The sequence below is a fragment of the Kosakonia sp. YIM B13588 genome, assembly GCF_042788165.1.
In the GTDB taxonomy this organism is placed as follows: domain Bacteria; phylum Pseudomonadota; class Gammaproteobacteria; order Enterobacterales; family Enterobacteriaceae; genus Kosakonia; species Kosakonia sacchari.
Genome location: NZ_JBHZPO010000009.1, coordinates 114,264 through 203,847, shown reverse-complemented (window position 1 = coordinate 203,847; position 89,584 = coordinate 114,264). Strand labels below are relative to the sequence as shown.

Below are 89,584 nucleotides of genomic sequence, written 5' to 3'. Positions count from 1 at the left end.
GCGGGGGCCGGATTTGAACCGACGACCTTCGGGTTATGAGCCCGACGAGCTACCAGGCTGCTCCACCCCGCGTCCGTCTTGTTTACACTTCCGTCATGTAAACTTTTTTCTTCACATTTTAATTGGTTGCGGGGGCCGGATTTGAACCGACGACCTTCGGGTTATGAGCCCGACGAGCTACCAGGCTGCTCCACCCCGCGTCCGTGGATGCGCACTATACTCTGCAAACGTTTTGATGCAACCTTTTTTTTGCCTGGATCGCATAATTGGCGGGATTGTGTGTAAAAACAATACAATCAGTTTATTTTTTGCACTAAATTAGCGCCGAGTCGTGCTGGCGCATTTCATTAGCGGGTGGGGTTTGTTATCTTCACCCCGCTCCGGGTTAATCAGAAGATGAGAGATAATGAAAGGACGTTGGGTTAAGTTCGCACTCACAGGCGCAATGGTGGCAATTCTCGCGGCCTGCTCTTCAAAACCGACCGATCGCGGTCAACAGTATAAAGACGGAAAATTTTCCCAGCCTTTTTCCCTGGTCAATCAACCTGACGCCGTAGGTGCGCCAATCAACGCCGGAGATTTCTCCGAGCAGGTTAATCAAATTCGTAGCGCCTCACCGCGCCTCTACGGCAGCCAGAGCGGCGTCTATAACGCGATTCAGTCGTGGCTGATGACCGGCGGTGACACGCGTAATTTGCGCCAGTACGGTCTCGACGCCTGGCAAATGGAAGGCACCGACAACTATGGCAACGTACAATTCACCGGTTACTACACGCCGGTTGTGCAGGCGCGCCATACACGCCAGGGCGAGTTCCAGTACCCGATTTACCGTATGCCGTCTAAACGCGGCCGCCTGCCGTCCCGCGCGGAAATCTACGCCGGCGCGCTCAGCGACAGCTATGTGCTGGCGTACAGCAACTCGCTGATGGACAACTTTATTATGGATGTGCAGGGCAGCGGCTATATCGATTTTGGCGACGGCAGCCCGCTTAACTTCTTCAGCTATGCCGGGAAAAACGGCCACGCCTACCGCAGCATCGGCAAGGTGCTGATCGACCGTGGTGAAGTGAAGCGCGAAGATATGTCGATGCAGGCAATTCGCGAATGGGGCGAAAAACACAGCGAAGCGGAAGTTCGCGCATTGCTGGAAGAGAACGCCTCGTTCGTCTTCTTTAAACCGCAATCCTGGGCGCCGGTAAAAGGTGCCAGCGCGGTGCCGCTGATCGGTCGCGCTTCTGTCGCTTCCGACCGGTCGATTATTCCGCCGGGCACGACGCTGCTGGCGGAAGTGCCGCAGCTGGATAATAACGGCAAATTCAACGGCAAGTATGAGCTGCGCCTGATGGTGGCGCTCGATGTCGGTGGCGCAATCAAAGGCCAGCACTTCGATATTTATCAGGGCATTGGCCCGGATGCGGGTCATCGCGCCGGATGGTACAACCATTACGGCCGCGTTTGGGTGTTGAAAAACGCTCCCGGCACCAGCGCTGGCGGCGGCGTGTTCAGCGGCTGAGTGTGCTACACTCGCACCCTCTTCCGGCTCCGGAAGAGGGTCTTTCGTTTCATCTTGAGGTTTGTTTATGTCAGCAGTAATCAGTGACGCCTGGCGCCAGCGCTTTGGCGGCACCGCGCGGTTGTATGGTGAAAAAGCGCTGCAGTGGTTTGCCGACGCGCACATCTGTGTGGTGGGCATTGGCGGTGTTGGCTCATGGGCGGCAGAAGCGCTGGCGCGCACCGGCATTGGCGCTATCACGCTGATTGATATGGATGATGTCTGCGTGACGAACACCAACCGGCAAATCCATGCTCTGCGTGAAAATGTGGGGCTGGCGAAAGCCGAGGTGATGGCGGAACGTATTCGCCAGATAAACCCGGAGTGCCGGGTGACGGTGGTCGATGATTTTGTCACTGCCGATAACGTCGCACAGTTAATGAGCCGTGATTACAGCTATGTGATTGATGCGATTGATAGTGTGCGCCCAAAAGCGGCGCTCATTGCTTACTGCCGACGCAATAAGATCCCGCTGGTAATGACCGGCGGCGCGGGTGGGCAGATCGATCCGACACAGATCCAGGTGAGCGATCTGGCGAAAACTATTCAGGATCCGCTGGCGGCGAAACTGCGCGAGCGGTTAAAAAGCGATTTTGGCGTGGTCAAGAACAGCAAAGGCAAGCTGGGCGTGGATTGCGTATTTTCCACCGAAGCGCTGGTTTATCCGCAGGCGGATGGCTCCGTGTGTGCAATGAAAAGCACGGCGGAAGGGCCAAAACGTATGGATTGCGCTGCCGGTTTCGGCGCGGCGACCATGGTGACCGCGACATTTGGCTTTATCGCGGTCTCCCACGCGCTGAAAAAACTGATGGCGAAAGCGGAACGTCAGGCCAGCGCCTGACGGGCTGCTTCCTGCACGGCGCCAGCCAGCGCCGCAAGCCCCTGGCTACGTGACGCGCTAAGCTGGGTGCGTAAGCCCAGCTCATCGAACAGCGCCAGCGGATCGTTTTCCACCAGCGCTTGCGGGTGCTTGCCTTCTACTGCGGTGAGCAGAACCGCCAGCAATCCACGCACGATGCGGCCTTCACTGTCGCCAAAAAAGTGCATTTTCCCGTCCGCGCCGAGCGTGGAACCCAGCCAGACACGGTTTTCGCAGCCGGGAATTTCCCGCGCCTGCGCTTTTAATTCGTCCGCCGCCGCAGGCAGTTGTTTGCCGAGCAGGATCAACTGGCGATATTTCTCTTCCCACTGGTTGAGCGCGCCAAATGTCTGGCGCAGCGTCTCTTCGGTTACCACCGTGCCGAACGGATGTCCGGCAAAAGCTGGGCTGGTCATGCATCCCCCAGAATGTCGAGCGCGCGATCAACAGCGGCTATCAGCGCATCAACATCGTGTTGCGTATTGTATGGGGCAAATGAAGCGCGCAGCGTACCACTGACCCCCAGCGCCGCCAGCAATGGTTGCGCGCAGTGTTGTCCGGCACGCAGCGCGATGCCGTAACCGGCAAGGAGCGTCACCATATCGCTGTGGTGAATACCGTCGAAATCGAAGGCCAACAGGCTGGAATCCTGGCAGCGGAAAGAGCGGAAACCCGGACGCTGCGCCAGTTGCTCCTCCGCAAGCGTGGCTAAACCTCGGCTGTAGCTCTCCGCCTGGGCGATATCCAGCGTATCCAGCCACTCGAGCGCGGCGCTTAAACCAATTACCCCTGCGACGTTAGGCGTCCCGGCTTCCAGCTTGTACGGCACCGGTTGTGTGGTGAAGCCATCAAACGTCACTTCGGTAATCATCTTGCCGCCGCCGAGCCACGGTGTCATTTCATTGAGCAGTTCCGCTTTGCCGTACAACGCACCGATGCCGTTTGGTCCATATAGCTTGTGGCCGGAGAAGGCGTAAAAATCGATATCCAGACGCTGCACGTTCGCCGGGAAATGCACCACGCCTTGTGCGCCGTCAACCACCACCACCATGCCTGCCGCATGCGCGAGAGTAATGGCGCGTTCCATATCCGGGCAACCGCCGGTGACATTGGACATCTGTCCGAGCGCCAGAATCCGGCTACGTGGGGTAATTAACTGCGGTAATTGTGCGATATCCGGCAGGTGGTCTGCACCCAGCGGTAATTTCACCACTTTTGCACCGGTCTGCTGTGCGACCATCAGCCACGGCACCAGGTTCGCGTGGTGTTCCGCTTCACTGACGAGGATTTCATCCCCGGCTTGCAGACGCGGGCGGACGTAGCATTGCGCGACCATATTGATGGCTTCAGTGGTGCCGCGCGTCCAGACGATATTTTTCCCGGACGGTGCGTTAAGGAGGGCGGCAACCTGTTCGCGCGCCGCTTCATAGCGGGCGGTGAGCTGTTGCGCCTGCGCGAACTGGCTGCGATGCACGTTGCCAGCGCTCAGGCTGTAGAACTGTTGCGTGGCGTCAATCACGGCTTGCGGCTTCAGGGCGGTAGCGGCGCTGTCGAGATAGACGCCCGCATCGGCAAGCGCCGGAAACTGCGCGCGAAAGTGCGCTGGGTTAAATGCGTTCATGCGATTCCTCATCTAATTCCTCAGATCGTCGCGCAATTTTTCGGTCGTAGCAAGGCAGTTGATAACCATCGGAATTATCTGTTTGTCCTGGCAGAGTTCGGTAAGCAGGTTATGCTGAATAGTGTTAGTTAATCGTTCGAGACTCTTCCATGAAGAGTATTTCACAGCATTAATTGCCAGAAGGAGAAGAAGATGAAAAAGGCTGCCGCAATTATTTCTGCATGTGCTTTTGCTTTTGCCCTGAGCGCCTGTTCCAGCCCGAACTATGCATTACATACCAACGATGGTCGTACGATTATTTCGGAAGGTAAACCGAAAACCGACGATCAGACCGGCATGATCTCTTATAAAGACGCCAACGGTAATGAGCAACAGATCAACCGTACCGACGTTAAAGAGATGGTCGCGCTGGAGAAATAACCCTGATTTCAGGCAAAAAAAAGCACCGCAATCTTGCGGTGCTACATTAATCACTATGGACAGACAGGGTAAATGTACAGGAAGTGAAAAAGGGGTAGCGTCGCTACCGGGGTCTGAATAGCAGACCAAATTGCAAACACAACAACACAACATCACAACCGTAAGCCAAAAGCCCTTCAGAACACGCATTCCAAAAAAAGCTTCTCGTTCCGGCTCAGGAAGTGCCGCCACTATAGGTATTTGCTGGTAGAAGCTCAACGGACAATTTATAATGGCTCAGATAAAAAAAACTAATAGGTTAAACACTGTTTCCTGTTTGTTAAATTGCCTTTACATCTAAGCCTGATAACCATGTCCAAGCGATTACCACCACTGAATGCATTACGTGTTTTTGATGCCGCTGCCCGCCATCTGAGTTTTACTCGTGCCGCCGATGAGCTTTTTGTGACGCAGGCCGCAGTAAGCCACCAAATCAAGTCTCTCGAGGATTTTCTCGGCCTGAAATTGTTCCGTCGACGCAACCGTTCGCTGCTGCTCACCGAGGAAGGTCAGAGTTATTTTCAGGATATCAAAGAGATATTTTCCCAGCTCAATGAGGCTACGCGAAAGCTACAAGCACGCAGTGCAAAAGGCGCGCTCACTGTAAGTTTATTGCCCAGTTTTGCCATTCAATGGCTGGTGCCGAGGCTCTCTAGCTTTAACTCAGCTTATCCGGGAATCGACGTGCGTATCCAGGCGGTTGACCGCGAAGAGGACAAACTGGCGGACGATGTCGACGTGGCGATTTTTTACGGTCGCGGCAACTGGCCTGGCTTGCGTGTGGAAAAATTGTACGCAGAATACTTGCTGCCGGTCTGCTCGCCATTATTACTCACCGGTGATAAGGCATTGAAAAAGCCAGAGGATCTGGCACATCACACCTTGCTGCATGACGCTTCTCGTCGCGACTGGCAAACTTATACGCGCCAGTTAGGTCTTAATCTTAACGTTCAGCAAGGACCTATTTTCAGCCACAGCTCTATGGTGCTGCAGGCTGCCATCCATGGACAGGGGATCGCGCTGGCCAACAATGTAATGGCGCAGTCTGAAATTGAAGCAGGCCGTCTGGTCTGCCCGTTTAATGATGTTCTGGTCAGTAAGAACGCGTTTTATCTGGTTTGTCATGACAGCCAGGCAGAACTGGGTAAAATAGCCGCCTTTCGTCAGTGGATCCTGGCAAAGGCGGCCAGCGAACAGGAAAAGTTCCGTTTCCGTTACGAACAATAATTCGCGCGCGTACGGCGCGTATGACTTTTAGGGTACTCACATGACCAGCCGTTTTATGCTGATTTTTGCCGCGGTAAGCGGTTTTGTGTTTGTCGCGCTGGGAGCTTTCGGCGCGCACGTGTTACGTAAATCTTTGGGCGTGGTGGAGATGAGTTGGATCCAGACCGGGCTCGAATATCAGGCGTTCCACACGCTTGCGGTGTTTGGACTTGCGGTGGCGATGCAACGCCGCATCAGCATCTGGTTTTACTGGAGCAGCGTTTTTTTGGCGTTCGGCACCGTGTTGTTTAGCGGCAGCCTTTATTGCCTGGCGCTCTCGCATTTACGCTTGTGGGCGTTTGTTACGCCGGTCGGTGGCGTCTGTTTTCTCATCGGCTGGGCATTAATGTTAGTTGGCGCAATTCGTCTGAAACGTAGGGGCGTTGTTCATGAATAAAGTGGTGTTGTTGTGCCGCCCGGGTTTTGAGAAAGAGTGCGCAGCAGAAATTACCGATAAAGCCGGTCGCCTTGAGGTGTTCGGTTTCGCGCGTGTGAAAGAGAACGCGGGTTATGTTGTTTTTGAGTGCTATCAGGAAAACGACGCCGACAAACTGGCGCGCGAGCTGCCATTCAGTTCGCTGATTTTTGCCCGTCAGATGTTTGTCGTGGGCGAGTTGCTGCGCGACTTACCGCAGGAAGATCGCATTACGCCGATCGTCGGCATGTTGCAGGGCGTCGTAGATAAAGGCGGCGATTTGCGTGTCGAAGTGGCCGATACCAACGAAAGCAAAGAGTTGATGAAGTTCTGCCGCAAGTTTACCGTTCCGCTGCGCAGTGCGCTGCGGGAAGCGGGCATCCTGGCGCGTAGTGATTCAGTGAAGCGCCCGGTCGTTCACGTGTTCTTTATTGCACCGGGCTGTTGCTACACCGGTTATTCGTACTCCTTTAACAACTCGCCGTTCTATATGGGCATCCCGCGTCTGAAGTTTCCGTCCGATGCGCCAAGCCGTTCAACGTTGAAACTGGAAGAGGCGTTCCACGTCTTTATTCCGGCAGACGAGTGGGACGAACGCCTGGCAAATGGTATGTACGCGGTGGATCTCGGTGCGTGTCCCGGTGGCTGGACCTATCAGCTGGTGAAACGCAACATGTGGGTAGCGTCAGTGGATAACGGTCCGATGGCGCAAAGCCTGATGGATACCGGTCAGGTGACCTGGCTGCGTGAAGATGGTTTCCGCTATCGCCCGAACCGCAACAACATTTCGTGGATGGTGTGCGACATGGTGGAGAAACCGGCGAAAGTCGCCGCGCTGATGGCGCAGTGGCTGACCAATGGCTGGTGTCGGGAAACCATTTTCAACCTCAAGCTGCCAATGAAAAAACGCTACGAAGAGGTGTCGAACAACCTGGCGTATATTCAGGCGCAGCTGGATGAACATAACATCGCCGCACAGATTCAGGCGCGTCAGCTGTATCATGACCGTGAAGAAGTGACGGTGCATGTGCGCAGAATGTGGGCTGCGGTAGGTGGGCGTCGCGACGAGCGCTAGCCGCCAGACTATCTTGTGAACCCGGACGATGTGCAAAAGCCTTTTCGTTTCAGTTTTTGCACTGAGGACGGGTTCGTGGGATCTGCAAGATAACGCCAGCAATGCTGGCGTTAATTTTTGGTGGTTTTCGCCAGTTCGCTCACCAGCGGCAGCATGATGCGCACCACGTCGCGGCTGCGGCGCTCAATGCGGCCTGGCAATGCCTGGTCGATATACTGCTGGTTATCCAGCCGGGCATTATGGTGGCTCACGCCTTCCGGGAAAGTTTTGGATTTGGCGCGCTGCTGGTTGCCGTCTTTCAGACCCAGCGACCAGTTTGTCGCTTCCACCGACAGCACCGGAATAGAGGCCTGATCAAACACCTGCGCATCATTAGCGCTGTGGTTGCTTTTGGTGGTAGTGACCGGGGCGCTCAACGCCTGAATGCCGTGCGAACGGGCAATGGCCAGTGCCCGATCCCGCGTCAGTTTGCGTACCGACGCCGGCGTGTTTTTCCCGCTGGTAAAGTAGAGCTTGTCGCCGACGATCAGGTTATTCATGTTGATCACCAGCAGCGTGTTTTTGCGCTCTTTGTCGCTCATTCGCGCAAGATAGCTCTCTGCGCCAAGCTGGCCTTCCTCTTCGCCACTGGTGGCGACAAAACGAATACCGTATTGCGTTGGTGTCTGCTTCAGTGCTTGTGCCAGTTCCAGCATTACGCCCACAGCCGCCGCGTTATCGTCTATACCCTGCAGCGTTAAACCGCCGAGGTTGTTATCAACATCCGCATCGCTGCGCGGCGCATAGGTATCGAGGTGCGCCATGATAATGATCTGCTGCGGCAGTTTGCCTTCATGCGCGGCAATCACCGTGCTGCCGGTAACGTTTTGCCAGTTCTGCTGGTTATCTTTCGCCGTATAGCGGTAACGGGTTTTGAATTTGCGGATATCGCTCTGGTAGCCCATTTGTTCAAACTGTTGCTGAACATAATCCGCAGAGAGCATTTCAGCGGGGGTGCCGGTCATTCGTCCCGGGAACAGGGTGGCAATGTGACGAGCCTGCTCAGTTGCAAAGTCGCCGGGTTGAGCGGTGCGGGCAGAAACCGGGAGGATAAAGCATACGCCGAGCGCCAGGGCAGCGGTACGGAGGCGCAATGCGGAAAACATAGTGAGTCCTTTAAGCAGCAGAATTTTTACCGCGCTTAGTATGAAACTGTGACCCGCTTTACACAATTTCATTTCTTCTTAACCTTCCGAAAATGTTGATGTTAAGCACTTTTTGATATTTGCTTTGCACAAGCGTTATTCCTTTGCGGAACTACTCATTCCAATTCGTAATTTCATTCGTTCTAAACCGCCCCCTATAGTCCCTCTATTGCTGGCCTTGAGTGAGTTACTGCGTTGTGGATTACCTGCCGTTATTTGCTGCTGTAAAAGACCGCCCCGTTTTAGTGATTGGCGGCGGCGAAATCGCCGCGCGCAAAATCGCCTTTTTGCGTCGGGCTGGCGCACATGTGCAAGTGGTAGCGCAACGGCTGGAACCGCAGTTGCAGCAACTTGCCGATGCGCAATCCATTCACTGGCTGGCTACCGAGTTTGACGAATCACAGCTGGACGCGGTTTTCCTGGTGATTGCCGCGACCAACGATTCGGCGCTGAATCGCCGGGTGTTTGACGCCGCCAATGCGCGTCATCGGTTGGTGAATGTTGTGGATGACCAACCGCTGTGCTCCTTTATTTTCCCGTCGATTGTGGATCGTTCGCCGTTACTGGTGGCTATCTCTTCCGGCGGTAATGCGCCGGTGCTGGCGCGGTTACTGCGTGAAAAGATTGAAGCGCTGCTGCCGGGAAATCTCGGGCGCATGGCGGAAGTTGCCGGGCGCTGGCGGACGCGCATCAAAGCGTTTCGTCGCACTACCGATGAGCGGCGTCGTTTTTGGGAAACCGCTTTTCGCGGGCGTTTTGCCAGCCTGATGGCGGCGGGTGACGAACCGGCAGCGGAAAAAGCGCTGGAAGCGGAGCTGGCGCAACCTGGCTCAAGCGGCGGTGAAATCATTCTTGTCGGTGCCGGGCCGGGTGACGCAGGGTTGCTGACGTTGCGGGGTTTACAGGTTATCCAGCAGGCAGACGTCGTGTTTTATGACCACCTCGTGAGCGATGCGGTGCTGGAACTGGTGCGGCGAGATGCAGAGAAAATCTGCGTCGGTAAACGTGCCGGTTCGCACGCTGTCGCGCAGCATGATACCAACCGCATGTTGGTGGGCGCGGCGCGCGAGGGAAAAACGGTGGTGCGTCTGAAAGGTGGCGATCCGTTTATCTTCGGACGCGGCGGCGAAGAGCTACAGGCGGCGGCTGCGTCGGGCATTCCTTTTCAGGTGGTGCCGGGCGTTACGGCAGCATCGGGTGCGACAGCCTATGCAGGCATCCCGCTGACGCACCGGGATTTTGCCCAGAGCGTTACGTTTGTAACCGGCCATTATAAAGCCGGCAGCGCGCCGTTTGACTGGTCGCAACTGGCGCAGAGCCGCCAGACGCTGACGATTTATATGGGCACGATGAAGGCGGCTGAAATCAGCGAACAGCTGATTGCCCACGGGCGTGACGAAACAACGCCGGTGGCGGTGATTTCCCGCGGTACGCGCGTGGATCAACACGTTGCTACCGGCACATTAGAACAACTTGAGGAACTGGCGAAAGCCGCCCCGATGCCTGCCCTGCTGGTGGTAGGCGAGGTGGTTGGGCTGCATCGCGAACTCGCCTGGTTCCAGCATACGACAGCGACGGATGCGTTTGACGCCTCCGTGATTAATCTGGCTTAAGGAATGGTTATGGATCAAAAACGACTCACTCACCTGCGACAACTGGAGGCGGAAAGCATCCATATTATCCGCGAAGTGGCCGCCGAATTTTCCAACCCGGTGATGATGTACTCCATCGGCAAAGATTCCAGCGTGATGCTGCATCTGGCACGCAAAGCCTTCTACCCAGGTACGCTGCCGTTCCCGCTGCTGCACGTGGATACCGGCTGGAAATTCCGTGAGATGTACGAATTCCGTGACCGTACCGCAAAGGCCTACGGCTGCGAGTTGCTGGTGCATAAAAACCCGGAAGGGGTGGCGATGGGCATTAACCCGTTCGTACACGGCAGCGCCAAACACACCGATATCATGAAAACTGAAGGGCTGAAGCAGGCGCTGAACAAGTACGGTTTTGATGCGGCGTTTGGCGGCGCACGTCGTGACGAAGAGAAATCGCGCGCCAAAGAGCGCATTTACTCCTTCCGCGACCGTTTCCACCGCTGGGATCCGAAAAACCAGCGCCCGGAGCTGTGGCATAACTACAACGGCCAGATCAACAAAGGCGAAAGTATTCGCGTGTTCCCGCTCTCTAACTGGACCGAGCTGGATATCTGGCAGTATATCTTCCTGGAAAATATCGACATCGTTCCGTTGTATCTGGCGGCGGAACGCCCGGTGCTGGAGCGCGACGGCATGCTGATGATGATCGACGATGACCGGATCGATCTGCAGCCCGGTGAAGTGATCGAAAAACGGATGGTGCGTTTCCGTACGCTTGGCTGCTGGCCGTTGACCGGCGCGGTGGAATCAAACGCACAAACGCTGCCGGAGATTATCGAAGAGATGCTGGTTTCAACGACCAGTGAACGTCAGGGGCGCGTGATTGACCGCGACCAGGCCGGCTCCATGGAGCTGAAAAAACGTCAGGGATACTTCTAAGGAGCCGCCATGAACACCACGATTGCACAACAGATTGCCAATGAAGGCGGCGTCGAAGCATATCTTCATGCCCAGCAGCACAAAAGCATGCTGCGCTTTTTAACCTGCGGCAGCGTCGATGATGGCAAAAGTACACTGATTGGCCGTCTGCTGCACGATACCCGCCAGATCTACGAAGATCAGCTCTCCACGCTGCACAACGACAGCAAACGTCACGGCACCCAGGGTGAAAAACTCGATCTCGCGCTGCTGGTAGATGGCCTGCAAGCGGAGCGCGAACAGGGCATTACCATTGATGTGGCGTACCGCTATTTCTCTACCGAAAAACGCAAATTTATCATCGCCGATACGCCGGGGCATGAGCAGTACACCCGTAATATGGCGACCGGCGCGTCAACCTGCGATCTGGCGATCTTGCTGATCGACGCGCGCAAAGGCGTGCTGGATCAAACGCGCCGCCACAGCTTTATCTCCACGCTGCTTGGCATTAAACACCTGGTGGTTGCCGTCAATAAAATGGACCTGGTGGACTTCAGCGAAGAGACGTTCGACAACATTCGTCAGGATTACCTGACTTTTGCCGGGCAACTGCCGGGCAACCTCGATATCCGCTTTGTGCCGCTGTCGGCGCTGGAAGGGGATAACGTCGCCAGCCAGAGCGCGAAAATGCCGTGGTACAGCGGCCCGACGCTGCTGGAAGTGCTGGAAACCGTAGAAATCCAGCGTGTGGTGGATACCCAGCCGATGCGCTTCCCGGTGCAGTATGTGAACCGCCCAAACCTCGATTTCCGTGGTTTCTCCGGTACGCTCGCCTCCGGCGTGGTGAAAGTCGGTCAGCGTATCAAAGTGCTGCCGTCTGGCGTCGAGTCGACCATCGCCCGCATCGTAACGTTTGACGGTGATTTACAGGAAGCCTCAGCGGGTGAAGCGATTACGCTGGTGCTAAAAGATGAGATCGATATCAGCCGTGGCGACTTGATTCTGGATGCGCAGGAAACGCTGCCTGCGGTGCAGGGCGCATCGCTGGATGTGGTGTGGATGGCGGAACAGCCGCTGCAACCGGGTCAGAGTTATGACATCAAAGTGGCAGGCAAAAAAACGCGCGCCCGTATTGATGGCATTCACTACCAGGTGGACATCAACAATCTGACGCAGCGCCAGGTAGAAACGTTGCCGCTTAACGGTATTGGGCTGGTGGATCTGACGTTTGACGAGCCGCTGACACTGGATGCTTACCAGCAGAACCCGGTGACTGGCGGCATTATCTTTATCGACCGCCTGAGTAACGTGACCGTTGGCGCAGGAATGGTGCGTGATGTTCATGTTCAGAAACAGGCCAGCACATCCGAGTTCAGCGCATTTGAACTGGAACTGAATCAGCTTATTCGTAAGCACTTCCCGCACTGGGGCGCACGCGATCTGCTGGGAGGCAAGTAATGGCGCAGCATGACGAAAATGTCGTCTGGCACGCGCATCCGGTGACGCCTGATGCGCGCGAGCAACTTCACGGTCACCGTGGGGTTGTGCTGTGGTTTACCGGCCTTTCCGGTTCGGGAAAATCGACCGTCGCGGGGGCGCTGGAAGAGGCGCTGCACCGCGCGGGCGTCAGCACCTATTTGCTGGATGGCGACAATGTGCGCCACGGGCTGTGCAGCGATTTAGGCTTTAGCGATGCCGATCGCAAAGAGAATATCCGCCGCGTGGGCGAAGTGGCTAAATTGATGGTTGAAGCCGGTCTGGTCGTGCTCACCGCGTTTATCTCGCCGCACCGCGCCGAGCGGCAAATGGTGCGCGAGCGTCTGGGAGAAGGGCGGTTTATCGAGGTGTTTGTTGATACGTCGCTGGAGATCTGCGAAGCGCGCGATCCTAAGGGGTTGTATAAGAAAGCGCGCGCGGGTGAACTTCGCAACTTCACCGGCATCGATTCGGTTTACGAAGCGCCGCAATCCCCGGAAGTGCACCTGGACGGCGAACAATTGGTAACAAATTTGGTCAGCCAATTATTAGACCTCCTCCGGCAGGGCGATATTATCAGATCCTGAGACGGTACTGGCGATACACGCCATCTTCAGGTTTCACGGCGTTGATGTTTGCGCCGCCTGAATGAGAGTGTGTATTTCCGTTACCGGTCGTACAGGCAACAGGATCAGATATGCGCAACAGTCAGAACATCACCATTCCACGGTCGCAGTCGTTGACGACCACCACCGATGAAGCCACCACATGGTCGTTCCCTGGAGCGGTTGTGGGCTTTGTCGCATGGCTGCTGGCGCTCGGCATCCCGTTCATGATTTACGGCTCCAATACGCTGTTTTTCTTTCTCTACACCTGGCCTTTTTTTCTCGCCCTGATGCCCGTATCCGTCGTGGTTGGCATTGCGCTGCATTCGCTCCTCGATGGCAAGCTGTTTTACAGCAGCGTGGCGACACTGCTGACAGTGATCGCCATGTTCGGCGTGCTGTTTATGTGGCTGATGGGTTAACGCAATCCCTGCGTCAAACCGTAACGCTCATTAAGGCAATGTGTCCGGCTACGGATCGACAGACATTTATGGTAAAGTCTGGCGCTTGTGCGGCATCACCCGGCTGGAGTGGAGTCTGACGAAAAGTTATGGGATGATGATGCCGTTTTTCAGGGGGCAGGATGGGTAAACTAACGCTGCTATTGCTGGCTTTGCTGGTCTGGCTACAGTATTCGCTGTGGTTCGGCAAGAATGGTCTGCATGATTACGGCCGCGTCAGCGAAGATGTGGCGGCACAGCAGGCGACAAACGCCAAATTAAAATCGCGTAACGATCAGCTTTTCGCCGAAATTGACGATCTCAATGGCGGTCAGGAAGCGATTGAGGAACGCGCTCGCAACGAATTAACGATGACGAAGCCGGGCGAAACATTTTATCGTCTGGTGCCGGACGCCTCAAAGCGCGCGTCGGGCTCAGCGCAAAACACGCAAAATACACAAAATACGCAGAACAGACCTTAAATAATCCCGGACTCACGACATGTCAGCAATGATCCCGGACGTCTGTGCCGTGGTGCCGGCCGCCGGATTTGGCCGCCGCATGCAAACGGAATGTCCTAAGCAGTATCTCTCCATCGGTGATAAAACCATTCTTGAGCACGCGGTCGCCGCGTTGCTCGCCCATCCGCGCGTTAGTCGTGTGATTATCGCGGTCAGCCCTGGCGATGAACGTTTCGCGCAATTACCCCTTGCCAGCCATCCGCAAATCATCGTGGTGAACGGCGGCGCAGAGCGCGCGGATTCCGTGCTGGCGGGCCTGAAGGCAGTATCGGGCGCGCAGTGGGTACTGGTGCATGATGCCGCGCGGCCGTGTCTGCATCAGGATGATTTGAACCGCCTGCTGGCGCTGAGTGAAACCAGTCGCGTGGGCGGAATTCTTGCCGCCCCGGTGCGCGACACCATGAAGCGCGCCGAACCCGGTAAAACCGCGATTGCTCACACCGTTGAGCGCAACGACTTATGGCATGCGCTAACGCCGCAGTTTTTCCCGCTGCCGCTGCTGCACGACTGCCTGACCCGCGCGCTGAATGAAGGCGCTGTAATTACTGATGAAGCCTCAGCGCTGGAGTATTGTGGTTTTCACCCGGAGCTGGTCGCCGGACGCGCGGATAATATTAAAGTCACCCGACCCGAAGATTTACGACTTGCAGAATTCTACTTGACCCATGCTGACCTCCAGGAGAAAGCATAATGCGCATTGGACACGGTTTTGACGTACACGCCTTCGGAGGCGTTGGCCCGATTATCATTGGCGGTGTACGCATTCCCTTCGAAAAAGGCCTGCTGGCTCACTCCGATGGTGATGTTGCGCTGCATGCGTTGACCGACGCGCTGCTCGGCGCGGCGGCGCTCGGCGATATCGGCAAATTGTTCCCGGACACCGATCCGGCGTTCAAAGGGGCAGACAGCCGCGAGCTGCTGCGTGAAGCCTGGCGGCGCATTCAGGCGAAAGGCTATACGCTTGGCAACGTCGATGTCACCATCATCGCCCAGGCACCGAAAATGTTGCCGCATATTCCGCAGATGCGCGTGTTTATCGCTGAAGATCTCGGCTGCCATATGGATGATGTCAACGTCAAAGCCACCACCACCGAGAAACTCGGCTTTACGGGTCGCAGCGAAGGCATCGCTTGTGAAGCGGTGGCGCTGTTGGTGAAGGCGGCGAAATGACAGATTTTGATAACCTGACATTTTTGTATGGCAAACCGGTGGCAAGCGGCGTTCTGAAAGCCAATCCGGAAGATTTCGTGGTGGTGGAAGATCTTGGCTTTGAGCCTGATGGCGAAGGCGAGCATATTCTGGTGCGCATCCTGAAAAATGGCTGCAATACGCGTTTTGTGGCTGATGCGCTGGCCAAATTCCTTAAAATCCACGCGCGTGAAGTGAGCTTTGCCGGGCAAAAAGATAAACACGCTGTCACTGAGCAGTGGCTGTGTGCCCGCGTACCGGGTAATGCGATGCCCGATCTCAGCGCCTTTCAGCTTGAAGGCTGCAAAGTGCTGGAATATGCCCGTCACAAGCGCAAGCTGCGCCTTGGCGCGCTGCAGGGCAATGCGTTTACGCTGGTACTGCGTGAAGTCAGCGACCGTGCGGATGTTGACGCGCGTTTGCAGGCCATCGCGGAGAAAGGTGTTCCGAATTATTTCGGTGCTCAGCGCTTTGGCATCGGCGGCAGCAACCTGCAAGGCGCGCTTCGCTGGGCGCAGAGCGATGCGCCGGTGCGCGATCGTAACAAGCGCAGTTTTTGGTTGTCGGCGGCGCGTAGCGCGTTGTTTAATCAAATCGTCAGTGAGCGGTTGAAAAAAACAGACTTTAATCAAGTTGTTGACGGCGATGCGCTACAATTAGCGGGGCGCGGCAGCTGGTTTGTTGCAACGTGTGAAGAGCAGGCGGAACTGCAAACGCGCGTTGAGGCGAAAGCGCTGATGATTACCGCGTCGCTGCCAGGCAGCGGTGAGTGGGGCACACAGCGTGACGCGCTGGCGTTTGAACGACAGGCGGTTGCTGATATGCCGGATCTACAGGCGCTGCTGGTGCGGGAGAAAGTCGAAGCCGCGCGCCGCGCGATGTTGCTCTACCCGCAAAAATTGAGCTGGAACTGGTGGGATGACATCACCGTCGAATTACGGTTCTGGCTTCCGGCGGGCAGTTTTGCCACCAGTGTCGTCAGGGAACTTATCAACACATCGGGTGATTATGCGAATATTGCTGAGTAACGATGACGGGATCCACGCGCCAGGTATCCAGACGCTGGCAAAGGCTCTTAGAGAGTTTGCCGACGTTCAGGTCGTCGCTCCCGATCGTAACCGCAGCGGTGCGTCTAATTCGCTGACGCTTGAATCCTCGCTTCGTACTTTTACCTTTGAAAACGGCGATATCGCCGTCCAAATGGGCACGCCGACCGATTGCGTTTTTCTGGGCGTTAACGCGCTGATGCGTCCGCGCCCGGATGTGGTGGTGTCTGGCATTAATGCCGGGCCGAACCTTGGCGATGATGTTATCTATTCCGGTACGGTTGCTGCCGCGATGGAGGGGCGCCACCTGGGATTCCCGGCGCTGGCGGTGTCGCTTAACGGGCATACGCATTATGAAACCGCCGCAGCAGTAACCTGTTCCATCTTGCGCGCGTTAAGTCGCGAACCGCTGCGAACCGGCCGTATTTTGAATATTAACGTACCGGATCTGCCGCTGGATGAGATCAAAGGCATTCGCGTTACGCGTTGTGGTAGCCGCCATCCGGCGGATCAGGTGATTCCACAACAAGATCCGCGCGGCAATACGCTTTACTGGATTGGCCCGCCCGGCGAGAAATGCGATGCCGGGCCGGACACCGATTTCGCCGCCGTTGATGAAGGTTATGTTTCCGTGACGCCGCTGCATGTGGATTTAACCGCTTACAGCGCGCATGATGTGGTGTCGGGTTGGTTGGATCGTGCCGGGGTGAACAGGCAATGGTAAGCAAACGCGTACAAGATCTCCTCAATCAATTACGCGCGCAGGGCATTAAAAACGAGCAGGTGCTTGAGGCATTGTCACAAGTGCCGCGCGAGAAATTTATCGACGAGGCGTTTGAACACAAAGCGTGGGATAACGTCGCGTTACCTATTGGTCAAGGGCAAACCATTTCGCAGCCTTATATGGTGGCGCGAATGACCGAGCTACTGGAACTGACACCGGCCTCGCGGGTGCTGGAAATTGGCACCGGTTCGGGGTATCAGACCGCAATTCTGGCGCGCCTGGTGCATCATGTTTGCTCGGTTGAACGCATCAAAGGGCTGCAATGGCAGGCGCGTCGCCGCCTGAAGCAGCTTGATTTACATAATGTTTCTACTCGTCATGGTGATGGCTGGCAGGGATGGCAGGCTCGTGCGCCGTTTGACGCCATTATCGTGACCGCTGCACCGCCGGAAATCCCGGCTGCGCTGATGTCGCAGCTTGATGACGGCGGTATTCTCGTTTTGCCCGTGGGCGATGAACTCCAGCATTTGAAGCGGGTTCGTCGGCGGGGAAGCGAATTCATTATTGATACCGTTGAAGCCGTACGCTTTGTTCCGCTGGTGAAAGGCGAACTGGCCTGAGAAACAGAGTTTTCCTGGGTTTTTCAGGCAATAACAGCGTATGGTGAGCACATTTGCCGTAAACGTTCGCGGTCATCTTTAAGTCATTGGTAATTTACATATTGTTGGGGGATAAATGAGCGCGGGAAGCCCAAAATTAACCGTAAGCCGTGTTGCGGCATTATCACTGGTTTCACTTTGGCTGGCAGGGTGTTCAAATTCCACTAATGCTCCGGCCCCGGTCAGTTCCGTTGGCGGCATGAAGAGCGCCAGCAGTAATAATTCCAGTTCCGGTATGTTAATCACACCGCCGCCAAAACTTGGCACGTCCGCGCAGCAACCGCAAATTCAGCCGGTACAGCGTCCTGCCGTTCAGCAAACGCAGATCCAGCCCGTGGCACAGCAGCCCGTTCAGACGGTGAATGGCCACATTGTCTATAACCGCCAGTATGGCAATATTCCTAAAGGCAGCTACACTGGCGGCAGCACCTACACCGTTAAACGTGGTGATACGCTGTTTTATATCGCGTGGATCACCGGGAACGATTTCCGTGATCTCGCGCAGCGAAATAACGTTGCCGCCCCGTACGGTCTGGAAGTCGGACAAACATTACAGGTTGGCAACGCATCCGGTACGCCAATCACTGGTGGTAACGCCATAACTCGCGCCGATGCTTCTGCGCAAGGAATCGTCTCAAAACCTGCACAAAATTCAACCGTAGTGGTTGCTTCGAAACCGACAATTACGTATTCTGAAGATTCAGGTGAACAAAGTGCTAACAAAATGTTGCCGAACAATAAGCCTGCGACTATCGTCACAGCGCCTGTTACGGCTCCTTCTGTAAGCTCAACCGAACCGACTGCCAGCAGTACATCAACCAGCTCGCCGATTGCTTCATGGCGCTGGCCGACTGAGGGCAACGTTATCGATAACTTCTCTGCGACCGAAGGTGGCAATAAAGGTGTCGATATTGCGGGCAGTAAAGGACAGGCTATCGTCGCGACCGCAGATGGGCGCGTTGTATATGCCGGTAACGCACTGCGCGGTTACGGTAATTTGATCATCATAAAACACAACGATGATTACCTGAGTGCCTACGCCCATAACGACACTATGCTGGTCCGGGAACAACAAGAAGTTAAGGCGGGGCAAAAAATCGCTACCATGGGTAGCACCGGAACCAGTTCTACACGCTTGCATTTTGAAATTCGTTACAAGGGGAAATCCGTAAACCCGCTGCGTTATTTGCCGCAGCGATAAATCGGTGCAAAGTGATTGAAGTGCTCCCCATTTGAGTCGTTGCAGCGTGCGCAGATGCCGCTGCAGCCGGCAAAATGAGTAGTCTTCAGGTGCTTTGCCCAGGGATCACGGGTAGGAGTCACCTTATGAGTCAGAATACGCTGAAAGTTCATGATTTAAATGAAGACGCGGAATTTGATGAGAACGGAGTAGAGGCTTTTGATGAGAAAGCCTTAGTAGAAGAGGAACCCAGTGATAACGACCTGGCTGAAGAGGAGCTGTTGTCGCAGGGTGCTACCCAGCGGGTTTTAGACGCTACTCAGCTGTACCTTGGGGAAATTGGGTACTCCCCGCTCTTAACGGCCGAAGAAGAAGTCTATTTCGCACGCCGTGCGCTACGTGGTGATGTAGCCTCTCGCCGTCGCATGATCGAAAGTAACCTGCGTCTGGTGGTGAAAATTGCCCGTCGTTATAGCAATCGTGGTCTGGCGCTGTTGGATCTGATTGAAGAGGGTAACTTGGGGCTGATCCGCGCCGTTGAGAAATTTGACCCGGAACGTGGGTTCCGTTTCTCAACGTATGCCACCTGGTGGATCCGTCAGACTATTGAACGGGCAATCATGAACCAAACCCGTACTATTCGTCTGCCAATCCACATTGTTAAAGAGCTGAACGTCTATTTGCGTACTGCGCGCGAGTTGTCCCATAAGCTGGACCACGAGCCGAGCGCAGAAGAGATTGCCGAACAGCTGGATAAACCTGTTGATGATGTCAGCCGTATGCTGCGTCTCAACGAGCGCATTACCTCAGTTGATACGCCGCTGGGCGGTGATTCTGAAAAAGCGCTGCTGGATATCCTGGCCGATGAGAAAGACAACGGCCCGGAAGACACCACGCAAGACGATGATATGAAACAAAGCATCGTTAAATGGCTGTTCGAACTGAACGCCAAACAGCGTGAAGTGCTGGCGCGTCGTTTCGGTCTGCTGGGTTATGAAGCTGCGACACTGGAAGATGTGGGCCGCGAAATTGGCCTCACTCGTGAACGTGTTCGCCAGATTCAGGTTGAAGGTCTGCGTCGTCTGCGTGAAATCCTGCAAACGCAAGGGCTGAATATCGAAGCGCTGTTCCGCGAATAAGCACCATTTCACGACAAAAAGGCCGCTCGCAGATGACGCGGCCTTTTTTCTTTGCTTTCAATTTGCCGTTACGCTGCCTGCGCCGTCTCATGCAAATGACGCCACGACACGCGCCCTTGCTGAAACTGAAACACCACCGTCGACCAGCGCACATGCTCGCCCTGCGTTTCCCGATAGCCGATTACCGCGCCGCCGTCCCACTCCGCCAGCGGTTCAACATTATCGACAACAATCTTTAGCCCCGCACGGCTACCGCGTTGCGCCTGGAAAAAATCGGCAAGCGCCGCGTAGTCCAGAGATGCGCCGGAAAGCGTCACCATGGAAAAGTTTTCGGCAAAGCGCGCCATCAATGCTTCCAGTTCACCTTCACCCCGGCTGAGCCAGTTTTCGATGGCGGCATGCGCGTCAACAATTTCACTGATATAGAGCTTCATGGTTTCTCCTGATGCAGATAGTGCAATGTTTGTTGGTTATTCAGCCGCAGGGCGGCCACCAGCGGTAACAAGGAAAAGGCGGCAGCGGTAATAAACGTGCCGCGCCAGGCCAGTAAAGGGGAAAACAGATGCTGTAACGTGCTCAACACGCACGCCAGCAAGGTTGTCCCGAGAAAGAAGCTCAGTTGCCGGTTAAGGTTCCACAGCGCGCTGGCATAGGGCATTTCATGATGGGTAATCGTCAAAAAGGCGCTGCTTTGCGCGGTGCTGCTGCACAAACTCCCACCCGCGCCCATCAGGGTAAATGCTGCGGTAACGACGCTGACAGGCGTCTGTGGCGTAACGCCCGTCAACATCAGTATCCCAACAGCCTGCAATAAACAGCCAGTGATGATTAATGGTCGTGGGCCAAGGCGGTTGAAATAACGGCCGCTAAAACAGATCGCGGCGAAAGAAGCCAGTGACCACGGGATCATTAATGCGCCGGTTACTGCGGGCGACATCCCGGCGATGCGCTGCAAATAAAACATGCCTACCACACTCACACCGATGAACATCCCCGGCACGCACAGATAAATCAGCATGGCGAAGCGCAGCAGCGAGTTACGCAGTAAGGGTAAATGCAGCAGGCGCGATGATCCGCTTGCCACAGGTTCATCTTTCAGCCAGAGGCTCGCGAGCAGCAGCGTTAACAGCGCAACAGGCAGCGTGGCGAAGAAAATCCAGCGCCAGCTAAAAGACTCTACCAGCACGCCACCGATTGCGGGCGAACAGGCGGGAGCCAGCAGCGCGACCAGCATCACGGCGGATGAGACTTTGGCGCGTTCATGGGGCTCAAATTGCTGCCAGGTTAACGCTTGTCCCACCGGGATCAGCAGCCCGCCGCCCATGCCTTGCAGCACGCGCCAGAAAATCAGGCTGCCTGCGGAGTTTGCACAGCCTGCCGCCATCGCCGCAGTGCTGAATACTATCAATGAAAAGATAAAGATCCGTCGTGCGCCAAAGCGTCTGGTTAGCCGTGCGCTAAACGGGATTGCCAGCGTTAAACCGGCGATATACCCATTGCTAACCCATGCCAGTGTAGAAACTGAAGCCTGCAAGCTAACCGCCATCGCCGGGAATGCCACGCTGGCAACAAACATGTTGATTAGGTCGAGAAAAAAGCCCAGCAGATAAACCACCGCGACCTTATTGCGATACACCATTTTCTACCCCTCCTGTGTGGAGGCGTACTGTAGCGGGGCGATGGAACGGGATAAACGGCGTACCGGGCGATATACTGTCAAAATTATTTTTACAATGATGGAAACCCGATGCTCAATTTATCGCGTATGGCTATTTTTATTGCCGTGGTCGATACCGGCAGTTTCACCGCGGCCGCTGTCGCGCTTGGGCAAACCAAAGCGGTGGTCAGCTTTAATATCCGCCAGCTTGAAAACGAGCTCGGCGTAACCTTGTTGCTACGTTCAACGCGGCGGCTAACGCTAACCGATGCGGGTCATGTGTTTTATCAGCGCGGTGTTGCGTTGCTCAATGACGCAGAGAGCTTGCAAGATGATGTCCGGGCGAGCCACGTGGGTTTATGCGGCGAGTTGCGGATCACCAGCACGCCGGAGTATGGCGCACAGGTTGTGGTTCCGGCGCTGGCGGCGTTCGGTCAGGATCATCCCGGTTTACGCATCCGCCATGTGGCCTCGTCTCAGCATAATGACTTGATTTCAGAACGTTTTGATGTGGCGATCCGCTTAGGATCGCTGGCGGATTCGCGCTATCACGCAGCGCTGATTTCACGTTTTGCGATTGTGCCAGTGGCAACGCCCGAATGGCTGAGCGCCCATTCTGTGACCTCGCTGCAATCGCTGGCGCAGGCGGAGTGGATCATTCATGAGCGCTTAAGCGCACCGCTGCGCTGGCAAGTTACCGATGCCAGCGGGCGCAGTGAAACGCTGGAAATCACCGCGCCAGCGCGGCTATCCGCCGATAGCGCGCAGGCGTTAATGGCATTCGCGCTGGCCGGTTGCGGTGTGGCGTTGTTACCGCTATGGCTGGTGCAAACGGCGCTGGACAGTCACCGGCTTATTCATTTGTTGCCGGAATACCGCTTCGCGCAGCAGGGGGTTTATGCCGTCTATGCGGATGCACAGCATCAGCCAGCCAAAGTCCGCGCGTTTGTTGATTTTTTGCGTGCGCGTCTGGCTTAGTGCTGCCTCAGTTTTATAGTCCGTCAGCCAGACTTAAACGGCATGAAAACGCGGCATCTAAAACCTGGACATAAACGGATCGGCACCGCCAATAAGGCGGAAACACCATCTGTCCATCCAGGCGAGTGATCGCCGGTAAAAGGTTGTTGGGCTGCGGTTCAGCCTGGTCATCGCGAACCGCTGCGCCGATCCAGATGTGCGTTTTGCATGATGTCGTAAGGTGTTGATACTGCACCGCGCGGGGGCGGGAGATGTCGGCGTGGCTGGCGGATAAGTGAAATTCCCTCTCCCGTTCAGGGAGAGGGAAGAGGTGTTACAGCAGGTTTTTCAGACGGTAAATCCACTCCAGCGCCTGGCGCGGCGTCAGGCTGTCCGGATCGAGGTTTTCCAGCGCTTCAACCGCCGGGTTTGTCTCTTCTGGCGCGGCCAGCAGCGACATTTGCGTGCCGTCGATCTGTGTGGCTGCCGCGCTCGGCGACAGACTTTCCAGCTCGCGCAATTTACCGCGTGCGCGCTTGATCACCTCTTTGGGCACTCCTGCTAGCGCAGCGACTGCCAGGCCGTAGCTCTTGCTGGCCGCGCCATCCTGCACGCTGTGCATAAAGGCAATGGTATCGCCGTGTTCCAGCGCATCGAGATGCACATTCGCCACGCCTTCCATTTTTTCCGGCAACTGAGTCAGCTCGAAATAGTGGGTGGCAAATAGCGTCAACGCTTTGATCTTATTCGCCAGATTCTCCGCACACGCCCACGCCAGCGACAAGCCATCATACGTCGATGTCCCGCGGCCAATTTCGTCCATCAGCACCAGGCTGTTTTCCGTGGCGTTATGCAGGATGTTCGCGGTTTCGGTCATCTCCACCATAAACGTGGAGCGTCCGCTGGCGAGATCATCCGCCGCGCCGACGCGGGTAAAGATACGATCGATTGGCCCGATCTCCACTTTTTGCGCCGGAACATAGCTGCCGATATAGGCCAGCAACGCAATCAGCGCGGTCTGGCGCATATAAGTACTTTTACCGCCCATATTCGGGCCAGTGATGATCAACATCCGCCGCTGCGGCGACAGGTTTAGCGGGTTGGCGATAAACGGCTCTTTCAGCACTTGCTCAACCACCGGATGGCGGCCTTCGCTAATGCGAATGCCCGGTTTTTCGCTAAAGGTCGGGCAGCAGTAATTCAGGGTATAAGCACGTTCCGCCAGGTTGACCAGCACATCCAGCTCTGCCAGCGCGGCGGCGCTCTGCTGCAAATCCGCCAGATGCGGCATCAGCAGATCAAACAGCTCTTCATAGAGCTGTTTTTCCAGCGCCAGCGCTTTGCCTTTGGAGGTCAGAACCTTGTCTTCGTACTCTTTCAGTTCCGGAATAATGTAACGCTCAGCATTTTTCAGCGTCTGACGGCGTACATAGTGAATCGGTGCCAGGTGGCTCTGCCCACGACTGATCTGAATGAAATAGCCATGCACCGCGTTATAGCCCACTTTCAGCGTATCCAGCCCCAGCCGCTCACGCTCGCGGATCTCGAGGCGGTCGAGATAATCGGTCGCGCCATCTGCCAGCCCACGCCACTCATCCAGCTCGGCGTTATACCCCGGCGCAATCACGCCGCCGTCACGCACCAGCACCGGTGGCGCTTCAATGATGGCGCGCTCCAGCAGTTCGCGTAACCCGACAAATTCGCCCATTTTTTCACGCAGCGCCTGTACCGGTGCGCTGTCGATATCCGCCAGCTGGCTACGCAGTTCCGGTAATTGCTGGAAAGCGTAACGCATACGCGCCAGATCGCGTGGACGGGCGGTGCGCAGCGCCAGACGCGCCAGAATACGCTCCAGATCGCCCACCTGACGCAGCACCGGTTGCAGCTCACTGGTGTGTTCCTGCAATGCGCTGATGGTTTGCTGGCGTTCGGTCAGCACTTTCGTATCGCGCACCGGCATATGTAGCCAGCGTTTGAGCATGCGGCTGCCCATTGGCGTTACGGTACAGTCGAGCACCGACGCCAGCGTGTTTTCGACGCCACCTGCCAGGTTCTGGGTGATCTCCAGATTTCGGCGCGTCGCGGCATCCATAATAATGGTGTCCTGCTGGCGCTCCATGGTGATGGAGCGAATATGTGGCAGGGCGGTACGCTGCGTGTCTTTCACGTATTGCAGTAGGCAACCTGCGGCGCACAGGCCGCGCGGCGCATTCTCGACGCCAAAACCGACCAGGTCGCGCGTGCCGAACTGCATATTTAATTGCTGGCGTGCGGTGTCAATTTCGAACTCCCACAGCGGGCGGCGGCGCAAACCTCGGCGGCCTTCAATCAGCGCGGTTTCTGCGAAATCTTCCGCATAGAGCAATTCTGCCGGATTGGTACGTTGCAGCTCGGCGGCCATGGTGTCACGATCCGCGGGTTCGCTAACGCGAAAACGCCCGGAACTGATATCCAGCGTCGCGTAGCCAAAGCCTTTGCTGTCCTGCCAGACGGCGGCGAGCAGGTTGTCCTGGCGCTCCTGTAACAGCGCTTCATCGCTGATGGTGCCAGGCGTGACAATGCGCACCACTTTACGTTCGACTGGCCCTTTGCTGGTGGCCGGATCGCCAATCTGCTCGCAAATCGCCACCGATTCACCCAGGCTCACCAGCTTCGCCAGATAGTTTTCCACCGCATGATGCGGCACACCCGCCATCGGAATCGGTTCACCGGCAGACGCGCCGCGTTTGGTCAGTGAAATGTCCATCAGCTGCGAGGCGCGTTTGGCGTCGTCGTAAAACAGCTCATAGAAGTCGCCCATACGGTAGAACAGCAGAATATCCGGGTGCTGCGCTTTCAGCTTCAGATACTGCTGCATCATCGGCGTATGTGCGTCGAAATTGTCGATAGTACTCATCGGTCAGTGATGTCCATTATCGTGAAATGTATGAGTGAATCTTTTGTTGTTTTGGTTAGCGATCACTCTGCCAGGGCAGCATGATAACGAAGTCTGAGGGGCTGGGAAACAGGAAGGCAAAACTGGCTTCCCATCATGCGGGAAGCCAGGCGGAGCGTTACAGAGCGGCGGCTTTCGGGAAGTCCACAACCGTGTCGTTGACGCGGTTAATCATATTGGTAAACAGAATGGCGCTAATAGCGCTGATTATCTCGACAATCTGACGATCTTCGAAACCGGCGCTGCGCAGCGATTCAACCTTTTCTGCCGGCAGCGTACCGTGCGTGGTAACCACGGTTTTAACGAATTTCAGCAGCGCGTCAATGTGCGCATCTTCAGGGAATTCGCCACGGCGCAGCTGCTGCGTTTGCTCCACGCTATAACCCGCCATTTTTCCCGTTAACGTATGCGCGGCCAGGCAGTAGTCACAGCCGGAAATTTCACTGACCAGTAAGTTGATTGCTTCCAGCTCTTTTTTATTCAGCGAACTTTTTGCCAGTGCGGCATTATGTTGTAACGCCTGAGCAAGCATCTCCGGGGCAATGCCAATGGTCTGGTAGGCATTAGGTACTTTACCCATCGCTTTCTTAATAGCATCGAAAAGATCGGCGGTTTTATCGGTGGCGTTTTCGGGTTGAATGGATGTTAAACGGCTCATGATGATCTCCTGTCAGTGTATGGGTTCCGCCGTATTGGCGATGTGCTCATAATAGGCAGATAGCTTCCGGGTAACCGTTATACATCGTCTCTATTTTTTGTCTTATCGTCTCAGAGGAAAATGTGGATAGCCTCAGCCAACTGCTTGCGATGCTGGCGCCAACATGCGCTGTAAATCTCCACTGCCGCTTTGCCGGGCGCTGGGAAGCCGGTCATGATCAGCTTGCGCCTGGCGTGGTGCCCTGGCATGTGGTTTTGCACGGCGAAGCGAGGCTGGTGGTAGAAGGTCGGCATGTGGATGTGCGTGCAGGCGATGTGCTCCTGCTTCCCCACGGTTCGCCGCATCTGCTCCAGAGCCTGGTCGAGTGGGGGCAGGTGGTTCCGGCGTTAAAGCATGACAACGGTATCCTGACAGAAGTCCGAAGCCCGGCGAAAGGAGCGGCGGTGGAAGTGCTGTGCGGCGAATTTGATTTTGGCCCGCACAGCGGCTGGTTGTTTGCCCATGAAAGCCACCTTATCCATCTGCAAACAAACCACTGGCAAGCGTGTCCTGAACTGGAAATGTTGCTGATGATGCTGGTGCGTGAAAGCCTCGGTTCGCTGCCGGGGAATGCGACGATTGCCAAAGGGCTGGCCGATACGCTGCTGGCGCTGATCTTGCGACTGCTGCTCTCATTACATGAGCCGCCCGCCGGTTTGCTCAGGCTGATGAGCAACAAACGGCTTGCCCCCGCGTTGCTGGCCGTCATCGCCGATCCTGCGCACCCGTGGACCCTGGAAACCATGGCCGAGCGGTGCTTTTTATCCCGCGCGACATTTGCCCGTTATTTTGCCCGCAGCTATCCGCTTACGCCGCAGGCGTGGCTTTCCCAGCTACGCATGGCGATGGCCTCCCAGTTACTCATTACGCACGCGGGGTTAACTGTCGACGCTGTCGCCGAACGATGCGGGTTTCTTTCGCTGTCCTCGTTTTCGAAAGGGTTCAAGCGGCTGTATGGTGTGAACCCGGCGCAATACCGAAAACGCCGAACCCATCAGCACACGCCTCAGCCATAGCGTCTGAGAATGCAAAAACGGGCTGGCAAAAATCGCCAACCCGTTTAAAGATTTTGCTCGCTGAAAACAATCAACGATTAAGCACCACTGCTGAGGGTCATGACGTTAAGGTCGGCGAGCCCGTCAATAGCGCTGACTAACGCCCTGAATGGCGCAGCCTGGCTGTGTTGTTCCAGCATTTTTGCCGATGCCCAGCGCTCAATCATCACGAACTGGTGGTCGTTTTCACGGTTGACATGCAGCTGATAAGAGAGACAACCCGGTTCGCCCTGCACATCGCGTTCAACGGTTTTAAGCGCCCCGGCCACCTTTTCGCGGCTACCGGCATGGGCGGTAATCGTTGCAACAACCGTTACGGTATCGTTCATTTTATACTCCTGATTTTATGTGAAAGTTCAGGTAAGTCTACGCCGCCTGTCAGTATAAAAAACCCGTTTTTGGCATTAGCTCTTTCACCGCAGGAATGAAAATCGGCATGAAACCTTAACGGCCGGTGCGTAGCGATTGCGGCGGGATGCCATAGCCACGCACGAAAACTTCCCGCATATGGCGACCATCGCGAAAACCTGCTTCACGGGCAATCGTATCCAGCGAAAGCCGGCTCTGCTCAATCATTAGCCTCGCCGCTTCCAGCCGTAATCCTTCAATCGCTTTCGCCGGCGATTTGCCCGTCTCCTGGCGAAACAGGCGACTGAGCTGGCGGGCGCTCACGTGAACCGCATCGGCCAGCAGCTCTACCGTCAGCGCTTTTTTCAGATTATTGCGGGCGTATTCCAGCGCGCTTTGCAGCCGATCCGAGCGCGGTGCCAGCGCCAGCATTTCAGAGTGCTGCGTCTGCCCGCCGGAGCGGCGTTGATTCATCACCAGCCGGTGCGCGACGACACGTGCTGCCTCGGCACCCAGATCTTTTTCCACCATACCGAGCGCCATATCCAGCCCGGCCGTCATCCCGGCGGACGTCCAGATGCGGTCATCAATGATAAAAATACGATCGTCTTCAAGCTGAACGTCCGGATGTTGCAGCAGCAGGCTTCGGGCGTGCGCCCAGTGCGTAGTGGCGCGCTTTTTCTCCAGCAAGCCCGCCTGCGCCAGCACAAATGCGCCGGTGCAGATCCCCGCGATGCGGCGCGCCTGTAACGCGGTGGTTTGCAGAAAGTGAACGATACCAGCGCTGGCCGGTTCATCCACGGGCGACAGCACACCCGCGACCAGCCAGGTATCGATTTGCGTGACGCTTTCCAACGGTCGGGACTCGACGCCAATGCCGGATGAGGAATAAACCGTGCCGCCAAACTCTGAATAGACCGTTGGCTGATACAACGCTTCACCGGCAACAAGGTTGGCAAACTCAAACACCGTCAAGGTGGACAGCGCCAGCATCTGAAAATGGTCGGAAATAAGTAATCCAATTTTGTGCATCTCGACACCCTTTAACATGCGCTGGCGGCTGGCAAAGCCCGGCTTCGAACGCGTAATCGTTCAGAGATCCATAAACTGATAAGCGCCAAAAGTAAAAACAGAACTGCGCTTAGCATCACACCATAAAAGCCGAACAGCGGATAGAGCCATGAAGCGACCGCCGAGCCAAAACCAATGCCGCAAAACATAAACGCGCTGGTCAGGGCGAGCGAGATACCGCGTGTCGACGCCGATGCGATTTCGACAATCCGCCGTTGCTGGGTTGGCCACAGAAGATCGGTAGAAAACGCCCACAGCACCAGTAACAAATAGAGCAACGCCCGCTTACCGGGCAGGATCATAAGCAGCAGCATATCCAGCACCAGCATAGTGATGCCAGTGACCAGTAATCGTTCGGCGCTATAACGGCGTGCGGCGCGGCCAACAAACAAGTTCCCCAAAATCCCGGCAACACCGATCACCGTCAGCGCCACCGAGACGCTGGCGGTATCTCCTTGCCAGCGATCGCGGATCATCGGCGAAATAAAGGCATACATGTCGTACACACCGGAGGTGATGAAAAAGACCACTAAAAACGCCGCCAGCGATTTGCCATCCATTAACACCTGTCCCACTTGGCGTAAACGGATATCCACCCCTTTAACGATGTTCGGCACAGAGAACCAGACAGCCAGCGCGGTCAGTACACTCACCAGCGCGACAAGTGCAAATAACGCTCTTGCCCCCCAACCATTCGCGATCCACGCTGCCAGCGGAATGCCGATCATGCTCGCCATGGAGACGCCGAGCAGGATCGTGGCAATGGCGCTGCCGCGTTCATGTTGCGTGACAAGTTCCGCGCCGAGCGCTACCAGCACCGGGCCAATCAGCGATGCGCCCAGCCCCATCACCACGCGGGAGATAACCAGCGTGGTGTAATCGGGGGCGATGGCGAAAATAAATGCCCCGAGGCCGAACACCAGCATCCCGGCCAGCACCTGGTATTTGCGCATCACATGACCCAAAAACACCTGCGCCAGCGGTGCGCTGATGGCAAAGGTCAGGCCGAAAATAGCGAGTAAACGCGCGCTTTGACCATCGCTCAACCCCCATTCATGGGAGATGGCGGCCAGGCTACCCGCTACCGATAGCGCTCCCGTTGCCTGAATAAAATACGCCAGGCTCAGCGCCCACAGCGCGCGTCGTTGCGCCAGAGATAATCGATTATTCATCATTCACTCCCGCTGCGGGGCCCAGGCCCCGCAATTCGATCACGCCACAGGGATCGGGTTGTCCACCATCGCCTGGTTAAAGGCGTTGACCATCTCATGTTCGTTCGCGCCTGGGTTGGCGCGTGCGGGCAGCACGCTATCGACAATGGCTTCAATGGTATCGGTGCCCAGCTTCTCGAAGGTCTGCTGGATAAAATCCGGCAACGGCATCGCACGGGTGTCGCCACTTTTATAGATCAGATCGGTATCGACCCACGGCGGCGAAATTTCGATAACCTTGATGCCAAAATCTTTCAGCAGGAAGCGCTGGGACAAGGTGTAAGAGTGGATAGCGGCTTTGGTCGCCGAATAGAGCGCGTTACTGACGAGAGGTAAGAACGCCAGAATCGAACTGTTATTGATAAGTACCGCGTCCGGTTGCTGTTTCAGATGCTCAATAAACGCCGCGCTTACCCGCACCGGGCCTAACAAGTTGGTGTCTAACAGCGTGGTGGCCATTGCGTCATCCAGTTCACCGGCGGGGTTGTCGAACGGCATAATGCCTGCATTGTTGATAACCACGTTCAGCGCCGGGTAGCGCGACAGCACCTCTTGTGCCGCCGCTTTGATGCTTGCGGCTTGCGTGACGTCCAGCACCACGGAATCCATGCCAGGGTTGGCTTCTGTGACGCTATCCAGCAGCGCTTTTCGCCGCCCGGAGATGATCACTTTATTGCCCAACTGGTGAAATTTTTCCGCCATCGCGCGGCCAATGCCTGAAGTGCCGCCGGTAATAAAAATCGTATTGCCTGTCAGTTTCATAAAAAAAGCCCTCTGTTTGAAATGGATGCTCAGTGCGTGGTAGCCGGGCGGTAGCGCTCAGCCGGTACGTTACTGGAGAGATTGGGCAGCATGGCCTGTCGGCGCTGTTCCATTGCCTGCCAGTCCGCGTCGTTGTGCAGCGAGGGGATGGTGACGAGTTCACCCTGCGCGAAGCCAACCAGTGCGGCGTCGACCAGGTCGTAAGCACTCATCACAATGGATTTATCCAGCTGTTCCAGCGGCAAACCGCCGTTGTCCCAGAAAGGCGTTGCTGTTGCGCCGGGTAACACGGCCTGGATCTGAATGCCTTTATCTGCGAGTTCATGATGTAGCGACTGGCTAAACGCCAGCACAAAGGCTTTTGTTCCGCCGTAGACCCCGTTCAGCAGTTCCGGCGCGATGCCGACAATTGAGGAGATATTGATAATGGCGCCCGCGCCGCGTGCCACAAAACCGGGAACGACCGCGTATGTGAGGCGGGTCAGCGCGGTGACGTTGAGGTTAATCATCGCCTCCATTTGATCGACATCGCTGGATAACAGTGGCGTGTGCGTCCCGACGCCGGCGTTGTTCACCAGCAGCGTGATGCTGGCATCTTCACGCAGCTTCGCTTCCAGCGCCCGCAGTTGTTGGGCGTCGTTTAAATCGGCGGCGACGGCTTCCACATTGCGGGCGGTATCTGCCGTGATGTGGCTGGCCATCTGGTTCAGGCGGTTATGGTTACGGGCGACGATAATCAGGTCATAGCCCATTCTGGCCAGGCGGTTGGCGTAAATCGCGCCAATACCGGTTGATGCGCCGGTGATAACAGCCGTGCCTTTGTGAGGTTGCGTAGCGATGGTCATGCGAGACTCCTTGGGTCAGCAATGGATGCGATGGAAGCATCATAAGCAAACCCCGAATGTCTTAAATGACGTTTATAGGCCTGATTCAGGACATTTCGTAACGCGTGTCGTCGTACTGTTTCCACAGCAAGCCTGAGGCGTGTCGCGTGCTCTTTTCATAGGGTGAGCGGAGAGTTGTCTACGCTTAAAAGAAACAGCATGGTGAGGAGCGCGGATGAGCAAGAAAATTATGCAGGAGTACCTGGTGCTGGGCGGCAAGCATCATGGCGAGGTGTGGCGCGGTGTTTACCCGGCCATGGGGTTGAACTTATCAAAGCATGATGAGCGCTACGGGCAATTTTTCGACCGGGAAGGGCAGCAGAAAATTGAGCTGTCACGCAAGGAGCAATATTTCATCTCTGAATGGATCTCCCCGCAAGGCCAGACTTTTTTGTTAGCCACGGCAGAGGATCTCACGGAATTTGATATTGAAGAGGAGATTGAACGGATTACGCCGCCGCTGCGCCCGCTCGATGGCGCGGTAGAGGACTGGATGTAAGCGCGGACAAAACAAATCCACGGTGGCACGTGGATTTTTTAGGATAATTATATTGGCTACGGCTCAGTTATCCCTATTCTTTATTTCAGTATGGTGGTTATATTTTCCCGGTGTTTCATAAAGCCTCTATAAATCCTTCACATTACGTATTCCGTTTGTCACTGTTATTAGATGAACCTTTTATATGACAGACCAATAATAAAATTAAAATTTAGGATTATATTATTTATTATTAGGAGTGACGCTTACAGAGCAATGTAATATCAATCTTTTTTCGCATTAATTCTGCGAGACAGATCAAATAGAGTGGAATTCACAGTGGACATAAATATTCGCTCTACACGACTATTGTTGTCGATGTAGAGCCTCTGCGTCATCTCCAGGGAATAATTGAGATAATAATTAGAATTTTGCTTATTAAGCGTTCTCCCGCTTCTTCATGGTTTTTATTTTTGAAGAAGCGGATTTCTTCACGTAACGCACGCCACTAACTTATTTGCTTTCTATTTACAAAGGGAACTTTCAATGAAGAAAACATTGCTTGTGCTGTTTATCTCGGCCGTATGCGGTAATGCCTGGTCGCAAAGCCTGACGGTTGAACAGCGCCTGGCGCAGCTGGAAAAACAGTTACAGGAAAATGCCACTGAATTATCACAGACCAAAGCGGCATTAAAACAGTATCAGGAAACCGAATCCGAAAATAAAAGTAATAAACCTGTAACGACGGTCGTTAATAAACAAATCACAAATAATGCGGCAGCGGAAAAAACAGCGCCAACGCTGAAAGAGATTAGCAGTTTTGTCAAAGAAGATATCGGTTTTACCTATTCCGGCTATCTTCGTTCCGGTTGGGGCACTGCCAGCCATGGATCGCCACAACCTTATGCTGTTGGATCCGTCGGACGATTTGGGAATGAATATTCCTCGTGGTTTGATCTGCAATTCAAACAACGCGTCTATGACCAGAATGGAAAAACGGCCCATGCGGTGGTGCTATTCGACGGCAATGTGGGTGAGCAATATGGCGATGCCTGGTTTGATAAAGATGCTGAAAGCCGACTGCAATTTTCTGATATTTACCTGACCACCAAAGGGTTTCTTCCCTTTGCGCCGGAAGCAGACTTTTGGGTCGGCAAACACAACTTACCGAAATATGAAATCCAGATGCTGGACTGGAAAAGCCACCTCACCGAGAGCGGTGCGGGTGTGGGTATTGAAAACTGGCAGCTTGGTCCTGGGCAGATCAATGCCGCGCTGGTGCGTCAGGATTTGAATGCCCATGCGGTGAGCTATCCTGCCGCCAGCGAAGCGCTGCAGGTGAATACCAATACGCTCGATGTGCGCTACAACAATATCCCGCTGTGGGATAACGCGACGCTTGCTCTGCTTGCCCGTTATTCAGTGGCGAACAAATCCGACACCTATAAAAACCGTGAGGATAACGGCAGCTACTACAGCATAAAAGATGCGTGGCTGGCCGGTGTGGTTGTTCGTCAGGCGCTTAGCGCAGGCGGTTTTGAGGAGTTTACCGTGCAGGCGGCGGATAACTCGCTGGCCAGCGGCTTTGCTCAACCATTTGGCCCCAGCCCAACGTATGGTTATGGCGACAGCTACTACGGCGAGCACAGCTACGGCAAAGCGTTTCGCCTGATCTCGCAGGGCGAGGCGTACCCGTTCAAACAGGTGGTAATGGCGCATGCGCTGATCTACTCAGCAGGTAACGATATTTACAGTTACGATACCGGCGCGCATACGGACTATCACAGCTTCCGTGCGGTGGTGCGCCCGGCGTGGATTTTGGACAGCTACAACCAGACCGGGGTTGAGCTGGGGTGGTTTAAGCAGACCAACAAACAACAGGGTGTGAATTACCATGAGCAGGGTTATAAAACCACGCTTTACCATGCGCTGAAAGTCGACACCAGCCTGCTGGCCTCGCGGCCGGAGATCCGTTTTTATACGACCTATATTCGCGCGCAGGATAACGGCATCAGCCATTTCCAGTTTGGCGATCAGAAAAAGGATCAGCTAGCGGTGGGCGTTCAGGCCGAAGTGTGGTGGTAACAGCTCAACGTTGCGGCGCAAAGGCGCGCCGCAACGCGTGGGTTAAATATCCACAAAGCTCCCCAGCCTGTAGCCGCGCTCGGCAATCGCATATTTCAACGACTGTGAGGTCAGTACTTCCAGTTCCGTTAAGCGCGGGTAACAGTAGCTGCTCTGACGCACGGTGTTATCAATAAATGCCGGGTGGCACATGATCTCCAGCGAGCTTTCTCCTCGTGCAGCAGAAGCATCCAGAGCCTGTAAAAAGAGCGCTTCGGCAATCGCTTCGCCGTAAAACGCACTGCTAAAACCCTGCGTCGTGCGCAGTGTGGCGGGTAGCGCGAAGTCTGGCGGCAACGCGGGGCGATCGATGCGCAGCGCCACGCCGCGCTCTACGGCGAACGCTGCGACGATGGGCAGGATCTGCGGGATCATATGCACATGGTGATGGCTGTCCAGATGTGTCGGTTCCCGACCAAACAGGGCGATAAACCGTTGATACTGTGCTTCCAGTTCACCCGCTATCTCTTCCAGCGGCAGCGTATCTTCCTGCGCCATCTGCCAGATCCATTTCCCCAGTTGCCCGTTACGCGCAAGGCCGGGCATCGGCGTCAGCGGTTTGCCTAACGTCAGCGCAAAGTGCATGCCGACACCGAGCAAGGGTTCGCGCTGACACAGCCCAACGGCATGCTCCACCGCATCGCCGTTGACCAACGCGGTCGTTGAGGTGACAACACCATGGCGAAAGCTGTCGATAATGCCGTAGTTTTGCCCTTTACTGAGGCCAAAATCATCCGCGTTAACAATCAGTAAGCATTCCATAGCCGCCCCGATTAGTGATGTTCAGCTTTCAGTTGCGCAAGGGTACTGGCAAAGTTTGGCAGCCACTTTTCATGAGCGAGGAGCATTTCACGCGCCAGAATTTCCGCGTCGCGATCGGAGTGGATCAGCGGGCTAAGGCTTAGCGCCAGCAACACATCGTTTAGCTCGCCGCTGAGCGCCGCTTTGCTGGCCGCCACTTCAAAACCTTTAATGGTGTAGATAAGCCCCAACACTTTCTCATCAAAGTGGGTCACGCGCGGGTGCGGTGTCGCGCCGTTGCGCCCCAGCGTACAGGTCATCTCTACCGCCCAGTCCGCCGGGATATTATCGATATGCCCGTGATGCGGAATATTCACATAGTGCTCGGTTTGCTTATCGTTATAGATAGCGTTGATCACTTCGCAGGCCGCATCGGAATAGTATGCGCCGCCGCGCTGCTCAAGTTCTTTCGGTTTCACCTTTAGCTCAGGATCTTTGTACAGCTCAAACAGTTGTTTTTCGACTTTCTGCACCACCTGCGCCCGTGCGCCGCCTTTGTAGTACTCACCCATCTCAATCGCCAGCATCTCTTTTTGCTTAAAGTAATAGAGCAAATAAGAGCAGGGCAGCAGATTGAGCGAGCGGATCAACCCTTCGCTAAACGGCAGGTCGAAAATGTTCTTCACCGAGGAGGCTTTCAGTCTGCCGGAGGCCACACCGTCGAGCAGCTCCGCAAAACGCGATTCACCATTAACCAGCACATCTTTAATAAACACCATGTGGTTAAGGCCAAACAGATCCATGGCAACATCATCGCTACTGCTAAGGTTCAGTACGTCATGAATAAACATCTTCATGCCGACCGGAATATTGCACACGCCGATAAACTTTTTAAAACCGGTGTGGCGATACACCGCTTCGGTAACCATTCCCGCCGGGTTGGTGAAATTAATGACCCACGCATCCGGGCAGATTTCCTCGACATCTTTGATGATGTCGAAGATAACCGGAATGGTGCGCAAGCCTTTAAACAGCCCGCCCGCACCGTTGGTTTCCTGGCCCAGATAACCGTGACTGAGCGGAATGCGCTCATCCAGTTCGCGGGCTTTCAGCTGGCCCACGCGCAGTTGCGTGGTGACAAAGTTCGCGTCGTGCAGCGCTTCGCGACGATCCAGCGTCTTGAAGAGTTTTAGCGGGATACCGGCTTTATCAATCATGCGCTGGCAAAGATCGAAAATAATATCCAGCTTCTCTTTTCCGTCCTCAACATCAACCAGCCATAATTCCGAGACTGGCAGTTCGTGATAGCGCTTAATAAACCCTTCCAGTAATTCCGGGGTGTAGCTGCTACCGCCGCCGATGGTGACGACTTTTAATTTTTGCTTCATGATTTCTCCCTTCGTGTCAGACACGGTGGTGTAAAACGTTCAGCCCGCTCGCCGTTACTGGTTGATTTCCGTTAACCTTTTTCGGTAGCTATTGGGGGTGAATGAGGTCATTTTCTTGAATGTTTTAATAAACAGACTTGGGCTGCTGTAACCCGACTCATAAGCGATATCGGTGACCGAATAGTTGGTCATTTCCAGCTGCTTCTTGGCGAAATCAATGCGGATTTCATTAATGATCTGCATTGGCGTTTTGCGGTAGTAACGCCGGGTAGCGCGGGTCAGATACTCCTGCGATTTCGCCGCCAGTTGCACCATATTTTCCATCGCGTTTTCGCCAAACTGCGTCTTATCGTGCATTGACTCAATGGTGGTTTTTAACCACTGCGGCGTGTCATCCACCACCTGCTCTTCGCGGTAGTGGCGCAGGCGGTTAATGACATAAAAGGTTACCGCTTCGATAAACTCGTCCAGCCCGGTTTCGCGGAAATTGAGTGAGGCGATAACGGTTTCCACGTAGCTCAGAAAAGCGCTGCTGGCGCGGTAGGCCTGCGAGGCGACAAAACAAAATGGCAGCAGGGCGAGATAATGCTGTTCAAAAAAGCGTTTACTGATCCCCACATTGAGTATCCGCGTCGCACCAAATTCATAGAAACTTTGGTGGTGCGAACCCAGCGGGATAAAAACGAAATCACCGCGCTCAAGCAGCACGCGCTTACCGTTAATCTCCTGGTAATAGCGGCCGGTTAATACCAGCGTGAACTCGTAGTAGTCGTGCTGATGCAGCCCGCTGGCGCTCTCCGTCTTGTTGTAGATAAACACATGGAAATTTTTACCGTTAAACAACTGCTGTTCATGAACGGTTTTGATCCCCAGCGTGTTGATCGAAGGCTGCATCTTTAACTCCTTGTTATTTCAGTTTTTCGTGAAGCTCAATTAGTTCCGTTATTAGCTCGCGCGCCAGCATGGACGTCATCAGATGATCCTGTGCATGCACCAGCACCAGGCTCACTTTCATCCGGCCTTCGCCCTGATCGCCCTCAATCAGTTTAGTCTGCACCAGGTGTGCCTCGTTGAGCGCCAGCCTTGATTGCTCCATCAGCGCTTTTGCGCCGTCAAAATCACCCTGTTTAGCCTGTTTCAGCGCGGTGTACGCCAGGCTGCGCGCATGCCCGGAGTTGATGATTAAGCCCATCACCACTTCTTCCAGCTCATCGGCCGGGGTGGTGCTCTCCAGGACGGTGTCGAGATCGAACATAGTTGCTCCTCGCGTTGTTTCCGGCGGGGCAAGACCCGCCGGGTTCGGTCAGAATTTCAGTGCATTAGCGATATCTTCTTCGCTCTCTTCCTGCTCAATGGCGTTCTGCGCTTTGTTGGCGACCATCACGAACGGCAGGTAAACCAGCGTTGCGATGCCTAAGTTGAATAGCGCGAGCAACAGCGCGGCGATGCTGCCATTGGTGTTAAAGAACGCGCCCAGGCCGGTTGGCATTGTCCACGGTGCAATGTTGGTGATCGGTGGAATAAAGCCGGTGTAGTAGGCCAGCAGCGTAATGGCGGCAAGTATCGGCTGCACCAGAATGAAGGGGATAAACATCACCGGGTTCATGATGATCGGCAGGCCGAACAAAATCGGTTCGTTAATCTGGAACAGACCGGAAGGCAGCCCCAGCTTCGCGACCTGGCGGTAATCCGCGCGGCGTGAAGCGAGGAAAATGGCAATAATCAGTCCCAGCGTTGCGCCGCTGCCGCCAAGGAAGATATAGGAGTCGAGCATCGGTTTCGCCCAGACATGGAACGTTTTACCCGCTGCCAGCGCCGCTTCAACCGAGCCATATTGTTGATAGACAGAAATATTTTCCAGCGCCCATGGCGTCATGATGCCGCTGTCCAGCGCGGTCAACGCCAGCGAACCATGGATGCCGAAAAACCACAGCAGCGGCACAAACAGCACATATGCCCAGCCGACCACACTGCCCAGCGAAGCCAGCGGCGTGGAGATGGTGTCCATGATGATTTGATGGAAATTGGTGCCGTAGTGATTCAGCGCCCAGGCGATAATCCCCATAATCGACAGAATAATAAAACCGGGGATCAGCGCCGAGAACGAACGTGCCACCGAAGCTGGCACGCTGTCTGGCAAGGTAATTACCCAGTTGTGGCGCACGATAAAAGTGAACATTTCCGCCACTGCCAGGCCAATAATAATCCCGGAAATAATATTCGCGCCGCCTAACCAGTTTGCGCCAACGGCGTAAGATTCACCGACGCTGTATGGGGTGACGGTCATAAACGCGGCAATCGATAACAACCCGGCGGCCAGTGCGTCCACTTTGCGCTCTTCCGCTAGCGCCATGCCGATAAAGAAGGGGGCCATCAGCGACATAATGCCCAGCGTGCCGTTATAGACGTTGCCACCGATGCCTTTAAAACTGTTCAGCGTTTCAATGGTCGAGGCATCCAGCCGAATGCCCAACGAATAAAAGAACGATCCTTCGCCAAAACTCAGGAACACGTTATTAATTAAGACAAACATCGCCCCGGCGAGGGTCAAGGGCATTAAGCGGATAAAGCCGTTTTTAATGGCGTTAACATGTGGCTGTTTGCCGATTTTTACCGCAAAAGGCACCAGTATCTTTTCAAGTGAAGCAATGGCATTACTCATAGAAAAATACCCTTAAATACCGCAATGCAACATTGCGGTGAATGTGTGGGATCACTGTGTGATAAGCGAACGCAAAACGTTTAATTGGCGGCGGCTTTTTTTATTGCCGCCACGGCGGCCTTCAGAACACCTAAACCATCGACTTTGCCGTACAGCGAGGCGTCGATCACTTCGACAGGCTTATTGGGAAGCAGACGCTGGATATCCGGTAACATCCAGGCGATTTGTGGACCTAATAAAACAACATCGGCCTGCGGGCCTTTTTCACCGGCAAGCGTTTCAGGAAATGCTTCAATAATGACCGGGACTTCATATTTTTCCGCCTGGGTGCGCATCTTCGACACCAGCAATGACGTCGACATGCCCGCAGAACAAAACAGGTAAATATGTTTCTTTTCCATAAAAACGACCCTCATTGTCCGATGATCCGCCAGCCAGACTCGTTTATCTCTCTTCGTGCTGGCGGTGCGCCTAACCTAAATGACTTTTTTCTTCGGTTGAAGCAAGTATACGGGAGGGTTATCGGGGCGGGTATTTCATAAGGCTCCAAAATTGTCTCTGGTTGACCTGGTGCTTTGCGGGCCTTCACATTTTGGGCAATTTATCGTTAAAGAGGCGGGGCAGGCAGGAAGAAGCGCGATTCTATTATTTCCGGATTACCCGGTGTTGCTGCGCAAAAAGGGGCTGCGAAGCGCCGCCATTACGCTGCGGGTAATGGCGGCAACAGCAATTAACTCAGCATGGCGACTAACGCTTTCGCCACGGCTTCAGAACTGGCCGGGTTTTGCCCGGTGATCAGTTTCCCATCTTCGACGACGAACGGTGCCCAGTTCGGCCCTTTGTCATACTTCGCCCCGAGCGCTATTAATTCGTCCTCCACCAGAAACGGCACCACATTGGTCAGCTCAACATCCGCTTCTTCGCCGTTGGTAAAACCGGTCACTTTACGGTCTTTTACCAGCGGATCGCCGGAGGTGGTTTTCACATGGCGCAACACGCCCGGCGCGTGGCAGACGAAACTCACCGGTTTACCGGCCCGTTCGAACGCTTCAATCAGCGCAATCGAGGTGTCGGATTCGGCCAAATCCCATAGCGGGCCATGGCCGCCGGGGTAAAAGACAGCGTCAAAATCCCCGGCGCGCAGGCTATCGAGTTTGACGGTGTTAGCCAGTGCCTGCTGCGCGGCCGGGTCGGCTTTAAAACGGTGGGTCAGTTCGGTCTGAAAATCCGGCAGATCGCTTTTCGGATCGAGCGGCGGCTGGCCACCGGCGGGTGAGGCGAGCACAACCTCTGCGCCCGCATCTTTGAACACGTAATAAGGGGCGGCGAACTCTTCAAGCCAGAAGCCGGTTTTTTTACCGGTATTGCCCAGTTCGCTGTGGGATGTCAGTACCATTGCTATTTTCATGTTACCTCCGTCGTAATGCGTTATCAGCGGCATTGCCGTTGCCATACTGAATGAAAAAGTCGTTCAGTAAGCATAGCGATGAATATCGGGTTTACCGGGATTGTCGGAAAACTCCGGGTATAAGCGTTACAGCATTTATATTTTATTACACGTTGCTACATCGATAATTATTCTCTTTAATCAGTGTCAGTTGTGATTAATATTTCACCGTGCATGACTGCACGTTTCTTATTTTATTCAAGGAAATGTCTAATCCTGTAAATAAAGCCAGTCTGACAAACTTGTTATAAAACTGTCAGCCGCTGGTCAGCATGCGCTGCGTAATATTGCTTACGTTGAAACATGATTATTAAAACCTCTTTTATGCGGAGCTTTATTATGAAAACCCTTATTAACACCGTGCTTGCTGCAACACTGTTTAGTGCAATCTCTTTCGGCGCGTTTGCCGCGCAACCGGTCACCGACGATAGCGGCCTGGTGCCGATGGGCACCATTTCAATTGCCAAAGCCGATACAGTCGCGGATCTCGAAGCACAAGTTCAGCAAGCCGCTGAAAAAGATAACGCGAAATACTATAAAATCATCTCCGCCGGTGGCGATGAGTATATTTATGGCAATGCGATTTTGTATAAATAATAGTGTGCAATTAACCCCGGTCTTTCATTCGCGAAAGGCCGGGGTTAATGATTCAGACATTGAAAAAGGCGCCGCGCAGGGCGCTTTTTTGCTGGCTATGATTTTCGTTGTTCACGCGCCAGCAGGTAGAAACAGAGCAGGCCGGCACAAATGCTCATGTTTTTGGTGAATTGAATCACCTGCCCGGCTTGCTGGGGGCCGCTCGCCGCCCAGAATTGATGGAACATAATACTGGTGAGGAAAATATAGAAGATCCACAATAGCGATATTTCTTTTACCCGATAACCAACAATAAATGCAATGCTGCCACCCAGCTCAATGGCAATGGCAAAAATGATCATCAGTTTGCCAATTAGCATGTCGCCAAACGGCGTTTTTAATACGTTATCGGTGAAGTTAATTATTTTTCCGCTGCCGCTATATAAAAATAGCGGGGTAATTAAGATACGGGCAATGATAATAATCGTGTGAGTGTTCATGCGCGATTCCTTGAATAAAAAAACCAATGAGTGAGCATGAACAGTATATTGGCGACACCCTGACGGGCGAATGACACCACTCTGTCAAAGCTGTCAGGAATGGCTGGCGCTATTTATTTAGCGCCAGCGTAAAGCCAAAGGTATTTTCGCCGTTCAGGCTGGTGGCAAAGACATCGCCGCCGTGCATTTGCGCCACCGCTTTGACAATCGACAGCCCAAGCCCGTGGTTGGTATCGCTTTGCGTTCTGGCGTGATCGGCGCGGTAAAATCGCTCAAATAATCTTTCCAGATGGTGGCTTTCAATGGCATCGCCATAATTTTTAACGCTCACCGTCGCATGCTGATCGTTGCTACTTAACGTGACCGTAACCTGACTGTTTTCGTAGGCGTAGCGGGCGCTGTTTTCCAGCAAATTAGCGAGCGAGCGGGTAAACAACCGCCTGTCGACGCAGATCGTCACATCACCTTCGATCAGCAAGTGCAAATGGCGATCGGTAAACGACGGTTCGGTATATTCGGCTGTTTTTAACGCTTCCTCGCGCAGCGACACTTCCGCAAGCTGCGCCGGATGTTTACCGGTTTGCGCATGGGACAAAAACAGCATGTCGTTGACGATCGACGTCATGCGGTTTACCTCCTCAAGGTTTGATTCGAGGCAGGCTTCGAGCTCCTCATGGCTGCGTTTGCGCGAAAGGGCCAGTTGTGTCTGGCCGAGAATGCTTGAGAGCGGCGTTCTCAACTCGTGCGCCACATCGGCGTTAAAACTTTCCAGTTGTCGCCATGCGGTTTGCTGGCGGGCAAGCACGCCGTTAAAGGCTTCTGCCAGACCCTGCAGCTCCTGCGGTAGCGCGGTAGCGTCCAGCCGCTGGCCGTCAATTCCCGGCGCAAGTTCACGCGCCTGCTGGCTGAGGAGTTCCACCGGTTGCATCCCCTGGCGGGAGATAACAAAGCCTAAAAAAGTCACGAACAGCACGCCCATGGTGGTGATAAAAATCAGCACCTGGGTAAATTCATTCAGCGTGCCCATATACGGCGTGGAGTCGATAGAAACCACAAAATGTAGCGGCGTCACGCCATCGCGGTAGCGAATGGTTTTCGTCAGAATAAACAGCGGGCACTGGTCGGTTTTTTCCCGGTTAACGCGGCTGAAGCCATCGGTAAGCGCGTTGAGATTGATCTCTTTTGGCGGCTCGCCACCCACTTGCAGCGTCGGATCGCTGCTTAAAATCCAGTAGTGAACGCGCCCGCCTTCCGAGTTACTCAGGCTCATCAGTTTGGTTTTGAGCTCATCGAGTTCATGGTGATTAAACTTGGAAACGATCAACGGCTCCACCAGTGAGTAGCGGAACATCAATTCGTTATGCATCTGTTTATTCAGCGATTCGCGCAGCGATTCCCGCAGGCAAAGCGCATAGGCGAGGGCAATACATAAGGTGACCACCGCAAACGTCAGCGCCAGTTTGCGGGAAATAGAACGTTTAAACATACGCACTCATTTTGCCGGGATCTTCGTTGCGATACTCAAGGATGTAACCCATGCCGCGCACGGTGTGCAGCAGCTTTTCTTCAAACGGGGAGTCGATTTTGGCGCGTAAACGTTTGATAGCGACTTCGACAATATTGGCGTCGCTTTCAAAGTTCATATCCCAGACCTGCTCGGCAATCATCATTTTCGACAGCACTTCCCCCTGGTGCCTGGCGAGCAGGCTTAACAGGGCGAACTCCTTTTGCGTCAGGTCGATGCGCGTACCGTTGCGGTAAACTTTGCGCGCGAGCAAATCGAGTTGCAGGTTGTGAACCTGCAACTGAGAAATATCGAGCCCGTCGGTTGGTCGGCGGCGCAGCAGCGCCTGAATGCGCGCCACCAGCTCAATCAGCGAAAAGGGTTTGGTCAGGTAATCATCCGCGCCCAGTCGCAGCCCTTTAACCCGCTCATCAAGCGAACCGCGCGCGGAAAGCATCAGCACCGGCGTCTGTTTCAGCTTGCGCAGGCTGGTGATGACGGTATACCCGTCCATCGACGGCAGCATGACATCCAGAATAATGGCGTCGTAGTCCATCTCCGTTGCCAGGAACAACCCCTCGCGCCCGTCTGCGCAGACATCGACGTTGTAACCCTGCTCGCGAAGCGCGGTGTTGATGTAAGACGAAATTTTCTCTTCATCTTCGATTAAAAGGAGTTTCATGACGCTGGCCCTGATGATTACCTATAACTGACGCCAATAATATAAAGCGTCGCCGCTAACAATTGCCTGACCGTTAACTGACAATTTTGTAAGCAAAAGCCGTTATAACGAATAAAATTCCCGCCTGGTGCGTTTACGGGGTATCTGCAATCGGGAGGATCCATTTATGAAACGCATCATTCCGGCCATGATGATTGGTCTTTTAAGCGCGCCGGGAGCACAGGCGATGCCGCTCAGCTACCGCATCGCCACGCCGGCAACCACGGTTGCGCTCTCCTGGCACGCCTTTGGCGGCGTTTCACAGGCGCATCTTGAAGGGGTGAGTGGCGACGTAACGCTGAACCCGGCAAAGGAGATTGAGGATCGCATCAACGTGACGATCCCTGTTGCGACACTTATTGCCTCGAACAGCCTGCTGACTTACCAGTTAAAAAGCAGTCTGTTTTTTGATGCGGAGCACTACCCGACAATCGCTTTTAGCAGTAGCCGGGTGGTGGATTTAGGCGACGGGCATTTCCGGGTTTTTGGTTCCCTCGCGGTAAAAAATGTTCGCCGCCCGGTGATCCTCGACGCCACGCTGCAAAAACAGGGCAGGGCGGATTCGGGGCAACTGTCACTCCACGCCACTACCGCTATCTCCCGTTCGGCATTTAACATGGATAAGTTCGCCATGCTGGTGGACGACACGGTAACGATAAATATTGAAATCCATGCGCAAGCCCGCCAGCCAGCGTAAACCGTGACGGGCGGGATTTATGACAGCGCGGCGTGCAGCGCCTGCGCGTGTTGTGACAATTGTGACGGCGGATTTCGGCCTATCAGCACAAATTGATAGCCACGCTGTTGCCACCAGACGAGATGCATATCGTGGCGATTTTCAGGCGTTAAGGCGCGCGTTTGGGCATGTCGTTCAGGCGAAATGCACAGCGCCATCGGGCCATACTCCGCATCCATCCAGGCGATTTGCGCAATCGAGGTGCTGTCATAACGCAGCATGCGCACCATTTTCAGTTCTGCGCCGGTCAGGACAAGTTGCGCCACCTTCACACTTAAGCCGATATCCTGTGCCGTGCGCGCCAGCCCGCGTTGCAATGCCGTGGGCGAGCTGTCTGCATCCAGCAGCGTTTCCGCGCTATACAGCGACATGTATTGCGCCTCGAGATCGCGGATTTTCTCGCTCTCATCGCGCGCCACCGCCAGTGTTCTTGCGAAATAGCCAAACCCGCTGCCAATCACCAGAAAACTGAGCGACGCGGCAATCAGCGAACGGCGGCTGATACCTGTGGATGAGCGGGGCGAAGCCAGCAGCTCGTTCAACCGCGCCTGCATGCGCGCTTCGGGGGCCTCATTGAGCAGCGGTGCGAAGGCCCCGGCGAAATCCGCTCGATCCTGTTTTAGCGCCTCGGTACGGCTGGCAAGCTGTTCGTCTTGTGCAAGCTGGTTTTCAAATTGTTGCGCATCCGCTTCACTCATCTCGCCATCGAGCCAGGCGACAATCGCGTCATCCTGGTAGGGCGGTGTAAACATACTGGGTTTCACGAGCGTTTCTCCTGAGGTTTCGGCGGCGTGTTGGCTTTTTTCGCCAGCGTCGCGCGTGCGCTTGCCAGCCGGCTCATGATCGTGCCGACAGGCACTGCGAGCGTGTCTGCCGCTTCCTGATAGGTAAAACCTTCGACATAAACCAGAAATACGGTGTTGCGCTGCGCCTCCGGCAGCGCGCTGACGTGCTGCATGACTTTCGCGTAATGCCGCCGCGCGTCATCCTGGGCGTGGGTATCCGCCGCCTGCAGTTCGTCGCTCTCCACAAAACCTTGCCCCATCCGCACGCGGCGCGCGCGCAGATCGGAGATCCAGATCGAATGCAGAATGGCGAACAGCCAGCTGTCGATGCGTGTGCCGGGGGTAAATTGCGCGCTCTTTTCCAGCGCGCGAACGCAGGTCGACTGCACCAGTTCTTCGGCAACCTCGCGGTTGCGCGACAGAACCAGCCCATAGCGCCACAGGCGTGTCAGATGTGCAGCAAGTTGCTGGCGAACGTCACTGGTGGTGATTTTGCGCTCCTCGCACCGGTAGTCAGGACTCAGGGTGACCATTAATCGCCGCCTGCAAATCGCGATACTCCTCGCATTGCACACCGCAAATCGTGGCGATGGTCTTCAGTTGCTCTTTTGCCAGATCCGGGCGGCCTTTTACCAGCCACGCTTCACCGAGATATTCACGCACTTTCGCATACTGCGGGTTGAGCGCCAGCGAACGCTGATAATAGCCAATGCCTTCATCGGTGCGGCCCAGTTTGCGCGTGGCGTAACCCCGGTAGTTCCAGGCTTCGGCGGTATTGGCGTTTTTCAGCGTATCCAGCAAATTCAGCGCCGCCTGATACTCCCCTTTTTTTTGCCAGATGATAAGCGTAATGGGTTTTATCGTCGTCGCTGAGGCGGCTGCTTTTTTCCGCCACACACTGTTTGAGCGTGCTGTCATAAACCTGCCCGCTCGGGCAGTCTGGCGTTTTGCTGTTGGTATTATCGTCTCCGGCGGCAAAAACCTGCGCGGCAGGCAGCAAAAATAGCGACAGCAACAGCGGGGCGAGCGTTTTCATTTGGAGTTCCTTCGGTAGCGTGAGTAGTGAGTTAACGCCGCAATGGCGAGTTCTATTCGAAAAAAATCACGTTTCCCGCAAAGCGCTGCCGATGCGTGCGACATCACCGTCACGTCATACATCCGGTTTATAATTGATACGGCGTGTCGCGGTAATGTGAGTCTCTGATTCGGCGGAGGGTAAACCATGCGTGTTAGCGGGCAGCAAGGTGAGTTAACGGCGTTAGCAGTGGCGGGCAGCTATGTGGTGTTGCTGGGCTGGGATATGCCAGAACAGTACATCCTCGCCGGTAATATTCTCGGTTTCGCCATTCAGCGCACGCGAAAAAGCGACGGGGAGGTTATCTGGTTAAGCGGTATGAAAACCTTCGCCAGCGTCGAGCCGACACCCGCGCCGGGCGTGCCCGTTTCCTCGTTCAAACACCCTTTCCAGACCTTTCAATGGTCTGATTACAGTGTTTCGCCCAATGCTGAATATCGTTACCAAATTGTCGCCATGCGCGGGCCTGCCGGGGCATTAACGCCGGGCGATGCGGTGCAACTGACGGTGTTAACTGAGCCAGTGGATAAAGGTGAACACGCAATTTTCTTCAACCGGGGCGCGATTGCTTCTCAGGAATATGCCCGGCGTTTTCACAATGCCAGCCCGGCGGAGATTGGCGATGCGGCGTGGAAGTGGCTGTCGCGCGGCTTGATTGAAGGGCTGGAGCGATTTATCGGCCAGGCTGATAAAGGTGATGAGCTGCACGGTGCCATTTTTGAGTTCAAAAACAGCCGCATCTATGAAGCGCTAAAAAGCGCTGCCGCGCGCGGCGCGACCGTCAGCGTGATTTACGATGGCGACTCGCAGCGCGAGTCCAATGAAAAACATCTGGCGCATAGCGGCATCGAGGCGCTGACGCACCCGCGCATACACTCCGGTCGCTATATGCATAACAAGTTCTTCGTTTTTCGGCGCCAGGGTGTGTCGCAGCAGGTGTGGACCGGCTCCACTAATCTCAGCGAAAACGGTATTTTTGGCCACTCGAATAATGCGCACATCGTTCGCGATCCCCGCGTGGCCGAGCAGTACGAAACCTACTGGCAATTGCTGTTGCTGGATTTAACCCGCGCGCCAACGGCGAAAAAAGTCGAAACGATCACCGCCGCGCCGCCGGTTCCCTGGCACGATGAAGTCAGTACCGTTTTTTCGCCGCGCACCTCGCTTACCGCGCTGGAGTGGTATGCTCAACTGGCTGCGGGCGCGCAACGCGCGTTGTTCGGCACTTTCGCTTTCGGCATGAACAAACTGTTTGTCCCCGCCTGGGATCGCACCGACGAGGTGTTACGCTTCGCCTTGCTGGAGAAAAAAGGTTCCGGCAGTCAGTACAAGCAACAAGCGGCGGAAATCGACCGTATCCGCAAACATCCAAATGTCACCGTCGCCGTCGGGCAAAACTTGGTGCTGAACGCCTTTGACCGCTGGCTGAAAGAGATTGAAAGCCCGGTAGAAGAGACGCACGTCACGTATATTCACACTAAATATTTGCTGATCGACCCGCTTGGCCCGGAGCCGATTGTGATTGTCGGTTCGGCGAATTTTTCCGCCGCCTCCACCGACACCAATGATGAAAACATGCTGGTGATCAAGGGCAACGCTGCCGTAGCAGATGTTTATCTTGGTGAGTTTATGCGCCTGTTCACCCACTATGCGTTTCGTGAGTCGGTGGCGCGCTCGCAACAACGCATTGTTGCAGGCGCGGTGTCGCCAAAATATCTGTACGAAACCACGCAGTGGATTGATGCGGCATCCGGGTATTTTGTCGCCGGTAGCGACCGCGCCCTGCGTCGCCGCTACTTTTCCGGTCAGTAAGCGGCGGCACAATCGCGGTTGCAGGAGATAATTGCCGGTGGCGATAGTTTCGCCATCGGGCATTTTTCCCGCCTTTATTCGGCTGGGTAAAAAGAGAAATAACCGATAATAAAGCGCACCGGCATGGCTATTTTGCTTAAGTGCGATAAAAAACACAGAAATGCAGTGCTTACCTTTCGCGATGTGGATGATGATTATCCGTTAAACCTGCCTGTATAGCGGGTTTTTGCGGATAAAGAGAGACGTTTACTGCTGGTGAGTAAATATCCGCTCGCCAATTTTTTGCGCCTCGCTTAATAACGCTTCCGGCGTGCCGAAATCAGGCAGCATCAGCGTGGCATTGGTGAGCACAGGCGCGCCGCAATAATCAAAAATCCCGTGGGCGATCTGCGTCTTCCAGGATTGCGCATAGCCATGTTTTTCAAAGGTTTTCATGTCTGAACCACCCAGCGCGATAAGGTGGACCGGCAAGTGACCAAGTTTGCCGGAAACCTTGCCGTTTGCGCCCTCTTCATAGGCCCAGCCGTTGGAAAACACCCGGTCAATCCAGCCTTTTAACTGGCCAGGCATGGTCCACCAGTAAATGGGGAACACCAGCACCAGCGCATCGGCTTTTTCAATGCGCGCCTGTTCGGCAAGCACATCAATGGGCAGCGGCGCGCCGTCGGTAAACGCGGTGTAATCTGCCGCATTAAACACCGGGTTAAAGCCTTCTTGCGTCAGATCGGCAAACTCTGCGCTATTTTCTCCGTTTTTATCCGTTATCCCCTGCGCAACAGCTTTCGCCACGCTGTGGGTTAACGAGCTCTCTAAAGGGTGAGAAACCACGATTAACGCATGCATCTGAACCTCCTGATTGCCATCCGCCGTTAACGGACGTAGTCTTATATACGAACAGTAACCTACCATTAGTAAGTTACTTTTAGTATATAAGCCTGTCAAGGGAGAAACATCATGCCGGAAACGCGTGTGCGTCAGCGCTTGTCGCGAGAAGATCGCTATTCGCAGCTTGTGGATGTCGCGTGGCACATTATTCGTGAAGAGGGCACCGAAGCGCTGACGCTCGGCCATCTGGCGGAGTTAGCCGGTGTCACAAAGCCCGTGGTGTACGATCATTTCACCAGCCGTTCCGGGCTGCTGGCGGCGCTCTATCGCGAATATGATCAGCGCCAGAACCGCAAAATGGATGATGCGCTGGCAAAGACCGCGCCGGAACTTGCCGCGCGCGCGTCGGTTATTGCCACCGCTTATATTGAGTGCGTGCTGTTTCAGGGCCGCGAAATGCCAAGTTTACTGGCGGCGCTCGCCGGTACGCCGGAGCTGGAAACTATCCGCCGCGAATACGCCGTTGATTTCATCGGCAAATGCCGCACTCTGTTTGCACCATTTTGCGGTGAACCGCTGCGCGATGCGCCGCTGTGGGCCATGCTGGGAGCCGCCGAAGGGCTCGCCTGGGCGGCGGTGCAGGGCGCCATTAGCGAGTTGCAGGCGAAAGAGGAACTTTGTGCGGTCATCATCGCCATGGTTCGGGCGACGCTGCCGCGCGGCTAAATTTGTTCTACCTGGCGCGCGCCTTGCATCAGGGAAGCAGGACTTCCCTGGAGCATACGCATGATAGCCAATTCATCGACCACCATCCGTTTCCTGCTCGCCTCGCGCCAGTGTGAGCTCAACAGCCTGCGTTATCTGCTGCAAAGCGGCGAGCTGGTAGGCAAAATCAGCCAGCTTGTACACATGCTGCAACGCGAGCGCGGAACCTCCAATATGTTCCTCTGCGCAAGCAAGGGGCAATTTGCTGATGAGTTGATCCTGCGCGAACAAGAGGTGGCGCAGGCACAAGCCCCACTGATGGCGCAACTCGACACGCTGGAGCAGCAGATTGCCGCGCTGCCGCAGGCCAGCCGTCTGTTCAGCCATGTCGCAAGCGTGGTGTACGCCCTGAGTGTGTTACCTGCGTTACGCCAGCAAATCCGCCAGCGCACGTTGCGTTTACCGCAGGCGATGAGCTTTTTTAACGACATCATTCGCCATTTGTTGTCGCTAGTGTTCGAGCTTTCTGACACCGCCGCCGAACCGGCCATCTCCAGGCATTTAATCGCCATGTTCAGCTTTATGCAGGGCAAAGAGTACGCCGGTCAGGAGCGCGCGACCGGCGCGGCAGCCTTTGCCGCTGGCACCTTCAGCGAAGAGACGCAGCAGAAATTGCTCAGCCTGATTGAACGCCAGGAGCGCTGTTTTGCCACCTTCGCTGATTTCGCCGACGATGAACACCGCCTGCGCTGGCAACAAATGGCGGCCGACAGCCAGTTTGAACGCCTGCGGCGCATTGCCTGCACCGGGCGTGAGTTATATGAAGCCGACAGTTGCCTGCGCTGGTTTGCCCTTGCCACGCAGCGCATTGACGAGATGAAAACGCTGGAAGATGCGCTGGCGCAAACGCTGATGGCGCACTGCCGGGCGCGCATTGCCGCCACCGAGCAGGCCAATAATGAGCAACTCGCCGATATCGAAAGCCTGATGCCCGCACACGAGAACGAAGAGAGCAGTTACTCGGTCTTTAGCGACGCGCACGGCTGGCTGGAGAGCGGCGGCGTTCGCCCGCAGCTTGGTCGTTCACTGCTGGTGCTGGTGCAACAGCAGTCGCGGCGCTTACAGGCGCTGGATACCGAGCTTGCGGCGCTGCGCGAAACGCTCAACGAGCGCAAGCAGATTGAGCGCGCCAAAAGCATGTTGATGCAGCACCGGCAAATCAGCGAAGAAGAGGCCTATAAAACCCTGCGGCGCATGGCGATGAACCAGAACAAAAAGCTGATTGAAATCGCCAGTGCCATGCTGGCGGTGGCCGATGTTTTTCAGGCTAACCCTTAAGGAGTAGCTGCACATTGCCAGTGCGAAAAGTGCCCTTCCGCAGTGCGCCGCGCTGGGTTGTTAACGGCAATATGCCGCGAAATCTGCCGCTTTCAATTCTGGCACAGCCTTTGCTTTAACCTTCCCAGACAGAAAAAATCACAACGCGCACCCGGCCAACGGCGGTCGGTTTAGCGTTAAGCGGACAACGGCGTCCATAAGCGTGCAGCTTTGCACAGGCTTATGGGCGCCGTTTTTTTTGCATCCCACAACGGTGAGCAGCGCGAGGGTGGCATGGGTGATAACAACACGAAAGGTATGACGGTTTCCCGCCGTCAGTTTTTACTGGGCAGCGCGGCGCTCGGCGGCAGCCTGCTGGTGCCGGGCGTCATTAACCGCGCATGGGCTGCCGGTTCTGACGCACCGGAGCTTAAAGAGATCCGCGTGGGCTTTATTCCGCTCACCGATTGCGCCTCGGTGGTGATGGCGGCGGTGAAAGGCTTCGACAAAAAATATGGCATCACCATTTTGCCAAGCAAAGAAGCCAACTGGGCGTCGGTGCGCGACAAGCTTCTTTCTGGCGAGCTGAATGCTTCGCACATTCTCTACGGTCAGCTTTACGGTCTGCAAATGGGGCTTTCCGGGCCGCAAACCAATATGGCGGCGCTGATGACCATCAACCAGAACGGGCAGGGGATCACGCTCGCTAACGCGCTGCACGAGGCGGGCGTCACCGATTTGCCTGCGCTGGCGAAGCATCTCGCCGCCAGCCCGGCGGGCACCTACACCTTTGCGCAAACCTTCCCGACCGGCACCCACGCCATGTGGCTCAACTACTGGCTGGCGAGCGCGGGCATTAACCCGCTCAACGACATCCGCAGCGTGGTGGTGCCGCCGCCGCAAATGGTGATGAACATGAAAATTGGCAACATGGTCGGCTACTGCGTTGGCGAGCCCTGGAACCAGCGCGCTATCAGTGATGGCATCGGTTTTACCGCCGCGACCAGCCAGGATATCTGGCCGGATCACCCGGAGAAAGTGCTCGGTACGCGCGCCGATTGGGTCGAAAAGAACCCCAACAGCGCCCGCGCGCTGACCGCCGCAGTTCTGGAAGCCTCGCGCTGGATTGACGCCTCGGACGACAACCGTCGCGAAACGGCGAAGGTGATTGCCGGTCGCGCTTATCTCAACACCAAAGAAGAGACCATTGTTGGCCGCATGCTCGGCCAGTACGACAACGGCATTGGCAAAAGCTGGAAAGATCAGCACGCGATGCGCTTTTTCCACGATGGCTCGGTCAACTACCCGTGGCTCTCCGATGGCATGTGGTTCCTCACCCAACACAAACGCTGGGGGCTGCTCGACAGCGACCCGGACTACCTCGCCATCGCCCGCCAGGTGAACCGCATTGATATCTACAAACAGGCCGCCGCCAGCGTGGGCAATGTTTCGCTGCCGGACAGCGATATGCGCAGCAGCGTGTTGATGGATGGCGTTCGCTGGGACGGCAGTAACCCTGCCGCCTACGCCAACGGCTTTAGCGTAAAAAAATGAGAGGTCGCTGATGAAAAACCAAGCGCAAGTTATCCCAATCCCGCTGGACGAAGCGGCGAAAATTCCCCAGCAGGCAGAGATCGTTACGCTGCCCGCTAAAGTGCGCGTGCGTCGTCGCCCGTCGCGGTTGCGCCCGCTGATGCAACGCGTGGTGCCTGCGCTGCTCGGCATCGGCTTGTTGCTCTGCCTGTGGCAGGTGGCGGCGCTGAACAGCAAAAACTTTCCCACACCGTGGCAAACGTGGCTGGCGGCGCTGGAGATTTTCGCCGATCCGTTTTATGTCGCCGGGCCGAACGATCAGGGCATTGGCTGGAACGTACTGGCCTCGTTAGAGCGCGTGGCGACCGGTTTTGGCCTTGCCGCACTGGTCGGTATTCCCACCGGTTTTTTGATTGGCCGCTTTCGTTTTGTCGCCAGCATGCTCAACCCGCTCATCTCCCTGCTGCGCCCGGTCAGCCCGCTCGCCTGGCTGCCGATAGGTTTGCTGCTGTTCCAGCGCGCGGAACCGGCGTCAAGCTGGACGATTTTTATCTGCTCCATCTGGCCGATGATCCTCAACACCGCCGAAGGTGTGCGGCAGATCCCGCAGGATTATCTGAATGTCGCGCGGGTTCTGAAACTTTCCGAGTTCGCCATTATGCGCAAAATCCTGCTGCCTGCCGCGCTGCCCGGCATCCTCACTGGCATGCGGTTATCGATTGGCATTGCCTGGCTGGTGATCGTGGCGGCAGAAATGCTGACCGGCGGCATCGGCATCGGTTTCTGGATCTGGAACGAATGGAACAACCTGAATGTGGAACACATCATCATCGCCATCGTGGTGATTGGCGTGGTCGGCCTGCTGCTGGAGCAGGCGCTGATGTGGATTGCTAACCGTTTTAACTACACCAACCGCTAGGGGGCTCTGATGCGTACCAATCCGATTATCCAGGTTCAGCAAGTGAGCCAGCGTTTTAACACCAGCAGCGGTGAGTTTCTGGCGCTTGATAACGTCAGCTTCGACATCCATCCCGGCGAAACCCTCAGCCTGATTGGTCACTCCGGCTGCGGCAAATCCACGCTGCTGAATTTGATTGCCGGGCTGACGCTGCCCACCAGCGGCGGTCTGCTGTGCAACAACCGTGAAATCGACGGCCCGGGGCCGGAGCGCGGCGTGGTGTTTCAGAACCACTCGCTGTTGCCGTGGCTGACGTCGTACGACAACGTCGGGCTGGCGGTGCGTCAGGTGTTTCGCGGCGAAATGAGCAAAGTGGAGATGCATGAATGGATCATGCACAACCTGGATTTAGTCCACATGTCCCACGCGTGGAATAAGCGCCCGCACGAGATCTCCGGCGGCATGAAGCAGCGTGTCGGCATTGCCCGCGCGCTGGCGATGAAGCCGAGCGTACTGCTGATGGATGAGCCTTTCGGCGCGCTTGATGCCTTAACCCGCGCCCATTTACAGGATGCGGTGATGGAGATCCAACAGCGCCTGCACACCACCATTGTGCTGATCACCCACGACGTGGATGAGGCGGTGCTGCTCTCGGACCGCGTGTTGATGATGACCAACGGCCCGGCGGCGAGTATTGGCGAAATGATGGCGGTGGAACTGGAGCGCCCGCGCTCGCGCGTTTCGCTCGCCGACGACGCGCAGTATCAGCGCTATCGCCAGCAAGTACTGCATTTCCTGTATGAGAAACAGCCCAAAGCGGCCTGACCTCTCTTTCTCTTGCGCATTAAGGATCCAGGTGATGAAAAAGCCCGTTTTAGCGGTGATCGGCCACGGCATGGTGAGCCACTACTTTCTGCAACAGCTTGTGGAGCGCGAACTGCACCAGCATTACGACATCGTGGTGTTTGGCGAAGAGCGGCTGCCCGCTTATGACCGCGTGCATCTTTCGGAATATTTTGCCGGGCGCAGCGCGCAGTCGTTGTCGCTGGTAAGCGAGGGGTTCTTTGCCGATAACGGCATCACGCTGCACTGCGCGAGCAAAATTGTCGCTATCGACAGCCAGAAACGCTGCGTGCGCGATGCGCAGGGTGTGGAAACCCATTACGACACACTGGTGCTCGCCACCGGTTCGTATGCTTTTGTACCGCCGATCAGCGGCAATACGCGCCCCGGTTGCCTGGTATACCGCACGCTCGACGATCTGGACGCCATTGCCGCGCAGGCGAAGAACGCGACACGCGGCGTGGTGATTGGCGGCGGTTTGCTGGGGCTTGAGGCCGCCAACGCCCTGCGTCAATTGGGGCTGGAAACCCATGTTGTCGAGTTTGCGCCACGCCTGATGGCGGTGCAGCTCGATGAGGGCGGCGCCATGATGCTGCAACGCAAAATCGAAGCGCTTGGCGTGCAGGTCCACACCCGTAAAGAGACGCGGGAAATCATCGACGGCGAGCAGGCGCGCCATCGCCTCTGCTTTGCCGATGGCAGTTTTCTGGAAACCGATCTGCTGCTGTTCTCGGCGGGCATTCGCCCGCGCGATGAGCTGGCAGAAAGCGCAGGGCTGCAAAAAGGGGCGCGCGGCGGCATTGTCATCAACGATCACTGCCAGACTTCTGATGAGGCCATTTACGCTATCGGCGAGTGCGCGTTGTGGAACGGGCAGATTTTTGGCCTTGTTGCACCGGGCTACCAGATGGCACGCAGCGTGGCGGACAAGCTTGCCGCGCACGACACGCCGTTTACCGGCGCGGATATGAGCACCAAACTGAAACTGCTTGGCGTCGAGGTGGCCTCTATTGGCGATGCGCACGGCAAAACCGCCGGCAGCCAGAGTTACCAGTGGACCGATGGCCCGCGTGAAATCTACAAGAAAATTGTCGTCTCTGCCGATGGTAAACGGCTGCTCGGCGCGGTGCTGATTGGCGATAGCGCCGATTACAGCCTGCTGCTGCAAATGATGCTCAACGACATGCCGCTGCCTGCGCAGCCGCAAACGCTGATCCTGCCTGCGCTTTCCGGCGATGCGCCAAAAGGGCTGGGTGTCGCAGCGCTCGCTGCCAGCGCGCAAATCTGCTCCTGTCATAACGTCAGCAAGGGCGATATTGCGGCCGCCGTGGCGGGCGGTTGCAGCGAGCTTGGAGCACTGAAAAGCTGCACCAAAGCGGGCACCGGCTGCGGCGGCTGCGTGCCGCTGCTGAAACAGGTGATGGAGCACGAGCTGGCGCAGCTTGGTGTGGAAGTGAAAAAAGATATTTGCGAGCATTTTGCCTGGTCGCGTCAGGAGCTGTATCACCTGATCCGCCTGCACGATATTCGCACGTTTGACGCGCTGATTGCGCAGTTCGGCCAGGGGCACGGCTGCGAAGTGTGCAAACCGCTGGTCGGCTCCATGCTCGCGTCTTGCTGGAACGATTACCTGCTTAAACCGCAGCACCTGCCATTGCAGGACACCAACGACCGTTTTTTTGCCAACATTCAAAAAGATGGCACCTACTCGGTGGTGCCGCGTATCCCGGCGGGCGAAATTACTCCGCAGGGGCTTATCGCCATCGGGGAAGTAGCGCAGCGCTACAACCTTTACACCAAAATCACCGGCGGGCAGCGAGTAGATCTGTTTGGCGCGCGCCTTGAGCAATTACCGGCGATTTGGGAAGAGCTGATCGCCGCCGGGTTTGAAACCGGCCACGCTTACGGCAAATCCCTGCGCACAGTGAAATCCTGCGTCGGTTCCACCTGGTGCCGCTATGGCGTGCAGGATTCCACCGGTATGGCTATCACGCTGGAGAACCGTTACAAGGGGCTGCGCTCGCCGCACAAAATCAAAATGGCGGTCTCCGGCTGTACCCGTGAATGCGCCGAAGCGCAGGGCAAAGACATTGGCGTGATTGCCACCGACAAAGGCTGGAACCTGTATGTCTGCGGTAACGGCGGCATGAAACCGCGCCACGCGGATCTGTTTGCCAGCGATCTCGACAGCGAAGCGCTGATCCGCACCATCGACCGGGTGTTGATGTTCTATATCCGCACCGCCGACCGGCTACAGCGCACCAGCACCTGGCTGGACAACATGGAAGGCGGGCTGGACTACCTCAAACAGGTGGTGCTCGAAGACAGTCTCAATATTGGCGCTGAACTGGAACGCGAAATGCAGCAGGTGGTCGACAGCTACCAGTGCGAGTGGAAAACCACCCTCGATAACCCGCAAAACCGCCTGCTGTTCCGGGGCTTCCTCAATAGCGATAAACCCGATGAGGCGGTAGTGATGGTGCCGGAGCGCGGGCAGATCCGCCCGGCAACGGCGCAGGAAAAACCGCCAGTGCAGGACCATCCACATACCGGTGATAGTGAGTGGGAGCAGATTGCCGCACTGGCCGATATTCCGGCGAACGCTGGCATGGCGGCGCGTCTTGGTCAGCAGCAAATTGCCCTGTTTCATCTGCCGGGCAGCGAGCCGCAAGTTTTCGCGCTCGAAAACCATGAACCCGGCAGCCAGGCGAATGTGCTGGCGCGCGGGCTGGTGGGCGATGCGGGCGGCGAGCCGATGGTTATCTCCCCGCTGTATAAAAAGCGCTTTCGCCTGCGCGACGGGCAAAGCCTCGATGATGCCGGGCAGCGTCTGCGCGTCTGGCCAGTGAAAATCCTGCACGGGCAAATCTGGGTGCAACATGCGCCCGCCGCGCAGAACACTTTCCCGGCAATTGCCGAAGCGTCTTAAGCAAACCCGGGGGCGAAATGGAGCAGATCAAAAGCGTGTGCCCCTACTGCGGGGTAGGCTGTGGGCTGGTGATGCAGGTGGAAAACCAGCGCATCATCAGCGTGGTGGGCGATAAAAGCCATCCGACCAACCAGGGGCGGCTGTGTACCAAAGGCAAAAGCTGCGCCGGGGCGATAACGGCAACTGGCCGGCTGGATAGCGCGTATCTTCGCACATCGCGCCAGCATGAGCCGGTGCGCACGGCGATGGGTGAGGCCATCCGCGAAACCGCCCGGCGGCTGCGTGGCATTATCGATAAGCATGGCCCGGATGCGCTGGCGCTGTATGTCTCGGGGCAGATGTCTTTAGAAGCGCAATACCTGGCGAATAAGCTGGCGAAAGGGTTTATTGGCACCAACAATATCGAGTCCAACTCGCGCTTGTGTATGGCCAGCGCCGCCAGCGGCTACAAGCTCTCGCTCGGTGCGGATGGGCCGCCGGGCTCTTATGACGACTTTGAACATGCCGATCTGTTTTTGGTGATTGGCGCCAACATGGCCGACTGCCATCCGATCCTGTTTCTGCGCATGATGGAGCGCGTCAATGCCGGGGCGAAACTGATTGTCGTTGACCCCCGGTGCACCGCCACGGCAGAAAAAGCCTCGCTCTTTTTGCAGATCAAACCCGGCACCGATCTCGCATTGCTGAACGGTTTGCTGGCGTGGCTTATGCAAAACGGTCAACTGGATAACGATTTTATTGCCCAACACACCGAAGGCTGGCAGGCGATGCCGGATTTCCTGCTGGATTATACGCCGCAGCAGGTAGCGGAGCGCACCGGGCTGCGTGAAGCCGACATTCGCCAGGCGGCGCAGTGGATTGGCGAGGCGGGGGAATGGATGAGCTGCTGGACGATGGGGCTAAACCAGAGTACGCACGGCACCTGGAGCACCAACGCGTTATGCAATTTACACCTCGCTACCGGCGCAATTTGCCGCCCTGGCAGCGGGCCGTTTTCGCTTACCGGCCAGCCGAACGCGATGGGCGGGCGGGAAATGGGCTATATGGGCGGCGGCTTGCCGGGTCAGCGATCGGTGCTGGTGGATGAAGATCGCGCTTTCGTCGAACAGCTATGGCAACGTCCGCCGGGCACGCTGCGTGGCGAGGTGGGTGGCGGCACGGTCGCGCTGTTTGACGCAATGAGCGCAGGTGAGATCAAAGCCTGCTGGATAATCTGCACCAATCCGGTCGCCACCGTGCCAAACCGCGAAAAAGTGATTGCCGGGCTGGCGCGCGCCGAACTGGTGATTGCGCAGGATGCGTTTCTTGATACCGAAACCAACCGCTACGCCGATATTCTGTTGCCGGGCGCGTTGTGGGCAGAAGCCGAAGGGGTAATGGTTAATTCCGAACGCACCATGACGCTAATGCAACAGGCGGTATCTCCGCCGGGCGATGCGCTTGCCGACTGGCAAATTATCGCCAGCGTGGCGTGTGAAATGGGGTACGCGGAGGGCTTTCGCTACGCCAGCGCCGCCGAGGTGTTTGATGAAATCCGCGCCGCTCACAACCCGGCAACCGGCTACGACATTCGCGGCGCGAGCTACGCGCGGCTGCGCCAGACGCCGTTGCAGTGGCCCTGCGCGCCGGATGATGATCAAACGCGCCACCCCATTCGCTATTTGCAGGATAACGGGCGCGTGCGTTTTGCTACCGCCAGCGGCAAGGGGCAATTTTTTGCCCGCCCGGATCTCGCGCCGGCCGAAATGCCGGATGACGACTACCCGCTGGTGCTCAACACCGGGCGCGTGCAGCACCAGTGGCACACGCTCACCAAGACCGGCAAAATCCCGCTGCTCAATACGCTCAACCCCGGCCCGTTTATCGAAATATCCCCCGAGGACGCACAACGGTTGGCAATAAACGAGGGCGACTGGGTTGATATCCGCTCGCGGCGCGGTATAGCGCGGCTGCCTGCGGTGGTGACTGACCGGGTGCGACCCGGCAACAGCTTTGCACCTTTTCACTGGAACGATCTGTTTGGCGACAAGCTGGCGATTAACGCGCTGACCAGCGATGCGCTGGATCCGGTTTCGCTGCAACCTGAGCTGAAACACTGCGCCATCGCGCTGGCGCGCAGCGAACAGCAACCCGCGTCCGCCGCTGCACCCGCAACGGATGAGGACAGCGGGTTAGTGCTGGTACTGTGGGCTTCCACCACCGGCAATGCGCAGGCCTTTGCCCGCCGCTGCGCCGAACAGCTGCTGCATGCCGGGTTGGCGGTAAAACTGCGCGCCATGGATAGCGTCAGTGTTAACGATATTGCCGCCGCGCCGCGCGTGTTACTGCTCGCCAGCACCTTTGGCGATGGCGATCCGCCTGCTAATGGCGCGGCGTTGTGGGCTGCGCTGAGCACCGAAAACGCACCTGCGCTGAGTGAGACGGCGTTTTCGGTGCTGGCATTTGGCGATGCCAGTTACGCACAGTTTTGCGGTTTTGGCCGCAAACTCGATGCCCGGCTGGCCGCCCTTGGCGCACAGCGGCTGCTGGCATGCCAGGTGTGCGATGCGGGCGATATTGACGCAGCACAGCAGTGGCTGGCGGCGATCCACACTGACATTCTGCGGCTCGGTGCGCTGCCGCAACGCGCGGAGCAACCCACGGCGAAACCCGGTTTCAGCCGCCACGCTCCCGTCAGCGTGCCGCTGGTCACTAACCAATTGCTGAGCGCGCCGGGGGCGGAAAAAGAGATCCGCCAGTTCGCGTTTGATCTGCAGGGTAGCGGTTTGCACTATGAAGCGGGCGACGCACTGGGCGTCTGGCCGCGCAACTGCCCGCAGCGGGTCGCCGAAATCCTCGATCTGCTGGCGCTGGATGGGCAAAGCATGGTGCAGGTTAGCGGCGTGGGCGAGATGACGTTGCAGGCTGCGCTCTGCGACTGTTTCGACATCACGCGGATCACCCCGGAGGTGCTGCGCCTGGTTGCTGACTGCGCGCAAAACGAAACGCTGAATAATCTGCTCGCCAGTGAAAACAGCACCGAACTTACGCAGTGGCTGTGGGGGCGGCAGGTCATCGACCTGTTGCAGTGTTTCCCGGTACATCTGGCGGCTGAACAGTGGCTGGCGGCGCTGCGTCGCTTACAGCCGCGGCTCTATTCCATCTCCTCCAGCCCGACAGTTTCCCCGCAGCGCGTTGAACTGACGGTCTCTACCGTGCGGTATGGCGACAGCAAGCAACGCGGCGGCGTCTGTTCGACCTTTCTGGCGGATCGCGCCGAGCGTGTGGCAATCTTTATTCAGCCCTCGCCACATTTTCGCCTGCCAGCAGACCCGAACACGGCGGTGATCATGGTCGGTGCAGGCACCGGTATTGCGCCGTTTCGTGGTTTCTTGCAGGAGCGCCAGGCCACGGGAGCGAAAGGTGATAACTGGCTGTTCTTTGGCGAGCAGCATGCGGAAACAGATTTTTATTACCGTGAGGAGCTGGAAGCCTGGCAGTGCGACGGCATTTTACAACGTTTTACCTGCGCGTTTTCCCGCGATCAGGCGCGGAAAATCTACGTTCAGCACCGCATGCTGGAGCAGGGCGAAGAGTTGTGGCGCTGGTTAGCCGCCGGGGCGCACTTTTATGTTTGCGGCGATGCGAACCAGATGGCGAAAGATGTCGAACACACCTTAAAGCAGGTGGCACAAACCTTTGGCGGTATGAGCGCTGACGAGGCGAACGCCTGGCTGGCGGCTATGGCGCGGGAAAATCGCTATCAGCGCGATGTTTATTAAGCGTAGATGCAGCCGACACGGCGGGTTTTCAATCGCCGACATTCGTGACGTTAGCCAACAGTGGGCGATGCTCGGTGGCATCTGCCCACTGTTGCCCGGTAGCATTCTGTGCCGACGACTATTTTCCGTTCTGTAACACAGTGAACAGATCCGGTGTTTGCGTATCGCGTTCGGGCTCTGCGGGCAGGCGATCCGCCGGGAGCTTACACAGCAAGCCTGCCGTCAGGCCAATCAAGGATGTTGGCGGGTAATCCTGCCACTGTCCTGGCGTATTCATGCGGGCGATTTTGTCGCCAGTGGCAAAATGCTCTGAAAAGAAGAGCTTATGTACATGGGCGAATTGGTGTGTATCACAGTTCACGACCAGGCTTTGGCGTTCGCTGCGAATCATCATCAGCGGATTCTTTTTCACCGGCATGCCTTCGTTGTAGTTATGAATCACGTCAATACGGCGCAAATAGGGATTGCCGTCGTAAAGGGAAATGGTGCGAAAATCGAGATAGCTGACGCCGCTGCTGAGTGTCACGAACTTAACGACCCGCTTGGGTGGTGTTTCCTCTTGCGTAGCGGTGGCACCAGGATGGCTGGTGCAGCCGGACATCAGCAGCAGTGCTGAGCCAATGAACAAAGATTTTTTCATTTTTGCTCTCCTTGCAGATCCGGGCGCACCGCCAGTAACTCGTCCTTGCTGACCTTGCCCTGAATCGAGCAGCGCAAAAAGGTTTTGCCTTCGCTCACTTCCAGCATAGCGAGTTTTTCCACGCTATCTGCTGCCGGAGCAATACCGCTGACGGCGGTTTTGTTGACCCGCCATGTTGTCTCACCGGCGCGTTTGATCAGCGGATTGCCGTAATAGCCGTCGGTGACTTTTTGCCAGTGAACGTCTGGTAATGCAGCTATCACCGCAGAGATGGGCTCTTCGATCACCCATCCCCAGAAGTAATAATCGCCCAATTTGCCCAGTGACTCCTGAGACCTGTCAAAGCCAGAAATGGTGAGCTGATTTATGCGCAGCGGCTTGCTAAACCAGACGATACCGGAGTCGTCCTTCGGCGCGGCAAACCAGGCGTGATGCTGCTTATCCGTCACCAGTGGCGCGGTGTGCGCCAGCGTTGCCCGCTGCTTATAGAGTTCATTGAAAAAAGTGCTGTCGCAACGCAGCAAACTTTCGGTCAGCGTTTGCGCCTTTGCGCTCCCGGTTATTGCCAGCGTGAGCAGCGCCAGGTGTAGAAAAAAAGATTTCATGGTTGTCCTTAAGGGTATGCGCCGTTTGTTATTACGGCTCCATTTTTTCATCGTCAGCAGACGTGCGTACACAGGTATCGGCATGAGAGGCCTGGCCTTTACATGAAAACGCGGCGGGCGTGGTTTTTTGCGCATTTATTAAGGTGTATTATTTATGCATCTTAACTATTGGTGACGTGTATGGCTGGTCCCCGGATCCTGCGAGAAAAACTGACTATCCGCAAAATGATTGCCCTTTATCAGCGCGCCTGCCCGGATGCGGTAAGCAGCGCAGCGCACTACGCGGATTTGTATACTTATGCGGAAAAGCGGCTGGATAAATGCGTGTTCGGTGAAGAGAAACCGGCCTGCAAACAGTGCCCGGTGCATTGTTACCAGCCTGCGAAACGTGAAGAGATGAAACAGATTATGCGCTGGGCGGGGCCGCGCATGCTGTGGCGTCACCCGGGGCTGACGGTGCGTCATTTGCTTGATGATAAGCGCCCGGTGCCGGAGCTGCCGGAGAAGTACCGGCGTAAATAGCAGGTGAGAAAGCAGGGCGTTTATTCGGTGAAGTCAGGGAACGATGGCTGGTTACGCGTTTGCCGCAACGGTGGTTTTACAGCGTTACTGAGGTGAAATGAAACGCCCGACGCGCGAAAACGCCCGTCGGGTCTGCGGCTATAGCGCCTCTTTATCAATACCTAATCGTTTCATTCTGGAGAGCAGCGTCGTGCGTTTGAGTCCCAGACGCTGCGCCGCGCCTTTTGGCCCGGCGACCACGCCGTTGGTTTCCCGCAGCACGCGCACAATCAACTGATACTCATCTTCCCCTTCGCGCGCCACTTCGGCGGGCGGTTCGGGCGTGACGGACGGTACAGCGATTTCCGCCATCGACAGTTGCAGCACGTTGCCGCGCGTCAGCAGCACCGCACGCTCGATCACGTTCTCCAGCTCACGCACATTCCCCGGCCACTCCATCGCACTCAGCACACGCAAGGTTTCTGCCGGGATGCTGTCAATATTGCGCCCCATTTTGCGGGCGATTTTAAAGGTGAAGGCTTTCACCAGCAGCGGAATGTCTTCCGGGCGCTCACGCAGCGGCGGCAGGTGGATGGGGAAGACATTCAGGCGGTAATAGAGATCGCTGCGAAATTCCCGGTCGGCGACCATCTGTTTGAGATCGCGGTTGGTGGCGGCGATCAGCCGCACATCGGTCTGGATCAGCTTATTGCTACCGAGGCGCTCAAACTCCTGCTCCTGCAATACGCGCAGCAGCTTGGGTTGCAGCTCAAGCGGCATATCGCCCACTTCATCAAGAAACAGCGAGCTTTTATCCGCCAGCTCAAAGCGCCCGATGCGCTGCGCGCTGGCGCCGGTAAACGCGCCGCGCTCGTGACCAAACAGATCGCTTTCCAGCAGCCCGGCCGGCATCGCCGCGCAGTTCATCTTCACCATCCGGCGACTGTTACGGTCGCTCAGGTTGTGAATAGCGCGCGCGATAAGCTCTTTGCCGGTGCCGGTTTCGCCAAGGATCAGCACCGTGCTGTTGCTCTGCGCCACCATCTCAACCTGCTTGAGGACGCGGAACATCGCATCGCTGCGCCCGATAATCTCGCCAAACTCGCTGTCGACATTGTTTAACTGTTCGGTAAGTGCGAGGTTTTCATCCACCAGCCGCTCTTTAAGACGGTGGATCTCCTGGTAGGCCAGCGCGTTATCCACGGCAATGGCGATACGCTCGGCAATCTGGCGAAGTAGCTTCAGGTTCGCCGGGGTAAACACCTCTTTCTGGCACTGCGCCAGTTTCAGTACGCCCAGCAGATTTTTCCCCGACATCAGCGGCAGCAGGCACAGGGTCTGAATTTTATTGCCCCAGGTTTCAAACAGCATCCGCTCGTAGGGGGCGAGTTTGTCACGCTCGTGCAGATTAATCAGCAGCATCTCTTTGCTGCTAAATACCCGCTCGGTCAGCGTTCCCTCTTCCTCGACTTCCTGCGTTTCATGGGCGGGGTCGGCTTCATCCAGGTAGTGCGTCGAGTAGATGGTCAGTTTGCCCTTGCGGCTGCCGCGCAGCACCAGGCTAATAGCATCAATGCCGAAGTAGTAGTGGATCTCTTTCGCCACTTCGCTGACCAGCTCATCCATATGCAGCCGGGAGAGCACGGCGTTGGTGATGGCGACCAGAATGCGGAAATCGTCGCGCTCCTGGCACAGAAGCTCGTAGTCCGGCGTGGGATGCTCGCGGCTTTGCAACTGCTCGGCAACCACGGCAACAATTTGCGTCAGCGTATGCAGACGCTCGGTCTCTTTGTCGCTCCATGGCCTGTCGCTGGTGCGAAAAAATTCGCAGCCGCCAAAAATCTGCCCTTCAGCGGCGAGCGGCAGCAAGCTGTAATGGGCGAATGCCGGGTAGATCCGGCTTTCGGCAACCGCGGGCCAGGTCTCGCTAAAGAGCTGCGCGGTGCAGCGCAGCGCCTGCGGGTGAGAAAGAATGTGTCGCACCGGGCCGCCTGCCAGCAGCGCCTGGTCGTTATATTTGGCGCTGTTGTCGGGGGTTTGCACGGCGTAACGGCTGGCGAGATGGCTGTCGGCGTGCCACAGCACAATCGCGGCGTTGTCGGCGAGACCCGCCTGGCGGGTCAACCGGGTTAATGTTTCACAAAGCGCGGCCATATCGGGCTGCTGTAATAACATCCGCGTTATATCAAACAATCCTTGTTGCCCGAGATCACTCATCGGTGTATACGACATTTTGCTTTTCCAGGAACACACGCAGAAGGTGTGAAAAAATTAATAAAAATAGAAAGTTAACAAATCCGTGGTAAGGGCTCGGCATGAGGTAAATCCAGCAGGCGCTTCACTCCATAAAGGCCTGTCAGGCGTACACCTTTGCGTTCGACCACTTCGCCAATTATTGCGGCGTCGCGCCCTAAAGGATGAGCGCGTAATTGTGCCAGCGCCTGCTCTGCGGCTTCGCGCTGTACGGCAATCACCAGTTTGCCTTCGTTGGCAAAATTCAGTGCATCCAGCCCCAGCAGTTCGCAAACTCCGCGCACCGCCGGTTTTACCGGTAAGTCTCGTTCATTTAACTCAATGCCGTAACCGCTGGCGGCAGCAAACTCATGCACCACGGCGTTAACGCCGCCGCGCGTGGCGTCGCGCAGGGCTTTGACGCCAGGAAGCTCGCGCAGTTGGCTAATCAACGGCGTCAGCACCGCGCAATCGCTGGTCAGCTCGCCATCCAGCCCTAAGCCTTCGCGCAGGTTAAGAATAGTTGCGCCGTGATCGCCCAGTGTGCCGCTTGCCAGCAGCACATCGCCGGGTTGCAGAGAATTTGCCGCCCAGTGAACCGATGCCGGGATAGCGCCAATGCCGGCGGTATTGATAAACACTTTATCGGCTGCGCCGCGCTGCACCACTTTGGTATCGCCAGTAACAATGGCGATACCGGCGCTGCGGGCGGTTTCGGCCATGCTCTCAACAAGGGTTTTCAGCGTTGCCAGTGGCAGCCCCTCTTCAAGGATAAAACCGCAGGAGAGGAAGCGCGGTGTTGCGCCGCTAACGGCAATATCGTTCGCCGTGCCGCATACCGCCAGCTTGCCAATATTGCCACCGGGAAAGAACAGCGGATCGATAACGTAGCTGTCGGTGGAAAATGCCAGTCGATCGCCGCCTGCCGTCAGTTCTGCCAGATTGATACGCGCCTGATCTTCCTGCTCTGCGAGCCAGGGGTTGTCGAATGCTTCGAGAAAAAGCTGGCTGATGAGTTGTTGCATAGCCTGGCCGCCGCTGCCGTGCGCCATCTGCACTTCATTCATGCTTCACACTCCTGAGCACGGTATTGATACCAGGCTGCGCAGGCACCTTCTGATGAAACCATCAGTGCGCCGAACGCGCTTTGCGGGTTACAGGTGTTACCGAACAGCGGGCACTGGTGCGGTTTACAGCGGCCGGTCAGCACGTCACCGCAGCGGGCACGCGGATCGTCATACACTTGCTGTACCGCCGGGCGAAAATGCGCTTCGGCGTCAAAGCGCTGATATGCGGGCGTCAGATGCACGCCGGATTCGCCAATCATGCCCAGGCCGCGCCATTCGCTGTTGCCGCGCACGGTAAACACTTCGGCGATGGCGGCCTGCGCCAGTCGGTTGCCTTCGTCCGGCACCACGCGGCGATACTGGTTTTCCACCTTGCTGTGAGCGGCAATTTTTTGCTCAACCAGCATCACCACGCCCTGCAACAGATCGAGCGGTTCAAAACCGGCGACCACCAGCGGGCGCTGATACGTATCGGCGATAAAAGTGTAGGCGTCAGTGCCGATCACCATGCTGACATGGCCCGGCGCGAGAAACGCGTCGATGCCGTTGTCCGGCTGCTCCAGCAGGCTGCGCAGCGTAGGAATCAGCGTGATGTGCTGGCAGAAAAACCAGAAGTTATCGAGGTTACGGGCTTTTGCCTGCTGCAACGTAATGGCGGTGGCAGGCATGGTGGTTTCGAAACCCAGACCGAAGAACACCACTTTGCGCTGCGGATTTTTTTCCGCCAGCGCCAGCGCATCCATCGGGGAATAGACGATGCGCACATCCGCGCCGCGCGCTTTTGCCTGCAGCAACGAGCCGTTTTTACCCGGCACGCGAATGGCGTCGCCAAAGGTGCAGAAAATCACCTCCGGGTGCTGGGCGATCTCCACGCAGGTATCAATCCGTCCCATCGGCAATACGCAGACCGGGCAGCCGGGACCGTGAATAAACTCAATGTTTTCCGGCAGTAACTGGTCGAGGCCAAACTTGAAAATAGCGTGCGTGTGCCCGCCGCACACTTCCATAATGCGCAGCGGGCGCGCGGCGGTGTAAGAGAGGTGCGTTGCCCGTTCACGCAGGTGATCAATCAACTGCATCACCTGTTCCGGGGCGCGGTATTCGTCGACAAAACGCATTATTTTTCCTCGCCATAAAGCAGCGCGCCGACATCGGGTTCGACATCGAACATATTTTGCAGCGCTGCCAGCGTATCCAGCGCCTCTTCTTCGTTAATCACGCTCATGGCGAAACCAACATGCACCAGCACCCACTGGCCGAGGCGCGACTGGCCGTTTTCGTCTGTGCTGCCGACCAGCGTTAAATCGACATCGCGCTGAATGCCGCTGACATCCACTTTGGCTTGCAGGCCATCAATAGCGCAAATTTGCCCCGGTACGCCTATGCACATCGTTGCGTCTCCAGCCAGTCAAGCCAGGCGTCCATTCCGTCGCCTTTGGTAGCGGAAATCAGCATGATTTCAATGGTCGGGTTCACTTCACGCGCATAGGCGATGCACTGATCGACGTTAAAATCGAGGTAGGGCAGCAAATCCACTTTATTAAGCAGCATCAGCGAGGCGGCGGCAAACATATGCGGATATTTCAGCGGCTTATCTTCGCCTTCTGTCACCGACAGCACCGCCACTTTATGGCGCTCGCCAAGGTCGAAACCCGCCGGGCACACCAGGTTGCCGACGTTTTCGATAAACAGAATGCCGCGATTTTCCAGCGCCAGTCGTGGCGCGGCGTCGGCAATCATCTGCGCGTCAAGATGGCAGCCTTTGCCGGTGTTGACCTGAATCGCCGGCGTGCCGGTCGCGCGAATACGCGCAGCATCGTTAACCGTTTGCTGATCGCCTTCAATCACCGCACAAGGGACACGCGTTTTCAGGCGCTTAAGGGTTTCGGTAAGCAGGGTGGTTTTGCCGGAGCCGGGGCTGGAAACCAGGTTCAGCACCAGTTGCTGTGAAGCGGCGAAACGGGCACGGTTACGGGCGGCGATTTGGTTGTTTTTCTCCAGCACGTCGATTTCCACTTCCACCATCCGGCGCTGGCTCATGCCGGGAGCGTGGGTACCGGCTTCACCGTGACCATAATGCAGGTCGCCGTGTTCCAGTTGCGTGGGGCGAAAATCGTCGGTTTTAACACCGGTGATTTTCAGCGCCGGGCGAGCGGCAGGGGAGAACGGTGCACCGCGAAACGCCGAGTGCGGGTTATGTTCGTCACCCTCAATATAAAGGTTACCGTCCTGACAACCACATGTTGTACACATTGTTTACTCCTCAATTTCCAGTCGCTGAATTTGCATGCCGTCATCGGCGACAATCTGCAACTGGTCGCTGTGGCACTGCGGGCAGCGGCGCACTCGCTGGGTAAGTAACGTCACATATTGTTGGCAGGACTCGCACCAGCATTCCGCCTGTTGTTGTTCGATGTGCAGTGTACAACCTTCCGCCAGGCTGCCACGGCAAACCAGATCAAAACAAAACGTTAAAGCTTCCGTTTCTACACAAGAAAATGCGCCGACTTTCAGCCACACGCCGGTGACCCGACGCGCGCCGTTTGCTGATGCCTGTTGTTCAATAATTTCCAGCGCACGCTGGCAGAGGGTGATTTCGTGCATAACGCCTCCTGATGACTTTGCCCCCTTAATGCAATAAGAGTGCCATTACACGTTTTGACACGGTGACGATGTCGACAATGTCGAGATGACACGTCGAAAGGGTGAGGGTTTTCCTTTTATTGTTATAAAAATCAATAAATTAAATTTTGGCATGGATGATGCTTTACCGCCGTTGTTTTTCATTAACCGGGTAAGCAGACATGACGATATGGGAAATTAGCGAAAAGGCAGATTACATTGCCGGGCGGCATCACCGCCTGCAGGAAGAGTGGCGTAGCTACTGTAACGCGTTAGTGCAGGGCGTTACGCTCTCCAAAGCGCGGTTGCATCACGCCATCGGCTGTGCGCCGGAGCAGCAACTCTGCTTTGTGCTGTTCGAACACTTCACGGTTTATATCACCCTGACCGGCGGCTTTAACGGCCACACCATTGAATATGCGATTGCCAATAAAGAGAGCGAGGAACGACGCGTAATTGCCAAAGCGCAGCTCTCCAGCGATGGCAAGGTCGATGGCGCGTTCAGCGTGCGCGATCGCGAAAAAGTGCTGGAGCATTATCTCGGCAAAATCGCCGCCGTTTACGACAACCTGTATGCCGCAATGGAAGCGGATACGCCGGTCAATCTCACCACGCTTGCCAGCCACGCGCACGCGCCTGCGCTGGCCTGAGTTTGGGTGTCGACATGTGTCGAAGTGACACATAGCGCGACACGTTTCGTCATAAATGACCGCCCGTAACCAGGGTGAATCACCTGAGGATTTGCTGGTGAACCGTTTTGTAATTGCCGATTCGGCGTTATGTATTGGGTGCCATACCTGCGAGGCTGCCTGCGCCGAAACGCACCGTGCGCATGGCCTGCAGGCGATGCCACGGCTGCGTGTGATGCGCAGCGAAAAAGAGTCCGCGCCGCAGCAGTGCCACCACTGTGAAGACGCGCCCTGTGCGGGCGTTTGTCCGGTGAACGCGATCAACCGCGTTGATGGCGCGGTGCAGTTAAATGAAAGCCTGTGTGTCAGTTGCAAGCTGTGCGCGATTGCGTGTCCTTTCGGCGCGATTGAGTTTTCCGGTAGCCGTCCGCTGGATATTCCCGCCAATGTTAACTCGCCCAAAGCGCCCGCTGCGCCGCCTGCGCCGGCGCGTGTCAGCACGTTGCTTGACTGGGTGCCCGGCGTACGGGCAATTGCGGTGAAGTGCGATCTCTGCCACTTCGATGCAGAAGGCCCGGCCTGCGTGCGGATGTGCCCGACCAAAGCACTGCATCTGGTCAATAACCGGGACATCGCCAGAGCCAGCCGCCGCAAACGCGAGCAAACCCTCAACACGGATTACGGCGATTTATCGCTGTATACGCAGATAAACCGGAGCGCGAAATGACTATCCTCTCTTTGTTAAGCGCGGCTGTCGCGGTGCTCACCTGCGCCGCCATGTTGGCCTATCTGTTTATGCCGTTCAAAGCGTTAAGCGGTCTGTTTGCCGGGCTTGGAGGCGCTATCGGCTGTGCAATGGCGGCAGTTTGCGGCGTGATGGCATTAACAGATGCCGTGACGGTGAGCGGCATGATACCGCTGATTCAGTATCACATTCTGGTCACACCGCTGAGCGCCGTATGGCTGATAACGCTCGGTGTTTGCGGCGGTTTTGTTAGCCTGTACTCCATTTACTGGCATCGCCATGAAGCGGTGAAAGCCAACGGTCTGCTGATGAACTTACTGCTGGTCGCGGCGTTGTGCGCGGTAAGCGCGGCAAACTTCGGCGCGCTGGTGATCATGACGGAAATCATGGCGTTGAGCGCGGTGTTCCTTACCGGCTGTAGTGAATCCGGCAAGCTGTGGTTTGTCATGGGCCGCTGCGGTACGGTGCTGCTGGCGCTGGCCTGCTGGTTGCTGTGGCAGCGTTATCAGACGCTGGATTTTGCACTGCTCGGTACACATGCGCTCGGCAGCGACATCTGGCTGCTCGGCGTGATCGGTTTTGGCCTGCTGGCCGGGATTATTCCGCTGCATGCCTGGGTGCCGCAGGCGCATGCCACTGCGCCCGCACCGGCGGCGGCGCTGTTTTCCACGGTAGTGATGAAAATCGGTTTGTTCGGCATTCTGAGCCTTTCACTGCTCGGCGGCCAACCGCCGCTGTGGTGGGGCGTTGCGCTGCTGGTATTTGGCATGATTACCGCCTTTGTCGGCGGGCTGTATGCGCTGATGGAGCACAATATCCAGCGCCTGCTGGCATACCACACGCTGGAGAACATCGGCATTATTCTGCTCGGCCTGGGCGCGGGCGTGACCGGCCTTGCGCTGCAACAACCTGTTTTACTGGCGCTGGGGCTGACCGGCGGCCTGTATCACCTTTTCAACCACAGCCTGTTTAAAAGCACGTTGTTTCTCGGCGCGGGTACGCTGTGGTTTGGCACCGGTTATCGCGATATCGAAAAACTGGGCGGCATCGGTAAAAAGATGCCGGTTATCTCGCTGGCGATGCTGGTCGGGCTGATGGCGATGGCGGCACTGCCACCGCTCAACGGTTTTGCCGGTGAGTGGGTGATTTATCAATCCTTCTTTGGTTTAAGCGCCAGCGGTCATTTCCTGCTGCAACTGCTGGGGCCGCTGCTGGCGGTTGGCCTGGCGATTACCGGTGCGCTGGCGGTGATGTGCATGGCGAAAGTCTATGGCGTCACATTTCTTGGCGCGCCGCGAAGCGCTCAGGCGGAAAACCCACGTTCTATTCCCTGGTTAATGACAGGCGTGGTCGCCGCGCTGGCCATTTGCTGCGTCATTGGCGGTGTTGCCGCACCGTGGCTAATGCCACACCTGTTTGCCGCCGTACCGTTACCGCTGCAAACGGCGAACACCGTGGTGTCGCAGCCGATGATTGCGCTGTTGCTGATTGCCACGCCGCTGCTGCCGTTGCTGCTGATGATGCTGTTTAAAGGCGATCGCCTGCCCGCCCGCCGCCGTGGTAGCGCCTGGGTGTGCGGTTACGATCACGAAGGTTCAATGGTGATTACCGCGCATGGTTTCGCCATGCCGGTGAAAGCGGCCTTTGCCCCGGTGCTGAAGCTGCGTAAATGGCTGGAGCCCCGGCTTCCTGTTCCCGGCTGGCATGGTGATAGCGCGCCGGTGCTGTTTCGTCGGCTGGCGCTGATTGAGCTGGCGGTGCTGGTGGTAGTGGTGATTTCACGAGGAGCCTGATGATGAGTTTTCTGTTTGCTTTACTACAGGCGCTGGTGTTGTTTGCCGCAGCGCCGCTGCTTTCCGGCATCAGCCGCGTGGCGCGTGCGCGGTTGCATAACCGGCGCGGGCCGGGCGTGCTGCAGGAGTACCGCGATCTGCTGAAACTGCTGGGGCGGCAAAGTATTGCCCCGGCGGCGTCGGGCTGGGTATTTCGTCTGACGCCGTTTGTGATGGTGGGCGTCATGCTGACCGTTGCGACGGCATTACCGGTAGTGACGATTGCTTCGCCGCTGCCGGAACTTGGCGATCTGATCACGCTGATTTACCTGTTCGCCATTGCCCGTTTTTTCTTTGCCATCTCCGGGCTTGATACCGGCAGCCCGTTTACCGGCCTTGGTGCGAGCCGTGAAGCGATGCTCGGCGTGCTGGTCGAGCCGATTTTGCTGCTTGGCTTGTGGGTGGCGGCGCTGGTCGCCGGTTCCACGCACATTAGCCACATCACCAATACCGTCTATCACTGGCCGCTATCTCGCAGCATTCCTCTGTTCCTGGCGCTGTGCGCCTGCGCGTTCGCCACCTTTATCGAAATGGGCAAACTGCCGTTTGATCTCGCGGAAGCGGAGCAGGAGTTGCAGGAAGGGCCGCTGTCTGAGTACAGCGGCAGCGGTTTTGCCGTGATGAAGTGGGGCATCAGCTTAAAACAACTGGTGGTGCTGCAACTGTTTGTTGGCGTGTTTCTGCCCTGGGGGCAGATGACCACCTTTAGCGCCACCGGTTTGCTGCTGGCGCTGGTGATTGCCGTGGTGAAACTGGTCGCTGGCGTGCTGATTATCGCCCTGTTTGAGAACAGCATGGCGCGTTTGCGTTTTGTCGCTACGTCACGCGTGACCTGGGCCGGTTTCGGCGTCGCCTTTTTAGCCTTCGTCTCCTTGCTGGCGACGTATTAAGAGAGTTTGAGCATGTCTGAAGAAAAAATCGGTCAACACTATCTTGCCGCCCTGCACGAGAAATTTCCCGGCGTGGTGCTGGATGAAGCGTGGCAGACCAAAGACCAGATTACCATCACCATCAAGGTGAACTACCTGCCGGAAGTCGTCGAGTACCTTTACTACCAGCAGGGTGGCTGGCTTTCCGTGCTGTTTGGCAACGACGAACGTAAGCTGAACGGCCATTTTGCCGTTTATTACGTGCTGTCGATGGAGCAGGGCGTGAAATGCTGGATCACGGTGCGTGTGGAAGTGGATGCGCTGAAACCGGAATATCCGTCCGTAACGCCGCGCGTACCGGCAGCGGTGTGGGGCGAGCGCGAAGTGCGCGACATGTACGGCCTGATCCCGGTGGGCCTGCCGGATGAGCGCCGCCTGGTGCTGCCGGATGACTGGCCGGATGAACTCTACCCGCTGCGTAAAGACAGCATGGACTATCGCCAGCGTCCTGCACCGACTACCGATGCGGAAACCTACGAGTTTATTAACGAGCTGGGTGATAAGAAAAACAATGTGGTGCCGATTGGCCCGCTGCATGTGACCTCGGACGAACCGGGCCATTTCCGCCTGTTTGTTGACGGCGAGAATATTGTCGATGCCGACTACCGCATGTTTTACGTCCATCGTGGCATGGAGAAACTGGCGGAAACCCGTATGGGCTACAACGAAGTCACGTTCCTTTCCGATCGCGTCTGCGGCATCTGCGGCTTTGCCCACAGCACGGCCTATACCACGTCGGTAGAAAACGCGATGGGCATTGTCGTGCCGAAACGCGCGCAGATGATCCGCGCCATTTTGCTCGAAGTGGAACGCCTGCACTCCAACTTGCTCAACCTTGGCCTGGCCTGCCACTTTGTCGGTTTTGACTCCGGGTTTATGCAATTTTTCCGCGTGCGCGAAGCCTCCATGAAGATGGCGGAAATCCTCACCGGGGCGCGTAAAACCTACGGTCTGAACCTGATTGGCGGTATTCGCCGCGACATGTTGAAAAACGACATGATCCAGACTCGCCAGCTAGCGCAGCAGATGCGCCGCGATGTCACCGAGCTGGTGGAAATGCTGATGAGCACGCCGAATATTGAGCAGCGCACCGTGGGCATTGGTCGCCTCGACCCGCAAATCGCTCGCGATTTCAGTAACGTCGGCCCGATGGTGCGCGCCAGCGGCCACGCGCGCGATACGCGCGCCGACCACCCGTTTGTTGGTTACGGCCTGTTGCCGATGACTGTGCACACCGAACAGGGCTGCGATGTGATTTCACGCCTGAAAGTGCGCATCAATGAAGTGCTGACCGCGCTCAATATGATCGATTACGGTCTCGACAACCTGCCTGGCGGCCCGCTGATGGTGGAAGGCTTTACCTATATTCCGCACCGTTTCGCGCTCGGTTTCTCCGAAGCGCCGCGCGGGGACGATATCCACTGGAGCATGACCGGCGATAACCAGAAACTTTACCGCTGGCGCTGCCGTGCGGCGACGTACGCCAACTGGCCGACGCTGCGCTATATGCTGCGCGGTAACACGGTTTCCGACGCCCCGCTGATCATCGGCAGCCTCGATCCCTGCTACTCCTGCACCGACCGCATGACGGTGGTGGATGTGCGCAAGAAGAAAAGCAAGGTCGTGGCTTACAAAGAGCTGGAGCGTTACGGGGTTGAGCGTAAGAACTCGCCGTTGAAATCGTGAGGGGAGAACGGTAGCGATGTTTACCTTTATCAAAAAAGTGATCAAAACCGGTACGGCAACCAGCGATTACCCGCTGTCGCCGATGCCGGTCGACAAAAACTTTCGCGGCAAACCGCAGCACAACCCGCAGCAGTGCATTGGCTGTGCGGCGTGCGTCAATGCCTGCCCGTCGAATGCGCTGTCGGTGGAGACCGATCTGGCCACCGGTGAGCTGGCGTGGCAGTTCAACCTGGGGCGCTGCATTTTTTGCGCCCGTTGCGAAGAAGTGTGCCCGACGGCGGCTATCACGCTTTCGCAGGAGTATGAGCTGGCGGTGTGGAACAAAGCCGATTTCCTGCAACAGTCGCGCTTTGAACTGTGCCAGTGCCGCGAATGCACCCGACCATTCGCGGTGCAAAAAGAGATCGACTACGCCATCGCGCTGCTGGCGCATAACGGCGATAGCCGGGCAGAGCTGCACCGCGAAAGTTTTGAAACCTGCCCGGAGTGTAAGCGCCAGAAATGCCTGGTGCCGTCCGATCGCATTGAATTGACCCGCCATATGAGAGAGGCCAGCTAATGAGCCAGCTGTTAGGTCCGCGCGATGCGGACGGTATTCCGGTACCGATGACGGTGGAGGAGTCCATCGCCAGCATGAAAGCCTCGCTGCTGAATAAGATCAAACGCTCCGCCTATGTCTACCGCGTGGATTGCGGCGGTTGCAACGGCTGCGAAATCGAGATTTTTGCCACACTTTCACCGCTGTTTGATGCAGAACGCTTCGGTATCAAAGTGGTTCCGTCGCCGCGCCATGCCGACATTCTGCTATTCACCGGCGCGGTAACCCGCGCGATGCGCTCGCCTGCGCTTCGCGCCTGGCAATCTGCGCCGGATCCCAAAATCTGTATCTCCTACGGCGCGTGCGGCAACAGCGGTGGTATCTTCCACGACCTGTACTGCGTGTGGGGCGGCACCGACAAAATTGTGCCGGTGGATGTCTATATTCCCGGCTGCCCGCCAACGCCCGCGGCCACGTTGTATGGTTTCGCCATGGCGCTGGGCTTGCTGGAACAGAAAATCCACGCTCGCCTGCCTGGTGAACAGGACGACCAGCCGGCCGAGATTTTGCACCCGGCGATGGTGCAACCCCTGCGCGTGAAAGTGGACCGCACCGCTCGTCGGCTGGCGGGTTACCGCTACGGCCGCCAGATTGCCGATGACTATATGCGTTTGCGAAGCGTTGGCGAACATGAAGTGGTGAACTGGCTGGCGCAGGAGAACGATCCGCGCCTGACCGAGATTGTCAGCCATCTGAACCAGGTGGTGCAGGAGGCGAAAATCTGATGGGCGAATCGGTGGTCTTTAGCCAGTTGCGGCGTAAATTTATCGACGAGAACGACGCGACGCCCGCACAGGCGCAGCAAGTGGTTTATTACAGCCTGGCTATCGGCCACCATTTGGGGGTGATCGACTGCCTGGAAACGGCGCTCTCCTGCCCGTGGGAGGATTACCTGGCGTGGATCGCCACGCTGGAGGTGGGCAGCGAAGCGCGGCGCAAAATGGAAGGCGTACCGCGCTACGGCGAAATTGTTATCGACAGCACGCACGTGATGCTGCTGGCAAACGCCTTTGATCGGGCGCAGGCGCGGCAAAATGCGCAGCAGCTTGCCTGGAGCAAAGCGCTGCTATCGATGCTGCATGATATCCATCAGGAAAGCGCCATCTATTTAATGGTGAGGAGATTACGTGACTGACGTATTGCTGTGTGTGGGCAACAGTATGATGGGCGACGATGGCGCTGGCCCGTTGCTGGCGCAAATGTGCGCCGAAAACCCGCAAGGTAACTGGCAGGTGATTGACGGTGGCAGCGCGCCGGAAAACGATGTGGTGGCGATTCGCGAACTGAAACCTTCACGGTTGCTGATTGTCGATGCGACCGATATGGGGCTCAACCCAGGTGATATCCGCGTGGTGGATCCGGATGACATTGCCGAAATGTTCCTGATGACCACCCACAATATGCCGCTCAACTATCTGATTGATCAGTTGAAAGAGGATATCGGCGAGGTGATTTTCCTCGGCATTCAGCCGGACATTGTCGGGTTTTATTACCCAATGACGCCGCCGGTAAAAGCCGCAGTGGAATGTATCTACCAGCGGCTGGCGGGCTGGGAAGGTAACGGCGGTTTCGACAATCTGTAAACGGTGCGCCGGTTGCCCGGCGCAGTCATTTAACGACGACGTTTTTCCGTATACATGACTTTGTCACAGTCTTCCAGCATGTCGCGCAGCGTGGTGTATCGGCTGCCGCCGTTTTCGATAATGCCGTGCGAATAATTGATGTGGTAATTCTTACCGGACAGATGATCGATGGCGTCCATCCGTGATTGCAGATCGAATAAAAACGCATCCACGTCATTCACGGCGAGATTTCCCAGCAGCACCGCAAACTCACCGCCGCCCAGACGCGCGGCAATATCCTGCTCTTTAATACATTTCGTCAGGTTGCTGGCGAAGATTTTTACCACCTCATCGCCCTCTTTGCTGCCCAGCAACTCATTGATGGCTTTCAGATTATCAATGCTGAAATAGAGCAGGCTGAAGGGTTTTTTATGCTCTTTTAGCCACGCGAAGCGCTTCTCACCGGTGCGGTAAAAACCGCGATTGTTTGGCATCCCGGTAAGGCTGTCGGTCATCGCCATACTGAGGATCAAAAACTCATCTTCCACGATGGCGGCGAAGTCGAGCAGGGTGTTGATTTCCGCACTGGAGAACGGGCGCGGATAGGTGTCGATAATACAAATTGTCCCGGCAATCGCACCGTCTGGCAGGCGCACCGGGCAGCCAGCGTAAAAGCGCACCCAGGGCTCACCAACGACAAACGGGTTATCGGCAAAACGCGGATCGGCGAGGGTATCTTTCACAATAAAAGTCCCCTCTTCGAGGATGGCGTGTGCGCAAAAGGAGAGATTGCGCGGTGTTTCGTGAGTATCGACACCGCTGCGCGACAGTAACCACTGACGATCGCGATCGAGCAGGCTGATGACCGCGATGGGTACGTCAAAGGTGGTCTTCGCCGTACGGGTTAACCGGTCAAAGCGCTCATCATCCTTTTTATCAAGCAAATCCATCATGTATAGCGACTTTAGCCGCTCGATTTCATTGACTGGCATGGCCGGAAAGATCATAGCTCATCCTCGCTCTGTTCTGTTTCCTCAAGTGTAGACAGTTCTTCTGATCATTGCGTTATATATCCGTAACTTGCCTGTGCGCGCACAAAATCGATAAACGCTTGTAATGGCGCAGGAATTAGCCGCCGGGAGTTGTAATAGAGATACGGGCCGTTAAACGACAGCCACCAGGGTTCTAGTACCGGAATTAGCTCGCCGCGTTCAATCGGCAAGCGCAGCCACTCTTCAAACAGATAAATAATGCCGCTTCCGGCAATAGCGGCTTGCACGGCCAGATCCATTGCCGCGCCGACGCTAACCACTAAAGCGCCGTTGACCTGTACGCGCAACGCTTCGCCGTCGCGCTCGAACTCCCACTCCGGCATCACGCCGCTGGCGTAGCGGCCGCGAATGCAGTTGTGGGCAATCAGATCGCGTGGATGTTGCGGTATGCCATGTTGTTGCAGGTAATGGGGGGAGGCGGCGGCGACAAAACGCTGGCGACGCGGGCCGATGGGCAGCGCGACCATATCCTGCTCCAGACATTCGTCATAGCGGATACCGGCATCACAGCTATCGCGAAAGACATCCTGCACGTTACTTTCGGCAACGATTTCCAGCTGGATATCCGGATAGTGCGCCAGAAAGGCGGGAACGATGGCGGGCAGCACCAGCCGGGCGGCGCTGACCGGCACGTTCAGGCGCAGCGTACCGCTGGGTGTTGAGCGGTAACGGTTAATGGCGTCGAGCGCAGCGTCCACTTCGCTCATCGCTGGTTGCAGCCGCTCCATCAGCGCTTTACCCGCATCGGTTAGCGCCACGGTGCGGGTGGTGCGGTTAAACAGACGCACGCCGAGCTGCTGTTCAGCGCGGCGCACCGCATCACTCAGGCGGGAAGGGTTAGTGCCAGTCACGCGTGCAGCTTCGCGAAAGCCTCCGGCGTTGGCGACAGCCACAATGGCGTTCAGCAGGGCGAAGTCCAGCTTCATTGTTCGGTTAACCGTACAGTGTGTATGAATTTCAGCGGATTGTTGCACAGCAACGATGCTCCTACAATCTGTTTACTTAATGCACAGGAGGTACTCCATGTCTCAACCCTCACTTACCTTTCGTCTGGGCGATCGCCAGGTTGGTCGCCTGGGTTACGGTGCCATGCAACTGGCGGGGCCCGGCGTGTTTGGCCCACCCGCTGATGAAGCGAAAGCGTTGCAGGTGCTACGCGATGTGATTGCCGCAGGCGTGAACCATATCGACACCAGCGATTTCTACGGCCCGCATGTCACCAATAAATTGATTAAGCAGGCACTGCATCCGTACCCGGATGATCTGTGTATTGTCACCAAAGTCGGCGCGCGCCGTGATGACAAAGCTAACTGGCTGCCCGCATTCAGCGCTGAAGAGTTAACGCAGGCCGTTGAGGATAACCTGCGAAACCTCGGCCTTGAGTCGATGGAAGTGGTGAACCTGCGCGCAATGTTCGGCGTGCATGGGCCTGAAGAGGGGCCGCTTGAAGCGCCGCTGGAGGCACTGATTAAGCTGAAAGAGCGTGGGCTGATTCGCCATATAGGCCTGAGCAACGTGACGGCGAAACAGGTGGCGGATGCGCAGAAAATGACGCCGATTGTCTGTGTACAGAACCTCTATAACGTGGCGAACCGTCATGACGACGCGCTGATTGATTCGTTGAATGCGCAGGGGATCGCCTTTGTGCCGTTCTTCCCGCTCGGCGGCTTTACGCCGTTGCAGTCAGGCGAGTTGAATGAGGTCGCGCAGGCGCTTGGTGCCACGCCGATGCAGGTGGCACTGGCCTGGCTGTTGCAGCGTTCGCCGAATATCCTGCTGATCCCCGGCACGTCGTCACCGAAACATTTACAGGAAAATCTCGCCAGCGCGCAACTCACCTTGCCGCCGGATGCGTTGGCGAAACTCGACGCTATCGCGCAGGCGTAATCAGAAACTGCCCGGTTTACCGGGCAGTAGTTTTAGGCGCAATCACCGACTCACGGCACACCAGTTCGCCCCGATGGGCGCAAATGGCGGCAGCTTCTGGCATCAGAACCATCTCAATGGCGTTACGGATCATCTCCTCCATCGGCACATGGATGGTGGTCAGTGACGGATTGTAATATTTGCCGATAACCGAATCGTCAAACCCGGCCAGCGACACATCCTGCGGCAGCCGCAAACCCGCTTCATAACAAGCTTTCGCCACGCCAATCGCCATATCATCGTTTCCGGCCAGCACGCAGGTAAACGGCACATTGCGCGCCAGCAGTTCGCGCCCCGCCTCATAACCGCTGTCGGTGCTCCAGCTACCGCGCACCAGCAGTTGCGGGTCGGGTTCGATCCCGGCGTTGCGCAGTGCTTTACGATAACCGGATAAACGGCTCTCGCCGGTAGGGGAGGCGTCAGAACCGGCAACAAATGCAATGCGCGTATGTCCTTGCGCCAGCAGGTATTCCATCATCGTTTCACAGCTTTGCTGGTGATCGACAAACACGCACTGGTTGCGGTGGCGGGTAAGTTCCCGGTTGATCACCACGACCGGTGTCGGGTTGCGTTCGATGATCTCATCGAGTTCAGCGACCGATAGATATTTGGGGTAGATCATTATCGCTTCGCAGCGCAGCGACAGCAGCAGATCGATGGCGTCGCGCTCTTCCTGCGCGCTGTGTTTACCGTCCGCCAGCACCAACTGGCGGCTGTGCAGCTCGCTATTGGTTGCCGCGTGGTAAATCATGCTGGAGAAAAACGGGCCGTTATACAGCCCGTTGGTGATGACCAGCCCGACAGAGTTGGTTTTATTGTTGGCAAGATTGCGCGCCAGTTGATTGGGACGATAACCCGTTTCGGCAATCGCCTGCATAATGCGGGCTTTCACTTCCTCACGGACAAAAACTTTGCCGTTTAGCGCGCGCGATACTGTCGCTTTGGAGACGCCAGCCAGCCTGGCGACATCCAGTATCGTTACCATCGTTCAACCTCACTGTTGTTATTATTGCGGCGGTTAATTTCAGGCCAGCGACATCAGCGGTACTCCCGCGCTGACAGCGCCCTGCGACTGATGGCGAGTGAGCGTAAACTCCTCGCTATTGACCACCAGTACGGGCGTGGTCAAATCATAACCGGCCTGCTCAATGTGTTCTTTATCAAAGGCCAGCAGCGGTGTTCCGGCGCTAACCCGGTCACCCTCTTTGACCAGCGGCGTAAAATATTGCCCCTGAAGATTAACGGTGTTAAGCCCAACGTGAATCAGCAATTCCGCGCCATTATCACATATCAGACCAATGGCGTGATGAGAGTCGATCAATGTTGCGACCTGTGCATCACAAGGGGCGACAACTTTACCTTCGTGCGGGATGATGGCGATGCCATCGCCCAGCACTTTTCCGGCAAAGGCTTCATCCGCGACGCTTTCCAGCGCAATAATTTCACCTTTGATGGGGCTGAACATTTGCAGGGAACCGACAGCCAACGTCGCGCTTTTCTCATCAGAAACCGCTGCTTCAACCGGATCGTCAAACCCGACAAATTGCACCATCACAATGGTCAGCACAATCGCGGTGCCCGCGCCCACCAGCTCGCCAATAAATGACATTGGCGCATCCGGGCTAATCGCGTTGACCAGCGTGAACAGGCCCGGCAGTGCGGCATAAGCATAGTAGAGACTGCCAAACAGGCTGGCGACGACTGCACCAATCGCGCCGCCAATACAGCCGCAGATAAATGGTTTTTTAAAGCGCAGCGTCACGCCATAAATCGCCGGTTCAGTAATGCCGAAAATTGCCGTCACGCCCGCCGACAGCGAAGTTGCCTTCAACTGTTTGTTGCGGCTTTTGATAAACACGCCGAATACCGCCGCCATCTGACCAATCACTGCAATGGTTTGATACGCCTGGAAAGAGTCATAGCCCTGAGTATCGAAGTTGGCCATGATCACCGGCGTAATGCCCCAGTGCACGCCAAAAATCACAATCACCTGCCAGACACCGCCGATAATCGCCGCCGCCAGTGCCGGTGCGGCGTGGAACAGCGTGTTATAACCGTGCGCGACGCCCAGCGCCGCCCAACTGGTAATCGGGCCAATCACAATCAGCGTCAGCGGCACAATGACTACGAAGCAGAGCAGCGGGGTAAACAACGGGCTCACCACTTCAGGCAGCCATTTTTCAACGCGGCGTTCAAACCACGACAGCGCCCAGACGAGGAACAACGGCGGCAGCACCGAGGAGGTGTAAACCGTTTCCGCCAGCGGGAAAAAGAGGAATTTCACTTCACTGCCGCTGGCGATTTTCCCGGCCATCGCCGTCCACTCCGGGTTGATTAACGCGCAGCAACAGAGCACGGCGATAAAAGGGTTACATTTAAAATGGCGAGCAGCAGTGATGGCGATAAACACCGGCAGGAAAGCAAACGGCGTCCATGACATAAAGTTCAGCACCGCAAAGGTGCCGGAAGTTTTGATCTGCGCATCAACAAGGCCGAGCAGGATCAGTATGCCCTGTAAGATCCCGGCGGCGGCAAGAATGTAGACAATCGGCGCGAACACTGCCGACATGGTAGCGATCACCGCATCCAGCCAGCGGGTTTTCGGCTGTGCTGCGTTGCCGTCTTTCTCTTTCACCATGCCGCTCAGCGCATTAAACACATCGGCGACATGGGTGCCAATCACCACCTGAAATTGCCCGCCACTTTCCACCACCGCAATCACGCCGGGCAGACTCTGGATGTTGGATTTCGCTGTGTCAGGCGTTTGATTCAGTACCAGGCGCAGACGCGTGGCGCAGCGGGAGAAAGTACTGATGTTCTCTTCACCGCCGACCTCGCGGAGGATATCACTCGCTAACTTATTGTAATCCCTGATAACGGCCATTTTTATTTACCTTTTATTATCGGAAACTGAGTCGGTGTAACTGCGTGAAACCGGTTTCATGCTAACCTGGTCAACTTCACCCGCAACCGGTTTCATGGAGATCTGCGAGCCAAATCACTACTCGGTTTGTATCAGGGAGTGGAAATCGACAGGCATATTTCGTTGGGGGACGAAGCGTGGACCTGGCATCTGCGCAACACTGGCGGCTCATTATTCATGAGGAGCCATTTTATGATCGCTGTTCTTTTTGAAGCCGATATCGCCGCAGGCAAGCAGGCGCGTTACCTGCAATTAGCCGCAGAACTCAAGCCGGTACTGGCAGACATCGACGGGTTTATTGCTATCGAACGCTTTCAGAGCTTAAGCCGCGAGGGGAAGATTTTGTCATTGTCATGGTGGCGCGATGAAGCATCAGTGCACGCCTGGAAAAGCAACGTTCTGCATCAGGCAGCGCAGCGCGAAGGGCGGGAAGCTATTTTTTCGTCCTACCGTATCCGTGTTGCCACGGTTTTTCGCGATTACGCATCAACCCCGGAGAAGCCATAATATGTACGATATTCACGTTATCCTGAATAATGCGCCGGGCGAACTGGCACAGCTTGGCGAAACACTCGGTAAAAATGGCGTCGGGCTGGAAGGGGGCGGTGTGTTTACCGCAGGCGATCACTGCCATGCGCACTTTCTGGTGGCTGACGGCGAGCGCGCCCGGGAAGTGTTAACCGCTACCGGTTTTTGTGTGCATGCCGTGACGCCGCCGGTTATTCGCAAACTCAAGCAGGAGCGTCCTGGCGAGTTAGGCGAAATTGCCCACACGATCGCGCAACATAATATCAATATCCTTGTGCAATACAGCGATCATGACAACCGGTTGATCCTGCTCACCGATAACGATCCGCTGGCGCGCGAGGTAACACAACGATGGGACGTACAACCGCTATGACCGGCAATGAACTACGCAAAATGCAGGAACAACCGCTATGACCGGCAATGAACTACGCAAAATGCAGGAACAACCGCATCTGCTGGAGGAAACGCTCTCTGGCCTTGCCAGCGCGATGGCGGAGCCTTCCCGGGCGAAAATGCTCTGCGCGCTGATGGACGGGCGAGCGTGGACCGCGACCGAGTTGAGCGCGGTGGTAGATATTGCCGCGTCAACGGCCAGCGCGCATCTGGCAAAACTGCTCGCCAGCGGGCTGCTGGTCTGCGTTTCACAGGGGCGGCACCGCTACTACCGGCTGGCAGGCAGCGATGTCGCCGCGCTGCTGGAAACGATGATGAGCGTATCCATGCGCGGTGCGCAGGCACCTGTCACCCGCACGCCGCTGGCGCTGCGTCAGGCGCGTACTTGTTATGATCATCTTGCCGGTGAAATAGCCGTTGGCGTGTATGCGTTTATGCAACGCGAAGGCTGGATCACCGATGATGGCAGCGCGGTAACGGATTCAGGCAAATGGAGTCTTGAGAAGATCGGCGTCACCCTCGATCCGCGCACCCGGCGTAAACCCTGTAGCGCCTGTCTGGACTGGAGCGAACGGCGCTTTCACCTCGGCGGTGACGCAGGCGCGGCGCTGCTGATTGCTTTCGAACAACAGGGCTGGTTGCGCAGAACCCCGGGTTATCGCGAAGTCACGGTAACGGAAGAGGGGAAAACCGCGTTTTTTCGGGTGTTTGGTGTTAAAGGGTGAAAAGAAAATTGTCGACACGCCTTCAGGAATGGCTAAACCTTTGTTGATTGCATAGCTTTCAGGCTATAATTTCCGTTCATAGCAAGAAAGCTATGAGGGAACGGTAATGTAGCAAGTGATTACGACGGAGCGTTTTGACGTGTGGTTTAGCATCCAGCCAGAACTATTGCAGGATGAGATTTTAGCGGTTTTCAGGATCCTCAGTGAGTTTGGCCCGCAGCTTGGGCGTCCTTATGTCGATACTATAAAAGGATCAACCTATAGCAATATGAAAGAGTTGAGGATCCAGTATGCAGGTTCTCCCGTACGCGCTTTTTTTGCGTTCGATTCTACGCGGCGGGCTATTGTGTTGTGCGCCGGAGATAAGACAGGCGTTAACGAGAAACGGTTTTATAAAGAGATGATAAAAATTGCTGACGCAGAGTTCAGAAATCATATGCGAAATAAGGAGTTAACGTGGCAACCTTAGACGAACTTTTAGCGAAACGCAGCCCTGAAAGCCAGGCGCGAATTGAAGAGCGTGTTGATGAGCTGCGCCGCAACATTGTATTGAGCCAGCTACGTGAAGAATTGAATATCTCCCAGACCGAGCTTGCCGGAGTCATGGGCGTCAAACAGCCGACACTGGCGAAAATAGAGCAGCCTGGCAACGATCCCCGTCTCTCTACTCTCAAGCGTTATGTCTCTGCGTTAGGTGGCGAGTTAAGCATTGATATCACATTGCCGACAGGCAAACGCGTTGCATTTCATATCTGATATTGATGCTAAAAGCCGTGAATACGCCGCCGGATGGCGGCTTGTGCCTTATCCGGCCTACACAGCATCCCATTGATTTTATGAAAAAATTCGCGCTCTGCCTGAGGCGATGATCTTCGCTCCGGATCGGGCAAATTAATTACCAGCAGTGAAACGTCTCCTGCCCGATATATAAAAAATGGTCGTCCGATTTTCGGTTGTTAGGAGTAGACGGCAAACGCCACACTGACTTCACTTAACAGCCCTGGAGACGACCATGGATTTCACCGCTTTTCATCAGCAAACCACACCATTACTGATCGCTAATGTCTGGGACGCAGCCAGCGCGCGGGCGGCAGAGCAGGCCGGGTATCAGGCGATGGGTACCTCCAGCGCCGCCATTGCCGCGATGCTCGGTTATGACGATGGTGAACGAATGCCATTTGCTGAAATGCTGTTTATGGTGAAGCGCATTCGCGCCGCCTGTGACCTGCCGATCAGCGTGGATATGGAAGCCGGTTACGGCCAAACCGCGCAAGCCATTGCCGGTAACCTGCAACAATTGATAAAGCTCGGCGTGGTGGGCATCAATCTGGAAGATAGCCGCGTGGTCAATGGCAAACGGCAACTGGTTGATGCCACACACTTCGCCCGGCAGTTACGGGAAATCCGCGCGCAATTGCCGTGTCCGTTGTTTTTGAATATCCGTACCGACACCTTCTTGCTGAACGTCGAAAATGCGCTGGCGGAGACGCTGTATCGCGGACAGTTATATGCTCAACACGGCGCGGACGGTCTGTTTGTGCCCTGCGTGATGCAAAATGCGGATATTGCCGCGATTGCCCAACAGATTCCTTTGCCGCTCAATGTAATGTGCATCCCGGGGATGGCGGGGTTCGTCGAACTGGCTGCGCTTGGCGTGCGCCGTATTTCGATGGGCAATGCTGTTCATGCCGCGTTACAAACGCCGCTGAAAAACATACTGTTGAGCGTGCAGACACAGCAATCCTTTGAGGGCGTTTTCCACCATGCAAATCACGGATAAAGCGCAGTGCGACGCCTGGTATCAGGCGCTACTCGATCGCGCTTCTGAATACACCGGCCTCTTTTTTGTCGGTGTCAAAACCACCGGGGTTTTTTGTATTTCCGTTTGCCGCGCGCGTAAACCGAAGCGGGAAAATGTGGTGTTTTTCCGCGAAGTGAAATCAGCACTCGATGCCGGTTTCCGCCCGTGTAAAGTGTGTCGACCAACGGAAAATGCCTGTTCGGCACCGGCCTTTATCGAGCAGGCGTTAGCGCTGGTTCGCGCCAATCCGAAAATGCGCATCAGCGATGCGCTACTGCGCGAACAGGGCATCAGCCCGGAGCGTGTGCGACGCTGGTTTTTGCAGCAACATGGCATCACTTTTCAGGCTTTTCAGCGTATGTCGCGGGTAAATGTCGCACTTCAGGAGTTGAAAGGCGGGCGCAGCGCCACCGATGTTGCCTTTGACAGCGGTTATGAGTCGCTCAGCGGCTTTGGTTATACCTGTAAAAAACTCACTGGCGCGGCACCGAGCGTCGGGCAACAGGTGATCATGATCCACCGTTTCACCACACCGATTGGCCCGATGTTTGTCTGCGCCACAGAACAGGGTGTTTGTCTGCTGGAGTTTGTTGACCGGCGCATGCTGGAGACCGAATTCAGCGACTTACAGCGCTTGTTGAAAGCGCGCATTATCGCCGGGGAAAACGCGCACACCCGACAGGCGGAAAAAGAGATCGGTGAATATTTCGCAGGCGAACGCCAGCAGTTTTCGCTGACGCTGGATCTGCCCGGCAGCTCGTTTCAACGCCGTGTGTGGCAGGGCTTACAAACGGTACCGTACGGCCAGACCACGCATTATCAGGCGCTGGCGGAATGCCTTGCACAACCCACCGCGGTGCGTGCTGTCGCGGCGGCCAATGGTGCGAACCGGGTAGCGATTGTCATTCCTTGCCACCGGATCATCGGTAAAGATGGCGCCATGACCGGCTACGGCGGCGGTATCGCGCGCAAAGCGTGGTTGATCGCCCATGAGGAAAACCACCTTATACGGTAGCGGCGTTTACCTCTTTGGCAGAAAAACCTGCGGTTGTGGGCTTAAGATCGCGCGCGTTTGCCGCTCATACCGGTTCATGGTGTGGATGATGTGCCGTGATCGGTAATCGCCTGCGCGGCGCAAATCAGCGCCAGGTGGCTTAAACCCTGCGGCAGGTTACCGCTCCACTTGCCGGTGCGAACATCAAACATCTCATTAAAGGTTTCGACATTGCCTTTATCGCAAAGGGCGCTGAGGATCGCCTCCATTGCCGCTTCGGCTTTGGTTATCTCGCCCATTGCTGCCCAGGCTGCCGCCAGCCAGAACGAACAGGCGACAAAGGTGTTCTCTTCCTGTTCAACGCCGCTGTAGCGGTAGACCAGTGCGCCGCCGTGACCCAGCTCTGTTTCAATGGCCCGGTAAGTGGCAAGCATGCGCTGAGGGTTAATGTGTTGACCATAGCGATAAACCAGCGCCAGCGAAGCATCAAGCCTTTCTTCGCTATCGGGGTAAAAAAGATAAGCCTGCTTGCGCTCTGACCAGCAATGGGTTTCGATCCAGTCGCGGATGCGATCCCGCTCGCGCTCCCAGCGCCCGACCCACGTCGGCTCGATGTATTTCTCTTTCGCCATCAGCACGGCCATATCCAGCGCCAGCCAGCACGCCATCTTGGAGTGGGTATAATGTTGCAGCTCGGGTAGTTCCCAAATCCCGCAATCCTTTTGCCGCCAGTGATCGGCGCAGCAGTTTGCCAGCTCACCCAGTAACCGCGAGGTGGTGAGATCCAGCACGTGGCCCGCCTTTACGAACAGCTCCGCCGTTGCCAGCATGTCGCCGTACATGCTGAGTTGTAACTGGTCGCGGGCGTTGTTACCTATTCGCACCGGTTTTGAATTCTTGTAGCCCCGTAGCGCCGGATATGTTTCGCAGGGCACTTCGTCCCCTTCGAGGGTGTAACAGGCCTGCAGCCTGACACCGTGGCGGATAATGGTTTTTGAAAGCCAGGAGAAGGCGGCTTTGCACTCTTCCAGCGCGCCTAAAAAGGCAAAGGCTTTAATAATCAGGCAGGCATCACGGATCCACGCGTAGCGATAATCGTAGTTTTTCTCACCACCAACGCCCTCAGGAATGGAGGTGGTCGCCGCCGCCGCAAGCGCGCCGGTGGGCGAGTACCAGAGAAATTTCAGCGCCAGCGCCGAACGCCCGACATGTTCTGCGTAACGCCCTGCATAGCTCAGGCTTTTACTCCAGTCGCACCAGGCTGCATGGCTGGTTTCAATACGCGCGTCGATAGCATCGAGGCTCGGTACTGCCAGCGGCTCTTTCTCGGTCACCAGCAGGGCGACTAACCGCCGCTGGCCCGCCGAAACAGTGATGTGACCATTAACCTGCTCATCGTCGGCGTCGGTGATGTTGACCTCTTCGCTGGTGCGCAGCATCGCCATTAAATCGGCGATATGGTAGACGTTGCCGTGCGCTGTTTTGTTCATCCACGGCGAACAGGTTTCTGCCCGTGTGCCGAAACGGACTTTCAGCGTTAAGGCTACTTCGCCTTCCAGACCGTCAATCCGGCGCGCCAGCTCGCTCCACGGCAACCGTCCGGCGAGCGTACTGTTAATGGATTCGGTGAGTAACACTTTGCCGCTGGCGGTGGTGAAGGTGGTTTCCAGCACATTGCTGTCCTGCCTGTAGCACCGCGTCACGGTGTAAGGTTGCTGCGGCGCTAACTGAAAAAAACCGCCAATCTCCGGGTCGAGCAGGCGATCAAACAGCGGCGGGGAATCCAGGTTCGGCGCGCACCACCAGTCAATTGATCCGTCGGGGGCGATAAGTGCGACCGAGCGCCCTTCGCCTATCGCGGCGTAATCGCCGGGTTCGGCAAAGCCATCCTCCCGTACAGGAGAGTGAAAAATTGTGTTCTTCACGGTGTTGCGATCCTTACCAGAAATGACCGCCAGACGGCGGCCATATAAAGAGTGGAAGCGGGAGTGAGAATTACAGCGTGCCGGTACCCCCGTCAGAACACCAAACCTGCCCGGAGGTGTAGCTGCTTTCCGCCGAGGCCATGGTGACATACAGCGGGGCAATTTCTACGGGCTGACCAGGGCGGCCCAGCGGCGCGGTGGCCCCGAACTGCTGCACTTTTTCCTGTGGCTGACCGCCGCTGGACTGCAGCGGTGTCCAGTAAGGGCCTGGAGCCACTGCATTAACGCGAATGCCTTTTTCACCAAGCTGCTGCGCCAGCGATTTAGTGAACGCCACAATCGCCGCTTTGGTCTGCGCGTAATCCAGCAAAATCGGGCTTGGCTGGTACGCCTGCACCGAAGAGGTGTTGATAATGCTGGCTCCGCGCGGCAGATGCTCCACGGCGGCTTTGGTTATCCAGAACATCGCATAGACGTTGGTTTTAAAGGTGGCGTCAAAATCTTCCGTCGAGAGCGTCAAAATCGACTCGTTAAACTGCTGACGACCGGCGTTATTAACCAGAATATCCAGCCCGCCGAGTTTGGCGACCGCCTCTTTAACCAGCGTCTGGCAAAACTGCTCTGAACGGATATCACCCGGAATGGCGATGGCTTTTCGCCCTTCGGCTTCAATCAGTTTGATCACTTCGGCGGCGTCGGATTCCTCTTCCGGCAGGTAGTTGATCGCCACATCCGCGCCTTCGCGGGCATAGGCGATGGCAACCGCCCGGCCAATCCCGGAGTCCCCGCCAGTAATCAGCGCTTTACGGCCCG

General features: G+C 56.3%; 90 protein-coding genes, 1 tRNA gene and 1 pseudogene (1 of these 92 running past the window's edge). 51 read left to right on the top strand and 41 right to left on the bottom strand.

All coding sequences use genetic code 11. The annotated features are described in order from the left end of the window. Window positions 1-123: 123 nt before the first annotated feature. Window positions 124-200: transfer RNA gene (locus ACFX4U_RS16695), tRNA-Met, on the bottom strand. Between the two features lie 206 nt (window positions 201-406). Between ACFX4U_RS16695 and mltA the strand changes: the two genes are divergently transcribed. After that, window positions 407-1,513, top strand: coding sequence for a murein transglycosylase A (gene mltA, locus ACFX4U_RS16690; protein WP_313511236.1), 1,107 nt, complete (start codon window positions 407-409; stop codon window positions 1,511-1,513). Window positions 1,514-1,580: 67 nt separating this feature from the next. Further along, window positions 1,581-2,393: a tRNA cyclic N6-threonylcarbamoyladenosine(37) synthase TcdA gene (gene tcdA / locus ACFX4U_RS16685; protein ID WP_313511237.1), complete on the top strand. Its 813-nt coding sequence runs from the start codon at window positions 1,581-1,583 to the stop codon at window positions 2,391-2,393. Here tcdA and csdE read toward each other — a convergent pair. Further along, window positions 2,378-2,827: a cysteine desulfurase sulfur acceptor subunit CsdE gene (gene csdE, locus ACFX4U_RS16680; protein WP_313511238.1), complete on the bottom strand. Its 450-nt coding sequence runs from the start codon at window positions 2,825-2,827 to the stop codon at window positions 2,378-2,380. The genes tcdA and csdE overlap by 16 nt on opposite strands. Further along, on the bottom strand, window positions 2,824-4,032 hold the full coding sequence (csdA, locus tag ACFX4U_RS16675) for a cysteine desulfurase CsdA (RefSeq protein WP_313511239.1): 1,209 nt from the start codon (window positions 4,030-4,032) through the stop codon (window positions 2,824-2,826). Before csdA ends, csdE begins: the two co-directional genes overlap by 4 nt. Before the next feature lie 192 nt (window positions 4,033-4,224). Between csdA and ACFX4U_RS16670 the strand changes: the two genes are divergently transcribed. From ACFX4U_RS16670 to rlmM, 4 genes are all read left to right on the top strand, one after another. Then, the gene (locus tag ACFX4U_RS16670) at window positions 4,225-4,452 is read left to right on the top strand and encodes a YgdI/YgdR family lipoprotein (RefSeq protein ID WP_017457702.1); all 228 of its coding nucleotides are present in this window, start codon (window positions 4,225-4,227) and stop codon (window positions 4,450-4,452) included. A 351-nt stretch (window positions 4,453-4,803) separates the two neighbouring features. Continuing rightward, complete coding sequence (gene gcvA / locus ACFX4U_RS16665; RefSeq protein ID WP_017457703.1) at window positions 4,804-5,718, top strand: glycine cleavage system transcriptional regulator GcvA; 915 nt, start codon at window positions 4,804-4,806, stop codon at window positions 5,716-5,718. 40 nt (window positions 5,719-5,758) lie between these two features. Then, complete coding sequence (locus tag ACFX4U_RS16660) at window positions 5,759-6,154, top strand: DUF423 domain-containing protein (protein ID WP_305735136.1); 396 nt, start codon at window positions 5,759-5,761, stop codon at window positions 6,152-6,154. Continuing rightward, window positions 6,147-7,247 carry a 23S rRNA (cytidine(2498)-2'-O)-methyltransferase RlmM gene (gene rlmM / locus ACFX4U_RS16655; protein WP_305735137.1) on the top strand — a complete coding sequence of 367 codons (1,101 nt, stop codon included), beginning with the start codon at window positions 6,147-6,149 and terminating at the stop codon, window positions 7,245-7,247. Before ACFX4U_RS16660 ends, rlmM begins: the two co-directional genes overlap by 8 nt. 110 nt (window positions 7,248-7,357) lie before the next feature. Here rlmM and ACFX4U_RS16650 read toward each other — a convergent pair whose 3' ends face one another. Then, window positions 7,358-8,392: an aminopeptidase gene (locus tag ACFX4U_RS16650; protein WP_313510830.1), complete on the bottom strand. Its 1,035-nt coding sequence runs from the start codon at window positions 8,390-8,392 to the stop codon at window positions 7,358-7,360. A 236-nt stretch (window positions 8,393-8,628) separates the two neighbouring features. Here ACFX4U_RS16650 and cysG point away from each other — a divergent pair, with 236 nt between their 5' ends. The 13 genes from cysG (at window position 8,629) to rpoS (ending at window position 19,919) form a co-directional block, all read left to right on the top strand. Next, a complete protein-coding gene (gene cysG, locus ACFX4U_RS16645; RefSeq protein ID WP_313510850.1) occupies window positions 8,629-10,044 on the top strand; it encodes a siroheme synthase CysG in 1,416 nt (471 codons plus the stop codon). 9 nt (window positions 10,045-10,053) lie between these two features. After that, entirely contained in the window at window positions 10,054-10,962 is a 909-nt protein-coding gene (gene cysD / locus ACFX4U_RS16640; RefSeq protein ID WP_017457708.1) for a sulfate adenylyltransferase subunit CysD, read from the top strand. Between the two features lie 9 nt (window positions 10,963-10,971). Beyond that, complete coding sequence (gene cysN / locus ACFX4U_RS16635) at window positions 10,972-12,399, top strand: sulfate adenylyltransferase subunit CysN (protein ID WP_313510836.1); 1,428 nt, start codon at window positions 10,972-10,974, stop codon at window positions 12,397-12,399. Continuing rightward, on the top strand, window positions 12,399-13,004 hold the full coding sequence (gene cysC, locus ACFX4U_RS16630; protein ID WP_313510838.1) for an adenylyl-sulfate kinase: 606 nt from the start codon (window positions 12,399-12,401) through the stop codon (window positions 13,002-13,004). The genes cysN and cysC overlap by 1 nt, the downstream gene beginning before the upstream one ends. 110 nt (window positions 13,005-13,114) lie before the next feature. Continuing rightward, window positions 13,115-13,444 (top strand): DUF3561 family protein, encoded by a 330-nt coding sequence (locus tag ACFX4U_RS16625; protein ID WP_313510841.1) that lies wholly within the window; start codon window positions 13,115-13,117, stop codon window positions 13,442-13,444. 161 nt (window positions 13,445-13,605) lie between these two features. Further along, window positions 13,606-13,944, top strand: coding sequence for a cell division protein FtsB (ftsB, locus tag ACFX4U_RS16620; protein WP_017457712.1), 339 nt, complete (start codon window positions 13,606-13,608; stop codon window positions 13,942-13,944). Window positions 13,945-13,963: 19 nt separating this feature from the next. After that, complete coding sequence (ispD, locus tag ACFX4U_RS16615) at window positions 13,964-14,674, top strand: 2-C-methyl-D-erythritol 4-phosphate cytidylyltransferase (RefSeq protein WP_313510843.1); 711 nt, start codon at window positions 13,964-13,966, stop codon at window positions 14,672-14,674. Further along, window positions 14,674-15,153: a 2-C-methyl-D-erythritol 2,4-cyclodiphosphate synthase gene (gene ispF / locus ACFX4U_RS16610; protein WP_313510845.1), complete on the top strand. Its 480-nt coding sequence runs from the start codon at window positions 14,674-14,676 to the stop codon at window positions 15,151-15,153. Before ispD ends, ispF begins: the two co-directional genes overlap by 1 nt. Further along, window positions 15,150-16,199 (top strand): tRNA pseudouridine(13) synthase TruD, encoded by a 1,050-nt coding sequence (truD, locus tag ACFX4U_RS16605; protein ID WP_313510848.1) that lies wholly within the window; start codon window positions 15,150-15,152, stop codon window positions 16,197-16,199. The genes ispF and truD overlap by 4 nt, the downstream gene beginning before the upstream one ends. Next, window positions 16,180-16,941: a 5'/3'-nucleotidase SurE gene (gene surE, locus ACFX4U_RS16600; RefSeq protein WP_349350427.1), complete on the top strand. Its 762-nt coding sequence runs from the start codon at window positions 16,180-16,182 to the stop codon at window positions 16,939-16,941. Before truD ends, surE begins: the two co-directional genes overlap by 20 nt. Continuing rightward, window positions 16,935-17,561, top strand: coding sequence for a protein-L-isoaspartate(D-aspartate) O-methyltransferase (locus ACFX4U_RS16595; RefSeq protein ID WP_017457717.1), 627 nt, complete (start codon window positions 16,935-16,937; stop codon window positions 17,559-17,561). Before surE ends, ACFX4U_RS16595 begins: the two co-directional genes overlap by 7 nt. 166 nt (window positions 17,562-17,727) lie before the next feature. Further along, entirely contained in the window at window positions 17,728-18,801 is a 1,074-nt protein-coding gene (gene nlpD / locus ACFX4U_RS16590; RefSeq protein WP_305737559.1) for a murein hydrolase activator NlpD, read from the top strand. A 125-nt stretch (window positions 18,802-18,926) separates the two neighbouring features. Next, window positions 18,927-19,919 carry an RNA polymerase sigma factor RpoS gene (gene rpoS, locus ACFX4U_RS16585; RefSeq protein ID WP_002442472.1) on the top strand — a complete coding sequence of 331 codons (993 nt, stop codon included), beginning with the start codon at window positions 18,927-18,929 and terminating at the stop codon, window positions 19,917-19,919. A gap of 68 nt (window positions 19,920-19,987) precedes the next feature. Here the strand turns inward: rpoS and ACFX4U_RS16580 are convergent, their stop codons facing one another. Both ACFX4U_RS16580 and ACFX4U_RS16575 read right to left on the bottom strand, forming a co-directional pair. Beyond that, entirely contained in the window at window positions 19,988-20,353 is a 366-nt protein-coding gene (locus tag ACFX4U_RS16580) for a DUF4440 domain-containing protein (protein ID WP_313508637.1), read from the bottom strand. Continuing rightward, window positions 20,350-21,558, bottom strand: a complete 1,209-nt coding sequence (locus ACFX4U_RS16575) for an MFS transporter (protein ID WP_313508639.1) — start codon at window positions 21,556-21,558, stop codon at window positions 20,350-20,352. The genes ACFX4U_RS16580 and ACFX4U_RS16575 overlap by 4 nt, the downstream gene beginning before the upstream one ends. A 108-nt stretch (window positions 21,559-21,666) precedes the next feature. Between ACFX4U_RS16575 and ACFX4U_RS16570 the strand changes: the two genes are divergently transcribed. Further along, entirely contained in the window at window positions 21,667-22,554 is an 888-nt protein-coding gene (locus ACFX4U_RS16570) for a LysR family transcriptional regulator (protein WP_313508642.1), read from the top strand. Between the two features lie 313 nt (window positions 22,555-22,867). Here the strand turns inward: ACFX4U_RS16570 and mutS are convergent, their stop codons facing one another. Both mutS and ACFX4U_RS16560 read right to left on the bottom strand, forming a co-directional pair. Then, entirely contained in the window at window positions 22,868-25,429 is a 2,562-nt protein-coding gene (gene mutS, locus ACFX4U_RS16565; RefSeq protein WP_313508645.1) for a DNA mismatch repair protein MutS, read from the bottom strand. Between the two features lie 157 nt (window positions 25,430-25,586). After that, window positions 25,587-26,126, bottom strand: a complete 540-nt coding sequence (locus ACFX4U_RS16560) for a carboxymuconolactone decarboxylase family protein (protein ID WP_313508648.1) — start codon at window positions 26,124-26,126, stop codon at window positions 25,587-25,589. Between the two features lie 122 nt (window positions 26,127-26,248). Between ACFX4U_RS16560 and ACFX4U_RS16555 the strand changes: the two genes are divergently transcribed. Then, the gene (locus tag ACFX4U_RS16555) at window positions 26,249-27,181 is read left to right on the top strand and encodes an AraC family transcriptional regulator (protein WP_313508650.1); all 933 of its coding nucleotides are present in this window, start codon (window positions 26,249-26,251) and stop codon (window positions 27,179-27,181) included. Between the two features lie 77 nt (window positions 27,182-27,258). On the opposite strand, the gene ACFX4U_RS16550 is transcribed toward ACFX4U_RS16555, so the two are convergent. The 5 genes from ACFX4U_RS16550 to ACFX4U_RS16530 form a co-directional block, all read right to left on the bottom strand. Continuing rightward, window positions 27,259-27,549: a putative quinol monooxygenase gene (locus ACFX4U_RS16550; RefSeq protein WP_017459230.1), complete on the bottom strand. Its 291-nt coding sequence runs from the start codon at window positions 27,547-27,549 to the stop codon at window positions 27,259-27,261. A 115-nt stretch (window positions 27,550-27,664) separates the two neighbouring features. After that, entirely contained in the window at window positions 27,665-28,600 is a 936-nt protein-coding gene (locus ACFX4U_RS16545; RefSeq protein ID WP_313508654.1) for a GlxA family transcriptional regulator, read from the bottom strand. An 11-nt stretch (window positions 28,601-28,611) separates the two neighbouring features. Continuing rightward, window positions 28,612-29,811, bottom strand: a complete 1,200-nt coding sequence (locus tag ACFX4U_RS16540; RefSeq protein WP_313508657.1) for an MFS transporter — start codon at window positions 29,809-29,811, stop codon at window positions 28,612-28,614. 39 nt (window positions 29,812-29,850) lie between these two features. Then, window positions 29,851-30,612, bottom strand: a complete 762-nt coding sequence (locus ACFX4U_RS16535) for an SDR family oxidoreductase (protein ID WP_305735152.1) — start codon at window positions 30,610-30,612, stop codon at window positions 29,851-29,853. A gap of 29 nt (window positions 30,613-30,641) precedes the next feature. Continuing rightward, on the bottom strand, window positions 30,642-31,457 hold the full coding sequence (locus tag ACFX4U_RS16530; protein ID WP_305735153.1) for an SDR family oxidoreductase: 816 nt from the start codon (window positions 31,455-31,457) through the stop codon (window positions 30,642-30,644). Between the two features lie 214 nt (window positions 31,458-31,671). Here ACFX4U_RS16530 and ACFX4U_RS16525 point away from each other — a divergent pair, with 214 nt between their 5' ends. Both ACFX4U_RS16525 and ACFX4U_RS16520 read left to right on the top strand, forming a co-directional pair. After that, the gene (locus ACFX4U_RS16525; protein ID WP_305735154.1) at window positions 31,672-31,995 is read left to right on the top strand and encodes a hypothetical protein; all 324 of its coding nucleotides are present in this window, start codon (window positions 31,672-31,674) and stop codon (window positions 31,993-31,995) included. Between the two features lie 525 nt (window positions 31,996-32,520). Continuing rightward, window positions 32,521-34,059, top strand: a complete 1,539-nt coding sequence (locus tag ACFX4U_RS16520) for a carbohydrate porin (protein ID WP_313508662.1) — start codon at window positions 32,521-32,523, stop codon at window positions 34,057-34,059. A 42-nt stretch (window positions 34,060-34,101) separates the two neighbouring features. Here ACFX4U_RS16520 and chbG read toward each other — a convergent pair whose 3' ends face one another. The 7 genes from chbG to ACFX4U_RS16485 form a co-directional block, all read right to left on the bottom strand. Beyond that, on the bottom strand, window positions 34,102-34,860 hold the full coding sequence (gene chbG / locus ACFX4U_RS16515) for a chitin disaccharide deacetylase (RefSeq protein WP_313508664.1): 759 nt from the start codon (window positions 34,858-34,860) through the stop codon (window positions 34,102-34,104). 11 nt (window positions 34,861-34,871) lie between these two features. Then, complete coding sequence (locus ACFX4U_RS16510; protein ID WP_313508667.1) at window positions 34,872-36,227, bottom strand: 6-phospho-beta-glucosidase; 1,356 nt, start codon at window positions 36,225-36,227, stop codon at window positions 34,872-34,874. Between the two features lie 54 nt (window positions 36,228-36,281). After that, the gene (gene chbR, locus ACFX4U_RS16505) at window positions 36,282-37,121 is read right to left on the bottom strand and encodes a transcriptional regulator ChbR (RefSeq protein ID WP_017459239.1); all 840 of its coding nucleotides are present in this window, start codon (window positions 37,119-37,121) and stop codon (window positions 36,282-36,284) included. 13 nt (window positions 37,122-37,134) lie between these two features. Then, entirely contained in the window at window positions 37,135-37,482 is a 348-nt protein-coding gene (gene chbA / locus ACFX4U_RS16500; RefSeq protein WP_200552487.1) for a PTS N,N'-diacetylchitobiose transporter subunit IIA, read from the bottom strand. Window positions 37,483-37,530: 48 nt separating this feature from the next. Beyond that, window positions 37,531-38,889: a PTS N,N'-diacetylchitobiose transporter subunit IIC gene (gene chbC, locus ACFX4U_RS16495; protein ID WP_313508671.1), complete on the bottom strand. Its 1,359-nt coding sequence runs from the start codon at window positions 38,887-38,889 to the stop codon at window positions 37,531-37,533. An 80-nt stretch (window positions 38,890-38,969) separates the two neighbouring features. Beyond that, window positions 38,970-39,290: a PTS sugar transporter subunit IIB gene (locus ACFX4U_RS16490; RefSeq protein WP_313508673.1), complete on the bottom strand. Its 321-nt coding sequence runs from the start codon at window positions 39,288-39,290 to the stop codon at window positions 38,970-38,972. Between the two features lie 329 nt (window positions 39,291-39,619). Beyond that, window positions 39,620-40,297, bottom strand: coding sequence for a type 1 glutamine amidotransferase domain-containing protein (locus ACFX4U_RS16485; RefSeq protein ID WP_313508675.1), 678 nt, complete (start codon window positions 40,295-40,297; stop codon window positions 39,620-39,622). Window positions 40,298-40,675: 378 nt separating this feature from the next. On the opposite strand from ACFX4U_RS16485, the gene ACFX4U_RS16480 reads away from it, so the two are divergent. Then, on the top strand, window positions 40,676-40,933 hold the full coding sequence (locus tag ACFX4U_RS16480) for a YdgH/BhsA/McbA-like domain containing protein (protein ID WP_025263863.1): 258 nt from the start codon (window positions 40,676-40,678) through the stop codon (window positions 40,931-40,933). Between the two features lie 95 nt (window positions 40,934-41,028). Here ACFX4U_RS16480 and ACFX4U_RS16475 read toward each other — a convergent pair whose 3' ends face one another. The 3 genes from ACFX4U_RS16475 to ACFX4U_RS16465 form a co-directional block, all read right to left on the bottom strand. Further along, the gene (locus ACFX4U_RS16475) at window positions 41,029-41,412 is read right to left on the bottom strand and encodes a DoxX family protein (protein ID WP_200552489.1); all 384 of its coding nucleotides are present in this window, start codon (window positions 41,410-41,412) and stop codon (window positions 41,029-41,031) included. Window positions 41,413-41,521: 109 nt separating this feature from the next. Further along, window positions 41,522-42,898 (bottom strand): heavy metal sensor histidine kinase, encoded by a 1,377-nt coding sequence (locus ACFX4U_RS16470; RefSeq protein WP_305735162.1) that lies wholly within the window; start codon window positions 42,896-42,898, stop codon window positions 41,522-41,524. After that, window positions 42,891-43,598, bottom strand: a complete 708-nt coding sequence (locus tag ACFX4U_RS16465) for a heavy metal response regulator transcription factor (protein ID WP_305735163.1) — start codon at window positions 43,596-43,598, stop codon at window positions 42,891-42,893. The genes ACFX4U_RS16470 and ACFX4U_RS16465 overlap by 8 nt, the downstream gene beginning before the upstream one ends. 166 nt (window positions 43,599-43,764) lie before the next feature. Between ACFX4U_RS16465 and ACFX4U_RS16460 the strand changes: the two genes are divergently transcribed. Continuing rightward, window positions 43,765-44,334 (top strand): YceI family protein, encoded by a 570-nt coding sequence (locus ACFX4U_RS16460; protein WP_313508680.1) that lies wholly within the window; start codon window positions 43,765-43,767, stop codon window positions 44,332-44,334. 17 nt (window positions 44,335-44,351) lie between these two features. Here ACFX4U_RS16460 and ACFX4U_RS16455 read toward each other — a convergent pair whose 3' ends face one another. The 3 genes and pseudogenes from ACFX4U_RS16455 to ACFX4U_RS16445 all read right to left on the bottom strand — a co-directional run bounded on the left by ACFX4U_RS16455 (window position 44,352) and on the right by ACFX4U_RS16445 (window position 46,194). Next, entirely contained in the window at window positions 44,352-45,137 is a 786-nt protein-coding gene (locus ACFX4U_RS16455; RefSeq protein ID WP_313508684.1) for a hypothetical protein, read from the bottom strand. Then, the gene (locus ACFX4U_RS16450; protein WP_313508686.1) at window positions 45,134-45,691 is read right to left on the bottom strand and encodes a sigma-70 family RNA polymerase sigma factor; all 558 of its coding nucleotides are present in this window, start codon (window positions 45,689-45,691) and stop codon (window positions 45,134-45,136) included. The genes ACFX4U_RS16455 and ACFX4U_RS16450 overlap by 4 nt, the downstream gene beginning before the upstream one ends. Beyond that, window positions 45,672-46,194 (bottom strand): annotated as a pseudogene (locus ACFX4U_RS16445) (tetratricopeptide repeat protein). Before ACFX4U_RS16445 ends, ACFX4U_RS16450 begins: the two are co-directional and overlap by 20 nt. A gap of 186 nt (window positions 46,195-46,380) precedes the next feature. On the opposite strand from ACFX4U_RS16445, the gene ACFX4U_RS16440 reads away from it, so the two are divergent. Then, window positions 46,381-48,045: a phospholipase D-like domain-containing protein gene (locus ACFX4U_RS16440; protein WP_313508689.1), complete on the top strand. Its 1,665-nt coding sequence runs from the start codon at window positions 46,381-46,383 to the stop codon at window positions 48,043-48,045. A gap of 246 nt (window positions 48,046-48,291) precedes the next feature. Here ACFX4U_RS16440 and ACFX4U_RS16435 read toward each other — a convergent pair whose 3' ends face one another. Continuing rightward, a complete protein-coding gene (locus tag ACFX4U_RS16435) occupies window positions 48,292-48,888 on the bottom strand; it encodes an NAD(P)H-dependent oxidoreductase (protein ID WP_313508692.1) in 597 nt (198 codons plus the stop codon). A gap of 111 nt (window positions 48,889-48,999) precedes the next feature. On the opposite strand from ACFX4U_RS16435, the gene ACFX4U_RS16430 reads away from it, so the two are divergent. From ACFX4U_RS16430 to ACFX4U_RS16400, 7 genes are all read left to right on the top strand, one after another. Continuing rightward, a complete protein-coding gene (locus ACFX4U_RS16430) occupies window positions 49,000-49,596 on the top strand; it encodes a TetR/AcrR family transcriptional regulator (RefSeq protein ID WP_313508695.1) in 597 nt (198 codons plus the stop codon). A 60-nt stretch (window positions 49,597-49,656) separates the two neighbouring features. Continuing rightward, complete coding sequence (locus tag ACFX4U_RS16425; RefSeq protein WP_313508698.1) at window positions 49,657-50,913, top strand: nitrate- and nitrite sensing domain-containing protein; 1,257 nt, start codon at window positions 49,657-49,659, stop codon at window positions 50,911-50,913. Window positions 50,914-51,186: 273 nt separating this feature from the next. After that, window positions 51,187-52,446: a CmpA/NrtA family ABC transporter substrate-binding protein gene (locus tag ACFX4U_RS16420; protein ID WP_305735172.1), complete on the top strand. Its 1,260-nt coding sequence runs from the start codon at window positions 51,187-51,189 to the stop codon at window positions 52,444-52,446. Between the two features lie 10 nt (window positions 52,447-52,456). Beyond that, window positions 52,457-53,344, top strand: coding sequence for a nitrate ABC transporter permease (gene ntrB, locus ACFX4U_RS16415; RefSeq protein WP_313508703.1), 888 nt, complete (start codon window positions 52,457-52,459; stop codon window positions 53,342-53,344). Between the two features lie 9 nt (window positions 53,345-53,353). Next, the gene (locus ACFX4U_RS16410; RefSeq protein WP_313508705.1) at window positions 53,354-54,148 is read left to right on the top strand and encodes an ABC transporter ATP-binding protein; all 795 of its coding nucleotides are present in this window, start codon (window positions 53,354-53,356) and stop codon (window positions 54,146-54,148) included. Window positions 54,149-54,182: 34 nt separating this feature from the next. Next, window positions 54,183-57,095, top strand: a complete 2,913-nt coding sequence (nirB, locus tag ACFX4U_RS16405) for a nitrite reductase large subunit NirB (protein WP_313508707.1) — start codon at window positions 54,183-54,185, stop codon at window positions 57,093-57,095. 17 nt (window positions 57,096-57,112) lie between these two features. Continuing rightward, the gene (locus ACFX4U_RS16400) at window positions 57,113-60,856 is read left to right on the top strand and encodes a bifunctional nitrate reductase/sulfite reductase flavoprotein subunit alpha (RefSeq protein ID WP_313508710.1); all 3,744 of its coding nucleotides are present in this window, start codon (window positions 57,113-57,115) and stop codon (window positions 60,854-60,856) included. Window positions 60,857-60,974: 118 nt separating this feature from the next. Here ACFX4U_RS16400 and ACFX4U_RS16395 read toward each other — a convergent pair whose 3' ends face one another. Continuing rightward, window positions 60,975-61,496, bottom strand: a complete 522-nt coding sequence (locus tag ACFX4U_RS16395) for a surface-adhesin E family protein (protein ID WP_313508713.1) — start codon at window positions 61,494-61,496, stop codon at window positions 60,975-60,977. Next, on the bottom strand, window positions 61,493-62,101 hold the full coding sequence (locus tag ACFX4U_RS16390; protein ID WP_305735178.1) for a hypothetical protein: 609 nt from the start codon (window positions 62,099-62,101) through the stop codon (window positions 61,493-61,495). Before ACFX4U_RS16390 ends, ACFX4U_RS16395 begins: the two co-directional genes overlap by 4 nt. A gap of 180 nt (window positions 62,102-62,281) precedes the next feature. Between ACFX4U_RS16390 and ACFX4U_RS16385 the strand changes: the two genes are divergently transcribed. Then, window positions 62,282-62,623, top strand: coding sequence for a nitrous oxide-stimulated promoter family protein (locus ACFX4U_RS16385; RefSeq protein ID WP_313508716.1), 342 nt, complete (start codon window positions 62,282-62,284; stop codon window positions 62,621-62,623). Between the two features lie 138 nt (window positions 62,624-62,761). On the opposite strand, the gene flhA is transcribed toward ACFX4U_RS16385, so the two are convergent. The 6 genes from flhA to hypA are packed head-to-tail and all read right to left on the bottom strand — an operon-like array spanning window position 62,762 to window position 68,505. After that, window positions 62,762-64,834, bottom strand: coding sequence for a formate hydrogenlyase transcriptional activator FlhA (flhA, locus tag ACFX4U_RS16380; protein ID WP_313508719.1), 2,073 nt, complete (start codon window positions 64,832-64,834; stop codon window positions 62,762-62,764). 56 nt (window positions 64,835-64,890) lie between these two features. Then, on the bottom strand, window positions 64,891-65,901 hold the full coding sequence (hypE, locus tag ACFX4U_RS16375; RefSeq protein WP_313508722.1) for a hydrogenase expression/formation protein HypE: 1,011 nt from the start codon (window positions 65,899-65,901) through the stop codon (window positions 64,891-64,893). Then, window positions 65,898-67,019: a hydrogenase formation protein HypD gene (gene hypD / locus ACFX4U_RS16370; RefSeq protein WP_313508725.1), complete on the bottom strand. Its 1,122-nt coding sequence runs from the start codon at window positions 67,017-67,019 to the stop codon at window positions 65,898-65,900. Before hypD ends, hypE begins: the two co-directional genes overlap by 4 nt. Further along, a complete protein-coding gene (locus ACFX4U_RS16365; RefSeq protein ID WP_017459266.1) occupies window positions 67,019-67,291 on the bottom strand; it encodes a HypC/HybG/HupF family hydrogenase formation chaperone in 273 nt (90 codons plus the stop codon). The genes hypD and ACFX4U_RS16365 overlap by 1 nt, the downstream gene beginning before the upstream one ends. Next, window positions 67,282-68,154, bottom strand: a complete 873-nt coding sequence (gene hypB, locus ACFX4U_RS16360; protein ID WP_305735184.1) for a hydrogenase nickel incorporation protein HypB — start codon at window positions 68,152-68,154, stop codon at window positions 67,282-67,284. Before hypB ends, ACFX4U_RS16365 begins: the two co-directional genes overlap by 10 nt. Before the next feature lie 3 nt (window positions 68,155-68,157). After that, window positions 68,158-68,505: a hydrogenase maturation nickel metallochaperone HypA gene (hypA, locus tag ACFX4U_RS16355; RefSeq protein ID WP_045511032.1), complete on the bottom strand. Its 348-nt coding sequence runs from the start codon at window positions 68,503-68,505 to the stop codon at window positions 68,158-68,160. Between the two features lie 200 nt (window positions 68,506-68,705). Here hypA and hycA point away from each other — a divergent pair, with 200 nt between their 5' ends. From hycA to hycI, 9 genes are all read left to right on the top strand, one after another. Continuing rightward, complete coding sequence (gene hycA, locus ACFX4U_RS16350) at window positions 68,706-69,173, top strand: formate hydrogenlyase regulator HycA (RefSeq protein WP_305735185.1); 468 nt, start codon at window positions 68,706-68,708, stop codon at window positions 69,171-69,173. A 97-nt stretch (window positions 69,174-69,270) separates the two neighbouring features. Then, complete coding sequence (locus ACFX4U_RS16345; protein WP_305735186.1) at window positions 69,271-69,879, top strand: 4Fe-4S dicluster domain-containing protein; 609 nt, start codon at window positions 69,271-69,273, stop codon at window positions 69,877-69,879. After that, window positions 69,876-71,690: a formate hydrogenlyase subunit 3 gene (hycC, locus tag ACFX4U_RS16340; RefSeq protein WP_313508730.1), complete on the top strand. Its 1,815-nt coding sequence runs from the start codon at window positions 69,876-69,878 to the stop codon at window positions 71,688-71,690. The genes ACFX4U_RS16345 and hycC overlap by 4 nt, the downstream gene beginning before the upstream one ends. A 2-nt stretch (window positions 71,691-71,692) precedes the next feature. After that, complete coding sequence (locus tag ACFX4U_RS16335; protein ID WP_313508734.1) at window positions 71,693-72,619, top strand: respiratory chain complex I subunit 1 family protein; 927 nt, start codon at window positions 71,693-71,695, stop codon at window positions 72,617-72,619. Window positions 72,620-72,631: 12 nt separating this feature from the next. Then, window positions 72,632-74,344 carry a hydrogenase large subunit gene (locus ACFX4U_RS16330; RefSeq protein WP_349350430.1) on the top strand — a complete coding sequence of 571 codons (1,713 nt, stop codon included), beginning with the start codon at window positions 72,632-72,634 and terminating at the stop codon, window positions 74,342-74,344. Between the two features lie 16 nt (window positions 74,345-74,360). Continuing rightward, window positions 74,361-74,903, top strand: coding sequence for a formate hydrogenlyase complex iron-sulfur subunit (locus ACFX4U_RS16325; protein WP_200552514.1), 543 nt, complete (start codon window positions 74,361-74,363; stop codon window positions 74,901-74,903). Continuing rightward, window positions 74,903-75,667: an NADH-quinone oxidoreductase subunit B family protein gene (locus ACFX4U_RS16320; RefSeq protein ID WP_313509990.1), complete on the top strand. Its 765-nt coding sequence runs from the start codon at window positions 74,903-74,905 to the stop codon at window positions 75,665-75,667. Before ACFX4U_RS16325 ends, ACFX4U_RS16320 begins: the two co-directional genes overlap by 1 nt. Next, on the top strand, window positions 75,667-76,077 hold the full coding sequence (locus tag ACFX4U_RS16315; RefSeq protein WP_313509993.1) for a formate hydrogenlyase maturation HycH family protein: 411 nt from the start codon (window positions 75,667-75,669) through the stop codon (window positions 76,075-76,077). The genes ACFX4U_RS16320 and ACFX4U_RS16315 overlap by 1 nt, the downstream gene beginning before the upstream one ends. Beyond that, complete coding sequence (hycI, locus tag ACFX4U_RS16310; RefSeq protein ID WP_017459277.1) at window positions 76,070-76,525, top strand: hydrogenase maturation peptidase HycI; 456 nt, start codon at window positions 76,070-76,072, stop codon at window positions 76,523-76,525. Before ACFX4U_RS16315 ends, hycI begins: the two co-directional genes overlap by 8 nt. 29 nt (window positions 76,526-76,554) lie before the next feature. Here hycI and ACFX4U_RS16305 read toward each other — a convergent pair whose 3' ends face one another. Continuing rightward, a complete protein-coding gene (locus ACFX4U_RS16305; RefSeq protein ID WP_349350432.1) occupies window positions 76,555-77,511 on the bottom strand; it encodes a sensor domain-containing diguanylate cyclase in 957 nt (318 codons plus the stop codon). A 50-nt stretch (window positions 77,512-77,561) separates the two neighbouring features. Next, on the bottom strand, window positions 77,562-78,482 hold the full coding sequence (locus tag ACFX4U_RS16300; RefSeq protein WP_305735191.1) for a LysR family transcriptional regulator: 921 nt from the start codon (window positions 78,480-78,482) through the stop codon (window positions 77,562-77,564). 97 nt (window positions 78,483-78,579) lie between these two features. On the opposite strand from ACFX4U_RS16300, the gene ACFX4U_RS16295 reads away from it, so the two are divergent. Next, complete coding sequence (locus ACFX4U_RS16295; protein ID WP_305735192.1) at window positions 78,580-79,443, top strand: aldo/keto reductase family oxidoreductase; 864 nt, start codon at window positions 78,580-78,582, stop codon at window positions 79,441-79,443. Between the two features lie 16 nt (window positions 79,444-79,459). Here the strand turns inward: ACFX4U_RS16295 and ACFX4U_RS16290 are convergent, their stop codons facing one another. Further along, window positions 79,460-80,467: a LacI family DNA-binding transcriptional regulator gene (locus tag ACFX4U_RS16290; RefSeq protein ID WP_313509998.1), complete on the bottom strand. Its 1,008-nt coding sequence runs from the start codon at window positions 80,465-80,467 to the stop codon at window positions 79,460-79,462. Window positions 80,468-80,506: 39 nt separating this feature from the next. Beyond that, window positions 80,507-82,366 (bottom strand): beta-glucoside-specific PTS transporter subunit IIABC, encoded by a 1,860-nt coding sequence (locus tag ACFX4U_RS16285; protein ID WP_313510001.1) that lies wholly within the window; start codon window positions 82,364-82,366, stop codon window positions 80,507-80,509. Window positions 82,367-82,597: 231 nt separating this feature from the next. On the opposite strand from ACFX4U_RS16285, the gene ACFX4U_RS16280 reads away from it, so the two are divergent. From ACFX4U_RS16280 to ACFX4U_RS16250, 7 genes are all read left to right on the top strand, one after another. Further along, window positions 82,598-82,912, top strand: coding sequence for an antibiotic biosynthesis monooxygenase (locus tag ACFX4U_RS16280; RefSeq protein ID WP_017459283.1), 315 nt, complete (start codon window positions 82,598-82,600; stop codon window positions 82,910-82,912). A gap of 1 nt (window position 82,913) precedes the next feature. After that, on the top strand, window positions 82,914-83,306 hold the full coding sequence (locus ACFX4U_RS16275; protein WP_313510003.1) for an amino acid-binding protein: 393 nt from the start codon (window positions 82,914-82,916) through the stop codon (window positions 83,304-83,306). 37 nt (window positions 83,307-83,343) lie between these two features. Next, window positions 83,344-84,051 carry a winged helix-turn-helix domain-containing protein gene (locus ACFX4U_RS16270; RefSeq protein WP_313510005.1) on the top strand — a complete coding sequence of 236 codons (708 nt, stop codon included), beginning with the start codon at window positions 83,344-83,346 and terminating at the stop codon, window positions 84,049-84,051. 115 nt (window positions 84,052-84,166) lie between these two features. Then, window positions 84,167-84,520, top strand: a complete 354-nt coding sequence (locus tag ACFX4U_RS16265; RefSeq protein WP_313510007.1) for a type II toxin-antitoxin system RelE/ParE family toxin — start codon at window positions 84,167-84,169, stop codon at window positions 84,518-84,520. Beyond that, window positions 84,508-84,807, top strand: a complete 300-nt coding sequence (locus ACFX4U_RS16260; protein WP_017459287.1) for a helix-turn-helix domain-containing protein — start codon at window positions 84,508-84,510, stop codon at window positions 84,805-84,807. Before ACFX4U_RS16265 ends, ACFX4U_RS16260 begins: the two co-directional genes overlap by 13 nt. A 256-nt stretch (window positions 84,808-85,063) precedes the next feature. After that, window positions 85,064-85,831 (top strand): isocitrate lyase/phosphoenolpyruvate mutase family protein, encoded by a 768-nt coding sequence (locus ACFX4U_RS16255; RefSeq protein ID WP_313510009.1) that lies wholly within the window; start codon window positions 85,064-85,066, stop codon window positions 85,829-85,831. Further along, window positions 85,815-86,867, top strand: coding sequence for a methylated-DNA--[protein]-cysteine S-methyltransferase (locus ACFX4U_RS16250; RefSeq protein ID WP_313510012.1), 1,053 nt, complete (start codon window positions 85,815-85,817; stop codon window positions 86,865-86,867). The genes ACFX4U_RS16255 and ACFX4U_RS16250 overlap by 17 nt, the downstream gene beginning before the upstream one ends. Window positions 86,868-86,941: 74 nt before the next feature. On the opposite strand, the gene ACFX4U_RS16245 is transcribed toward ACFX4U_RS16250, so the two are convergent. Both ACFX4U_RS16245 and ACFX4U_RS16240 read right to left on the bottom strand, forming a co-directional pair. Continuing rightward, window positions 86,942-88,771: a glycoside hydrolase family 15 protein gene (locus tag ACFX4U_RS16245; RefSeq protein WP_313510015.1), complete on the bottom strand. Its 1,830-nt coding sequence runs from the start codon at window positions 88,769-88,771 to the stop codon at window positions 86,942-86,944. Between the two features lie 70 nt (window positions 88,772-88,841). After that, window positions 88,842-89,584: the 3' portion of an SDR family oxidoreductase gene (locus tag ACFX4U_RS16240; RefSeq protein WP_313510017.1), read on the bottom strand. Its footprint extends 151 nt past the window's final position; only the last 743 of its 894 coding nucleotides appear in the window; the start codon falls outside the window, past its right edge — the gene reads right to left on this strand; the stop codon is at window positions 88,842-88,844.

Bases quoted from the DNA above. Each gene is read 5' to 3' on its own strand.
- mltA (WP_313511236.1), top strand. From the start codon at position 407: ATGAAAGGACGTTGGGTTAAGTTCGCACTCACAGGCGCAATGGTGGCA.
- tcdA (WP_313511237.1), top strand. From the start codon at position 1,581: ATGTCAGCAGTAATCAGTGACGCCTGGCGCCAGCGCTTTGGCGGCACC.
- csdE (WP_313511238.1), bottom strand. From the start codon at position 2,827: ATGACCAGCCCAGCTTTTGCCGGACATCCGTTCGGCACGGTGGTAACC.
- csdA (WP_313511239.1), bottom strand. From the start codon at position 4,032: ATGAACGCATTTAACCCAGCGCACTTTCGCGCGCAGTTTCCGGCGCTT.
- ACFX4U_RS16670 (WP_017457702.1), top strand. From the start codon at position 4,225: ATGAAAAAGGCTGCCGCAATTATTTCTGCATGTGCTTTTGCTTTTGCC.
- gcvA (WP_017457703.1), top strand. From the start codon at position 4,804: ATGTCCAAGCGATTACCACCACTGAATGCATTACGTGTTTTTGATGCC.
- ACFX4U_RS16660 (WP_305735136.1), top strand. From the start codon at position 5,759: ATGACCAGCCGTTTTATGCTGATTTTTGCCGCGGTAAGCGGTTTTGTG.
- rlmM (WP_305735137.1), top strand. From the start codon at position 6,147: ATGAATAAAGTGGTGTTGTTGTGCCGCCCGGGTTTTGAGAAAGAGTGC.
- ACFX4U_RS16650 (WP_313510830.1), bottom strand. From the start codon at position 8,392: ATGTTTTCCGCATTGCGCCTCCGTACCGCTGCCCTGGCGCTCGGCGTA.
- cysD (WP_017457708.1), top strand. From the start codon at position 10,054: ATGGATCAAAAACGACTCACTCACCTGCGACAACTGGAGGCGGAAAGC.
- cysN (WP_313510836.1), top strand. From the start codon at position 10,972: ATGAACACCACGATTGCACAACAGATTGCCAATGAAGGCGGCGTCGAA.
- cysC (WP_313510838.1), top strand. From the start codon at position 12,399: ATGGCGCAGCATGACGAAAATGTCGTCTGGCACGCGCATCCGGTGACG.
- ACFX4U_RS16625 (WP_313510841.1), top strand. From the start codon at position 13,115: ATGCGCAACAGTCAGAACATCACCATTCCACGGTCGCAGTCGTTGACG.
- ftsB (WP_017457712.1), top strand. From the start codon at position 13,606: ATGGGTAAACTAACGCTGCTATTGCTGGCTTTGCTGGTCTGGCTACAG.
- ispD (WP_313510843.1), top strand. From the start codon at position 13,964: ATGTCAGCAATGATCCCGGACGTCTGTGCCGTGGTGCCGGCCGCCGGA.
- ispF (WP_313510845.1), top strand. From the start codon at position 14,674: ATGCGCATTGGACACGGTTTTGACGTACACGCCTTCGGAGGCGTTGGC.
- truD (WP_313510848.1), top strand. From the start codon at position 15,150: ATGACAGATTTTGATAACCTGACATTTTTGTATGGCAAACCGGTGGCA.
- surE (WP_349350427.1), top strand. From the start codon at position 16,180: ATGCGAATATTGCTGAGTAACGATGACGGGATCCACGCGCCAGGTATC.
- ACFX4U_RS16595 (WP_017457717.1), top strand. From the start codon at position 16,935: ATGGTAAGCAAACGCGTACAAGATCTCCTCAATCAATTACGCGCGCAG.
- rpoS (WP_002442472.1), top strand. From the start codon at position 18,927: ATGAGTCAGAATACGCTGAAAGTTCATGATTTAAATGAAGACGCGGAA.
- ACFX4U_RS16580 (WP_313508637.1), bottom strand. From the start codon at position 20,353: ATGAAGCTCTATATCAGTGAAATTGTTGACGCGCATGCCGCCATCGAA.
- ACFX4U_RS16575 (WP_313508639.1), bottom strand. From the start codon at position 21,558: ATGGTGTATCGCAATAAGGTCGCGGTGGTTTATCTGCTGGGCTTTTTT.
- ACFX4U_RS16570 (WP_313508642.1), top strand. From the start codon at position 21,667: ATGCTCAATTTATCGCGTATGGCTATTTTTATTGCCGTGGTCGATACC.
- mutS (WP_313508645.1), bottom strand. From the start codon at position 25,429: ATGAGTACTATCGACAATTTCGACGCACATACGCCGATGATGCAGCAG.
- ACFX4U_RS16560 (WP_313508648.1), bottom strand. From the start codon at position 26,126: ATGAGCCGTTTAACATCCATTCAACCCGAAAACGCCACCGATAAAACC.
- ACFX4U_RS16550 (WP_017459230.1), bottom strand. From the start codon at position 27,549: ATGAACGATACCGTAACGGTTGTTGCAACGATTACCGCCCATGCCGGT.
- ACFX4U_RS16545 (WP_313508654.1), bottom strand. From the start codon at position 28,600: ATGCACAAAATTGGATTACTTATTTCCGACCATTTTCAGATGCTGGCG.
- ACFX4U_RS16540 (WP_313508657.1), bottom strand. From the start codon at position 29,811: ATGAATAATCGATTATCTCTGGCGCAACGACGCGCGCTGTGGGCGCTG.
- ACFX4U_RS16535 (WP_305735152.1), bottom strand. From the start codon at position 30,612: ATGAAACTGACAGGCAATACGATTTTTATTACCGGCGGCACTTCAGGC.
- ACFX4U_RS16530 (WP_305735153.1), bottom strand. From the start codon at position 31,457: ATGACCATCGCTACGCAACCTCACAAAGGCACGGCTGTTATCACCGGC.
- ACFX4U_RS16525 (WP_305735154.1), top strand. From the start codon at position 31,672: ATGAGCAAGAAAATTATGCAGGAGTACCTGGTGCTGGGCGGCAAGCAT.
- ACFX4U_RS16520 (WP_313508662.1), top strand. From the start codon at position 32,521: ATGAAGAAAACATTGCTTGTGCTGTTTATCTCGGCCGTATGCGGTAAT.
- chbG (WP_313508664.1), bottom strand. From the start codon at position 34,860: ATGGAATGCTTACTGATTGTTAACGCGGATGATTTTGGCCTCAGTAAA.
- ACFX4U_RS16510 (WP_313508667.1), bottom strand. From the start codon at position 36,227: ATGAAGCAAAAATTAAAAGTCGTCACCATCGGCGGCGGTAGCAGCTAC.
- chbR (WP_017459239.1), bottom strand. From the start codon at position 37,121: ATGCAGCCTTCGATCAACACGCTGGGGATCAAAACCGTTCATGAACAG.
- chbA (WP_200552487.1), bottom strand. From the start codon at position 37,482: ATGTTCGATCTCGACACCGTCCTGGAGAGCACCACCCCGGCCGATGAG.
- chbC (WP_313508671.1), bottom strand. From the start codon at position 38,889: ATGAGTAATGCCATTGCTTCACTTGAAAAGATACTGGTGCCTTTTGCG.
- ACFX4U_RS16490 (WP_313508673.1), bottom strand. From the start codon at position 39,290: ATGGAAAAGAAACATATTTACCTGTTTTGTTCTGCGGGCATGTCGACG.
- ACFX4U_RS16485 (WP_313508675.1), bottom strand. From the start codon at position 40,297: ATGAAAATAGCAATGGTACTGACATCCCACAGCGAACTGGGCAATACC.
- ACFX4U_RS16480 (WP_025263863.1), top strand. From the start codon at position 40,676: ATGAAAACCCTTATTAACACCGTGCTTGCTGCAACACTGTTTAGTGCA.
- ACFX4U_RS16475 (WP_200552489.1), bottom strand. From the start codon at position 41,412: ATGAACACTCACACGATTATTATCATTGCCCGTATCTTAATTACCCCG.
- ACFX4U_RS16470 (WP_305735162.1), bottom strand. From the start codon at position 42,898: ATGTTTAAACGTTCTATTTCCCGCAAACTGGCGCTGACGTTTGCGGTG.
- ACFX4U_RS16465 (WP_305735163.1), bottom strand. From the start codon at position 43,598: ATGAAACTCCTTTTAATCGAAGATGAAGAGAAAATTTCGTCTTACATC.
- ACFX4U_RS16460 (WP_313508680.1), top strand. From the start codon at position 43,765: ATGAAACGCATCATTCCGGCCATGATGATTGGTCTTTTAAGCGCGCCG.
- ACFX4U_RS16450 (WP_313508686.1), bottom strand. From the start codon at position 45,691: ATGGTCACCCTGAGTCCTGACTACCGGTGCGAGGAGCGCAAAATCACC.
- ACFX4U_RS16440 (WP_313508689.1), top strand. From the start codon at position 46,381: ATGCGTGTTAGCGGGCAGCAAGGTGAGTTAACGGCGTTAGCAGTGGCG.
- ACFX4U_RS16435 (WP_313508692.1), bottom strand. From the start codon at position 48,888: ATGCATGCGTTAATCGTGGTTTCTCACCCTTTAGAGAGCTCGTTAACC.
- ACFX4U_RS16430 (WP_313508695.1), top strand. From the start codon at position 49,000: ATGCCGGAAACGCGTGTGCGTCAGCGCTTGTCGCGAGAAGATCGCTAT.
- ACFX4U_RS16425 (WP_313508698.1), top strand. From the start codon at position 49,657: ATGATAGCCAATTCATCGACCACCATCCGTTTCCTGCTCGCCTCGCGC.
- ACFX4U_RS16420 (WP_305735172.1), top strand. From the start codon at position 51,187: ATGGGTGATAACAACACGAAAGGTATGACGGTTTCCCGCCGTCAGTTT.
- ntrB (WP_313508703.1), top strand. From the start codon at position 52,457: ATGAAAAACCAAGCGCAAGTTATCCCAATCCCGCTGGACGAAGCGGCG.
- ACFX4U_RS16410 (WP_313508705.1), top strand. From the start codon at position 53,354: ATGCGTACCAATCCGATTATCCAGGTTCAGCAAGTGAGCCAGCGTTTT.
- nirB (WP_313508707.1), top strand. From the start codon at position 54,183: ATGAAAAAGCCCGTTTTAGCGGTGATCGGCCACGGCATGGTGAGCCAC.
- ACFX4U_RS16400 (WP_313508710.1), top strand. From the start codon at position 57,113: ATGGAGCAGATCAAAAGCGTGTGCCCCTACTGCGGGGTAGGCTGTGGG.
- ACFX4U_RS16395 (WP_313508713.1), bottom strand. From the start codon at position 61,496: ATGAAAAAATCTTTGTTCATTGGCTCAGCACTGCTGCTGATGTCCGGC.
- ACFX4U_RS16390 (WP_305735178.1), bottom strand. From the start codon at position 62,101: ATGAAATCTTTTTTTCTACACCTGGCGCTGCTCACGCTGGCAATAACC.
- ACFX4U_RS16385 (WP_313508716.1), top strand. From the start codon at position 62,282: ATGGCTGGTCCCCGGATCCTGCGAGAAAAACTGACTATCCGCAAAATG.
- flhA (WP_313508719.1), bottom strand. From the start codon at position 64,834: ATGTCGTATACACCGATGAGTGATCTCGGGCAACAAGGATTGTTTGAT.
- hypE (WP_313508722.1), bottom strand. From the start codon at position 65,901: ATGAATGAAGTGCAGATGGCGCACGGCAGCGGCGGCCAGGCTATGCAA.
- hypD (WP_313508725.1), bottom strand. From the start codon at position 67,019: ATGCGTTTTGTCGACGAATACCGCGCCCCGGAACAGGTGATGCAGTTG.
- ACFX4U_RS16365 (WP_017459266.1), bottom strand. From the start codon at position 67,291: ATGTGCATAGGCGTACCGGGGCAAATTTGCGCTATTGATGGCCTGCAA.
- hypB (WP_305735184.1), bottom strand. From the start codon at position 68,154: ATGTGTACAACATGTGGTTGTCAGGACGGTAACCTTTATATTGAGGGT.
- hypA (WP_045511032.1), bottom strand. From the start codon at position 68,505: ATGCACGAAATCACCCTCTGCCAGCGTGCGCTGGAAATTATTGAACAA.
- hycA (WP_305735185.1), top strand. From the start codon at position 68,706: ATGACGATATGGGAAATTAGCGAAAAGGCAGATTACATTGCCGGGCGG.
- hycC (WP_313508730.1), top strand. From the start codon at position 69,876: ATGACTATCCTCTCTTTGTTAAGCGCGGCTGTCGCGGTGCTCACCTGC.
- ACFX4U_RS16335 (WP_313508734.1), top strand. From the start codon at position 71,693: ATGAGTTTTCTGTTTGCTTTACTACAGGCGCTGGTGTTGTTTGCCGCA.
- ACFX4U_RS16330 (WP_349350430.1), top strand. From the start codon at position 72,632: ATGTCTGAAGAAAAAATCGGTCAACACTATCTTGCCGCCCTGCACGAG.
- ACFX4U_RS16325 (WP_200552514.1), top strand. From the start codon at position 74,361: ATGTTTACCTTTATCAAAAAAGTGATCAAAACCGGTACGGCAACCAGC.
- ACFX4U_RS16320 (WP_313509990.1), top strand. From the start codon at position 74,903: ATGAGCCAGCTGTTAGGTCCGCGCGATGCGGACGGTATTCCGGTACCG.
- ACFX4U_RS16315 (WP_313509993.1), top strand. From the start codon at position 75,667: ATGGGCGAATCGGTGGTCTTTAGCCAGTTGCGGCGTAAATTTATCGAC.
- ACFX4U_RS16305 (WP_349350432.1), bottom strand. From the start codon at position 77,511: ATGATCTTTCCGGCCATGCCAGTCAATGAAATCGAGCGGCTAAAGTCG.
- ACFX4U_RS16300 (WP_305735191.1), bottom strand. From the start codon at position 78,482: ATGAAGCTGGACTTCGCCCTGCTGAACGCCATTGTGGCTGTCGCCAAC.
- ACFX4U_RS16295 (WP_305735192.1), top strand. From the start codon at position 78,580: ATGTCTCAACCCTCACTTACCTTTCGTCTGGGCGATCGCCAGGTTGGT.
- ACFX4U_RS16290 (WP_313509998.1), bottom strand. From the start codon at position 80,467: ATGGTAACGATACTGGATGTCGCCAGGCTGGCTGGCGTCTCCAAAGCG.
- ACFX4U_RS16285 (WP_313510001.1), bottom strand. From the start codon at position 82,366: ATGGCCGTTATCAGGGATTACAATAAGTTAGCGAGTGATATCCTCCGC.
- ACFX4U_RS16280 (WP_017459283.1), top strand. From the start codon at position 82,598: ATGATCGCTGTTCTTTTTGAAGCCGATATCGCCGCAGGCAAGCAGGCG.
- ACFX4U_RS16275 (WP_313510003.1), top strand. From the start codon at position 82,914: ATGTACGATATTCACGTTATCCTGAATAATGCGCCGGGCGAACTGGCA.
- ACFX4U_RS16270 (WP_313510005.1), top strand. From the start codon at position 83,344: ATGACCGGCAATGAACTACGCAAAATGCAGGAACAACCGCATCTGCTG.
- ACFX4U_RS16255 (WP_313510009.1), top strand. From the start codon at position 85,064: ATGGATTTCACCGCTTTTCATCAGCAAACCACACCATTACTGATCGCT.
- ACFX4U_RS16250 (WP_313510012.1), top strand. From the start codon at position 85,815: ATGCAAATCACGGATAAAGCGCAGTGCGACGCCTGGTATCAGGCGCTA.